This is a genomic window from Teichococcus rhizosphaerae (genome assembly GCF_002631185.1).
GTDB lineage: Bacteria > Pseudomonadota > Alphaproteobacteria > Acetobacterales > Acetobacteraceae > Pseudoroseomonas > Pseudoroseomonas rhizosphaerae.
Genome location: NZ_PDNU01000025.1, coordinates 1 through 107,163, shown reverse-complemented (window position 1 = coordinate 107,163; position 107,163 = coordinate 1). Strand labels below are relative to the sequence as shown.

Sequence of the window (107,163 nt, the reverse complement as noted above, 5' to 3'; positions counted from 1 at the left end):
TAAACTAGAGCTATCCCACCCAAGGTTGAGAGCATGAGTCTTGCTTATTTTGTTTTTGTCGGAGAATTGCAATTCTTCCCAAACATCTGTTCTAAGGTATATTACAGGATTTATATGCCCTCCCACCTTCTCACTGTCTCTCTTAATTTCTCTGGCTGCTATTATAAGACCTATGATCATTTTGTTCCTAGCAGCATCCAGAACTTGCATGCCTTGATCTAGTTCATCAAAATGTAAACTAAGCGGTTCAAGTTGACTTTCCTGAGATATTTCCATTACGGCGTCGATAATAGACGATGTTAGTGCATTAAGTTCAAGACCGAGCTTGTGGTCCTTTGGGCCTCTCTCAAGATCAATACCGCCTAATTGGTTTCCCATAATAGAAGGCTGAAGCGAAAATTTAGTTAAACGTAAAGAACTAGGCATCAATATTTCAGATATTTTAGGATGGGTCCCACCATAGTTATCCTTTAGAAAGTTCTCTAAAGCTGATTTATTTTTACTTTGAAGCGTTCTCTTATCAGCCATTACAAGTGTGGCCAATTCTACCGCGATCAAATATTTCCAAGAAGAAACGTAAGCTTCGATGTCAGAAGCACCATAATCTATACGGTTTGCATGTACCGACCAAGGGTATCCACGCAAATTCAAAGACTGAGATAGCACCCCAGAAGGCTGCTCTGAAAAATGGCGAACTATTGCCGTTTTTCCAGTTCCTTTTCTACCCAAAACAAGAAAAGCTTTGTTTGTTCTTATTTTTTCAACGGCATTAGTGGACAAAAAATACTCTAAAACTGCGTCATCTTCAGCTGCAACATCTCCAAAACTATCCAGCAAGAATAAGGAAAATGTCTGCTTCATTACCGCCCCCAGGAAATTTTCCCATTAAGATATAGTGTATCTACTAGCAAACGAGAAAGGCTGAATGCCATCTATCAGACCATCCCAAACATCCCGTGGAACCTTCCCAAAAAGCTCCGCAACCTCTCGCTCTCCGGGTTCCCGAACACCGCCTCCGGCGTCCCCGCCTGCGCCACCCGCCCCTGGTCCATGAACACCACGTGGTGCGAGACCTCCCGCACAAAGAGCATCTCGTGGCTCACCACCAGCATGGTCATGCCGCTCTCGGCCAAGCCCTGCATCACGCCGAGCACCTCGGAGACAAGCTCCGGGTCCAGCGCGCTCGTCACCTCGTCGAACAGCAGCAGGCGCGGCTCCATCGCCACGGCGCGGGCGATGGCCACGCGCTGCTGCTGCCCGCCCGAGAGCTGGTAGGGGTAGTGGCCGCGCCGCTCGGCCAGCCCCACCCGCCCCAGCCAGTGGGTGGCGATCTCCCGCGCCTCGGCCTTCGGCTTGTTCAGCACCTTGGTCAGGCCCAGCATCACGTTCTCCTCCGCCGTCAGGTGCGGAAAGAGGTTGAACTGCTGGAACACCATGCCGATCCGCGCCCGCTGGGCGGAGATGGCGGTCTCGCTCAGGCGCCGCCGGCGGCCGCCCTCCACGCGGTAGCCCACCGGGTCGCCGTCGAGCAGGATCTCGCCGCCGTCGTGCTCCTCCAGCAGGTTCACGCAGCGCAGGAAGGTGGTCTTGCCGGAGCCGGAGGCGCCGATCAGCGAGACCACCTGCCCCTGCCGCACCTCCAGGTCGATCCCCTTCAGCACCTCCACGGCGCCGAAGCTCTTTCGCACGCCCTGGGCGCGCAGCAGCACGTCATCGGCCATGCGGCCTCCTGGCTGGGTGTGTTGGGTCATCGCCGCCGGCATCCGCGCGCTAGTAGCGGAGATAGGAGAAGCGCCGCTCCAGCCGCGCGCCAAGGGCGGCGATGGAGGCGTTGATCATCAGGTAGAGCAGCCCGGCGAAGAGGTAGAAATCGACGATCAGGTAGTTGCGGGCGACGATCTGCTGGTTGGTCAGCAGCAGCTCCACCACACCGATGATGGACAGCAGCGTGGTGCCCTTCACCACCTCGAGCCCCGTGTTCACCCAAGGGGGCAGCATCCGCCGCAGCGCCTGCGGCAGGATCACGTAGCGCAGCCGCTGGAGGAAGCGCAGCCCGATGGCCTTGCCCGCCTCCATCTGCCCCATCGGCACGGATTCCACCGCGCCCCGCAGCGTTTCCCCGATATGCGCGGTGGCGAAGGCGGAGAGCGCGATGACACCCGCCCAGTAGGCCGGCACGTTGATGCCGAACAGCGCCAGCCCGTAATAGGTGAACAGGATCAGGACCAGCACGGGAATGCCGCGCATGAAGTCCACATAGAGCCGCGCCAGCAGCCGCAGCCACCACCAGCCATAGGCCAGCGCCGTGCCCACCGCCACGCCGAGGATCGTGGCGAAGAGGATGGTCAGCGCCGAGGCGCTCATCGTCACCCAGATGCCGCTCAGCAGCGAGAAGCGCGCCTGCCAGGCCTCGAACCAGAAGGTGCCGGGGACGAAGGAGAAGTCGAGCATCGCGGCGCCTCAGCGGATGGTGGCGTAGCGGCGCTCCACCTGCCGCAGCAGGGTGGCGAGCAGCCAGGCGGTGGCGAGGTAGAGGGCGCTCGCCGTCAGCCACACCTCCATCACGCGGAAGGTGTTGGCGTTGATCTGCCGCGCCACGAAGGTCAGCTCCGGGATGGCGATGGCCGCCGCCAGCGAGGTGTCCTTGAACAGCGAGATCAGGTTGTTGCCGATGGAGGGCAGGGTGATGCGGAACATCACCGGCAGCACCACCCAGCGCTGCCGCTGCCAGGGCCGCATGCCGATCGCCTTGGCCGCCTCCACATACTGCCGCGGGATGGAGGAGAGCCCCGCGCGGAACACCTCGCTCATATACGCCCCCGCATAGAGCGAGAGGGTGAGGACGAAGCTCTGCGTCTTGTCCATGAAGTAGATGCCGAACTCGGGCAGGCCGAAATAGATGAAGAAGATCAGCAGCAGCAGCGGCGTGCAGCGGATGACCTCCACATAGGCCCAGACCGGCCCCGACAGCCACTTGTTGCCCGACACCCGCGCATAGGCCGCCGCCAGCCCGATGACGCAGCCGATCAGCAGCGACACCACGGCGAGCCCCAGCCCCAGCGCCAGGGCCTCCAGGAACCTGTCCCAGTTGCGGGTGATGACGCTCCAGTCGAAGTTGTAGTCGATCATGCGGCGTCCTGACGGCGGGTGGCGGTTTCCCCGGGGGGATGCCGGAGCGGCGTGGCCGCCCCGGCGGGAGCGTCAGGGGGCGGCGCCCCCCTGCCCCGGCGTCAGGAGAACTCGGCCGGATAGCCGATCTTGGGCATCGGCAGCTCGATGCCGAACCACTTCTTGTAGGAGGCGGCGAAGTAGTCGAAGTCCACCCCCATCATCGCCTCCTTGTAGACGGTGTTGACCCAGTTCAGCCAGACCGGGTCGCCGGGCTTGACGGCGGAGGCGTAGGAGTTGGGCATCCAGCCATAGCCGGCATCGGCGAAGCGCCCCGGCGCCTGCTGCATCAGCCAGCGCGCCGCCGACTGGTCGGCCATGTAGGCGTCGATGCGGCGGGCGTTGAGCGCCTGCAGCGTGGCGTCCGGGCTCTCGAAGGCGTCCACCTTGGCCTGGGGCAGCGCCTTGCGCACCCATTCCTCCATGAACACGTTCTGCATGCCGCCCACGGTGACGGCGCTGCCGGCGGCCTTCATCGCCTCGTGGTTCTGGTACTTGGCGCCGCGCGCCAGCACCAGCAGCGTGACGCCCTCGCGGTAGTAGGGGATGGTGAACTCCACCTGCTGCGCGCGGCCCGGCGTCACCGTCATCCACTGCACCACGATGTCCACCTTGTCGGTGACCAGCGAGGGGATGCGGGCATCCGAGCCCTGGAGCACGAACTCCACCTTGTTCGGGTCGTCGAAGATCGACTTGGCGAGCAGCCGCGCCAGGTCGATATCCATGCCCTGCAGCTTGCCGTCCGCGCCCTCGAAGTGCCAGGGCGGGTTGGTGCTGCCGGTGCCGACGATGAGGCGACCGCGTTCCTTGATCAGTTGCAGCCTGCTCCTGCCCACGGCCTGGGCAGCGGCGCTGCGGGGCGCGAAAAGGGCGGCGCCGCCGCCCAGCATCGCGCCGAGGCCGAAAAGGCCGCGCCGCTCCAGGCTGGCCTTGTCTTTCCTGTGGTCCATGGTCGGTCCCCTGCTAGCTCCCTCGCACGCCTTGGCGGCGCGTCCGGAACGAAGCTGAGCAAGAAACGCGCCGCTTGTCACGCCACCGCGGCGAAACCGCCGCGGCGCCCGTCGATGATCTCGGCGATGCGGTGGCCCGAGCCCGCGCCCATGGTCCAGCCCGTATGGCCATGGCCGGTGTTGAGGTAGAGCCCGCCCAGCCGCGTCGGGCCGATGCGCGGCAGCCCGTCCGGCACCATCGGCCGCAGCCCGGCCCAGCACAGGGCGCCCGGCGCCGAATCGGCCTTCTCCAGCGCGGGAAAGAGCTGCGCCACGCCGCGCATCAGCGCGCCAATGCGGGCAGGCGCGGGCGTGGTGTCGAAATCCGCGATCTCGGCCGAGCCCACGATGCGGTAGCGCTCGCCGAGCGGGGTGAGGGCGAACTTCCGGCCGTCGTCGAGGATGGCGTTGCGCGGCCCTTCCGGCCAGACGGCGCGCGGCACGGTGACGGAAAGCCCCTTCACGGGATGGATCGGCACATGGATGCCGAGCGGCCGCAGCAGGGCGGCGGAATGCGGCCCGAGCGCCACCACCACCGCGTCGCACTCCATCTCGCCGGCCATCTCGCCCGCCGCCGTCGCCACCGCCGCCACGCGGCCGCCGCGCTGGATGAGGCCCGTCACCGTGGTGCCGTAGTGGAAGGCCACGCCCCGCGCCGCGCACCACGCCGCCAGGCCCTGGCTGAACCTGCTGCAATCCCCCACCTCGTCCTGCGGGAAGTGGAGGCCGCCCGCCACCTTCTCCGCCACGGGGGCGAGCGCCGGCTCGCGGGCGATGCAGGCCGCGCGGTCCAGCCGCTCCGTCACCAGCCCGTGCGGCGCCAGCGCCTCATGCGCGCGGGCGGCGGCCTCCCACTCGGCCGCGGTGCCGAAGGTCTTGAGCACGCAGCCGCCGGCATGGTCGTATTCCACCCCCGTCTCGGCGCGGATCCCGGCCATGCAGCGCGCCGAGTGCAGCGCCAGCTCCAGGTTGGCCAGCGCCCCCGCATTGTGCGCCGCCGCGCGCGAGGCGGCGAGGAAGCCCAGCCCCCAGCGCCACATGCGCGGCAGGGCGGAGGGGCGCAGCAGGAAGGGCGCGTCCTCCTGCCCCAGCCACTTCAGCACCTTGAGCGGCATGCCCGGCGCCGCCCAGGGCTGCACGGAGCTGACATGGATGATGGCGCCATTGCCCCAGCTCGTTTCCAGCCCCGCCGCCTCGCGCCGCTCCACCACGCTCACCTGGTGGCCGGCGCGCATCAGCCAGTAGGCGCTGCTGACGCCGATCACCCCGGCGCCCAGGACAATGATGCGCATATCCCTGCCTCACTCCTTCTCCGCCAGCGCAGCGTCACAGAGGCGGGCCACGGCGGCAAGGTCGTCCGGCGCCGGCACGGCGTGGATGCGCGCGGGCATCTCCTGATAGGCGCGGCCATCCTTGAAGCCGTGGCCGGTGATCAGGCACACCACCACCGCGCCCCGCGGCACCAGCCCCTCCGCCAGCAGCCGCGGCAGGGCGGCGATGGGGCTGGCGCCGGTGGGCTCCGCGTAAAGCCCCTCGCCGCGGGCCAGCAGGCGCATGGCGGCGCGCAGCGCGTCGTCGCTCACCGCCACCGCCGTGCCGCCGCTGCGGCGCACCAGCCGCAGCGTGCGGGTGCCGTCCCGCTCATAGCCGATCAGCGGGTCGCTGATGCCGGAGGCGATGGTGTCGGGCATCCCCCAGGCCGTGACCGCCTCGGCGCCCTCCTCGAAGGCCCGCACGATGGGCGCGCAGCCCTCCGCCTGCACGGCGACGAGGCGTGGCGGCCGCGCGGCGCCGGCGAAGCCGCGCGCCACCCCCTCCACCAGCGGGCCGCTGCCGGTGGGGATCAGCACCATGTCCGGCACCCGCCCGCCGAGCTGCGCCCGGATCTCGGGCCCCACCAGCTTCAGCCCGTCCACCGCCCAGGGGTTGATGAAGGTGGTGGTGAGGTTGGCGTAGCCATGCCGCTCCGCCAGCGCGGCGGCGAGGTCGTAGGAGCGGCTGTAGTGCCCCGGCACCTTCAGCAGCACCGCCCCGTGCGCCGCGATCTGTGTCACCTTGCCGTCCGGCGTATGGGCGGGCACGATAATGATCGCCCCCATCCCCGCCCGCGCCGCATAGGCCGCGACCGACGCCCCCGCATTGCCCGAGGAGGCGCAGACCACCCCCCGCGCGCCCAGCTCGATCGCCTTGCTGATGCCCGCGCTGATCGCCCGGTCCTTGAAGGAGCCGGACGGGTTGCGCGTCTCGTCCTTCAGCCAGATCTCGCCCTCGAAGTCCGGCAGCGCCCGCTCGATGCGCGGCGCGCGCAGCAGCGGCGTCTCCCCCTCGCCGAGCGAGACGATGGCGGCGGGGTCGGTCACGCCGAGGCGGGCGGCGTGGCGCCACATGCCGGCGGGCAGGCCGGGCGGGGGCTCCAGGCCGCTCTCGCCCACCACCTCCAGGATGCCGCCACAGGCGGCGCAGGCGTAGCGCAGGGTGGGAGGGAAGGTGTGGGCGCAGTCGAGGCAGCGGAGCTTCATGCAATTCTCCCGGAAGGCCGGGGGAATGGATTCCCCCGGGCCCCCTTCTTTTTTCTTCAGGTCAGGACAGCATGCGGGTGTCGCCGTCGACGCTGATGGCCTGGCCGGAGATGGTGCGGCCGCGCGGGCTGCACAGGAACAGGATCTGGTCGGCCAGCTGCCGCGCCGTGACGTAGTCCTTGATGGAGGTGAAGGAGAAGGCGAGGCGCTCCATCTCGGCGAAGGAGATGCCCTTCTGCTGCGCCTTGGCCTCCAGCACGCGCCGCTGCCGGTCCCCCGCCACCAGCCCGGGCAGGATGGCGTTCACCCGGATGCCGTCGTCGCCCAGCTCGATCGCCAGGGATTTCGTCAGCCCGATCACGCCCCACTTGGCCGCGGCATAGGGTGCCCGCAGCGCGAAGCCGTGCTTGCCCGCCGCCGAGGACAGGTTGACGATGCTGGCATTGGCCGACTTCCGCAGGTGCGGGATGGCCAGCCGGGCGCAGTTGAACTGGCTGGTCAGGCACACCTCCAGGCAGCGGTCCCAGTCCTCGGGGTTGATCTCGTCGAGCTTTCCCGTGGGGCCGGCGATGCCCGCATTGTTCACCAGCACGTCGAGCCCGCCAAGCTCCGCCAGCGCCGCCTCGAACAGCGCCGCCACCGCGCCACGGTCCGCCACATCGGCGCGGCGGCGGCCGATGCCCGCGGGCAGCGTCGCCAGCCCCGCCTCGTCCAGGTCGCAGGTAAAGACCCGCGCCCCCTCCTCTGCGAAGGCCTCGGCGATGGCGCGGCCAATGCCCGCCGCCCCCGCCGTCACCAGCACGCGCGCGCCCTGAAGTCCGAGATCCATCCTGTCTTCCCCCCTGTCCCGGGCGGCTCAGCCCTCGGGCAGCCCGCCCTTGTCGATGATGAAGTCCGCCGCCCGCGCGATGTCCTCGGCGATGGCCGCGCGCGCCGCTTCCGCGTCCTGCGCGCGGATGGCGCCAAGGGCCGCGGCATGGCAGCGCAGCGCGTGCCCCGCCGTCAGCCGGTCGCGCGAATGGCGCAGGTCGAGATTGATCACCGGCCCCGCCTTCAGCCACAGCCCGCCGATCACGTCGAGCAGCGTGGGCAGGCCGGCGGCCTCGTAGAGGGCGAAATGGAAGTCGCGGTTCAGTGCCACCGCGTCGCCGAGATCGGTGGTGCCGCTGTTCTCGCGCAGCGCCGCCTCGGCCTCCTCGATGGCGCGGAGCTGCGCCGGCGTGCGCCGCAGCGCCGCGCGGGCGGCGGCCAGGCCCTCCACGCCCGCGCGCGTCTCGGCCAGCTCGCGGAACTGGGCGCGCGTCATCACCGGCACGCGCACGGCGCGGTTGGGCGCCACCTCCAGCGCCCGGTCGGCGATCAGCCGGCTCACCGCCTCGCGCACGGGCATGACCGAGACGCCCAGCGCCTCCGACAGGTCGCGCAGCGAGAGCCGCTCCCCCGGCGCCACCCGCCCCGAGGCCAGCAGGTCGCGCAGATGCGCATAGGCCGCCTCAGACAGGGTGCGGCGCTCCAGCAGCGGCAGGCTGGCGATGGCGTGGTTCACGCATTCCCCTCTGGACAATCCGTTGCGGATGCGCAAGCCTTCCTGTGATCACAGATCACGACAAGGGATCGGATCGCGGCAGGGGCGAAACAACGCCCCGCCGGACAGGTTTGGAGAGGAACACGAGAATGACCGAGCTTCCCCGCGTCACGCGGCGGGGCGCGCTGCTGGGCGCCGCCACGCTGCTCGCCGCTCCCGCCATCTCCTACGCGCAATCGGACACCATCCGCATCGGCCACCTGACGCCGCGCACCGGCTTCCTCGGGCCGCTCGGCGAGTTCGCGGTGCAGGCGGGGCAGCTCGCCATGGACGAGATCAACGCCGCGGGCGGCATCCTCGGCCGCAAGCTGGAGATCACCTTCGAGGACAGCGTCAACCCGCAGACCGCCAGCGCCAAGGCGGAGCGCTACATCCAGCGCGACCGCGTCAGCTGCATCGTGGGCGAGATCAACTCCGCCTCGGCGCTGGCCATCGGCCAGGTGGTGCAGCGCGAGCGCGCCCTCTTCATCAACACCGGCGCCAACTCCGACGCGCTGCGCGGCAGCGACTGCCGCAAGTTCATGTTCCACATCGAGGGCCAGAACTCGATGTATGTGAAGGCGGTGGGCCGCGTGCTGGTGCAGCAGGGGCTGATCAGGGGCAAGAAGGCCTATGCGCTGACCGCCGACTACGCCTTCGGCCACGACCTGCTGCGCGTGGCCAAGCGCTTCCTCGGCGAGAATGGCGGCAGCTTCTCGAACGAGGACCTGATCCCGACCGACCTCACCGACTTCTCGCCCTTCCTGCTCAAGATCCGCCAGGCGCGGCCGGACGTCATCATCGCCAACCTCGCCGGCGCGCAGATCACCAACTTCCTCAAGCAGTACTCGGAGTTCGGCCTGCGCTTCCCCGTGGCGGGCTTCGGCTTCGACACGGCGCTGGCCTGGGGCGCGGCTCGGGCAACTTCCTCGGCACCTGGCCCACCATGTGGCACCACCGGCTGGACAACCCGGCGGCCAGGAAGTTCACCGCCGACTTCCGCGCCCGCTTCGGCCGCCCGCCCGAGAACCAGGCCTGGGGCGACTACAACGCGGTGAGGATCATCGCCCAGGCGATGGCCGAGACCAAGGGCACGGACGGCCCGCGCATCGTCGAGTACCTGGAGAGCGGCGCCAAGTTCGGCGTGCAGAAGGGCCGCGAAAGCTATTTCCGCGCCCGCGACCACCAGATCATGACCGAGATGTACGCCATCACCGCCCTGCCCGCCGCCGAGCAGAAGGACCGCTACGACATCTTCACCTCCTCCCCCGCCGTGCCGGGGCCGGAGGAGAGCCTGGAGGCCATCGCCGCCACGCCGGAAGAGAACAGCTGCACCTTCCCGTCCTGACGCGCGCCGCATGACGCAAGCCCGCGCCGCGCCGCACCCCGCGCGGCGCGGGCACCCTGTCGGCGCAGGAGCCTCCGGCCTTGGAAATCGTCTTCCTCATCGAGCAGATCCTCAACGGGCTGCTGATCGGCGCCTATTACCTGCTGATCGCGCTCGGCCTGTCGCTCATCTTCAGCCTGGGCGGCATCGTCAACCTGGCGCATGGCGCCTTCTACGCCATCGGCGCCTACCTCACCGTGGCGCTGGCCCCGCATATCGGCTTCGGCGGCGCCTTCGTGGCGGCGCCCGTGCTGGTGGCGCTGCTCGGGCTGGTGATCGAGCGCCTCCTGCTGCGCCGCTTCTACCGCGCCGACCCCATTCTCTCGCTGCTGCTCACCTTCGGCCTCGCCATGGTGGCGGAGCAGACCCTGCGCATGGTCTTCGGCGCGCCGCCCCTGCCCTTCTCCATCCCCGCCGCGCTGCGCGGGCAGGTGTTCATCGGCGAGTTCATCTATTCGCGCTACCGGCTGATGATCCTGGGCGTCGCGGCACTCTGCGTGCTCGGGCTGTGGCTCCTGCTGCAGCGCACCCATTTCGGCCGCGTGGTGCGCGCCGGCGTGCAGAACCCCGACATGGTGGGCGCGCTCGGCATCTCGCTCCGCCCCTACATGTCGGCGGTGGTGATGATCGCGGTGGGGCTCGCGGCGCTGGCCGGCGTCATGCTGGCGCCCGTCATCGGCGTGCACCCGGCCATGGGGGCCGAGATCCTCACCTTCGCCTTCGTGGTCGTCGTCATCGGCGGCCTGGGCTCCTTCTGGGGCGTGGTGGTGGCGGCGCTGATCGTGGGCGTGGTGCGCGGCATCGCGGCCTATGCCTACCCGCCGGCCACCGAGGCCTCCGTCTATCTCCTCATGCTGCTCGTCCTGCTGCTGCGCCCGCGCGGCCTGTTCGGCGAACGCATCGCGAAGTTCGAGTGAGCGCCACGCCATGATGACCCGCGAACTCCGCCCCCTGCTGATCGCGCTCGCCGCGCTGCTGCTGCTGCCGGTGCTGCTGCCGGCGCTGGGCCTCACCCTGAAGTCGGCCACCGACGTGGTGGTCTTCGCCATCGCCGTGATGGGGCTGAACATCCTGGTGGGCCATACCGGCCTCGTCTCCTTCGGCCACGGCGCCTGGTTCGGCATCGGCGCCTATGCCGCCGGCATCCTGCAGCGCCACCTCTTCCCCGGCGACATGCTGCTGCCCGTGCTGCTGGGCCTGGCGCTGGTGGCCACCATGGCCACGCTGGCGGGCCTGCTCATCCTGCGCCGCAGCGGCGTCTACTTCTCGCTGCTGACGCTGGCGCTGACGGCCATGCTGTTCACCATCGCCTTCCGCTGGACCGAGCTGACGGGCGGCGAGGACGGCTTCGGCGGCATCGCGCGCTACGCCTTCCTCGACGACCCGCTGGCCTATTACGCGGTGGTGGCCGCCATCGGCTTCCTGGTGGTGTTCGCGCTGTGGCGCTTCCACCACGCGCCCGTGGGCACGGTGCTCGTGGCCATCCGCGAGAACGAGCAGCGCGCCCGCTTCGTGGGCTACAGCACCTACCGCTACAAGGTGCTGGCCTTCGCGCTCTCGGCCAGCGTCACCGCCCTGGCGGGGATGCTCTCCGCCTACAACCACCGCTTCGCCTCGGCCGAGCCCATCGCCATCGCCTTCTCGGGCGAGCTGCTGGCCATGGTGGTGATCGGCGGCATGCGCTCCTTCCTGGGCCCCGCGCTCGGCGCGCTGTTCTACATCCTGTTCCGCGAGTTCCTCTCGATCTACACGGCCAACTGGCTGCTAGTGTTCGGCCTGCTCTTCGTGGGCTTCATCGTCTTCTCGCCGGACGGTCTGGTGGGGGTGGGCGGCCGGCTGCTGGCGCCGTTCCGCAAGCGGGTGGTGGAGGACGCGGCGATGTCCGCCCGCCGCACCGCGGCGCCGACGCCGGTGCCGGTGCGCTTCATCCGCCCCGGCACCGCGGCCGGCCCGGTGCTGGCGGCGGGCGGGCTGCGCAAGAGCTTCGGCCGCGTCCAGGCCGTGCGCGGCGTCTCCTTCGCGGTGCGGGACCGCACGCTGCACGCGCTGATCGGCCCCAACGGCGCCGGCAAGACCTCGGCCTTCAACCTCCTTTCCGGCATGTTCCCGCCCGATGCCGGCACCGTCACGCTGGACGGGCGGGACGCCACCGGCCTCAGCCCGCAGGCCATCACCCGCGCCGGCATCGGCCGCTCCTTCCAGATCACCAACCTCTTCCCCGGCCTGTCCATCGCCGAGAACCTGCGCCTCGCCATCCAGGCCCGCCACCCGGCCCGCTTCGGCCTGTGGCACGACGCGCGCTCCTATGACGACATGGCGGACGACACCGCCACGCTGCTGCACTGGATGGGGCTCGCCGGCATCGAGCGGGCCGAGGCCGGCGCCCTGTCCTATGGCGGGCAGCGGCTGGTGGACATGGCGGTGGCCGTCGCCACCCGCCCGCGCATCCTGCTGCTCGACGAGCCGCTGGCGGGGCTGGCCACCGCCGAGCGCGTCCGCGTCGGCGAGCTGATCAAGCGCGTCTCCGCCGACATCCCCGTGCTGCTGGTGGAGCACGACATCGACCGCGTCTTCGCCCTGGCCGACCATGTGACGGTGATGAACGACGGCGAGGTGCTGGTGGACGGCACGGTGGAGGATGCGCGCACCGACAGCCGCGTGCAGGCCGTCTATCTCGGCTCCGGCAGCAGCGCCATCGCGGCCAGGGAACGCGCCTCGGCGATGACCGGCGAGGTGCTGCTGAAGCTCGACGGCATCAACACCTTCTACGGCAAGAGCCACATCCTGCAGGGCGTCTCCTTCGAGGTGCGGCGGGGCGAGATCCTGGCGCTGCTCGGGCGCAACGGCGCGGGCAAGTCCACGCTGCTGAAATCCATCATGGGCATCGCCCGGCCGGCCTCGGGCAGCATGACGCTGGCGGGCGAGGAGATCGCCGGCCTGCCGTCGGACCGCATCGCCCGGCGCGGCGTGGGCTTCGTCCCCCAGGGGCGCGGGCTGTTCGCCGGCATGTCGGTGGCGGAGAACCTGGCGCTCGGCCGCCTCAAGCGCCTGACCGGCGCCGGCGGACACTGGGAGGAGGAGAAGGTGCTGGAGTTCTTCCCGCGCCTGAGGCAGCGCTGGCGCACCCCGGCCGACGCGCTCTCGGGCGGCGAGCAGCAGATGGTGGCGGTGGCCCGCGCGCTGTCGGGCGACACCCGCCTGCTGCTGCTGGACGAGCCCTTCGAGGGCCTCTCGCCGGCGGTGACGGAGGAGCTGTTCGAGGCCTTCGACAGGCTGCGCCGGGAGATCTCCATCATCATCGTGGACCACAACCTGGACCTGGCGCTGGCGCTGTCCGACGAGACGGTGGCGCTGGAGCGCGGCGCCGTCACCTGGACCGGCGCCTCGAAGCTGCTGCGCGATGACCTGGAGCTGCGGCGCAAGGTGCTGTGGCTGTGAGGCGGATGGAAGCTGGAGAGGGCGGCGTCCTTCCCGGCACGCACAACGGAAGGAAGCGATGAGCACGCACCACTCCAAGGTCGCCATTGTCGGCGCCGGCCTGATCGGCCGCGCCTGGGCGATGGTCTTCGCCCGCGCCGGATGGGCGGTGGCGCTGCACGACCCCGCCCCCCGTGTCGCGTCGGAGGCCGAGGGGCTGTGCGCCCGGGGCCTCGCCGACCTCGCCGAGCAGGGGCTGTGCGAGGATCCCGGCGGCGCCGCGCGGCGCATCCAGGCCGTGGGCAGCCTCGCCGAGGCGGTGTCGGACGCGGCCCTGGCGCAGGAGAACGGCCCGGAGCGGCTGGAGGTGAAGCGGGCGCTCTTCGCCGAGATGGACCGGCTGGCGCCGCGGGGATGCATCCTGGCCTCCTCCTCCTCCGCCATCCGCGCCTCGCTCTTCACCGAGGCGCTGCCGGGCCGCGCGCGCTGCCTGGTCGCGCATCCGGTGAACCCGCCGCACCTGATCCCGCTGGTGGAGCTGTCCGGCGCGCCCTGGACCGCGCCGGAGACGGTGGCGCGGGCGCGGGAGATCTACGCCGCCATCGGCCAGGTGCCGATCGCCGTGCTGAAGGAGGTGGAGGGCTTCGTCCTCAACCGCCTGCAGGGCGCGCTGCTGGCCGAGGCGTTCCGGCTGGTGTCGGAGGGCTACGTCACGCCGCAGGACCTCGACCACACGGTGAAGGACGGGCTCGGCCTGCGCTGGTCCTTCATGGGGCCGTTCGAGACCATCGAGCTGAACGCGCCGGGCGGCATCCCCGACTACTGCGCGCGCTACGCCGGCTTCTACAGGCGCCTCGCCGCGGAGGCGGCCGGGCCGGAGGTCTATGAGGCGCCGGTCATCGGGCGCATCCTGGAGGAATGGGGCGCGTCCGGCGACCTGCCGGAAAGGATGCGCTGGCGCGACCGCCGGCTCGCCGCGCTGCGCGCGCACAAGCTGACACAAGAGGAGGGCTGACATGGCCAAGCGGAAAGTCGTCATCACCTGCGCCGTCACGGGTGCGATCCACACGCCGAGCATGTCGCCCGCGCTGCCCGTCACCGCCCAGCAGATCGCCGATGCCGCGATCGGCGCGGCGGAGGCGGGCGCCGCCATCGTCCACCTGCACGCGCGCAACCCGGTGGATGGCCGCCCCGACCAGTCGCCCGAGGGCTTCGCCCCGTTCCTCCAGGTGATCAAGCAGCGCTGCGGCGCGGTGATCAACATCACCACCGGCGGCGCGCCCACCATGACCATCGAGGAGCGGGTGCGCCCGGCCGCCACCTACCGGCCGGAAGTGGCCAGCCTGAACATGGGCAGCATGAATTTCGGCCTGTTCGGCATGCTGAACCGGTTCAAGGAATTCAAGCACCCGTGGGAGAAGGACTACCTCTTCGACAAAAGCATCATCTTCCGCAACAGCTTCGCCGACATCGAGTACATCCTGACGACCTGCGCGGAGAACGGCACCCGCTTCGAGTTCGAGTGCTACGACACGGCGCACCTCTACAACCTGAAGTATTTCTTCGACCAGGGCATCGTGAAGGGCCCGCTCTTCATCCAGACGGTGTTCGGCCTGCAGGGCGGCATCGGCGCCCACCCGGAGGACGTGATGCACATGAAGCGCACGGCCGACCGGCTGTTCGGCGACAACTACCGCTGGTCCGTGCTCGGCGCCGGGCGCAACCAGCTCCCCATCGCGGCCATGGCGGCGGCCATGGGCGGCAATGTGCGCGTCGGGCTTGAGGACAGCCTGTGGGCAGGCCCCGGCCGCCTGGCCGAGAGCAACGCCGAGCAGGTGCGGCTGGCGCGGCAGATCATCGAGGGGCTGGGGCTGGAAGTGGCCTCGCCGGACGAGGCGCGCGAGATCCTGGCGCTGAAGGGCGGGGACAAGGTGGGCTTCTGAGGGAAGCGCGCGCTCTGCATCGGAACAGGGGCGCAGGAGAAGGGGCGCCGGAGAAAGGGCACCGGAACGGGTGCGCCGGAACAGGAAGGCCGGGGAGCGGTTCCCGGCCTTCCTCGGGGAGTTGTGGCCGGGCCTTGCTCAGCGCGCGGTCAGCGCGCCGCCGGCGGCGCCGATGCCGCCACCCACCAGGGCGCCGGTCCCGACATTGCCGCCGGTCAGGGCGCTGACGCCGGCACCGGCACCGGCGCCCAGCAGGCCGCCCGAGACGGCCCGCCCGCCCGGGCTGGAGCCGCAAGCGGCAAGGGAAAGACCGGCGAAAACCAGGGCCGCCAAGGTGGTGCGTGACATGTGATCCTCCTCTGACGCCAAGCGGCTTCCGGCTTGGCGGGAGGGAAAAACGCAAGGGGCGGCGCGGTTTTTGATGCGGCGACTCAATTTCACGCGGCTGTTTCACGGGCCGACCCAGGCCCGCCCCCGCCGCCGCTCACGCCACCCACAGGCCCCGCCGGCGGTGCCATTCCTCGATCGACTCCTCCGGATAGGCGTCGAAGCAGGCATCCCCCTGGCCGATCTGCGGCTCCACCCAGGGGGCCTTGTCCTTCAGCATCAGGTGGACGCGGCTGGGCGGCACCGGCAGCGGCGTGTCGATGGCCGAGGCGAAGGGGTGCACCAGCCCGGGCCAGGAAGGATCGGCCATCCAGAGGGCGCTGGCGCAGCGGGGGCAGAAGTGCCGCTCGCCGCTGCTGGTCTCGCAGCGCCCGTCATCGGCGCGGATCTCGGCGCGGTAGATGGCGGTGCGGCCCTGGCGCTTCAGCGTCTCCGCCACGCCCATGATGTTGATGGCATAGCCCCCGCCCCCCGCCGTCTTGCGGCAGATGCTGCAATAGCACCGCTGGTAGGGGTGCGGCGTGTGGCTGGCCACCGAGAAGCAGATGGTGCCGCAGCGGCAGGAGCCTTCCAGGGTGATCGGCATGGGCTGGTCCTCCTGCCGGGGGCAACGCCGCGGCGGCGGAGAGGTTCCCGCGCCATCCCCCGCCCCTTCCCGGCCGGCAGCCATCCCCAGCGGCGCCCCCCGGTGGCGGCGCCTTGGCCGCGTCGCCAAGCCTCTTGCCGATGCGCCGCGCGATCCGTATTGCTGCGCGTTCAGGCTGGCGCAGCAGAGGGAACCCCATGGCCGAGGTGAATCAAGAGATCGACTTCGTCGAGGTGAAGTCCGAGGACATCCTCGCCGAGCGCACCCATGGCTGGGACATGTTCACGAAGGCCACCAAGTGGAGCATTGGCGCCATCATCGTCCTGCTGCTCTTCATCTACGTCTTCTGGGGCTGAGTCTTCCGGGGCTGAGCCCCCGCGCCCGGGCTTCCGCCAGGGCGCGCCCGGTGGAAGCCGGGCATGGAAAAAGGCGGCCCGCCGGAGCGGACCGCCTTTTTTTGCTGCCGGCGTCCGGGCCGGCCGGAGGCGGGGGGCGGAAAACCCCCCGCGCCCCCTCAGCCGACGATCTCGGTGCCGGCGAAGAAGAAGGCGACCTCGCGGGCGGCGGCCTCGGGGCCGTCCGAGCCGTGCACGCTGTTCGCCTCGATGCTCTCGGCGAACTCCTTGCGGATGGTGCCCGGGGCGGCGTTGGCCGGGTTGGTGGCGCCCATGATCTCGCGGTTGGCGGCGATGGCGTTCTCGCCTTCCAGCACCTGCACCACGACGGGGCCCGAGGTCATGAAGGAGACCAGGTCGTTGTAGAAGGGGCGCGCCTTGTGCTCGGCGTAGAAGGCGCCGGCCTGCGCCTCGGAGAGCTGGATGCGCTTCTGCGCGACGATGCGCAGGCCCTTCTCCTCGAACTTGGCGTTGATCTTGCCGGTCAGGTTGCGGCGGGTCGCGTCCGGCTTGATGATGGAGAGGGTGCGCTCGGTGGCCATGGGAATGATCCTTACGGATTGGGGGCGGTTGCCGCCGCCGGATAGGCGGGCTGGCCGATCGGCGCAAGGGGGCCGTGCCCCGGCGGCGCGGCGCGGGCCCGGCCGCCCGCTTCCCGCAACCCCTGCCGCGCTCAGGCTTTAACCGCCCGGCTTCCCCGCCCGGGAAGCGCGCCGAGGAGCCCCGGAATGTCGCGCAGGACCGTCTCATTGCTCGTTCTGGGGGGCGCGCTGCTGCTGCTGCTCTGGATGTTGCCCGAGGTGCCGCTGCTGGTCTTCGCCGCGGCGCTGCTGGGGGTGTTCCTGCATGCCGGGGCGCGGCTGCTGCGCCGCGTGCTGCCGGTCTCGCACGGCGCGGGCGTGATGCTGTTCCTGCTGCTGCTGCTGCTCGTCACCGCCGGTCTCGGCCTGCTGGCCGCCCGCCCCATGGCCGAGCAGCTCAACGAGCTGTGGCGCCAGGTGCCGGCCGCCGCCCAGCGCGTCTCGGAAACCCTCTCGCGCTACGGCTGGGGGCAGGAGCTGCTGGAGCGGGTGAAGCCCGGCAACATGGAACTGCCCAGCGGCGGCGGCAGCACCGCCTTCTCGGCGCTGAACACCACCTTCGGCGCGCTGGCCAACGTGGTGCTGGTCTCCTTCCTCGGCCTCTACTTCGCGCTGGACCCGAAGCTCTACCGGCGCGGCATCGAGGCGCTGGTGGCGCCCTCTCTGCGCCCCCGCGCGCGGCTGATCTGCGAGGAGGCGGCCGTCACGCTGCGCAACTGGCTCGGCGCGCAGATGGTCTCCATGGCGGTGGTGGGGCTGCTCACCGGCACGGGGCTGTGGCTGATCGGCGTGCCCCTGGCGCCGGTGCTGGGCGTCATCGCCGCGCTGCTGGCCTTCATCCCGACGCTCGGCCCGGTGCTGGCGGCGGTGCCCGCGGTGCTGCTCGGCCTGGCCGACGGGCTGTCCGGCGCGATGTCCGTCATCGGCGTCTATCTCGTGGTGCAGTCGGTCGAGAGCTACCTGATCACCCCTTATGTGCAGAAGCGCGGCGTGGACCTGCCGGAGGCCGCGACCATCATCGCGCTGGTGGCCTTCGGGCTGATGTTCGGCTTCCTCGGCATGCTGCTGGCGACCCCCATGGCCGCGCTGACGCTGATGCTGGTGCGCCGCCTCTATGTGGAGGGCTACCTGGACCATGAGCCGGCGGAGGAGCAGCCGGTGGAGCGGCCGGTCATCCTGCGCGGCTGAGCCCGCCGCCGGGGCGGCGCGCGCTCAGCGGTAGATGATGCGGTAGTTCACCGTGAAGGCCAGGGTGGTGCTGTCCCCCTCCATGTCCGCCGTGAAGGCGGGGCCCACCTGGTCGCGGAACAGCGACAGCGCCGCCGCGTCCAGCCAGCGGGAGCCGGAGCGGCTGGTGATCTGCACCGCCTCGATGCGCCCGTCCCGCGCCACCGTCACGCGCAGCACCACGGGGCCGTCCTCGCCTGCGGCGGCGGCCTGCGGCGGGTAGAAGCCGCGCGACTGCACCCAGGCCTGGAAGGCCCGCCCCCAGCTCAGCCCCGGCTGCGCACCGCTGACATGCACCATCGAGTTGTTGCCGCGAAAGGCCGGCGGCTCCGGCGCCCGCGAGCGCTGCGGCACCGGCCCCACCGCCATGTCGAGCTGGCCGGGCCGGGCGGGCGCCGGGCGGGGCTGCGGCGCGGGCGCGATGGGCCGCGCCGCCATGGGGCCGAGGTTCAGCGTGCCGGCCAGCGGGTTGGGGCGGGGCGGCGCCTCCTCGGGGGGCCGGGGCGGCGGCGGCGGCGGGCGCGGCGGGTTCAGCCGCAGGGGGGTGGGCGGCGCCAGCGCGGCCGAAAGGTCGGGCAGCGGCGCGGGCGGCGGCGTGGGCAGCTCGCCTTCCGGCGCGGGCGGCGCCTCGGCCATCCGGGCGGGCGCGGGCGGCGCCACGGGTGCCTCGGAAGGAGCGGGCGGCGCTTCCGCCACGGGTGGGGCGGGTGGCGCGGGCGGGGCTTCCGCCAGGGAAGGCAGGGCGGGCGGCGGCGCGGGCGGCGGGTTCGCGGGCGGCGCCTGGGATGGGGCGGGCGGCGGCGCGGGCGCGGCCATGACCGGAGGAGGCTGAACAGGCGGCGACGGGACAGGCGGCGGCTGGACAGGAAGCGGCTGGACAGGAAGCGGCTGGACAGGAAGCGGCTGAACAGGGCTGGGCGGCGCCGAAATGTCGGGCGGCGCCAGGGGCGTCGGCACGCCGCCCGGCGTCTCGGGCGCGCCCACCGGCTCCTGCGGCTGCGGCAGGGCCGGCCCCGCCTCGCCCATGGCCGATTCGAACACCACCGGCACGCTTTCCGCCTCGGAGGGCTGCGGCAGCGGCTCCGGCTCGTGCGACCACAGCAGCCACAGCGCCAGCGCCGCGTGCACCAGCAGCGAGGCCGCCAGCCCCCGCCCCAGCGCCAGGCGCGGCGGCCCGGGCCGTCCGCCGGGGGGCGGGGCGGTCACGCCTGTCAGGCTCGTGCTCATGCGCGGAAGGGAAAGGGAAAAGGCAAGGGCAAAGGCGATCCTGTCTGCCGCGCCGGGCGGCGGCGCGGGGCCGCCCGAGCCTAGAGCAGATCGCGCCCGGCCGGAACGCCCGACGCCACGGGCCGCCCGGCAGCACCCCCCGGCCGCGCTCCCCGCCTCGCCCGCCCCTTCCCCCTTTCCCTTCCCCGCCGGAGCAGCCTGTGGCCAGCGCCGCCATTCGGCGCCTATGCTCGCCCCCGCAACCAGGGGCCGGCCGATGCAGCCGCCCCGCGCCTTGGGAGAAACCGAGAATGACGCGACGCCCCCTGCTGGCGGCGCTGCTGGGCCTCGCCGCCCTGGCCGCCCCGCTGCTGCCCCGGCCTGCCGCCGCCTACCCCGAAAGGCCGGTCACCCTCGTCACCGGCTACGCCCCCGGCGGCTCCACCGACATCGCCGCCCGCCTGCTGGCCGAGCGGCTCGGCCAGACCCTGGCCCCCGCCGGCGGCGAGATGGCGCGGGTGGTGGTGGAGAACCGGCCGGGCGCCGCGGGCATCGTCGCCAGCGAGTGGCTGCGCCGCCAGCCGGCGGATGGCTACGTCATCATGCTGGTGGAATCCGGCTCGCACGGCATTGCGCCCAATGCCCTGGTCGGCGGCACGCGCTACGACCCGGTGAAGGACTTCACCCACCTCGCCGTGCTGGGCACCGGGCCGCTGGTGGTCATCGCCAGCCCCGCCTTCCCGCCGCGTGACGCGAGGTCGCTGCTCGCCACCCTGCGCGAGGCGCCGCCCGAAAGCATCACCTACGCCTCCTCCGGCGTGGCCACGCCGAACCACCTGACCTCCGAGATGCTGGCGGTGGTGCTGGGCAACCGCTTCGTCCACGTGCCCTACCGCAGCGGCGGGCAGCAGGTGCAGGCCATCCACCAGAACCAGGGCCAGTGGGGCGTGGCGGTGCTCGCCTCGGCGGCGGGGCAGATCCGCGGCGGGCTGGTGCGGCCGCTGGCGCTGACCGGGCTGGAGCGCTTCCCCACCTTCCCCGACATCCCGACCCTGGCCGAGAGCGGCCTGCCGGGCTTCGACCTGCAGACCTGGAACGTCATCCTGGGCCCGCCCGACATGCCGCCCGCCGTGGTGGAGCGGCTGAACCGGGCGATCAACGCCGCCCTCGCCGAGGAGCCCTTCCGCAACCGGCTGATCGAGAGCGGCGTGGCGCCCTGGCGCCGCAGCAACACCCCCGCCGACGCCCGCGCCTTCATGGAGGCGGAGGTGGCCAAGTTCCAGGAGGTGGTGAAGCGCACGGGCGTGAAGCTGGAGCAGTAGCGGCGCCGGCCACAGGCCGCTTCCGCCGGGGGGGGCGGATGCTCTAAACCCCGGCCCATGACCGTCCTCGCCATCCGTGACCTGACCATCCGCATCGCCGGCCGCCCCCTGCTGGAGGGGGCGGAGCTGGCGGTGGACCCCGGCCGCAAGATCGGGCTGGTGGGGCGCAACGGCGCGGGCAAGTCCACCCTGCTGCGCGCCGTCACCGGGCAGCTCCAGCCGGATGGCGGCGAGATCCGCCTCGCCGCCCGCGCGCGCATGACGCATGTGGCGCAGGAGGCGCCGGGCGGCAGCCGGAACCTGCTGGACACGGTGCTGGCCGCCGACACCGAGCGCGCGGCACTCCTCGCCGCGCTGGACACCGAGGCGGACGGCGCGAGGCTCGCCGAGATCCATGAGCGGCTGATCGCCATCCGCGCCGACAGCGCGCCTTCCCGCGCCGCCATCGTGCTGGCGGGCCTGGGCTTCGACGCGCAGGCGCAGGCGCGCCCCGTGGGCGAGTTCTCGGGCGGCTGGCGGATGCGCGTGGCGCTGGCCCAGGCGCTGTTCCTGGAGCCCGACCTCCTGCTGCTCGACGAGCCCACCAACCACCTCGACCTGGAGGCGACGATCTGGCTGGAAGGCTGGCTGTCGCGCTTCTCGGGCGCCGCCATCGTGGTCAGCCACGACCGCGGGCTGTTGCAGCGCTGCGTCGACGCCATCGCCCATCTCGACCGGCAGAAGATCACCCTCTACCCCGGCGGCTTCGACAACTTCGTGCGCATCCGCACCGAGCGCGCGGCGCAGCTCGCGGCCCAGGCGGAGAAGGTGGCGGCGCAGCGCGCCCACATGCAGTCCTTCGTGGACCGCTTCCGCGCCAAGGCCACCAAGGCGCGGCAGGCGCAGAGCCGCCTCAAGGCGCTGGAGAAGCTGCCCGCGATCGAGACGGTGGTGGAGGACGCGCCCACCCGCTTCGCCTTTCCCGAGCCCTCCGAGCTGGCCCCGCCCATCCTCGGCCTCTCGCGCGTCGCCATCGGCTATGACGGGCGGCCGGTCCTGCGCGAGCTGAACCTGCGGCTGGACCAGGAGGACCGGGTGGCGCTGCTCGGCGCCAACGGCAACGGCAAGTCCACCCTGGCCAAGCTGCTGGCCGGGCGGCTCGCGCCGATCTCGGGCGAGGTGCAGCGCGACCGCCGCCTCAAGGTCGGCTACTTCGCGCAGCACCAGGCGGAGGAGCTGGACCTTTCCGGCACGCCGCTTTCCCACATGCAGGACGCCCTCGGCCCCAAGGCCACCGAGACGCAGTGCCGCGCCCAGCTCGCCCGCTTCGGCCTCGACGAGGAGCGCGCCACGACCCGGATCGGCGCCCTGTCGGGCGGCGAGAAGGCGCGGCTGCTGCTGGCGCTCTGCACCCGCGACGCGCCGCACCTGCTGATCCTCGACGAGCCCACCAACCACCTCGACATCGACGCGCGCGACGCGCTGGTGAAGGCGCTGGCCGGCTTCGGCGGCGCCGTGGTGCTGATCACCCACGACCCGGACATGGTGACGCTGGCCGCCGACCGGCTGTGGCTGGTGGCCGATGGCAGCGTGTCCCCCTTCGAGGGCGACCTCGACGACTACCGCGCGCACCTGGCCGAGCGGGCGCGCGCCGCCCGTGCCGGCGGCGCCCCTGCCGATGCCGGCGCCACCCGGCGCGACGAGCGGCGCGAGCGGGCCGAGAGCCGCCAGGCCCTGGCCCCGCTCCGCCAGCGCGTGGCCAAGGTGGAGGCGGAGATGGCGAAGCTCCAGAAGGAGGCCGCGCTCCTGGAGCGCAAGCTCGGCGACCCCGACACCTATGCCCGCTTCAAGGCCGAGGACATCGCCTGGGCCACCCAGCGCCAGGGCGCCATCGCCAAGCAGGTGGCGGCGCTGGAGGAGGAGTGGCTGGAATTGCAGGAGAAGCTGGAGGCGGCCTGAGGGGGCGGCCTGAGGGGGCGGCCTGAGGGAGCGGCCTGAAAGGGCGGCCCGAGCAGGGCGGGGAGGCGGCCTCCCCCTTGGCGGCGGCGCCCCGCCATGGGAAGCAGCGTGCAAGGACGGCCGCAGGGCCGGAGCCATGGAAAAGAGGGAAACGCCGCCATGCAACGCCGCACGCTGCTGCATTCGGGTCTCGCCGCCGCCAGCCTCGCCACCCTGGGCCTCGCCCGGCCTGGGCTGCTCCGCGCCCAGGCCTCGCAGGCGCCGCTGCGCATCATCGTGCCCGCCCCGCCCGGCGGCCCCACCGACATGCTCGCCCGCCTCCTGGCCGAGCGCGCCCAGCCCGCCCTCGGCCGCCCCGTGGTGGTGGACAACCGCGCCGGCGCGGGCGGCATCATCGGCACCGAGGCCGCGGCGCGCAGCGCGCCGGATGGCGACACGCTCGTGCTCGGCCACAACCAGACCCATGCCAGCAACCAGGCGATGATGGCGCGGCTGCCCTACCACGTCTCGGACAGCTTCGCCCCCGTGGCCAAGCTGGCCACCGTGCACCACGCGCTGGTGGTGCCCGCCGGCGCGCCCGACAGGACGCTGGCCGACCTCGTCGCGCGCGGCAAGCGGGGGCGGCTCACCTACGCCTCCTCGCAGGCCGGCTCGGCCAGCCACGTCATCGCCGAGACGCTGGTGCGGCGGGAAGGGCTGGACGCGACCCACGTCCCCTATCGCGGCGCCGCCCCGGCGGCGACCGACACGGTGGCGGGCGTCGTCGATTTCTACGTGGCGACCTTCCCCTCCGTCTCGGCGCTGGTGCGGGAAGGGCGGCTGCGCGCGCTGGAGATCGGCGCGCCGGCGCGGCTGGCGGACTTCCCGGATCTGCCCACGGCGGCGGAGGCCGGCGCGCCCTACCTGGCGGTGGATGCCTGGTTCGGCCTGTTCGCCCCCGCCGGCACGCCGCCCGAGGCGATCGGCCGCATCGCCCGCGCCATGCTGGACGCCCTGGCCGAGGGCGAGGTGGAGGCCCGCCTGAAGACCGCCGGCTTCACCGCCGACCCGCTGCCGCCCGGGCCCTTCGCCGCCTTCCAGCGCCAGGAGATCGCCCGCTGGGCGGAGATGGTGAAGCTGACCGGCGTCACCATGGAGGGCTGAAGCACCGAGGGAAGGCCGAGGCTAGGGGGAGGCGGCGCCCTCCCCCAGCCCCCCCCTGCCGTCATGCGCGCAATGCGGCCAAGGGCGGTGGCGATCCCGCTCCCCCCCTGCTATACCGCCGGCCGCAGACACCGCCGGCCCCCGCTTCGGCGGCGAGAGGGATTCCTGGATCATGGCGCGACGCCGGCAGCTCTATGAAGGCAAGGCGAAGGTCCTGTTCGAGGGGCCGGAGCCCGGCACCCTGGTGCAGTACTTCAAGGACGATGCCACCGCCGGCCACGGGACCAAGAAGGGCATCATCACCGGCAAGGGCGTGCTGAACAACCGCATCAGCGAATACCTGATGACGCGGCTCGGCGAGATCGGCGTGCCGACGCACTTCATCCGCCGCCTGAACATGCGCGAGCAGCTGATCCGCGAGGTCGAGATCATCCCGCTCGAGGTGGTGGTGCGCAACGTCGCGGCCGGCTCGCTGTCCCAGCGCCTCGGGCTGCAGGAAGGCACCCGCCTGCCGCGCTCCATCGTCGAGTACTATTACAAGAACGACGGCCTCCAGAACCCGATGGTCTCCGAGGAGCACATCACCTGCTTCGGCTGGGCCTCGACCCAGGACCTGGACGACATGGTCGCGCTGACGCTGCGCATCAACGACTTCCTGTGCGGCCTGTTCCTCGGCGTCGGCATCGTGCTGGTGGACTTCAAGATCGAGTTCGGCCGGCTCTACGAGAACGACGAGATGCGCATCGTCCTGGCCGACGAGATCAGCCCCGACAATTGCCGGCTGTGGGATTCCAACACCGGCGAGAAGATGGACAAGGACCGCTTCCGCCGCGACCTCGGCAAGGTCGAGGAAGGCTACCAGGAAGTGGCGCGCCGCCTCGGCATACTGCCCGAGGCCGGGCTGCGGGACATGAAGGGCCCGGAGCTGATGCAGTGAGCCGCCCCGCCCCCATCCCTGCCGTGGAGCAGACCATGAAGCTGATCGTCACCGTCATGCCCAAGAACGGCGTGCTCGACCCCCAGGGCAAGGCCATCGAGCACGCGCTCGGCACGCTGGGCTTCGAGGCCGTGGGCGAGGTCCGCACCGGCAAGGTGATCGAGCTGGAGCTGGCCGAGACCGACCCGGCCCGCGCCCGCGCCCAGGCCGAGGAGATGGCCCGCAAGCTGCTGGCCAACACCGTCATCGAGAGCTTCCGGGTGGAGCTGGCCTGAGGGCCCGCCCCGCCCCTCGCCGGAGTTCGCGCGGATGATCAAGGCCTCCCTCTTCATCATGGCCCTGCTCACCGTGCTGATCGGCATGGGGCTGCGCTGGCGGCAGGAACGGCTGGACCCGGTCGCCCGGGCCGAGGCCCGCGCGCGCGACCGCCGGCGCGGCCTGCTCGCCCGCGGCAAGGCCCGCATCGACCTCTGGATCACCGCCGCCGCCATCGCCTCCGCCGCCACCATCCTGCTGATGGGCGGCCTGCACTGGATCCGGGTGTGGCTGCAATGACCCGCCGCCCCTTCCCCCCCGCTCACCTCCTTCCGCGCGCCGAGGCCGTCACGCCATGAACGCCGTCATCCTCCTCTTCCCCGGCACCAACCGCGAACGCGACATGGCCATCGCCCTCCGGAAGGCGACGGGGCGCAAGCCCGCCATCCTGTTCCACCAGGAAACCAGCCTGCCCGCCGGCACCGACCTCGTGGTGCTGCCCGGCGGCTTCAGCCATGGCGACTACCTGCGCTGCGGCGCCATGGCCGCCCGCTCCCCCGTCATGGCGGCGGTGCGGGACTTCGCGGCACGCGGCGGCCATGTCCTCGGCGTCTGCAACGGCTTCCAGATCCTGACGGAGGCGGGGCTGCTGCCGGGCGCGCTGCTGCGCAACGCCTCGCTGCGCTTCCTCTCGATGGACTGCAACCTGCGCGTCGAGACCACGGACAGCCCCTTCACGGCGCGCTGGCGGAAGGGCGAGACCTTCCGCGCCCCCATGGCGCATGGCGACGGCAACTATTTCTGCGACGACGGGACCCTGGCCCGCCTCCAGGCGGAGGACCGCGTGGCCTTCCGCTACGCCGACGCGCAGGGCGAGGCCACGGCCGAGGCCAACCGCAACGGCGCGCGCGACAACATCGCCGGCATCCTCAGCGAGAACCGCCGCATCCTGGGCATGATGCCGCACCCCGAGGACCTGGTGGACCCGCTGATGGGCGGCACGGACGGGCTGCCGCTGTTCGAGAGCATCGCCGGCGCCCTCGCCACCGCCTGAGGAACGCGCCGGCACGGGCTGGAGCGCGGCGGCCGCCGGCCAGGGCCGCGCCCCGCCGCCCCGCCCGGCGCCTTCAGCCCGGGCCTTCCTCTCCCGGCGCTCCCGCCACCTCGAAGGCGGCCACCACATGCGCCAGGTTCACCGTGGCGCGGGGCCGCCCGGCGGGGGCCATCAGCACCGGGCCCGGCGCCACCACCCCTTCCGCCTCCAGCAGCATCTCCACATCCAGCAGCACCTGGCCGCCGGGCGCGAGATGCACCGCCTCGATGCGGCTGATCAGCATGGTCTGCCCGGTGGAGAGCAGCAGGCCGAACTTCCACTCATCCGCCAGCATGCGGCCGGCGAACCATGCCGGCATCACCTCGCCGAGGCGCAGGTCGTTCGGACCGTCAATGGTTGTCCAGCTCTCGTCCATGCACAACCTTAACTTGCGATTTATGGCGGAACAATGCCCTGATCTTGGGCATCTCAAGACATTTTCGCAGCTTCCTGCCCTGATCGGCGTTGTCCCCGCACCACCACCGACCGAGGACATGCCCGATGGGCCAGAAGACCCTGCACGACCTTTCCGAGCGGATGCGGCAGATCGACATCGCCATGCTCGCCACCCACACCGAGGGCGGCGCCATCGCCAGCCGGCCGATGAGCAACAATGGCGACGTCGAGTATGACGGCCGGTCCTACTACTTCTCCTATGGCGATGCCCGCACCGTCAGCGACATCGAGGCCGATCCGAAGGTCACCCTCTCCTTCCAGGGGCCGAAGCGCTTCGCCGTGGCCGTCGAGGGCATGGCCGAGCTGATCCGCGACAAGGGCGCCTTCCGGGAGCACTGGACGCCGGAGCTGGACAAGTGGTTCGACCAGGGCATCGACACGCCCGGCATCGTGCTGATCAAGGTCACCGCCGAGCGCATCCACTACTGGGACGGCACGGAGGAGGGCGAGCTGACCCCCTGAGCCCAGGCCGGCGCCCCGCCGCCCGGCGGGCGCCCCGCCCCACCCCGCCAGACCGGAGCCGCCCCATGACGCGCAACATCCCCGCTTCCCGCCGGGACCTCGTGCGTGGCCTCGCCGCCGGAGGCCTCGCCGCCGGCACCCTGGCCAGCGCCACTCCCGCCGCCGCCCAAACACCTCCCGCCCAAACACCTCCCGTCCAGGCGCCCCCCGCCGCCCAGCCCGCGGCCGCCGGCGCGCCCGTGCTGTCCAACCCGCGGGACCGCTTCCCCAAGCCGCCCTTCCCGGCGCAGTCCCAGCCCTGGCCCGCCCTGCAATCGCGGATGAACCCCGTCCCCGATTGCGGCGAGACCTCCTATCGCGGCTCCGGCCGCCTCGCCGGGCGGCGGGCGCTGATCACCGGCGGCGATTCCGGCATCGGCCGCGCCGCCGCCATCGCCTATGCGCGGGAAGGGGCGGATGTCGCGATCAACTACCTCCCCGCCGAGCAGCCGGACGCCGAGGACGTGGCGCGCCACATCCGCGAGGCCGGCCGCAAGGCGGTGCTGATCCCCGGCGACCTGCGCGACGAGGCGTTCTGCGCCCGGCTGGTGGAGGAGGCCCGCGCCCAGCTCGGCGGGCTCGACATCCTGGTGAGCAACGCCGCCTACCAGCACGCGCAGCAGAAGCTGGCCGACATCACCACCGAGCAGCTCGACCAGACCATGAAGACCAATGTCTACGCCATGTTCTGGCTGACCAGGGCGGCGCTGCCGCACCTGCCGCCGGGCGCGGCCATCATCGTCACCTCCTCGGTGAACGCGGACCGCCCCTCGCAGTTCATCCTCGACTATGCCTGCACCAAGGCGGCCAACGAGGCCTTCGTGAAGGGGCTGGCCAAGCAGGTGATCGAGCAGGGCATCCGGGTGAACGGCGTGGCCCCTGGCCCGTTCTGGACGCCCCTCCAGGTGGGCGGCGGGCAGACGGAGGACGGGCTCAGGAGCTTCGGCTCCACCACGCCGATGGGCCGCCCCGGCCAGCCGGCGGAGCTCGCCTCCACCTATGTCGAGCTGGCCGCCGCCAGCTCCAGCTACATCACCGGCCAGATCTACGGCCAGACGGGCGGCGTAGGCTGGCCCTGAGCCGCGCGGGGTGCGGGCGCCGCCCCGTGGCGGCGCCCCGGCCCCTCACTTCGCCAGGATCGCGGCGATCTCCTCGGCCGTGTGGTTGGTGAGGTCCTTCGCCAGCGTCCCGACCATCGCGGCCTCGACGGTCTTGTGCAGCAGCGGCCGCACCTGGCCCAGCGTTTGCGGGTCCGCCACCAGCACCAGCGCCTCATAGGCCTGGCGCTCCTTCATCTGGAACAGCGCCTGGGCGAGCTGCTTGCCGAAGGTGGCCTCGTCCGTCTGGCGCGGCGTCTGGTCCTCGGGGCGGGCGCCGGCGGGGCCGTCCTCGGCCAGGTTCTTCGGCGTCAGGCGCGACTCCTCGCGCAGCGCAATGGCGCTGCTGTCCTTCCCCGTGTTGCGCAGCAGGATGGCCTGGGCGCCATCGGCGACGACGACCAGCGCGTTGTGCGGAAGGTTGTGGGGCATGTGTGCGACCTTTTCCAAGGATTTGGCCGGGCGCAGTGGCCCGGCGATGGGGGTGCAACGCTGCGGACAGGAAGAAAGTTCGCGTCTCGGGAATCAGACCGAGTCGAGAGATATCTGTGATTTTATTATGGAAAGAGAGAATTTGTTGTCTGTTCCCTTCCGATTAAGCATTCTTACGGTTTGTATTGACTGCGCCAAATCTGCTGTAGGACCAATGACAACTTCGACCAAGGGCATTTTCGAGTAAGGCCTATTTTTATAGTTCAAGGGGCATATTTCAACGTATGGAATAACCCTCTTACCAGAGACACGGAAATCTAGACCGTTAATTTTCGTGAATTCGTTTTCTCGATAAATTACAGGCGGTGCAGATAATGCATAATATATAATCCGCCACTCTCTTTCCTCTGAAAAATATTTACTTTTAAAAGTTAATCCTAATTCCATAGAAAGTCCTGTCAGTATATGACCTAGCTCGAAGCTAAATTGTTCCATTCCAGGCTTGGCATTGTCATCCGATAGCGCCTACAAAAATTTATTTACCCATTCTATTTGATAGTCTTTATCATATATTATTTTTCTGAAAAAAATTTCTTTGGCGGCTTCATCATTTTTATCTATGGAATTTGCTTCGAAAAGATCGCTTTTCTTGAATCCCAAGGCATAACCTGCGCCTGATCCGGCATATGATCGCCACTGGGAAAGCAAATTCCCATCTTCACAAAAACACAAAACAAACACGCCATCTATATCTGAATTCTCAAGCCAGCTATTGTGATAATTAGAAATTTTTTCTAGTAATTTCTTTTTGGTATCATCTATTTCTTGAACTGATTCTTCAAATAAATCTCTTACATAAGAGAACTCTCTTCTGTCGTTTAAGAAATTAACATTTGTTGCCCAAAGTGATTCATTTTTCATTATGCCTATCAGGCCATTAGCGTCAGTGTAATGATACACATTTTTCCCAGAATTATTTTCTTTTTGTTTTGTATTGATGTTATCTTCCTTTGCATTTGTTTCATGCCAGGATACCCATTCTTTGAGTACCCCATAGAAACAAGGAAATTTGTCTTCGTTGGCATATGAGAACCACGGAGCCGCCTGCCGCCTTTTGTGCACATACATCTCCTGCGCATCCAGAGGTTTGAGCCAGATCTGCTTGGTAGTGGCCCACCAAGCAATGGTTTGGCGTGAGAGCAAAGTTTCTCAAGGTCTATGGGAAAATTTGCCTATTCCAAATTTTCCTGTTACGATCCGCGCATGCCCCACCCCGCCCCCACCCCCCGCCGCTCCCCTCCCCTCTTCGCCGGGATCAGCGACCAGGAGTGGCTGGCGCTGCTGCCCTATCTCCTGCACCGCTCCCCCCAGGGCCGCCCCCTGAAGGAACTGCGCAGCCGGATGGAGGGCATCTTCCACATCGCCGCCAGCCACGCCCCCTGGCGGGAACTCCCGGAGAGATTCGGCCATCCGGGTACCGTGGCGCGCCATTTCCGGCGGCTGACCCATGCGGGGCTGTGGCAGCGGCTGTTGGAGGCGCTGGCCGAGGCCGGCCCCCGCCATCCGCTCCAGGGGCTGCGCACCGTCATCTGCCGCGCCTGCCGCCGGGCGCTGCGCATCGCGGGGCCCTCGCTGATGCTGCTGGCGCGGCGGCTGGGCCTCCGCCAGGCCCTGCCCGGCCCGCCCTGGCTGCTGCCGGACCCGGATTTGTCCGAAACCTGCGCCCGGGCCTTCCGCCATCTCGCGCGCCCCGGCGCCCCGCCCGGTGCGCTCGCCGCATCCCTGCCCAGCCTGCGGCGACTGGCGAGAAACGCCGCCGGGCGGCGCCGCATCCCACGCTGCGTACGGCTGGGCTGGGCCTGATGGAACATCCTCTGGACAAGCGCCGCGCGGGTGACGACAAGGCCCCCATGTCCAGCCCCGCCGACCGCCCCACTGGCCGCCCCCTCCCCGAATTGCTGGCCCCCGAGCGCGCCAGCCAGCTCGCCGCCGAATTCGGCCTGAAGCCCGAGGAGCACGAGCGCGCGCTCGCCATCCTCGGCCGCCAGCCCTCCCTCACCGAGCTTGGCATCTTCTCGGTGATGTGGTCCGAGCACTGCTCCTACAAGTCCAGCCGCGTCTGGCTGCGGCAGCTCCCCACCAAGGCGCCCTGGGTCATCCACGGCCCGGGCGAGAATGCCGGCGTCATCGACATCGGCGAGGGGCTGGCCGCCATCTTCAAGATGGAGAGCCACAACCATCCGAGCTTCATCGAGCCCTACCAGGGCGCGGCCACGGGGGTGGGCGGCATCCTGCGGGACGTGTTCACCATGGGCGCGCGCCCCATCGCCAACCTCAACGCGCTGCGCTTCGGCGATCCCTCGCTCCCCAAGACCCGGCAGGTGCTGGACGGCGTGGTGCGCGGCATCGGCGGCTACGGCAACTGCGTGGGCGTGCCCACGGTGGGCGGCGAGGTGAACTTCCACCCCGCCTACAACGGCAACCCGCTGGTCAACGCCATGACGGTCGGCATCGCGCCGAGGGACCGCATCTTCCTCTCGGCGGCGGCCGGCATCGGCAACCCGGTGGTCTATGTCGGCTCCAAGACGGGGCGCGACGGCATCCACGGCGCCACCATGTCCTCGGCCGAGTTCTCGGCGGATTCGGAGGAGAAGCGCCCCACCGTCCAGGTCGGCGACCCCTATGCCGAGAAGCTGCTGATCGAGGCCTGCCTGGAGCTGATGGCGACCGACGTCATCGTGGCCATCCAGGACATGGGCGCGGCCGGCCTCACCTCCTCCTCGGTGGAGATGGCGGGCAAGGGCGGCGTCGGCATCGAGCTGGTGCTGGACGACGTTCCCCAGCGCGAGACCGGCATGTCCGCCTACGAGATGATGCTCTCCGAGTCCCAGGAGCGCATGCTGATGGTGCTCAAGCCGGGGCAGGAGCACGTGGCCGAGGCCATCTTCCGCAAGTGGGAGCTGGACTTCGCAGTGATCGGCCACCTGACCGACACGGGCCGCATCGTCATCCGCCACAAGGGCCGGCTCGAGGCCGACATCCCGCTGGCGCCGCTGGAGAGCGAGGCGCCGCTCTACCACCGCCCCACCGCCGAGACGCCGAGGCAGCCGGTGCTGGACGCGGCCACGGTCGCGGACCCGGCGGGCATCGCGCCCGCGCTGCTGACGCTGGTGGGCTCGCCCGACCTCTGCTCCCGCCGCTGGATCTGGGACCAGTATGACAGCACGGTGGGCGGCCAGACGGTGAAGCGCCCCGGTGCGGCGGACGCCGCCATCGTGCGGCTGGAGGACAGCGCCCGCGCGCTGGCCATGACCACCGACTGCACCCCGCGCTACTGCGCCGCCGACCCGGAGGAAGGCGGCCGCCAAGCGGTGGCCGAGGCGTGGCGCAACATCACCGCGACCGGCGCCCTGCCGCTCGCCATCACCGACAACATGAACTTCGGCAACCCCGAGAAGCCGGAGATCATGGGCCAGTTCGCGGCCGCCGTGCGCGGCATGGCGAGCGCCTGCACCGCGCTCGACTTCCCCGTGGTGAGCGGCAACGTCTCGCTCTACAACGAGACCGAGGGCCGCGGCATCCTGCCCACCCCCGCCATCGGCGCGGTGGGCGTCATCGAGGATGCGGGCAAGGCGGTGGGCTACGCGCTGCGCCCGGGCCAGGAGATCGTGCTGGTGGGCGAGACGCGCGGCTGGCTCGGCCAGTCGCTCTGGCTGCGCGAGATCGCCGGCCGCGAGGAAGGCGCGCCGCCGCCGGTGGACCTCGCCGCCGAGCGCCGCCATGGCGACTTCGTCCGCGCCCGGATTCTGGCGGGCAGCGTGGCCGCCTGCCACGACCTGGCCGATGGCGGGCTGCTGGTGGCGCTGGCCGAGATGGCCATGGAGGGCGGCACCGGCGCCACGCTGGAGGCCGCGCCGGAGGGCATCGCCCCGCACGCCTTCTGGTATGGCGAGGACCAGGGCCGCTACCTGCTCGCCACCACGGACGCCGCCGCGCTGCTGGAGGCCGCGAAGGCCGCCGGCGTGCCGGCCCGGCGCATCGGCCGCGCAGGCGGGGAGGACTTGGTTGTGCCGGGCGCCGACGCCATATCGGTGGCCAGCCTGCGGGCGGCGCATGAGCGCTTCCTGCCCGCCCTGATGGCCCGCTAACCTGTGGCCCGCTGACCTTGCGCAGCCCCGCAAACAAGGAGACCCCGCATGGCGATGCCGGCAGCCGAGATTGAAGCCCTGATCAAGGCGGCCCTGCCGGACGCGCAGGTGACGATCGAGGACCTGGCGGGGGATGGCGACCACTACGCCGCCACCGTGGTGTCCGAGGCGTTCCGCGGCCGCTCCCGCGTGCAGCAGCACCAGCTCGTCTACGCGGCGCTCCAGGGCCGCATGGGCGGCGCGCTGCACGCCCTCGCCCTGCAAACCTCCGCCCCCTGAGGAACACCCCGATGAGCAACCCGACCTTCGACCGCATCCAGGCCGAGATCACCGAGAACCCGGTGGTGCTCTACATGAAGGGCACGCCGGTCTTTCCGCAGTGCGGCTTCTCCGCCCGCGTGGTGCAGATCCTTTCCCATGCCGGCGTGCCCTTCAAGGGCGTGAACGTGCTGGAGGACGCCGAGCTGCGCGAGGGCATCAAGTCCTTCACCAACTGGCCGACCATCCCGCAGCTCTACGTCAAGGGCGAGTTCGTCGGCGGCTGCGACATCGTCATGGAGATGTTCCAGAACGGCGAGCTGACCGCCCTGCTCGACGAGAAGGGCATCCCGCACAGCGCCGCGGCCTGAGGCGGTGCGGCGGGGCCCCTTGCCGCCCCGGCCTGGATGCGAGGCGCCCGCCCCGGCGACGGGGCGGGCGTTCTCATGTCCGGAACCCGCCCTCACCAACCGGCCAACCCGCCGCCATCTCGGGCGTTGCCCCCCCGGACAAAACGCCCCAGGCAAGACGCCCCAGGCAAGACGCCCCAGGCAAGACGCCCGATTTAAGACGCAAGCCCCGGCCGCCCCGGCGCCCTGGGGCGCACACCGCACCGGAAGGCCCGCATGACCCGCGACGACACCCGCACCCTGCTGAACCTGGTGCTGCCCATCCTGCAGCCGCTGGCGGGCGCCATGGCGCCGGTCTTCGGCATCGGCCACACCATGGCCGAGATGTCGGCCCGCAGCCAGACGCCGGTGGTGCCGGCGGGCTATGCCTTCTCCATCTGGGGGGTCATCTTCGCGCTCGGCATCGCCTGGGGCATCTGGCAGCTCCTTCCCTCGGGCGGGCGGGACAGCCTGGCGGCGCGCCGGCTGGGCTGGCCGCTGGCCGCCGCCTTCGCCTGCGCCAACCTCTGGATGGTGGTGGCGGCACTCACCGAGAATGGCTGGCACCTGGTGCTGATCATCCTCGGCATGCTGGCCGCGAGCCTCACCGCCTTCTTTATCAACCGCCGCCTGCCGGCCAATGCCGGGGGCCCGGTCTGGCCGGAGCGCTGGATCATCCGCCCGCTGCTGGGGCTGATGGCGGGCTGGGTCTCGGTCGCCACCTTCGCCAACATCGCGGGCGCCGCGCGGATGAGCGGCGCCATCCAGCCGGACGGCGCGGCCGGCACCCTGGCGGCGGTGCTGATCCTGCTCGCCGTGGGCGGCCTCGTGCTGGCGGTGCTGTGGGCGGCCCATGGCTCGCCCTGGTACGCGGCGGCGGTGGCCTGGGCGCTGGTCGGCATCCTCTACGCCAACACGGCGGAGCGGGAGTTCAACGCCGCCGTGGCGGCGGTGGCGGCCGGGCTGCTGGCGGTGGTGCTGGCCATGGCCTGGCAGCGGGCGCGCTTCGCCCGCACGGGCCCGCTTCACACCCCCTGACCCCACCCTTGCGTGGCGCGCCCCCCCTCCCCGGCGCGGCCGCCTGACGCGGTTCCCTGGCGCGGACGGGGCGCACCCTTCCGGTGGGCGCGGTCCCGGCTCCCGGCCAGCGCCCCGCCGCGCGGTCGCGGGGGAGAGGATGCGGCCCCCCGCCTGGAGAGACGGATGATCGACCCCCTCACCCTCGACCAGCTTCGCGTCCTGGTGGCCGTGGCGGAGACGGGCAGCTTCTCGGCGGCGGCGCGGCGGCTGCGGCGGGTGCAGTCGGCCGTCAGCCAGTCGATCCAGGCGCTCGAGGGCACGCTGCGGCTTTCCCTGTTCGACCGCACCGGCCGCCGCCCCCTGCCCACCGAGGCGGGGCGTGTCATCATCGAGGATGCGCGGCTGATGCTGCGGCAGGCCGAGGTGCTGCGCGCCCGCGCCGACAGCATCGCCGGCGGGCTGGAGCCGGAGCTGACCATCGCCATCAACCCGCTAATGCCGCCCGCCCCCGCCATGGAGGCGCTGAAGGCGCTGCGCCAGGAATTCCCCAACCTGCCGGTGACGCTGCTGACCGAGGGGCTGGGTTCGCCCGAGCGGCATCTGCGCGAGGGCACGGTGCGGCTGGCCATCTACCCGGTGGAGGCGGTGGGGCCGCTGGAGCTGGCGGTGGAGTTCCTGATGAACGTGCCGATGGTTCCGGTGGTGGCCGCCGGCCATCCGCTGGCGCGGGCGGAGGGGCCGCTGGCGCGGGAGCAGCTGGCCCGCCATGTGCAGCTGGTGCTGACCGACGGTGCCCCCAAGAGCAACTGGTCGCGCGGCGTGATCAGCCCGCAGCACTGGCGCTTCGCCGACCTCAACACCCGGCTGGCCTTTCTGCGGGAGGGCTTCGGCTGGTGCTACATGCCGGAGCACATGGTGGCCGCCCTGATCGGCGAGGGATGCCTGAAGCGGCTGCATCTCCTGGAGGAGAGCGGCTTCAACATCCCGCTGCACGTGGTGCATGAGCGCAGCCGCCCGCCGGGCGTCGCGGGGCGGTGGCTGATCAACCGGATGCGGCAGGCCCTGGCGCCGCATGACGCCCCGCCTCCGGGCGCCGCCTGAGCGGCCCGCAAGCGGAAGGGGCACCCCGCCAGCCGGCAGAGCGCCCCTTCCCATCGGAACAGGCGGCGGGCCGGACCCCGGGGTCCGGCCAGGCTGTCAGCCCCGGCGGGGACCGGTGCCGAAGCCGCCGCGGGCGGAGGCGCTGTTGCCCACCAGGCCCGGCACGCCGCTCGAAGCATTGTGGCGCTCGGTGGTGCTCACCGACGTGGCGAGCGGGTTGCCATTGGCCGAGGCGCTCTGGCCGACATTCTCGGGCAGGCCCTGCGCGGCGGCCTGGGTCGTCGCCATGGGGTAGGCGAAGGGGCTGCCGGTGGCGGGCGTGTTGTTGACGCTGTTGTACAGGTCCGCGGCCATCGACAGGCCCGGCGCGGCCACGGTCAGGCCGGCGGCGAGGAACAGAGCGCGGAAGGCGGAAGTGCTACGCATGATCTTTGAACTTTCTTCTTCTTGAGGTTGACGGAACAGCTCGTCCCGCCGTTGAGGCAGGAGATAGGTGCCCCCAATCATCTCCGAAACCGCGGAAGAACTGATCGAACCCATCAGATTTGCCGATACAACGCAGGGCATGGCTGCGCCGTTCCGGCCTGTCGGCGCCATTTCTCCAGGCGCTGTCTCTCCGGGCGGCGCTTCCCCTCAGGCCGTGCCGCGCACCTGCCAGACGCCCCGCCGCACCGAGGCGGCGGTGACGGCGCCATAGGCGGTGATGCCGAGCGCCACGCCCAGGAAATGCCCCTCCATGCCAAGCCCGAGCGGCCCGGCCAGCAGCCAGCCGCCCCCCACCGCCACCGCGATGCGGGAGATCGCCGCCAGCACCGGTCCGGTCATCCGCCCCGCTCCCATGGAGGCGAAGTAGAGCGCCATGCCCAGCCCGAAGCCGCCAAAGGCCGGGCCCGTATAGGACAGGGCGGCGGCGGCCACCGCCACCACGGCCAGATCCCCCGTGAAGGCGCGGGCGAAGCCCTCGGGCCACAGCCCCACCGAAAGCCCCGCCGCGCCCGTCACCAGCAGCGCCATGGCCGCGCCCGCCCAGGCGGTGCGGCGGGCCAGCGCCCATTCGCCCGCGCCGGCGGCGCGCCCGACCAGCGCCGTCAGCGCCGAGCCGACGCCGAAGGCGAGCGGCACGGTCAGGAACTCCAGCCGGGCGGAGATGCCATAGGCGGCCACCGCCACGGGGCCATAGGCGGCGAGCTGCCCCGTCACCAGGATGGTGGTGGCGTTGGCGATGGTGGCCAGCGCGCAGGCCACCAGCCCCACCGACAGGATGCGGTGGAACAGGGTGGCCGAGGGCCGCAGCCGGAGCCGCGGCAGGAAGCCCGCGCCGCCGCGCGCCACCACCGCCGCCATGGCCAGCGCCGCCGCCCAGAACACCATGGCGAAGCCCGCGCCGAGGCCCGCCAGCCCCATGCCCAGTGGCTCGGCCAGCAGCCAGCCCAGCGGCGGATAGGCGCACCAGGCCAGGGCCAGCACCCGCGCCGCCAGCGCGTGCCGCCCGCCGCCGCGCAGCACGGAGGCCAGGGTGTTGGCCAGCCAGACCGGCACCGCCCCCGCGCCGAACAGCCAGGCCGCATAGGGCGCGGCCGCCGCCGCGGCATCGGGGCCGGCGATCGGGGCCAGCACCGCCTGGGGCGAGATGACCAGCAGCCCCGCGAAGAGCAGCCCGCCGCCCAGCGCGATCAGCACCGCGTGCAGCACCAGGTCCGCCGCCTCGGCCGGGCGGTTGCCGCCGAGCGCGCGGGCAATGGCGGACACCACCCCGCCTCCCATGGCGCCGGTGGACATCTGCTGCAGCAGCAGGGCGAAGGGCAGCACCACGGCCCAGCCGGCCAGCGCCGCCGTGCCCTGCCGCGCCGCCAGCCATGTCTCCAGGAGCTGCGCCACCGCCTGCAGCAGCGCGATCAGCGTCGTGGGTGCCGCCAGCGCGGCGATCCGCCGCAGCAATGTCCCCGTGCTCGGCTGCGTCGTCCCTGCGTCCACGGTCGGATTCTCCCTTGCGGCGGGAAGGATGCCGGGAAAAGCCGCGCGGATGAATTCCCCCTGCCGCTTTTTCGCCGCGCTCCCGCCGGGGCTTCAGCCCCAGAAGACGAGGATCAGGGGCGTCCCCACCGCGAGGCAGAGCAGCGCCAGCGGCGTGCCCAGGCGCGGATAGTCCTGGAAGCGGTAGCCGCCCGGCTCCATCACCAGCGTGTTGGACTGGTGGCCGATCGGGCTGAGGAAGGTGCAGGAGGTGCCGATGCACACCGCCATCAGCACCGCGTCCTGCGACAGGCCGGCGGCCTCGGCCAGGCCAAGCGCCAGGGGCGCCATCAGCAGCACGGTGGCGTTGTTCGCCATCACCTCGGAGAGCAGCATGCAGGCCAGCATGAGGCCACCCACCAGCGCCCAGCCCGGCAGGGCGCCCGCCGGCCCGGCCAGGCCCTCCACCAGCAGGGCGATGGTGCCGCTGCGCTCCATCGCCTCGCCCAGCGGGAACAGCGCGCCGAGCAGCATCACCACGGGCCAGTCCACCGCCGCATAGGCCTCGTCCGGCTTCATCACCCGCGCCACGATCATCGCCGCCACCACGCCGGTGAAGGCGATGTGGGCCGGCGCCAGCTCGAACAGCACGGCCAGGATGCCGGCCAGGAACAGCCCGCCCGCCAGCCAGGCATGCTGTGGCCGGCCCAGCGCCACGCTGCGCTCGGCCAGCGGCAGCAGGGAGAGCGCCTGGAAGGCCTCTGCCCGCTTCTCGCGCCGCGCCTGCAACAGCACCACGTCGCCGCTCCGCAGCACGATCTGGTTCATCCGGTCGGCCACGCGCCGCCCCTGGCGGGACACGGCCAGCAGGTTGATGCCGTACTGGCTGCGCAGCCGCAGCGCCGCGGGGGAGCGGCCGATCAGCGGCGAGCCGGGGCGCAGGATCGCCTCCACCGCCTCCAGCTCCTCCGCCACCAGCGCCGTCAGCCCGCCGCGCGCCTTCCCCTCCCCTCCCGCCTCGGTGAGCGAAAGGCCGGCGAGCTCCACAAGGTCGCGCAGCGCGTCGGCGCTGCCTTCCAGCAGCAGCACATCCCCCGCCCGCAGCCGCGCCTCGCCGGGCGGCGCCAGGGTGCGGTTGGGGCCGCGGAACAGCCCCACCACCGTCACATCCCCCTCCGCCATGCTTTCCAGCGCGCGCAGGGGAACGCCGATGGCGGGACTCTTCTCGCCCAGCCGCGCCTCGGCCACGTAGTCGCCCGCATCCACCTCCTGCCGGGCGCCCCGCTTGTCGCCGAGCAGCCGGCTGGCCAGCACCACATAGGCCACCCCCAGCACGGCGATGGGCAGGCCCACCCAGGCGAAGTCGAACAGCGCATAGGCGCCGAGCTCCGTCCGCTCCTGCCGGATGGCCGAGATGATGAGGTTGGGCGGCGTGCCGATCAGCGTCACCAGCCCGCCCAGCACCGAGCCGAAGGCCAGCGGCATCAGGGCGCGGGAAGGGGCGTAGCCCTCGCGGTAGGCGTTGCGCAGCGCCACCGGCATGAACAGCGCCAGAGCGCCCACATTGTTCATGAAGGCCGAGAGGCCGGCGCAAAGGCCGGTCTGCGCCGCCACCTGCAGGCGGGGCCGGCCGCGCATGCCGCCCAGGCGGCGCAGCAGCAGGTCCACCGTGCCCGCCAGCTGCAGGCCCCGGCTGATGGCCAGCACCGCGATCACCGTGGTCACCGCCGGCTCGGCGAAGCCGAGGAACGCCTCCTGCGGCCCCACCTGGCCGGTCAGCACCAGGGCCAGCAGCAGCAGCAGGGCCACCGCGTCGTAGCGCACGGGCTGCAGCACGAATCCCGCCAGCGCCAGCAGCGTCAGGGCGGAGACGATCATCTGGTCGGAGGTCATGCGCGGTTCCGGGCGGCGTGACGGGCATAACCGCACGGCGAGGCGCAAGGTTGCCTGCCCCCCCGCCGCGCGGGGCGGGACCCGCCCGCCCGGGCCGCCAGGCATGAAAAAGGCCGGGGGCGCGAGCGCCTCCGGCCGGAGCAGCCGGCGGGGACCCTGCGGCCCCCGCGGAAACGGATCAGCGCGAGTAGAACTCGATGACCAGGTTCGGCTCCATCTGCACCGGATAGGGCACGTCGGAGAGCTTGGGCGCGCGCAGGAAGCGGCCCTTCATCTGGCGGTGGTCGATCTCGAGGTACTCGGGCACCTCGCGCTCGCCGGACTGGGCGGCGTCGAGCACGGCAACGAGCTGCTTGGACTTCTCCTTGACCTCGATCACGTCATTGTCGCGCACGAGGTAGGAGGGGATGTTCACGCGCTTGCCATTGACCGTGATGTGGCCATGGTTGACGAACTGGCGGGCGGCGAAGGGGGTCACGGCCAGCTTCAGGCGGTAGACCACCGCGTCCAGGCGGCGCTCCAGCAGCTCGATCAGGTTCTCGGAGGTGTCGCCCTTGCGGCGCACGGCCTCCTGGTAATACTTGCGGAACTGCTTCTCGCCGATGTTGCCGTAGTAGCCCTTCAGCTTCTGCTTGGCCATCAGCTGCACGCCGAAGTCGGTCGGCTTCTGCTTGCGGCGCTGACCGTGCTGGCCGGGGCCATACTCGCGCTTGGCGACCGGGGACTTGGCGCGGCCCCACAGGTTGACGCCGAGGCGGCGATTGATCTTGTACTTGCTTTCCGCGCGCTTCGTCATGCGGCGGGCTCCTTGCGTGTTGTGCGTACCGTTCGGGTATCGCTGGTGTCCCGGTAGTCCCAGGGCGGGCATGCCAAGGGCGGGACGCAGGACGGGCCTGCATCCGCTTTCCCGGAAGGGAGCGCGCCTTTAGCCCCGCGCCAGGCGGCTTGTCAAACGCCGCGTGGTCCAGGGGCCGGCGCGGCGCCCGCCCGGGCGCGCATGCCGGAGACGGTTGCCAGGAGGGGGTGCCCCCGCCTACTCCGCATCCTCATGGTGACACGCGCGGAGATCCTGATCCTGGGGCTCAAGGCCGGGGTGACGGGCAGTCTGGTGGGCGGGCTGATGCTGGGCATCGGCCTCGGCCTTGTCGTCAACAACGCGCATGCGGGCTGGGTGCTGGTGCTGCCGGCGGCGCCGGCGGGGGGCCTGCTCGGCTACTGGCTGGCGAAGCGCCTCGCCCGGCAATTGCCGCCCTGACCCATGCCAGGCCGACCGGGCGCCGCGCCAGGCGGCGCCGGCCCGGCCAGCGGCCTGCCGAGCCGCGGCATCACCCGCGCCGCGTGCCGCAACCGGGCCTGGCACCCGCATCCGGCGAGGCGCCGATCCGGCCCTTCCACCACACACCTTTTGTTTGCCGAAGAAAAGAGCCCGAGCAGCCCAGGTCACGCCATATTGTTTCGACCTGACAATATAATCCACAAATCCTGCCTTCCTCCGGAGTCCTGTCCCGCATCGCGGATTCCGATCACAGGGGAGGTTTTTAAGATATGGCGAGAGAACAGTCCTCATCCGCCGCCGTGGCGGATGCCGGCGCCGCATCCCGGATGCGGTTCTTCGAAGATGGCATCACCCTCGACATCGATGCCGAGCTGCGAAAGAAGCACGCCTCCGACATCACCATCCCGGTGTTCCGGTTCGACGCGGACCCCGTCGAGGGCTTCAATGTCGACAAGGACAGCTACTATGTGAGCGGCACCAACAAGCAGGTGCTGGGCTTCTTCCGGGATCTGCTGTCCACCTCGCTGGGCTCGCAGAACGGCGGCGACGTCAGCGGCTTCGAGACCGGCCGCGCGCTGGGCACCAAGGAGATCATCGTCAGCATCGGCGACGACGTCTTCGTCTACGCGCCCGGCAATGCGCGCACCATCAATGTCAGCGCGCGCGACGATGTCTTCGTCTATGCGCCGGGCAACAAGGGCAACGTCATCGCGCGCGGCGACGACGTCTTCATCTTCGCACCCGACAATGACGGGGGGCTGAACGCCTTCGCGCGCTCCGTCGCCGATGCGGCGGCAAAGGCGAAGGGCTCGGCGCCGAACGCCAGCAACATCGTCGGGGCCGCCAAGGCGGAGGCGGAGGCGGACGCCTACACCTTCATCTACGCCAACAACAATGACGGCCGCATCCACGCCTCCGCCGATTCGGACGCATCGGCCAGGGCGGAAGCCGATGTGCTCGCGCAGCGCGGCGACGCCAAGGCGGTGGCCGTGGCGGTGGCGGATGCGGAGGCGAAGATCCTGGTCTACGCGCCAGGCAGCGGCACGGTGACCACCAGCAACGACGCCGATGCCACGGCCAACGCCTTCGCGGTGGCGGAAAGCCGCCAGGCCGACGCCACGGCCCTGACGGACTCGATGGCCATCGCCTCGGCCGAAACCAGCGTCATCCTGCAGGGCGGCGGCTACGACCACTTCTTCTTTGCCTGACCAGGAAGCGCGCCGCCGGACCGGGGCTCTGGCCCCGGCCCGGCGGGACGGTTCGGCAGGACGGCCGCGCGGCAAAGGCGCGCGGAAAGGTCAGCGGGACGGCAGGGTGAAGCGGGTCCAGCCGGGCAGGGTCGCCTCCATGTCGAACTCGCGCCATTTCGGGTGGCGCGGCGGGCGCCGCAGCGCATCGGCATTGGCCAGCAGGCTGCGGGTGAAGCGGGCCAGCCGCACATGCCGCTCGCTGCCCTGCGGCCAGGCATAGACCGCCAGCACCGCGCCGAGGGAGAGCGTCTCCACCGTCTCCACCGTCTCCCCCGCCTCGATCAGGCGCGGATAATCCTCCGGGGACAGGACGGCGCGCTGATAGGTGCTCAGCATCTCGGAGGTGGCGGGCAGCGGCAGGAAGCGCAGCCCCGAGCCCGCCTCGATGCCCGAGAACAGCCGCGCCGGCTTGCCGGCGACATAGATCATGGCCGCGATCTCGCCGCGCCGGAGCTGGTCCAGTGCCACGTCCTGCGGCGCGTGCGCCAGCTCGGCGCCGACATCGAGCATGCCCAGCAGCACCGAGGCCGTCATGGCCGTGCCGCTGCCGCGCACGTCGACATTGACGACCCGGCCGCGCAGCTGGTCGAGCCGGTCGATGCCGGGACCGGCGAGGAGATGGATCTCCTCGTCATACAGCTTGGCGATGTAGTGGATGCGCTGCGCGATGTTCGGGTGGAGGCGCTGGCGCAGGGCGAAGGCCAGCACGTCGGACTGCACGATCGCCATGTCCACGCCGCGCAGATACATCAGGTCGGAGATGTTCTGCAGCGAGCCCTTGCCCAGGATCGGCAGCACGCGGAGCCGGTCGCCATCGTCCAGTTCGGCGGCGAGGTCGGAGGCGACGCGGATATAGGTGCCATCGACGCCGCCGGCGATCAGGCCGAGCACGCCGTTATTGGCGAGATCGACCGGGCTGCGGCGCACCGTCTGGGTGATGGTGGCCCGGCCCGTGCCCTGCGTCCCGCTACCCTGGGCCTGCGCCCCGCGGGCCAGCAGGCCCGCGCCGGCGCAAAGGGCCGCCAGCGCGGCCAGGCCGCGCCGGCCGATCCCGCCAGCCATTCCGCTCACCGCGCGGCCGGTCCGGCGGCGCCGGGCGAGGCCGGCAGGGCGGCGTGATCGGCCTCCGGCGCGAATTGCCGCTGCTCCGCCGCGACGCATTCCGCGAACAGGGCGCGGATGGCGGAGGGGGTGCTGTCGCAGCCGGCGGGGTTGCCATTGGCGCGGCCGAGCACGGCCGAAGGGCGCGCGGGGGGCGGCGAGCGGTCGGCCTGGGCGGGGGTGGGCCGGGCTTCCGCCGGGCGGGTCTCCACCGCGACGGTGCGGAGCCGCGCGGCACGGCGCGGCATCTCCTCCGTCTGCTGCCGCGCCGCCGGCGCCGCGGCGGGGGCACCGCCGCATTCCGGATAGCTGGCGACGTTCAGCCCGGGCACCTCGCAGAAGGCGGGGCGGGGCGCCGCCAGGCTGGCGCCGCGGAAGCCGCCGGGCGCGGGATTGCCATTGACGGGGGGAGCGGGCTGGGCCGGCGGCACCGGCGGCAGCGCGTTGGGGGGCAGGCCGGCGCTGGGCGAGGGGATGAGCTGCGAGGCGGTGGCCGTTTCGGGATTGGAGCCGGGGGTCAGCGCGATGGGCACGCCGCCATCCCTGATGCAGGGGCGGCCGATGCGGGCGGCCGCGACGCGGAAGGATTCGACGCCGCACATGATCTCGCGCGCCAGCGCCTCGTCCTTCAGGGCGGAAACGGTGAGCGCCACGTTGTTGCGGATCTGGCATTCCTCGTCGATCGTGCTGAAGGCACCCGCGACGCCGAAGAGCGGCATGGTGGCGCCCACGGAGACGCCGGTGGCGCAGGGGTTCAGCCCGTAGATGCTGCCGAGGCCGATGGAAGGGGCCTGGTGGTGGTTGCGCGGCAGGCCATAGTTGTAGACGTCGTTGCGCTGGTAGAATTCCTGCCGCTGCACCTCCTGGGCCGCGGCGGGAAGGGAAGCGAGGGCGGCCATGGCCGCCCCCACCCCGAGGAAGACGCAGAAGCGCCGGATCATGCTGTTCATGGTCATGTCTCCTGCGTCCTCCAGGCTTGGATCAGCGGCCGCCCCAGCCGCCGTAGGAATTGGCCTTGGCGAACCCGCCACCATTGGTGGTGGAGCCGATGAAGCCGTTGGAGGTCTTGCCGATCGCGCCGCTCGCCGTGGTGGTCGAGGTGCCGGCGCCGCCACGGCCCGCGAAGGAGCCGGTGCTGGTGAAGGCGCCGGTGGCGCCGGCCGCGAAGCCGAACTTGTTGCTTTCGATGGTGGAGGTGGAGGAGCCGCCCGAGCTGGCCACGGCAGAGCTGCCCGAGGGGCCCCTCGCCAGAACCGGGCTCGAGAGAGCGACCGCCGCAATGGTAGCCAGGAGGATCTTACGCATGTTATGTTTCCTCTGTCCTAGTTCGCGCTTCGCTTGAGCGAAGCTGGGATGGGGCTTTCGCCCCGGCGTAGGCGGCTGGCCGTCAATCGTGACAGCGCCTGGTGGCCAGCCGCCAACCTCTTGCCGCGCCCTGGCCCTGGGCCTGGCGCGGAAGACCGGTATGGAGCCGAGGGCGCGGGCGGGCCGCGCATCGCTCACTCCCTTATGTGCCGGAGATCGTCGTCGCGAAGGCGCTCAGCCCGGCCGCGCTTCCAGCGCCGGGCGCGGCGCTCGCCGCACCGCGCAGCACCAGCACGCTCCAGCCGCCGCCGCCAAGGGCCATCGCGCTTGCCTGGGCGGTGGCGCTCGCCACCCCTTGCCCGGCGCAGGATGACGCAGTGGCGGCGCCGCTGCTGGCCGTGACATCACGACTCCTCATCGCTTCCCTCCTTCGCCCTCCATTCTGGAGGACCGTCCCTTCCGCTCGTGGCGTGCCGCCCTTTCGCTTCGGGGCATTTATATTTTTATACTGAAACGGTATTTCGAGGCGGGTTGGTTGGGAAGTCCAGATTTCCTTTCCGGGATCACAAGAAAGGGATCGTCTTCCGTTCAAAGGAACCCGAGATCCAGCCCCGGCAGGTGCCAGCCAAAGCCCGGCTCCTCCTCCAGCGGCGGCGTGTAGCCGGGGACGTCCGGCGGCATCCCCTCCCCGGCGCCGCCAGCGGAAGCCTCCGCCTCGGCATGCTGGTAGAAGTCACCCCTGTCCGACCCGCCCTCGATCGAAACCGTGGCGGAGGAAAAGGCGAAGCTGCCGCCATCCCCGCTCGCCGAGGCGCTCGCCTCGACGCTGGCCGACTGGTCGGCCGCCCCGCTCGCGTTCCCTTCCGCGAAACTGGCGAGGCTGTGACTGGTCATCCTGACCTCCTCGGGTGTTTCATTTTCATATCGTATCTATATCAGCGGGCCGTCCCTTCCAAATGACATTTTCTTACCTTTTGCCCGCTGCATGGCACAGCCGCGTGATGCGGCGAAGGAGCCCCGCCCATGCCACGAATCGCCGCGACGATCGCCACGCTGGCCCTGCTGCTCGGGAGCCTTGCCGGGGCCGCCCCCGCGGCGGGGGATGAGGAGTGGCAGCTCTGCCAGGCCGGCGGCATGGCGCGTTCGAGCTGCAGCGTCAGCTGCAACGGCGAGAGCCGGCGCCAGAGCTGTGGCAATGGGGAGATCTGCGAGTGCCGCTGCGCGCCGCGGCCGCAATGCCGCTGCCGGGCGATGGACGGGCAGGCCACGGAGGAACACACCGATGGCGGGAAGGCCGTCCGGCCCGGGGTGCCGGCGGGCCTCGCGGCCGGCGGGCACCGGACGGGCCGGCAGGGCTGAGGGTGGAAGGCAGGGCTGAGGGTGGAAGGCGGGGCTGAGGGTGGAAGGTGGGGCTGAGGGAGAAAGGTGGGGCCGCCCCCTTGGCGGGGGCGGCGCTCAGGCGGCGACCTGCAGGGCCTCGGACTGGCGGCGCACCATCTCCTGGTAGGGGCCGGGGCGGCGCATCAGCAGGTCGGGCGCGCCATCCTGCACCACCTGGCCGTTCTCCATGACGATGATGCGGTCGAAGTTCGTCAGCGTGGCCAGGCGGTGCGCCACCGCGATCACGGTCCGGCCCTGCATCAGCCCGTCCAGCGCCACCTGCACCTCGGCCTCCGACTCGGAGTCGAGGGCGGAGGTCGCCTCGTCCAGCAGCAGGATCGGCGCGTCCTTCAGCAGGGCGCGGGCGATGGCGAGGCGCTGGCGCTGGCCGCCCGAGAGCTTGGCGCCGCGGTCGCCCACGACCGTGTTGAAGCCCTCCGGCAGCGCCTCGATGAAGTCGCGGCAGCGGGCGGCCTCGGCGGCGCGCAGCACCTCCTCGTCGGTCGCGTCGGGGCGGGCGTAGCGGATGTTCTCCAGCACCGTGCGGTGGAACAGCGAGACGTCCTGCGGCACCACCGCGATCATGTCCGCCAGGCTCTCGCGCGTCGCGCCCGCGATGTCCTGGCCGTCGATCAGCACGGCGCCGGCCTGCGGCGCGGCGTGGCGCTGCAGCAGGGTGAGCAGGGTGGACTTGCCGGCGCCCGAGCGGCCGACCACGCCCACCTTCTGGCCCGGCTGGATCGCCAGCTCCAGCCCGCGCAGCACCGGCGCGCTGCCCTCGGGGGCGGAGGGGTAGCTGAAGGTGACGTTCCGGAACACCACCTCGCCGCCGCGCGCGGCCAGGCCATGGGCGTTCTCGGCGTCCGGCATGTCGTGCGGCACCAGCAGGGCGGCCAGCGCCTCGCGCATGCGGGCCACATACTGGGTGAGGTCGACCAGCGCCATGGCGAGGTCGCGGCTGGCGTGCAGGATGGTGAAGCCGAGCGTGCAGACCAGCACGATGTCGCCCGTGGTGGCGCGGCCCTGCTGCCACAGATGCACCACCCAGCCGAGCAGCAGGGCGGTCAGCAGGGCGGTCGCGGCGCCGTGCACCAGGCGCAGCTTCTCCAGGTAGCGCAGGCTGGCGCGGCGCGCCGCGCTTTCCTCGGCCAGCGCCGTGTCGAGGCGGGTCGATTCGCGGCCGAAGGCGCCGAAGGCCCGGACCAGCGAGAAGTTCTGCACCACGTCCACGAGCTGGCCATCCACCATGGCGGCGCGGCCGGCGAAGCGGTCGTGCAGCGCCTCGCCGCGGCGGCCGAGCCAGGCGACGCCGATGGCCAGCGCCGCCGCCACCACCACGAGGCAGCCCGCCATGAGCGGGTCGACGCTGGCGAGGAAGCCGATGGACAGGGTGACGGCCACCGCCGGCGGCACGGTGTGCCAGGTGAAGTTCTGCAGCACGGTGAAGGCCGCCGTGCCGGTGGCGCTGATGCGCGCCGCCAGCGTGCCGGCCGAGCGGTTGGCGAAGTAGCCCGGCGAATGGCCGGCCAGGTGGCGGAACAGCTCGGCCCGCATCGAGGCGGTGGCGCGCGGGAAGCGGTCCGCCGCGATCCAGCCGCCGACGCGCCAGAGCATGTTGTCGGCCGTGATGATGCCGGCGAGGATGGCGAAGGCCATCCACACCGCCGCGGCCGAGGCCTGGGAGGGACCGCCCGAGAGCGTGTCGATCAGGTTCTTGACCGCGTAGTTCGCCCCCACCGAGCAGCCGACCGCGCCCAGCACCGCCACCAGGACGGCCGCGTGGCTGCCGGCCTGCGGCCGCAGGTGGCGCAGCAGGAACCCGACGGGGCGCCGGGCGAGGCGCAACAGGTCGCTGTCGTCGGCACGGGTCATGGGCGGTGGCCTCTCACTTCCGGAGCACATGACCGTGAGGACACGGCGCATCTGCGTTCATGCGGAGGGAACGCCAGCAACAAGACGAAATCGTGGCGAAGGTTGCCGAATCTAGACCGCATTCGGGTGCCAGAAGAGGCTCAGAGACAACGGAGATCGGAACCCAATGCGTATCGCGCAGATCGCTCCCCTGACGGAGGCCGTTCCGCCGAAGCTGTATGGCGGCACCGAGCGCATCGTGTCCTACCTGACCGAGGAGCTGGTCGAGATGGGCCATGAGGTGACCCTGTTCGCCAGCGGCGACTCGGTCACCAAGGCCAGGCTGGCGCCGGGCTGCCGCAAGGCGCTGCGCCTCGACCCCTCGGTGCGCGACCCCAACGCGCCGCTGACGCTGATGCTGGAGCAGGTCTACCGCCGCCGGCACGAGTTCGACCTGCTGCACTTCCACCTGGACTACCTGCCCTTTCCGCTGTTCTCGCGGCAGAGCGTGCCCTTCGTGACCACGCTGCATGGCCGGCTGGACCTGCCGGAGCTGCAGCCGGTGTTCGACACCTTCAACGAGGTGCCGGTGGTCTCCATCTCAGACAACCAGCGCCTGCCGCTGCCGCAGGCGAACTTCGCCCGCACCATCTATCACGGCCTGCCCGAGCGGCTGCTGGCGCCGCGCCCCGGCGTCGCGCCCTCCTACCTCGCCTTCCTTGGCCGCATCGCGCCCGAGAAGCGCTGCGACCGCGCCATCGAGATCGCCATCGCCACCAACACGCCGCTGAAGATCGCGGCCAAGGTGGACCGGGTGGACGTCGACTACTTCGAAACCAAGATCAAGCCGATGCTGGCGCACCCGCTGATCGAGTTCATCGGCGAGATCGACGAGACGCAGAAGCCCGACTTCCTGTCGGGCGCCATCGGGCTGCTGACGCCGATCGACTGGCCCGAGCCCTTCGGCCTGGTGATGATCGAGGCGATGGCCTGCGGCACGCCGGTGATCGCCTTCCGCCACGGCTCGGTGCCGGAGGTGATCGACGAGGGCGTGACCGGCTTCGCGGTGGACAGCATGGCCGAGGCGATCGCCGCCGTGGGCCGGCTGAAGACCCTGCCCCGCGCCGCGGTGCGCGCCCGGTTCGAGCAGCGCTACACCGCCCGCCGCATGGCGCAGGACTATGTGGCGCTCTACGAGGAGCTGGCCCGCCGCGGCACCTCCAGCCTGCTCGCCGCCGCCGAGTAGGGCCGGCAGGCCGCAGGCGGGGGGAGCCCGCTCCCCCCCTCCGGCGCCCGTCCCTCCCCGCCTCCTTCCGCGCCGCCGGCCCCCGTGGCAGGCGGCGCGGAGCGCGTCGGCGGCCCCCGCGGCGCCCGCCGGGCCGCGCGGCTCCTGGCGGCGGAACGCCCAGCGGATGCCCCTGCCGCTTTGATTCCGGCGCCGCTTGCCCTATTGGCAGGGGCCGAACCACGGCGGGTAACCCTCCGCCCCGATCGCCGCCGGAAGCCCATGACCAACACCCCCCTGTCGCGCATCCGCAACTTCTCGATCATCGCCCATATCGACCACGGGAAATCCACCCTGGCCGACCGGCTGATCCAGGCCACCGGCGCCATCTCCCAGCGGGAGATGAAGGAGCAGATGCTCGACAGCATGGAGCTGGAGCAGGAGCGCGGCATCACCATCAAGGCCGCCTCCGTCCGGCTCGACTACAAGGCCAAGGACGGCAACGACTACGTCCTGAACCTGATGGACACGCCGGGCCATGTGGACTTCGCCTATGAGGTGAGCCGCAGCCTGGCCGCCTGCGAGGGCTCGCTGCTGGTGGTCGACGCCTCGCAGGGCGTCGAGGCGCAGACGCTCGCCAATGTGTACCAGGCGATCGACGCCAACCACGAGATCGTCCCCGTCCTCAACAAGATCGACCTCCCCGCCGCCGAGCCGGAGCGGGTGAAGCAGCAGATCGAGGACGTGATCGGCCTCGACGCCTCGGACGCGGTGGAGATCTCGGCCAAGTCCGGGCTGAACATCGAGGGCGTTCTGGAGGCCATCGTGCACCGCCTGCCGGCGCCGGAGGGCGACCCGGACGCGCCGCTGAAGGCGCTGCTGGTGGACAGCTGGTACGACCCTTATCTCGGCGTCATCATCCTGATCCGGGTCAAGGACGGCACCATCCGCCGCGGCCAGAAGATCCGCTTCATGGCGGAGGGCACCACCCAGACGGTGGACAGCGTCGGCGTGTTCCGCCCCAAGATGACGCCGGTGGACTTCCTCGGCCCGGGCGAGATGGGCTACCTCAACGCCGCCATCAAGACGGTGGCCGAGACCAATGTCGGCGACACCATCACCGACGACCGCAACCCCGCGGCCGAGCCGCTGGCCGGCTTCAAGCCCTCCATCCCTGTGGTCTGGTGCGGCCTCTACCCGGTGGACGCGGACGATTTCGAGAAGCTGCGCGATTCGCTCGGCAAGCTGCGGCTGAACGACGCCTCCTTCCATTTCGAGGCGGAAAGCTCGGCGGCGCTGGGCTTCGGCTTCCGCTGCGGCTTCCTCGGGCTGCTGCACCTGGAGATCATCCAGGAGCGCCTGTCGCGCGAGTTCGACCTCGACCTGATCGCGACCGCCCCCTCGGTGGTCTACAAGCTCACCACCAACAAGGGCGAGCAGATCGACCTGCACAACCCGGCCGACATGCCGGACCCGACGCTGATCGACAAGATCGAGGAGCCCTGGATCAAGGCCACCATCATGGTGCCGGACGAGCATCTGGGCGCCATCCTGACGCTCTGCTCGGAGCGGCGCGGCCAGCAGGTGGAGCTGACCTATGTCGGCAACCGCGCCATGGCGGTCTATCGCCTGCCGCTGAACGAGGTGGTGTTCGACTTCTACGACCGGCTGAAGTCGGTCTCCCGCGGCTATGCCTCCTTCGACTACGTGATGGACGGCTATGACGAGGGCGACCTGGTGAAGATCTCCATCCTGGTGAACAACGAGCCGGTGGACGCGCTCTCCTTCATGGCGCACCGCACCCAGGCCGAGCGGCGCGGCCGCTCCATCTGCGAGAAGCTGAAGGAGCTGATCCCCCGCCAGCTCTTCAAGATCCCGATCCAGGCGGCGATCGGCGGCCGCGTCATCGCCCGCGAGACGATCTCGGCCATGTCCAAGGACGTCACCGCCAAGTGCTATGGCGGCGACATCACCCGCAAGCGCAAGCTCCTCGAGAAGCAGAAGGAGGGCAAGAAGCGCATGCGTCAGTTCGGCAAGGTGGAGATCCCGCAATCGGCCTTCATCGCCGCGCTCAAGATGGACAGCTGAGGGCCGGCCAAGCCGCTGTTTTTTGGCTGACCTTACAGAAGGGAAACGCTAATCGGGGTGGATCGGCGCGCCGGGCCGGTGACGGGCGGGGGCCGATTCGCCCCGCCTTCGCTTCCGGCGCGGCCCAGACGGGAGAGAATATCCACATGATCCGCCGCCATCTGCTGGCCGCGCTGCCGGCCCTCGCCGCCGGCCTCGGCACATTCGGCGCCGCCCTGCTCGGCGCCGCCCCCGCCGCGCAGGCCCAGGCGAGCTATCCGAGCCGCACCATCAGCATCGTCGTGCCCTTCGCCGCCGGCGGGCCGACCGACACCGTCACCCGCCTGGTGGCGGAGGTGATGGCGCGCGACCTCGGGCAGTCCGTGGTGGTCGAGAATGTCGGCGGCGCGGGTGGCACGCTGGGCGCCGCCCGCGTCGCCCAGGCGCGGCCCGATGGCTACACGCTGCTGCTGCACCACATCGGCATGGGCACCACCCCCACCCTCTACCGCCGCCTGCCCTACGATCCGGTGGGCGGCTTCGAGCCGATCGGCCTCGTCACCGAGGTGCCGATGACGGTGATCGCCCGCAAGGACCTGCCCGCCGCCAACCTGGCCGAGCTGGTGGCGCTGGTGCGCAAGGAGAAGACCGGGATCAACTACGCCAATGCCGGCATCGGCGCCGCCAGCCACCTGTGTGGCCTGCTGCTGCAGAAGGCGATCGACGCGCCGATGACCACCGTGCCCTATCGCGGCACGGGCCCGGCCATGACCGACCTGATCGCCGGCACGGTGGACGTGATGTGCGACCAGACCACCAACACCACCAGCCACATCCGCGCCGGGGCGGTGAAGGCCTATGCCGTCACCACCGAGCAGCGCCTCGCCTCCCTGCCCGAGGTGCCGACCAGCGCCGAGGCCGGGCTGCGCGGCCTGGAGGTGACCATCTGGCACGGCCTCTACGCGCCCAAGGGCACGCCCGCCGAGATCCAGGCCCGGCTGTCCAAGGCGCTGCAGGCGGCGCTGCGCGACGAGCGGCTGGTCCAGCGCTTCGCCGACCTCGGCACCGAGCCGGTGTCGCAGGACCGCGCGACACCCGCCGCGCACAAGGCGTTCTGGGAAGCCGACATCGCCAAGTGGCGCCCGGTGATCCAGGCCGCCGGCCAGTATGCCGACTGAGCGGCCCCCCGGCTGACCGGTGCGCCGAATGACCGCGCGGTCCCGCTGACCACGCAGCCGGTCCAGGCGGGGCGGGCCCAGGCGGGGCAGGTCCAGGTGGGCCAGGTCCAGGTGGGCCAGGTCCAGGTGGGCCAGGTCCAGGCGGGGCGGACCCGCCTGGGCGGCCCTTGTGCGCCGGCGGTGCCCGGCGCATGAAACCTTACCATGACCCGATCCCGGCCACCGCGAGGAGCAGCATGACCGGACCGGTTCCGGACCGGAACCCCACGGTTCGCCTGCACCTGCTGCTGATCGCCCTCGCCGCGCTGCTGCCGGTCTGGGGCCTGGCTGGCCATGTCGCGGGGCGGATGGCGGATGCGGAGCGCACGCGCATCATCACCGCCGCCCAGAGCGCCAGCCGCGATCTCGCCTTCATGCTGGAGCGCGACCTGCTCACCCTGCAGGCGAAGCTGTCCGCGCTCGGCGCCACGCCGGGCCTGCAGGAAGGCGACCTCGCCGCCTTCCATGCGCATGCCTTCGTCCTGCCGCTGCGGCGCAAGGCCCGGCTGCGGCTGGCCGACGCGGGCGGCCTCGTGCTGGCCGACACCGCCTTTCCGCCCGGCGCCCCCGGCATGCCCCCGGCCCTGCCCGCGCCGCCCCGGCGCGGCATCTCCAGCCTGCAGCCGCCCGACGGGCCGGGCGCGCCGCAGCGCATCGACATCACCCAGCCGGTTCCGCAGGGCGGTGGCGGGTCGCCCGAATACTTCCTGGTGGCCAGCATCGACCCGGCCGAGATGTGGGCCGGGGAGATGGAATGGTCGCGGCTGCCGCAGCACTGGTCCGGCATGGTGGCCGACATCGGCGGCAACGTGGTCGCCCGCACGCCGAGCCAGCCGGAAACCGCCGGCATCGTGCTGCCGGAGCCCGAGGCGGCGCGCCGCGCGCTGCTGGAAGGGGAGCCGCTCGGCTGGACGCGCGACCGCGCCCCCGATGGCCGCGCGTTCTACGTCGCCTGGCACCGCGTGGATGGCGCGCCATGGATGGTGCTGGTGGGCCTGCCCGGCCAGCTCGTCGATGGCGCGCTGCTGCGGCTGCTCTCGCCCGTGCTGCTGGTGGGCGGCGGGATGCTGCTGCTGTTCACCGGCGCCCTGGCCTTCTGGGTGGACCGCCGCATGGCGATCCCGCTGGAGCGGCTGGGGCGCATGGCGGTCGCCTTCGGGCGCGGGGCCGCGCTGCCGGGCTTTCCGGCCACCGGCCTGCGGGAGATCGACAGCGCCGCCGCAGCACTGGCCGGCGCCGCCGCCGAGCGGGACGCGCTGGAGGCGGAGCGCGCCGCCCTCACCACCCGGCTGCAGACCGTGCTGGAAAGCACGCATGACAGCGTGCTGGTGCTCGACCGCGACGGGACGGTCCTCTACATGAACGGCCGCGCGCGGGCGCAGCTCGGGCCGGGCGGGCCGAGCACCGGCCGGCCGCTGCGGGAAAGCTTCCCCGGCTGGGAAAGCGGCCCCTTCGGCGCCGCCTGCCAGCGCGCCACGGCGGAAGGCACGCCGCAAAGCGCCACGGCCTTCCACCCCGCGCTCGGCCGCTGGATCGCGGCCGACATCTATCCCTCCGCCGAGGGGCTCTCCCTGTTCTTCCGCGACGTCAGCGACGAGCGCGCCGCTCAGGTGGCGCTGCGCGAGAGCGAGGCGCGGCTGAAGGCGGTGCTGGAGAACGTCTCGGTGGGCATGCTGCTGGCGGAGGCGCCCGGCGGGCGCATCCTGCTCGGCAACCGCCGCATGGAGGAGATCCTGCGGCGGCCCATCCCGCTCTCCGCCGGCGTCGAGAGCTACCGCGAGGACTGGGAGTGCTACCACCCGGACGGGCGGCGGCTGGACGGCATGGAGTTCCCGCTCGGCCGGGCGCTGCTGACCGGGCTGCCGGCCAATGGCGAGTTCCAGATCCGTCGCGGCGATGGCAGCATGGTCTGGCTGCGCGCCGCCGCCGCCCCGGTGCGCGACGCGCGAGGCCGCGTCACCGGCGCCGTGGTGGCGCTGTCCGACATCGATGCGGAGCGCCGCGCGGCCGAGGCGCTGCGCGAGAGCGAGCTGCGCTTCCGGACGCTCGCCGAGGCGATCCCGCAGATCGTCTGGTCCACCCTGCCGGATGGCCGGATCGACTACGTCAATCCCCGCCTGCAGGACTTCACCGGGCTGCCGCCGGGCATCGCCATGGAATCGCTCGCCCGCATCGTCCATCCGCGCGACCAGGGGCGGGCCGAGCGCGCCTGGCAGCGCGCGCTGCGCCGGGGGGAGGCCTTCTCGGCCGAGCTGCGGCTGCTGCGCGCCGAGGGCGGCTGGCGCTGGTGCGTGGCGCGCGCCCTGCCCGTGCGCGCCAGCGACGGCACCATCCTGCGCTGGATCGGCGCGGTGACGGATGTCTCGGAACTGGCCGAGGCGCGCGAGGAGCTGGCCCGCCAGGTGGCGGCGCAGACCGCCTCGCGCGAGGCGGCGGTGCGCTCCGCCGCGGCGCTCGCCGCCTCCGAGAGCCGCTTCCGCCGCTTCGCCGAGGCCAGCCCGGACGTGATGTGGATGACCAATGCCGAGGGCACGCAGGTGGAGTTCATCAGCCCCGCCTTCGAGCAGATCTGGGGCATCCCGCAGGAGCGGCTGCTGGCGGACCACGACGTCTGGATCGAATCGATCCACGAGGCCGACCGCCCGCGGGTGCGGGAGGAGCGGAACGCCGCCGCCCTGACCGGCCGGATCGATTCCGAATACCGCATCCTGCGCCCCGATGGCGGCATGCGCTGGATCCGCGACATCGGCTTCCCCATCCTGGACGCGCGCGGGGTGATGACGCGGCGCGGCGGGCTGGCGCGCGACGTGACGGCGGGCAAGGCCGCCGAGGCGCGGCAGATCCTGCTGCTCGGCGAGCTGAACCACCGGGTGAAGAACACCCTGGCCACGGTGCACTCCCTGGCGCTGCAGACCGCGCGCACCGCCGGCGACAGCCCGGACGCCATGCCCCGCTTCCTGAAGGACTTCCAGGCGCGGCTGCTGACCCTCTCGCGCGGGCACGACCTGCTGACCGCCCGCACCTGGCGCGGCGCCACGCTGGAGGACACGGCGCGCGCCGCCCTCGCCCCGTGGCAGGCGGCGGCCGAGAGCGGCGAGGAGCGGCTCACCGTCAGGGGCCCGGCCGTGTGGCTGGCGCCGCGGCAAACCCTGGGCCTGGCCCTGGCCTTGCACGAACTCGCCACCAATGCGACCAAGCACGGTGCCCTGACCCGTGCCGAAGGCCGCGTGCTGGTGTTATGGCAGGGGCTGCCGGATGGCATGGTGCAGCTGCGCTGGCAGGAGCGGAACGGCCCGCCGGCCCGCTCCCCCACCCGCCGCGGCTTCGGCAGCCGCCTGCTGGAGAGGGGCCTGCCGGCCGAGCTGGGCCCCGGCTCCTCGGTGACGATGACTTACGCGGAGACAGGATTTGAGGCCGTGATTCGCTTCCGCCCCGTGAACGGGCCCCAGGTTGAGGAGGAGACCGCATGAGCGGACTGAACGGCCGCCGGATCCTCGTGGTCGAGGACGAGGCCCTGATCGCGATGCTGGTCGAGGACGCGCTGCTCGAGGCCGGCGCCCTCGTGCTCGGCCCGGCCGCGACGGTGGAGGAGGCGATGGCGCTGTTCGACTCGGAGCAGCCCGAGGCCGCCGTGCTCGACATCAACCTCGCCGGCCAGGCCTCGATCCCGGTGGCGGACCGGCTGGTGGCGCATGCCATCCCCTTCGTCGTCGCCACCGGCTATGGCGCGGCGGGGCTGCCGGAGCGGCACCGCAGCGTGCCGGTGCTGGCCAAGCCCTATGACCCGCGCGACCTCATCGCCGCGCTGGAACAGGTCTGCTGCTGACGGGAAGAGCCGGGAGAGCCACCCCTCCCGGCTTCCGGCGCGGCCGGGGAAGGCGCTGGCCTCAGCCGCGCAGCACGCGGCCGGCCACCGCGTCCAGCCTCGCCATCAGCGACGGGTCGCGCTTCTCGGGCGGGGTGACGATGGCGTATTCCAGCGCCCGGTCGCAGCCCGCCGGGCAGGCGCCGCGGGGCTTGCCCAGCATCGGCACCACGGCCTTCACCAGCGCCTTGGCGCGGCCGGCGTTCTCGTACATCACCTTCACCACGGCCTCGACCGAGACATGCTCATGGTCCGGGTGCCAGCAGTCGAAGTCGGTGACCATGGCGATGGTGGCGTAGCAGAGCTCCGCCTCGCGGGCGAGCTTGGCCTCCGGCATGTTGGTCATGCCGATCACGTCGCAGCCCCAGGCGCGGTACAGCTCGCTTTCCGCCTTGGTGGAGAACTGGGGGCCTTCCATCACCAGGTAGGTGCCACCGCGCTTGTGCTTCACCCCGATCCGGCGCGCCGCCTCCTCCGCCGCGTCGCCGAGGCGCGGGCAGACGGGGTGCGCCACCGAGACATGCGCCACGCAGCCCGTCTCGAAGAAGCTCTTGGCGCGCGCGAAGGTGCGGTCGATGAACTGGTCGACGATGACGAAGGTGCCGGGGGGCAGGTCGCCGTTCAGCGAGCCCACGGCGGACAGGGACAGGATCTCGGTCACGCCCGCGCGCTTCAGCACGTCGATGTTGGCGCGGTAGTTCAGCGCCGAGGGCGGCACGCGGTGGCCGCGCCCGTGGCGGGGCAGGAAGACGCAGCGCACGCCCTCCAGCCGGCCGAACAGCAGCTCGTCCGAGGGCTCGCCCCAGGGGCTCTCGACGCGGCGCCATTCGCGCTCCTCCAGCCCGTCGATGTCGTAAAGGCCGGAGCCGCCGATCAGGCCGATGACGGGTTCGATGGTCTCGCTCATGCGATGCATTTCCCTGAATGGAAAAAGGGCCGCCTGGCGGGCGGCCCTCGGGAAGGTCCGGCAGGCGGCGGGGCCGCGCTGGCCTAGTGGACGTCGGCCCAGATCTTCCGCTTCACGGCATAGGTCAGGCCGCCCAGGATGATCAGGAACAGGATGATCCGCACGCCCATGGCGCGGCGGGTTTCCAGCTCCGGCTCGGCCGCCCAGGTCAGGAAGGCGGAAACGTCGCGGCTCATCTGGTCCACCGTGGCGCGCGTGCCGTCGGCGTACTGGACCTGGCCGTCGCTGTTGATCGGCGGCGCCATGGCGATCTGATGGCCGGGGAAGTACTTGTTGTAGTGCATCCCCTCCATCACGGTGACGCCGGCCGGCGGCGGGTCCTCGTAGCCCACCAGCAGCGCGTGGATGTAGTCCGCGCCGCCGACGCGGGCCTTGGTGATCACCGACAGGTCGGGCGGCAGCGCGCCGTTGTTGGCCGCGCGGGCCGCCGCGTCATTGGCGAAGGGACGGCGGAAGCGGTCCGAGGCGCGGCCGGGGCGCTCGAACATCTCGCCATCGTCGTTCGGCCCGTCCTGGATCTGGTAGCCGGCCGCGACCGCCGCCACCTGATCCTCGGACAGCCCGATGTCGCGCAGGTTGCGGTAGGAGAGCAGGCGCATGCCGTGGCAGGCGGCGCAGACCTCCTTGTAGACCTGGAAGCCGCGCTGCAGCTCGGCGCGGTCGAAGGTGCCGAACAGCCCGTCGAAGGCGAAGCGGGTGTCGGGGATCTCGATGTGCCCTTCCGCCGCCTGGGCGCCCGGCGCCGCCATCAGCCCGAGGGACAGGGCGGCAGCCAGGGCTGCCGCTTTCAGGGTACGCACCGGCATCACGCCTTCTCCATGGGCTTGGCCACGGCGGCGCCGGGCAGGGGTCCGCCGCCGCGCAGCACGGCCTTGGCGATGCTTTCCGGCAGCGGCAGCGGCCGCTCGATCTTCGCCAGCAGGGGCAGGATCACCAGGAAGTAGCCGAAGTAGTAGGCCGTGGAGAGGCGGCTGATGGTGACATAGGGCTCCTCGGCCGGCATGCCGCCGCAGTACATCAGCACGAAGAAGTTCACCGTCCAGAGCAGGAACAGCCACCTGGCGATCGGGCGGAAGCGCATGGAGCGCACCGGCGAGCGGTCCAGCCAGGGCAGCACGAACAGGATGGCGATCGAGCCGAACATCATCAGCACGCCGCCGAGCTTGTTCGGCACCGCGCGGAGGATGGCGTAGAAGGGCAGGAAGTACCACTCGGGCACAATGTGCGCCGGCGTCACCAGCGGGTTGGCCGGGATGTAGTTGTCCGGGTGGCCCAGGTAGTTCGGGCTGAAGAACACCAGGAAGGCGAAGACGATGAAGTAGACGATGATCCCGACGCTGTCCTTGACGGTGTAGTAGGGGTGGAAGGGCAGCGTGTCCTGCGGGCCCTTGGGCTCGATGCCCAGCGGGTTGTTGGAGCCCGTGATGTGCAGCGCGGCGACATGGAGGAACACCACGCCGGCGATCACGAAGGGCAGCAGGTAGTGGAGCGAGAAGAAGCGGTTCAGCGTCGGGTTGTCGACCGAGAAGCCGCCCCACAGCAGGGTCACGATGCTGTCGCCCACCAGCGGGATGGCGGAGAACAGGTTGGTGATGACCGTGGCGCCCCAGAAGGACATCTGGCCCCAGGGCAGCACGTAGCCCATGAAGGCGGTGGCCATCATCAGCAGGAAGATGACGACGCCCAGCATCCAGAGCAGCTCGCGCGGCGCCTTGTAGGAGCCGTAATACATGCCGCGCCAGACGTGGACGAGGACCACGATGAAGAACATCGAGGCGCCGTTCATGTGAACGTAGCGGATCAGCCAGCCATAGTTCACGTCGCGCATGATGCGCTCGACGCTGTCGAAGGCCAGGCTGGTATGCGCCGTGTAGTTCATCGCCAGGAAGATGCCGGTGGCGATCATGACCATCAGGTTGATCATCGCCAGCGCGCCGAAATTCCAGAAGTAGTTGAAATTCCGGGGAGTCGGGAAGGTCCCGTACTCCTTTTGCATCATGGTGAACACCGGCATGCGCTGGTCGATCCAGCGCACCACCGGGTTGCTAAAGCTGCTGTCGTGCAGGCCGGATGCCATGGGGTGCGGTCCTCAGCCGATGCGGATCTGGGTATCGGAGGTGAAGCTGTATTCCGGAACCGCAAGGTTCGTCGGCGCCGGGCCGCGGCGAATTCGGCCGGACGTGTCGTAGTGGCTGCCGTGGCAGGGGCAGAACCAGCCGCCGAAATCGCCCCGCGCATCGGTCGGGCGCTGGCCCAGCGGCACGCAGCCGAGATGGGTGCAGACGCCCAGCACCACCAGCCAGGGCTTGCGCTCCACGCGGTCGCTGTCCGCCTGCGGGTCGCGCAGCTCGCCCAGCGGCACCGCCTCGGCCTCCTGGACCTCCTGCGCCGTGCGGTGGCGCACGAAGACCGGCTTGCCGCGCCACATCACGGTGACGGCCTGCCCCTCGGCGATGGGGGCGAGGTTCACATCGGTGCTGGCGAGCGCCAGCACGTCCTTGGCGGGGTTCATCGAGTGGATGAACGGCCAGACAATGGCGCCCACGCCGATCGCCGCGAAGGAGCCCGCCGCCAGTTTAAGGAAGTCCCGTTTGGTGCCCTGTTCGGGGCCATGGGCACCAGCCCCATGGGCGCCACCCATACCGGGGGAGCTGCTGCTCGGCGCAAGCGTATCGGCCATGCCTCATCGTCCCTTTTGGCGGCCGCCCCGATATCCTGGCAGGCGGGCCGACCGCTAATCCCTGTCCGCAGAACTGCGGCAGCGACGGCCACGCGCGAAGCCGCGCTGCAACACCGTGCGCCGGCGCCATATAAAGGCAGGCATAGCAGGGTGGCAATTGCCGCAGGCGCCGCCGCGCGACATGCGGCGCCCTTCCCGCCCTCCCGCCGCCCCGGTTGCGGCGGCCGGGCCGCCGCGCTAGCCCCATCGCGGCCGGCGCCCACGCCGCCCGCCGGCCCGCCCACCCGCCGCCCGCCGCGCCCCGCGCGGGCCGCCGCAGGAGCCTCCTTCCCGCCATGCCCGACACGCCGCCCTCCCCCTCCCCCGACGCCCATCCCCTGGCCGCTCCGGCCCGCGCCTGGTTCGAGTCGCTGCGCGACCGGCTCTGCGCCAGCTTCGAGGCGATCGAGGACGCGCTGGCGGAAGGGCCGCACGCCGCCCTGCCCGCCGGGCGCTTCCAGCGCAGCGCCTGGGAGCGCCCCAACGGGAACGCGCCCGGCGGCGGCGGCGTGATGTCCGTCATGCGGGGGCGGGTGTTCGAGAAGGTGGGGGTGAACGTCTCCACCGTCTGGGGCGAGTTCAGCCCGGAGTTCCGCCGGCAGATCCCCGGCGCGGAGGAGGATCCGCGCTTCCTGGCCACCGGCGTCTCGCTGGTGGCGCATATGCGCTCCCCCCGCGTGCCGGCGGCGCACATGAACACGCGCTTCATCGCCACAAGCCGCGCCTGGTTCGGCGGCGGGGGGGACCTGACGCCGATGAACATGACGGCGCCCGAGTCGCTGGAGGACGGCGCCAGCTTCCACGCCGCCTTCCAGGCCGCCTGCGACCGGCACGACGCGGCCTACTACCCGCGCTTCAAGGCCTGGTGCGACGAGTACTTCTTCCTCCCCCACCGCAACGAGCCGCGCGGCCTGGGCGGCATCTTCTACGACTGGCTGGGGCGGGACGAGCCGGAGGGGGAGAAGCTGGGAGATCACTTCGCCTTCACCCGCGACGTGGGCGAGGCCTTCCTGGCCGCCTACCCCGCCATCGTCCGCCGCCGCATGCACGAGCCCTGGACGGAGGCGGAGCGCGAGCACCAGCTCGTCCGCCGCGGCCGCTACGTGGAGTTCAACCTGCTGCACGACCGCGGCACGCTGTTCGGGCTGCGCACGGGCGGCAACACCGAGGCGATCCTGATGTCCATGCCGCCCGAGGTGCGCTGGCCCTGAGCGGCGCCGCCCCCTCCCGAAAGGGGGGGGACTGGCGCGGCCGCGCCGCTTTCCGGCATCCTCCGGCCCAGGAACACCGACACCGGAGGATTCGCCCCATGACCACCCGCCGCGCCCTGCTGGGCGCCGCCCTGGCGTCGCCCGCCCTCGCCGCCCCCTTCCTCGCGACCCCGGCCCGCGCGCAGGGAAGCGCGGCCTCGGGCACCGGCGCCTGGCCGGACCGCCCGATCCGCATGATCGTCCCCTACCCGCCCGCCGGCTCCACCGACCTGCTGACCCGCCTGCTCTGCGAGCGGCTGTCGCAGAAGCTGGGGCAGAACTTCGTGGTGGAGAACCGGCCCGGCGCCGGCGGCAACATCGGCATGGACGCCGTGGCCAAGGCCGCGCCCGACGGCTACACCTTCGGCGCCTCCACGATCGGGCATTTCTCGATCAACCAGTACCTCTACAGCAAGATGCCCTGGGACATCGACCGGGACTTCATCCCCGTCGCGCTCACCTGGGAGTTCCCGAACGTGGTGGTGGTCTCCAGCCAGCACGTCCCGGCCACCACGCTGCAGGATTTCATCGCCTGGGTGCGCAAGCAGCCCAACGGCGTCTCCTTCGGCTCGCCGGGCGTCGGCACCACGCCGCATCTTTCGGGCGAGATCTTCCGCAACCGGCTGAAGCTCGACGCCACCCACGTGCCCTTCCGCGGCGCGGCGCAGACCATCCCGGCCATGCTCTCGGGCGACGTCACCTTCGCCATCGACAACCTCGCCTCCTATGTGCCGGTGATCCAGGAGGGCCGGATGCGGGCGCTGGCCGTGACCGGCGCGCGGCGCTGGCCCACGCTGCCCGACGTGCCGACCATGGCCGAGGCGGGGATGGAGGACTTCGTCATCACCTCCTGGGGCGCCTTCGTGGCGCCGGCCGCCACGCCGCGCCCGATCATCGACCGGATGAACGCCGCGCTGCGCGAGATCTCGGCCGATGAGGGGCTGAAGCAGCGCTTCCTGCAGGCGGGCGGCACGCCGCTCTGGTCCACGCCGGAGGAGGCCATCGCGCGCGGCAAGGCGGAGCGGCCGCTGTGGGAGGCGGCGGTGAAGTCCTCCGGCGCCCGGGCGGACTGAGCGGGGGCGGACTGAGCGGGGACGGACTGAGCGGGCCGGGCCGAGCGGGGCCGATTGGGCGGGGCGGGCTGAGCGGGGGGGCCGCGCTCCGCCATGCGCCGGGGGCGGGGCTGGAACATCCGGCCTTGGCGCGGGGCGGGCGCGGCGCCATACCCCGCAGCATGGCGCAGGACCTCACCACCCCCGCCGGGCGGCGCGCCGCCTGGTTCAACAGCCTCCTTGTCGACCACGCCGTGCTGCGCCTGGCCTGGCGCAACTGGGGCGTGGTGGCGCCCGGCCGCCTTTACCGCTCCAACCACCCCTCCCCCTTCCAGATGCGGCTGGCGGTGAAGGGGGCGGGCATCCGCAGCATCGTCAACCTGCGCGGCCACCGCGAAAGCTGCGGCTCCGACGCGCTGGGCCGCGCCATGGCGGCTGAGTTGGGGCTGGAGCATGTGGACGCGCCGCTGGAATCGCGCGGCGCCCCGCACAAGGACCGCATGCTGCGCCTGGCGGAGATCTTCGCCCGCCTGCCGGAGCCGGTCCTGATCCACTGCAAGTCCGGCGCCGACCGCACCGGCCTCGCCGCCGGGCTGTGGCTGCTGCTGCAGGGCGAGCCGGTGGAGGCGGCGATGCGCCAGCTTTCCTGGCGGCACGGCCATGTCTCGGCCAGCAAGACCGGCATCCTGGACGCGTTCTTCAGGGAATATGCCCGCTTCCTGCGCGCGCATGGGCCGAAGCCCTTCCTGGACTGGGTGCGCGAGGACTATGACGAGGACGCGCTGCGCGCCGCCTTCCGCAGCCGCGCCTGGGCGGACCGGCTGGTGGACGGCATCCTGCGGCGGGAATAGCCGCGCGGCTCACGCCGCCGCGAAGGCCTGGGTGCGCACCATGCGGGCATAGAGCCCGTCCCGCGCCACCAGCTCGGCATGGCGCCCCTGCTCGACGGCGCGCCCGTCCCGCATCACCACGATGCGGTCCGCCTGCTGCACGGTGGCCAGGCGGTGCGCCACCACCAGCGTGGTGCGCCCCTTCCGCAGCCCTTCCAGCGCGCGGCCGATGGCGGCCTCGTTCTCGGCGTCCAGCGCGGAGGTCGCCTCGTCCAGCAGCAGCACGCGCGGGTTGCGCAGCAGGGCGCGGGCGAGCGCGATGCGCTGCCGCTGCCCGCCCGAAAGGCGCGAGCCGCCCGGTCCCAGCACCGTGTCGTAGCCGCGCGGCAGGGCGGTGATGAAGTCGTGCGCGGCGGCGGCGCGGGCGGCCTGCTCCACCTCGGCGCGGCTGGCGCCGGCGCGGCCATAGGCGATGTTGGCCAGCGCCGTGTCGTCGAAGATCACCGCGTCCTGCCCGACATAGGCGATGGCGGCGCGCAGCGAGGCCAGGGTGACGTCGCGGATGTCGGCGCCGTCGAACAGGATGCGCCCTTCCGTCGCGTCGTAGAGGCGCGGCAGCAGGGTGAGGGCGGTGGACTTGCCGGCGCCGGAAGGGCCCACCAGCGCCACGGTCTGCCCCGGCTCGGCGGCGAAGCTGAGGCCGGACAGCGCCGGCTGCCCCCGCCCCTCCCCGTCATAGTGGAAGCCCACATCCTCGAAGGCCAGCCGCCCCGCCCCCTCGGGCAGCGGCGCGGCGCCGGGGCGCTCGGTGATGCGCGGGGCGCGGTCCATCACGGCGAAGACGCGGATCAGCCCGCCGAAGCCCTCCTGCAGCGCCGCGTTCAGCGAGCCGAGCGCGCGCATCGGCCGGGTGGCCAGCAGCAGGGCGGTGATGAAGCCGGTGAACTCGCCCACCGTGCCGCGGCCGGTGCTGACCTTCCAGCCGACATAGGCCAGCACGCCCGCCACGGCGATGCCGCCCAGCGCCTCCAGGATCGGGTCCAGCTTGGCGCGGGTGCGGGCGATGGTGAGCAGCGCCTGCCGCAGCTCGGCGAAGGCGCGGGCGGCGCGCGCCTCCTCCTGCGGCTCCAGCCCGTAGCTCCGCACCACCCGGGCGGCGGCGAAGCTCTCGGTGAGGATGGCCGCCGTCTCGCCCACCCGCTCCTGCATGCCGCCCGAGGCGCGGCGGATGCGCTTGCCGAGCCGCAGCACCGGCACCACCGCCACCGGGTAGAGCAGGGCCAGGATCAGGCTCATCTGCCAGTCGAGCCAGATCATCGAGGCGGCGAGGCCCACCACCGTCAGCCCGTCCGCCAGGCCGTTGATCGCCTTGGTCAGCGCCTCGCGGATGGCCTGGGCGTCGGCGGTGAAGCGGGCGGCGTAGCGGGCGGGCGCGTCCTGCGCCACCAGCGCCAGGTCGGTGCGGGTGAGGGAGCGGAACAGGTCGTTCTGCAGCGCCTCGATGACCCGCAGCACCACCGCCTGCACCGAGACCGCCTGCCCGTACTGCGCCAGCGACTTCAGCGCCGTGATGACGATGATGACCGGCGGCACCAGCCAGACGATCCGCGCGTCGCCTTCCGTGAACAGGTCGAAGGCCTGCTGGATGACCACCGGGTAGAGCGCGGTGAAGCCCGCCAGCGCCACCGTGCAGAGCACCGCCAGCAGGATGCCGCCCCGGTGGTGCCGCACATAGTGGCGCCACAGGCGGGCGAGCAGGGCTTTGCTGGTCTCGGGAGGGGGCAGGGCTTTGGCCATGCGGGGCGCTTAAAGCGGATCGGCGCCGGGTGGAAGCGCCGGCGGCGCTGCCCGGCGCTGGCGCGCGGAAGGATGGCGGGGCCGGCCCGCGCGGCGCCTGTTCTTGCAAATGATTATCATGTCGAAGTCATTGACAATCAATCGCAGTATTACTCGCGAAATCTCTACCAGCGTTACTGGAACGATTCATGCCGCCATGCACTATCCTGCGGATCCCTTCCCTGGTCGAGGAAACCAAGACATGTCCTTCGCCGATGCCACCCATGCCGCCTGCACCCGCTGCAAGTTCTTCGACAACCACGCCGCCATGGCCACGGCCGAGGAAGGGCTGTGCCGCTACAACCCGCCGGTGAACCAGCCGAGCCCGGAAGCGCATGGCCTGTGGCCGGTGGTGTCGTCGCGGGACTGGTGCGGCCATTTCAGCCAGGACGCGATGAGCGGCGGCGTGGCCGACTGAGCGCCGCCTCCCCTTCCGCGCGGAAAGGGCGCCATCCCGGCCGGGGTGGCGCCCTTTCTCCGTTTCCCCGCCCGCCCGTCGCGCGGCTCAGCGGGCGTGGCCGCCGGCCGGCGCGGGTTCTGGCGCCAGGCTTCGCGGGGCGCGACCGTTCGCCACCAGCGTCGCGATGCCCACCAGCGCCACGGCGGCGACATAGTGGGCGGGGCCCAGCCGGTCGAGCGCCAGCAGCAGGGTCAGCAGCGGCGGCGTGATGCCGGCGCAGATGGCATAGGCCATGTTGTAGGCGAAGGAGACGCCGGTGAAGCGGATGGCCGGCGGAAAGGCGTGGATCATCACATAGGGCACCACGGCGATGACACCGATGGTGGCCCCCGCCAGGGCGTAGAGCGGCACCAGCAGGTCCGGCCGGAGGCCCGCCCCGATATAGAGCGCATAGGTCGCGCCCATCATCGCCAGCGCGCCGGCGACGCCCACCCTGAGGCTGCCGAAGCGGTCCAGCAGCCAGCCGCAGAGCATGGCGGAGACGGTGAGGCAGAAGGTGGCGGCCAGGTTGCCGCGCAGCGTTTCCGCCGGGCTCAGCCCGTGCAGCCTTTGCAGATGGGTGGGCGCCAGCAGGATGACCACGACGATGCCCGCCGTCAGCATCCAGGTGGCGAACATGGAAACGGCGACGCCCCGGCGGTGCCCGGCCAGCACCTGCCGCAGCGGCAGGCCGCGCGCCAGCCCGGCGCGGCGGCGCATCTCCTCGAAGACCGGCGTCTCGTGCAGGAAGCGGCGCAGATACATGGCCAGGAAGCCGAACACGCCGCCCACCAGGAAGGCGATGCGCCAGCCCCAGGCGGCGACCTCGGCCGGGGCGAGCGCGGTGTTGATGGCGGTGGCCATCAGCGAGCCCAGCATGATGCCGCCCGTCAGCCCGCCCGTCAGCATGCCGACGGCGAGGCCCACGCGGCCCGGCGGCACATGCTCGGACACGAACACCCAGGCGCCCGGCCCCTCGCCGCCGATGGCCGCGCCCTGCATCATGCGGAACACCAGCAGCAGCACCGGCGCGGCGTAGCCCAGCGTCGCGTAGGTGGGCGTCAGGCCGATCAGCAGCGTCGGCACCGCCATCAGGAAGATGGAGAAGGTGAACATGCGCTTGCGGCCGAGCTTGTCGCCGAAATGCGCCATGACCAGCCCGCCCAACGGGCGCGCCAGATAGCCGGCGGCGAAGATGCCGAAGGTCTGCAGGTCGCCCAGCCAGTCCGGCGTGCCGGGCGGGAAGAAGAGGTGGCTGATGGTGGCTGCGAAGAAGACGAAGATGATGAAGTCGTAGAATTCCAGCGCGCCGCCCAGCGAGGCGAGGACCAGGGTGCGCACGTCCCGCCGGCTCAGGGATTTCGGGGAGGCGGGAACGCGGTGCTCGGTCATCACTCTCTGCCTGCGGCCCTGCCGCGGCAGTTCGTTGCGCGGCTTCACGGTGCCACGCAATTTTGGATCTTACGGCCGCATTGTCGCGGCGAGATTGCTGGATGCTGCATTGCAGCAGCGGCGGAGCTCCGAAGCGCGGGAAAGACGATCCGGCGGGAGGGCGCGCCTCAGACGCCGGCCCGCTCCGCCGCCCCGCGCAGGAAGCCGCCCAGCGCCGCATGGAACTCGGGCTCGTCCAGCAGGAAGGCGTCGTGCCCCTTGTCGGACTTGATCTCGACAAAGGAGACATTGGCGGCCGCGGCGTTCAGCGCCCGCACCAGGGCGCGGCTCTCGCTGGTGGGGAACAGCCAGTCCGAGCTGAAGCTGGCCACGAAGAAGCGCGTGGCGGTGCCCCGGAAGGCCGCCGCCAGCTCGCCCCCGTGCTCCGCCGCCAGGTCGAAATAGTCCATGGCGCGGGTGATGGTGAGGTAGGAATTGGCGTCGAAGCGGTGGACGAAGGTGCTGCCCTGGTGGCGGAGGTAGCTCTCCACTTCGAAGGTGTCCTCCAGGAAGGTGAGCGCCGAGGCGCCGCGCAGCCGGCGGCCGAACTTGCGCGCCAGCGCCTCCTCCGAGAGGTAGGTGATGTGCGCCACCATGCGCGCCACCGACAGCCCCTTGGCCGGGATCAGCCCCGGCTCCGCCCAGTAGCGCCCGCCCCGCCAGTCCGGGTCGGAATGGATGGCGGCGCGGCCCACCTCGTGGAAGGCGATGTTCTGGGCGCTGTGGTGCGTGGCCGTGGCGATGGGCGCGCAGGCATGCACCATGCGGGGAAAGGTGGCGGCCCATTCCAGCGCCTGCATCCCCCCCATCGAGCCGCCGACCACGGCCAGCAGGCGCTCGATGCCGAGGTGGCGCACCAGCTTCTCCTGCGCCCGCACCATGTCGCGGATGGTGATGTTGGGGAAGTCGGTGCCCCAGGGGCGGGTGTTGCCCTCGCTGTCGGTCATCGGCTCGCGCGGGCCGGTGCTGCCCATGCAGCCGCCCAGCACGTTGGCGCAGATGACGAAGAAGCGGCTGGTGTCGATCGGCTTGCCGGGGCCGACAATGGCCTCCCACCAGCCGGGGCGGCCGGTGACGGGGTGGCGCTCGGCCAGGTACTGGTCGCCGGTGAGGGCGTGGCAGACCAGCACGGCGTTGCTGCGCGCCGCGTTCAGCGTGCCATAGGTGCGGTAGGCGACGTCGAGCGGCGCCACCCAGGCGCCGCAATCCAGCGCCATCCCCTCGGGGAAGCGCGCCCGCTGGTGCTCCACCGGCGCGGCGTCGGCGGCGCTGGCGCCAGGCGGGGCACCAGGCGGGACGGCGGGGCGGGCGGGGGAGAAGGACGGCTCGGTCATCTCTGTTCCTGCGGGGCGCCCGCAGGAATAAGGGCGCCGCCGCCGCAGGTCCACCGCCGGCTTGGAATGGCGCCCATCCCTTGCCGCCGCCCGGGGAAGGGGCGCCGCCGCCGCCCGGTTGTGCCTTGGCGGAAGCGCGGGCGCGCTCTATTGCTGGGGCGCCGCCATGCCCGACCTCGCCCCCCCCGACCTGGCCTCCCTGCGCACCGAGATCGACCGGATCGACGACGCGCTGCACGACCTGCTGATGCGCCGGGCGGACCTCGTCGCCCACATGGCCGCCAGCCGCGTGAAGCAGGGCGCCCCCACCTTCCGCCCCGGGCGCGAGGCGGTGATCCTGCGCCGCCTGCTCGGCCGCAACCGCGGCGCCCTGGCGCGCCCGGCGGTGCTGCGCTTCTGGCGGGAGATCATCGCCTCCTCGCTGGCGCAGCAAGGCAACTTCACCGTGGCGGCCCTGGGGGCGGCCCCGCAGGCAACCCTGGGAGCAACCCTGGGGGCCGCGCCGGGAACTCCGCAGGGCAACGGGGCGGGAAACATGCCGGCGGACGGTCCGGCGGAGCTCGGGCCGCCCATGGCACGGCTGGCACGCGCCCATTTCGGCCTGCTGACGCCGCTGCGCCTGCACCCCACCCCCAGCCGCGTGCTGGCCAGCGTGGCCGGCGGCGAGGCCGCCGTGGCCGTGCTGCCCGCGCCCGGGGAGGATGAGCGCCCGGAGGCCGCCTGGTGGGCGCAGATGGAATCGCCCAGGCTGCACGTCGTGGCCGCCCTGCCCTTCCTTGCCCCCCGCCATGGCGGGCAGGAGGCGCCGCCCCAGGCCCTCGTCGTCTCCCCCCTGGCGCCCGACGCCACGGGGCGGGACCGCAGCCTGCTGCGCTTCGAGCCGGCGCCCGGCCAGTCCCGCGCCCGCATCCGGTCCATCCTGGACGGCGCCGGGCTGGCGCCGCGCTGGCTGCTGTGCCGCGACACGCCGGCGCCGTTGGCGCTGGCCGAGATCGAGGGCTTCCTGGCCGAGGGCGACCCGCGGCTCGGCGCCCTGCCCTTCCCCCGCCTGCAGATCCTCGGCGCCTATGCCGAGCCCGAGCCGGAAGAGTGACCCCGATGACCGTGCAGCCCCGCCCCGCCATCCTGTCGATCGATCCCTATGTCGGGGGCGAATCGAAGATCCCGGGCGTGAACCGGATCATCAAGCTGTCCTCCAACGAGGGCGCCTTCGGCCCGCCCCCCGCCGCCATCGAGGCCATCACCCGGGCCGCGCGCGAGGCGCACCGCTACCCCGACGGCAACGCCCGCGCGCTCCGCGAGGCGATCGGCGCCCGCTTCGGCCTCGACCCCGCGCGCATCATCTGCGGCAACGGCTCGGACGAGCTGATCACCCTGCTCTGCACGGCCTATGCCGGCGAGGGCACGGAGGTCATCATGTCCGCCTATGGCTTCATGATGTACGACATCTCCGGCCGCGCCTCGGGCGCCCAGGTGCTGAAGGTGCCCGAGGTGCCGGCCGAGGGCGGCGGCATGAAGGCCGACATCGACGGCATCCTGGCCACGGCGGGGGCGCGCACCCGCATCGTCTTCCTCACCAACCCCAACAACCCGACCGGCACGCTGCTGCCCAGTTCCGAGGTGGCGCGGCTGCGGGCCGGGCTGCGCGACGACATCCTGCTGGTGCTGGACAGCGCCTACGCCGAATACGTCACCGCCCCCGGCTACGACCCGGGCGAGGCGCTGGTGGACGCGGCGGGCAACACCATCATGCTGCGCACCTTCAGCAAGATCTTCGGCCTGGGCGGCATGCGCGTGGGCTGGGGCTACGCCACGCCCGCCATCATCGACGCGCTGAACCGCGTGCGGGGCCCGTTCAACGTGGCCAGCGCCTCGCAGGCCGCCGCCGTGGCGGCGCTGGCCGAGCCGGGCTGGGTGGAGACCTGCGTGGCGCACAACACCGCATGGCGCGGCAGGGTGGCGGCCGCCCTCGCCGCGGCCGGCCACGCGGTGTGGCCGAGCGAGACCAACTTCCTGCTGGTGGATTTCGGCTCGCCAGAGGGCGCCGGACAGGCCGATGCGCGGCTGAAGTCGCGTGGGCTGATCGTGCGCGGCATGGCGGGCTACGGCCTGCCGGGATGCCTGCGCATCACCATCGGCACCGCCGAGGAATGCCAGATGGTGATCGACGCCATTGGCGCGGCCTCTCCCGCGCATGGCTGAGCCGCCGGTCTTCCGCCGGCTCTGCATCATCGGGCTCGGGCTGATCGGCTCCTCCATCGCGCGCCTCGCGCGCGAGCGCGGGGACATCGCGGAAACCCTGGTGGCCTGCGACAGCGGCCCGGGCGTGGCGGAGCGGGTGAGCGAGCTGGGCCTGGCCGATGTGGTGGAGACCGATGCCGGCCGCGCCGTGCGCGACTGCGACGGGGTGATCCTCTGCACCCCCGTCGGCACCTTCGCCGGGCTGATGGCGGCCATCGCCCCCCACCTCGCCCCCGGCGCGGTGCTGACCGACACGGGCTCCACCAAGGGCTCGGTGCTGCGCGACCTGCTGCCGCTGCTGCCCCCCGGCGTGCATCTGGTGCCCGGCCACCCGATGGCGGGCACCGAGCATTCCGGCCCCGATGCCGGCTTCGCCACCCTGTTCCAGGGCCGCTACGTCATCCTGACGCCGCTGGAGGGCACGGAGCCGGCGGCGCGGGCGAAGGTGGAGGCGCTGTGGCGGCGCGCCGGCGCCATGATCGAGACGATGGACCCCGCCACCCACGACAAGGTGGTGGCGATCGTGTCCCACCTGCCGCACCTGATCGCCTTCACCATCTGCTCCACCGCCGACGACCTGGCGCAGGAGACGCGCGAGCAGGTGCTGAAATTCGCCGCCTCCGGCTTCCGCGACTTCACCCGCATCGCCTCCAGCGACGTGGACATGTGGCGCGACGTGTTCCTCAACAACCGCGAGGCGCTGCTGGAGATGCTGGCGCGCTTCTCGGAGGACGCCCATGCCCTGGGGCGCGCCGTGCGCTGGGGGGAGGCGGGGTTCATCGAGGACCGCATCCGGCGCGGGCGCAAGATCCGGCGGACGCTGATCGAGCTGAAGCAGGCCTGAGGAGGAAGGCGGCGGCGGGGAGGCCCCGGCGCCGCCCGCTCCGCCTCAGCGCCCCTCGAAGACGGGGCTGCGCTTCTCCATGAAGGCGCGGACGGCGTTCTGGAAGTCCCGCGTCTCGGCATAGCGGCCGGCGGCCTCGATCTCCTCGGGCGGGACCGGCATCGGGCCGCGCAGGCTGCGCAGCGCGCGCTTGTGGAAGCGGTTGGACAGCGGCGCGCCCTCGGCGATGCGCCGCGCCAGCGCCGTGGCCTCCTCGAACACCGCCCCGTCCGGCACGCAGCGCGTCAGCAGCCCGCGCGAGAGCGCCTCGGCGCCGTCCAGCGTCCGCCCCTCGATCAGCAGCTCGCAGGCCACCGCGTAGCCCACCACCGCCTGCAGCGCCTCCAGCGCCACATAGGGGTACCAGATGCCGAGCTTGCGGGCGGGAATGCCGAAGCGCATCCCCTCGCCCCCCACGCGGAAGTCGCACACCGTGGCCAGCCCGGCGCCGCCGCCCATGCACCAGCCGGAGATGGCCGCCACCACCGGGTGCGCGCAGTCGCGGATGTTGACCAGCGCCCCATCCAGCCCGGCGGCGTAGCGCCGGTCCTTGTCCCGGCCGCCATAATCCTCGCCGAAGCCGCCGATGTCGGCGCCGGCGCAGAAGGCGGCGTCTCCCGCGCCGCGCAGGATCACGCAGCGCAGGCTCTCATCGGCCGACAGGGCGGCGAAGGTGGTGCCCATCGCCTCCCACATCGGCAGGTCCATGGCGTTGCGCTTCTCGGGGCGGTCGATCAGCACGGTGGCGATGTTTCCATCGCGGCTGACGCGGAGCTTGGGGTGCATCATGGTGCCGGAACGGTGCGGGCATGGCGCGCCCCTGTCAACGCCATGGAAGGCGCCCGATGAAGCCGCCCCATGGAAGCTGCCCCATGGAAGCTGCCCCATGGAAGCCGCCCCATGGAAGCCGCCCCATGGAAGCCGCCCTGAGCCTCCACCGGGCAACCCTCCCTCCCGGCCGGGGTTGAAGCCGGAGAATCACGACCGGAGGACGCCCCATGCAGACGGACCGCGACGAGGTCGGGATGCGCGCCAAGGTGCGCGACATGATCGGCGACATCGGCACCGCCATCTTCACCACCATCGACCAGCAGGGCCGCCTGCGCGGCCGCCCCATGCGCACCCAGAAGCCCGACCCGGACGGCCGCACCCTGTGGTTCTTCACCCGCGCCGACAGCCCCAAGATCGCCGAGCTGGAAAAAGATTCGCGCGTGCTGCTGGGCTATGCCGACACGCGCAACCAGGACTACGTCTCCCTTTTCGGCCGCGGCCGGGTGGTGCGGGACGCGGCGAAGAAGCGCGCCCTCTGGACCGAGGGCCTGCGGAGCTGGCTGCCCGAGGGGCCGGACAGCGACGAGGTGGCGCTGATCGGCGTCGAGATCGAGGGCGCGGAATACTGGGACGGCATCTCCTCCAGCCTGCGATTCGCCTTCGGCTACGCCCAGGCCATGATCAGCGGCAAGCCGGACAGCAGCGGCGAGAACGCCAAGGTCAGCTTTTCCGGCTGACCGCCCTGTCCGGGCAGGCAAACCGGAGAGGAACAAACCAAAAGGTTGAAAATCTTCTCCTCTCCGGGAAAGATGCCTCCGCCGCCAGCGCGCGGCTTTGGAGAGGCAGCGATGACGGCATGGCTTCCCCGGCTCCTGCGCCAGACCGGCCGGGAGCGGGACGAAACCCCTCCCGCCCCTTCCGCCGGCTTCGCCGAGGCGCCGGTGCGGATGGAGGAGGCGGGGCTTGGCGACCTGGGCAGCGCGCTGGAGCCGCGTGACCTCGGCTATGCGCTGCGCCCGCCCCGCCCCGAGGCCCTCCGCCCCGAGGCCCTGGCCCGCCCCGGCGCCCCGCCCCGTCCTGACGCCCCGCCCCGCCCTGATGCCCCGCCCTTGCCCGACGGTTCCGCCCCTCCCGCCACGCCCTTCCAGGGCACCGGCCCGCAGGGCCATCGCGGCCGGATGCGCGACAAGCTGCTGGAGCGCGGCCCGGACGCGCTGGCCGACTACGAGCTGCTGGAGATGCTGCTCTTCTTCGCCTTCAAGCAGGGCGACACCAAGCCGCTGGCCAAGGCGCTGATCAACCAGTTCGGCAGCTTCGCGGCGGTGCTGGCGGCGCCGCAGAAGGTGCTGATGGAGACGCGCGGCCTCGGGCCGCACAGCGTGGCGGCGCTCAAGCTGGTGCAGGCGGCGGCGCTGCGGCTGGCCAAGGCGGAGGTGATGGAAACCCCCGTCCTGAACAACTGGGACCGGCTGATCACCTATCTCAACGCCGCCATCAGCCGCGAGAAGGTCGAGCAGTTCCGCATCCTGTTCCTGGACAGCAAGAACCGCCTGATCGCCGACGAGCCGCAGGCCAGGGGCACGGTGAACCACACCCCCGTCTATCCGCGCGAGGTGATGAAGCGCGCCCTGGAGCTGCACGCCACGGCGCTGATCCTGGTCCACAACCACCCGAGCGGCGACCCGACGCCGAGCCGCGCCGACATCGAGATGACGGCCGAGATCAAGCAGGCGGGGCAGTTCTTCGCCGTGGTGGTGCATGACCACCTGATCGTCGGCAATGGCCGCTATCTGAGCTTCCGGCGGGAAGGGCTGCTGTAGGGGCGGCGCCCCGAGCGAAGGGCTCCTGGAGCAGGTCCCGATCAGATACAGGCATCCGATCGGGTGAGGATGCTCGCAAAAACAGAAGGCTGGAGCAGTGGACGTGAGCCAAGGCGAACGGAAACGGCTCTAGCGTCCCAGCGCCAGGGCGCGCGCGGCGCGGATCTCCATGTCGGAGCGCTCGTCGGTGAGCGGCCCGTGGCCGGCGGCGAGGCGGGCGCCATCCTCCAGCGTGGGGGCGAGCCGCCGCGCGGCGGAGCGGGCGCCCTCCGGCGCGGCGCGCAGCCGGGCCTCGGCGGCGGCCACGTCCATGGGCTCGTTCCAGGCCAGCAGCAGGGTGTTGCCGCTGGCCGAGCGCGCCGCCAGCACGGCGGGAAAGGCCTCGCGCAGGCTGGCCGCCAGGGGGCCGGCGATGCTGTCCGGGTCGCCCGCGCCGAACACGTTCATCGCCACCACCCCGCCCGGCGCCAGCCGCGAGGCCAGGGCGCGGAAGAACTCCACCGTGGCCACATGCGCCGGTATCTGCCCGGTGGCGTAGAGGTCCACCACGATCACGGCGTGCCGGCCGCCATCCTTCGCCACGAAGCGCCGCGCGTCGTCATGCGCCACGGGGATGTCGAGGGCGAAATGCGCACGGGCCAGCGCCGTCACGCCCGGGTCGATCTCGACGCCGAAGGGGCGCAGGGCGGGCCAGGCCCTCTGCGTGGCGGTGATGGCCGCGCCGCCCGCCACGCCCAGGAACAGCGCGCTGCCGCCCTCCACAAGCCCGGGGCGGGCCAGCGCCGGCACCGCCGCCAGCAGCTCCCAGTAGGAGCCGGTCTCCCCCCCGTCATGCCGCAGCACGGATTGCGCCACGCGGGTGGTGTTCAGCATCAGCATGGTGGCGTGGCGGTCCCGCCAGACCATCACCGTGTTGTAGGGCGTCTCCACATAGGCGGCGAAGGGGCGCATGCGCTCCCGCTCGGCCCACGCCCCCGGCAGCAGCGGGGCCAGCGCCAGCAGGGCGTGCAGCGGGCGCAGCCCGGTGGCCAGCGCCGCGGCGGCGGCCACCAGCGCGGCCAGCGCGTAGCCGCCGGTCAGGCCCAGATAGGGGATGGCGACAAAGGCCGCGAAGAAGGTGCCGCCGATGCTGCCCGCCGCCTGGCAGGCCGAGACCAACCCCGAGGCGCGGCTGGCCCCCGAGAGCGGCGCCAGCCGCGCCACGCAGAGCGGCGAGGCGGCGGCGAGCAGGAAGGCGGGTGGCCCGATCAGCAGCATGGAGGCGCCGACCGCCCCGGCCAGCGGCCCCAGCGCGGCCTCGGCCGTGGTGGCGATGGCGCGCCCGATCCAGGGGGTGAGGGATGCGAGGAGGGCGGCCGCGCCCAGCAGCAGCGGCAGCGCCCGCGCGCCGCCGGGCCGCGCGCCGAGCCGGCCGCCCAGCGCGTAGCCCGCGGCCATGAAGGTCAGGGCGGTGCCGATGATGGCGCCCCACTGGTGGATGGTCTGGCCGAAGGCCGGCGCCATCAGCCGGCCGTCGAGCATCTCCAGCGCCATCACGCTCCAGCCCGCGGCGAAGGCCGCGAAGCCGGTGGCGAGCCGCTCCCGCCGCGCGCCAGGGGCTGGCGCGGCGGCGGCGCTCACCGCGTGGGCTTCGGCGGGGTCTGGCTGTAGTCGTAGAAGCCGCGGCCCGACTTGCGGCCGAGCCAGCCGGCCTCGACATACTTCACCAGCAGCGGCGAGGGCCGGTACTTGCCGTCGCCCATGCCCTCATGCAGCACGCGCATGATGGCGAGGCAGGTGTCGAGCCCGATGAAGTCGGCCAGCTCCAGCGGGCCCATCGGGTGGTTGGCGCCGAGCTTCATCGCCGCGTCGATGGAGCGGACATCGCCCACCCCCTCATGCAGGGCGGTGGCCGCCTCGTTCAGCATCGGCACCAGGATGCGGTTGACCAGGAAGCCGGGGAAGTCCTCCGACACCGCCGTGGTCTTGCCGAGCCTGCCCGCCAGCGCCGAGACCGCCTCGAAGGTCTCGTCGGAGGTGGCGAAGCCGCGGATCACCTCCACCAGCTTCATCACCGGCACCGGGTTGAAGAAGTGCATGCCGATGAAGCGCTCCGGCCGGTCGGTCGCCGCCGCCAGCCGGGTGATGGGGATGGAGGAGGTGTTGGAGGCGAGGATCGCCCCCGGCCTCAGCAGCGGGCAGACGGCGCGGAAGATGGAGAGCTTCACCTCCTCCCGCTCCGTCGCCGCCTCGATCACGATGTCGCTTTCGCCGAGCAGCGCCATCTCGGTGCCGGTGGACACGCGCGCCAGGGCGGCGTCGCGCTCCCCGGCGGAGAGCGCGCCCTTCTGGACCTGCCGGTCCATGTTTTTGCGGATCGTGGCCAGGGCCTTGTCCAGCGCCTCGGCCTTCACGTCCACCAGCGCGACGGAGAGCCCCGCCAGCGCCGCCACATGGGCGATGCCATTGCCCATCTGCCCGGCGCCGATGACGCCGACCGAGCGGATCTCCGTCGCGGCCATGGAGTCAGCCCAGCTCCTGCTCGAGCTCGGGCAGCAGCTTGAACAGGTCGCCCACCAGGCCATAGTCGGCCACCTGGAAGATCGGCGCCTCCTCGTCCTTGTTGATGGCGACGATGACCTTGCTGTCCTTCATGCCGGCCAGGTGCTGGATGGCGCCCGAGATGCCCACCGCGATGTACAGCTCCGGCGCGACGATCTTGCCGGTCTGGCCCACCTGGTAGTCGTTCGGCGCGTAGCCGGCATCGACCGCGGCGCGGGAAGCGCCGATGGCGGCGCCCAGTTTGTCGGCGATGCCTTCCAGCAGGTGGAAGTTCTCGGCCGAGCCCATGGCGCGGCCGCCGGAGATGACGACGCGGGCCGCGGTCAGCTCCGGCCGCTCGCTCTGCGCGATCTCGGCGCCGACAAAGGAGGAGACGCCCGGGTCCTCGGCGGCGGGAGCGGCCTCGACGGCGGCGGCGCCGCCCTCGGCCGGCGCCGGGTCGAAGGAGGCGGCGCGGACGGTCAGCACCTTCTTCGCATCGGCCGTCTTCACCGTGGCCAGCGCGTTGCCGGCATAGATGAAGCGGCGGAAGGTGTCCGGCCCCTCCACGGCGGCGATGTCGGTGATGATCTGCACATCGAGCAGCGCGGCGACGCGCGGCATGATGTTCTTGCCCATGGCGCTGCCGGGGGCCAGCAGGTGGCTGTAGCCCGGGGCGAGCGCCACCAGCAGGGCGGCGGCGGGCTCGGCCAGGCCGTGCTCATAGGCCGGGCCGTCGGCCTGGATCACCTTGGTGACGCCGGCCAGCCTGGCCGCGGCCTGCGCCGCCTCCGAGCCGCCGAGGACGAGCACATGCACGTCGGCGTCGATCCGGGCGGCGGCGGCCACGGCGCTGCGGGTGGGCTGGCTGACGGTCGTGCCGCTGCGGTCGGCGAGAACGAGGACGGCCATGATCAGATCACCTTCGCTTCGGTCTTCAGCTTGGACACCAGTTCGGCCACGGAGGCCACCTTGACGCCGGCCTGGCGCTTCGGCGGCTCCTCCACCTTCACCACCGTCAGGCGCGGGGTCAGGTCGACGCCGAGATCGGCGGGCTTCACCGTCTCGAGCGGCTTCTTGCGGGCCTTCATGATGTTGGGGAGGCTGGCATAGCGCGGCTCGTTCAGCCGCAGGTCGGTGGTGACGATGGCGGGCAGCTTCAGCTGCACCGTCTCCAGCCCGCCATCGACCTCGCGCGTCACCTTGGCGCCCTCGGCCGACAGCTCGACCTTGCTGGCATAGGTGCCCTGGCTCCAGCCGAGCAGCGCCGCCAGCATCTGGCCGGTGGCGTTCATGTCGTCGTCGATGGCCTGCTTGCCGAGGATGACGAGCTGCGGCTGCTCGCGCTCCACCAGCGCCTTCAGCACCTTGGCGACGCCCAGCGGCTCGGCGCCGTCGGCCTCGACCAGGATGGCGCGGTCGGCGCCCATGGCCAGCGCCGTGCGGAGCTGCTCCTGCGCCTGGGCCGGGCCGATGGTGACGGCGACGATCTCGGTGACGGTCCCCTTCTCCTTCAGCCGCACCGCCTCCTCGACGGCGATCTCGTCGAAGGGGTTCATCGACATCTTCACGTTCGCGGTCTCGACGCCCGTGCCGTCCGCCTTCACGCGGACCTTCACGTTGTAATCGACCACCCGCTTGACGGGGACGAGGAGCTTCATCGCCGGGCCGTGTCCTGCTTTCTGGGTTTCAACCTGAGTGCCGGGTGGCGCCACGCCACCCGCCCCCCTTCCGGGAGGCATTGTGCAGTTGCGGCAGGAACCCTAGGCGCCAGCGCCGGCCGAGGCAAGGTGACCCCTCCCCTCTCCGGCCCTCTCCGGCGCCCCAAAGGCCGGGCTCCGCTTGCGGGTGCCGCCGCCCGCTCAGCCGCGCATCACGAGCATCAGCGCCACGAACAGCGCCAGCGAGACGCCCTGGAGGATGACCCGCCAGCGCATCAACCGGTTGGAGCGGGCGCCGTTCCCGTCGCCCCGGGCGAGGCCGAACATGCCGGCGAACATCACCCCCAGCGTGGCGAGCATGGCGAGGCCGAGCAGGATGGAAAAGACGGTTTGCATGCCCGGCACATAGCGCCGTTCCGGAAGCGTGCAAGCCGGCGCCCGCCAGAACTCCGCCCGCCATGGCTCCGGCGGGCGGCGGGAAGCGGCGCGCGCCTCAGCGCCCGCCGCGCACCCACAGCGCGCCGGCGAGCGAGCAGGCGGCGCAAAGCAGGAAGCCGCCCAGATAGGAGCCCGTGCCCGCCACCAGCCCGGTGAAGGCCACCGGCATCACCACCTGCACCAGCCCGAACACCACCCCGAGCGCCGCGGTGGCGCCGCCCACCCGGCCGGCGGGGGCGATTCGCGCCACCTCGCCCAGCAGCACGCCGTTCCAGCCGATGCCGGTGGCGCCCAGCACCATGCCCGCCAGCGTCACCGCCACCCCCGGCCATTCGGGGCCGGCCAGGGCCAGCGCCACGCAGCCCAGCACCGCGCCGGCACCGATCATCACCAGAACCGGCACGGGCCCGATGCGGTCGGCCAGCAGGCCCCAGAAGACGCGCCCCGCCACCCCGGCGCCCTGCGCCAGCGCCATGCGCAGCCCCGCCTCGGTGAGCGGGGTGCCCAGCGCCTCCACCTGCCAGGCGACGAAGAAGGCGGCGAAGCAGAACTGCGAGACGCCGAAGCCGGCGGCGGCGCAGGTGAGCGCGCGCAGCCGCCGGTCCTGCCGCAGCAGGCCGAGGCTGCCCACGGCGTCGCGCCAGGCGGCGCGGGGCCCGCCGGCGGCGGCGGGGTCGCGGTCGGCGTCGAGCGCGGCGCGGAGCGGCTGCAGCGCCAGCGCGGCCAGCAGCGCCAGCGCCGCCATGGTCAGCGCGCCGGCCCGCCAGCCGAACGCCACCCCCACCGCCGGCGCCAGCGCCGCCGTCAGCATGGAGCCCGCCGGCACGCCGCACTGCTTGAGGCTGAAGATGAGGCTGCGCTGCCGCGCCGGCGCCCGCCCGGCCAGCAGGTGGCTGCCCGAGGGGGTGACCGGCCCGTGCCCCAGCCCCGCCAGCAGCGCCGAGGCGGCCAGCGCCAGCGGATGGCCCAGCGCCGCCAGCGCGATGCCGCAGCCGATCAGCACCAGCGCCCCCTGGCAGACCCGCACCCCGCCATGCCGGCGCAGCAGCAGCCCGGTGAAGGGGCCGGACACCAGCGCGCCCGCATAGACCAGCCCCGTGTGCAGCCCGACCAGGCTCGGCGGCAGCGCCAGCTCCCGCGCGATCAGCGGCGCCAGCACGGGCAGGGTGAGGAAGGCGCCCATGCCGGCGAGATGCACGCCGATCAGGGCGACCATGACGGTCCAGACGGTGGGAGCGGCAAACATTCGGCCGTCATCCTGGACCGCGCGGCGGGCGGCGTCCATGGGGTGGCGAAAAGCCAAAGCAAGGCTTGACCGGCGGCGGAGCTTCGGCTTCGGGTGGGCGCCATGCGCTCCCTGCACGTCCTGCTGCTGTTGCTGTGCGCCTGGGCCATGCCCGCCCTGGCGCAGAATGCCGCTCCCTCCCCAGCCCCCGCCCCCGCCCCCGCACCGGCCGCCGCCATGCCGGCGGGCGAGGCGGCGCGCCTGCTGAACCTGCTGCGCGACGAGGCGCGGCGGGCCGAGCTGCTGCGCACGCTGGAGGCGCTGGCCGCCGCCGAGCGGCAGGCGGCGGCGGGCCGGGCACAGCCCGCCCCCGCCCCCGCCCCCGCCTCCGCACAGCCGCAGGCCCAGGCCCAGGCACCGGCACTGGCACCGGCACCGGCACAGCCCGCCCCGGCGGTGCCGGCGCAGCCGCAGGACCCGGGCCAGGGGGTGGAGCAGCTCCTCGCCCCCAACACGCTGGGCGGGCAGCTGCTGATCGGCGCCTCGCAGCGGCTGGAATGGCTGTCCAGCCAGATCGTCAGCACGGCGGAGGCGGTCACCGACCTGCCGGGGCTGCTCGGCTGGTTCTCCTCCCTGGCGCGCGACCCGGTGACCCAGGCGCGGGTGGCGGACGCCTCCTGGAAGCTGCTGCTGCTGCTCGGCCTCGGCATCCTGGCGGAATGGCTGGCGCATCGCGGCCTGCACCGCCCGCGCGAGCGGCTGGACGCCATGGCGCCGGAGGCCGGCAGCGCCTGGACCTGGCTGCGCCGGGTGCCGCTGGTGCTGGCCCGGCTGGTGCTGGACCTGCTGCCGATCGCGGCCTTCGCGGTGGTGTCCTACGGGCTGATCGGCGCGGTGCAGCCGCTGCCCACCACCCAGCTCGTGCTGCTCACCGCCAACAACGCCTACATCGTCGCGCGCCTGATCATGGCGCTCAGCCGGATGCTGTTCTCGCCCGCCTCATCCCATCTGCGGCTGCTGCCCTGCTCGGACCTGACGGCCGCCTATGTGACGGTGTGGCTGCGGCGCATCGTGGTGGTGATGATCACCGGCGGCGCCATCGCCGAGGCGGGGCTGCTGTTCGGCCTGCCCTGGGGCGCCTATGACGCCATCCTGCGGCTGGTGCTGCTGATCGCCTCGGTCTTCCTCGGCATCGTCGTGCTGCAGAACCGGGTGGCGGTGGCGCAGGTGCTGCGCGCGCCCGCGCTGAAGCCGGGCGACGTGCCGAACCGCTCCCGCGCCGCGCTGCGCCGCTTCCGCAACTGGCTGGCCGAGGTGTGGCACGTGCTCGCCATCCTCTACCTGCTGGCGCTGTGGGGCGTCTGGGCGCTGGAGATCCGCGACGGCTTCACCCGCCTGCTGCGCGCCAGCCTGCTCACCCTGCTGGTGCTGGCGCTGGCCAAGGGGCTCGACATGCTGCTGCGCCGGGCGCTGGCCGGCAGCTTCCGCATCGCCCCCGACCTCGCCGGCCGCTACCCGGCGCTGGAGATGCGCGCCAACCGCTATGTGCCGCTGCTGAAGGGGGGCATCTCGGGCTTCCTGACGGTGCTGACGCTGCTCACCCTGCTGGAGGTGTGGGGCATCGACTCCTTCGCCTGGTTCGCCCCCGGCGAGCTGGGCAGCCGGGTGGTGCGCTCCGCCCTCTCGGTCGGCTTCACCGCGGTGGTGGCGGTGGTGGTGTGGGAGGCGGTGAACGCCGCCATCCAGCGCCACCTCGACCGCCTCTCGCGCGATGCCGAGGCCGCCCGCAGCGCCCGCGTCCGCACCCTGGTGCCGATGCTGCGCACCACCCTGTTCGTGGTCATCCTGCTGTTCGTGGCCTTCAACCTGCTCACCGAGCTGGGCGTGAACGTGGCGCCGCTGCTGGCCGGCGCCGGCGTCATCGGCCTGGCGCTGGGCTTCGGCTCGCAGAAGCTGGTGCAGGACGTGATCACCGGCATCTTCCTCTTGTTCGAGGACGCCATGGCGGTGGGGGACGTGGTGAACCTCGGCGGCAAGGGCGGCGTGGTGGAGAAGCTCTCCATCCGCTCCATCACGCTGCGCGACCTCGACGGCAGCGTCCACATCATCCCGTTCAGCACCGTCACGGCCGTGACCAACATGACGCGGGACTTCTCCTTCGCCCTGCTCGACGTGCAGGTGGCCTACCGCGAGAACACCGACCGGGTGGTGGAGCTGCTCCAGGCGCTCTGCCAGGAGATGCGTGGCGAGGCGAAGTGGGGCCTCGTCATCCGCGACGAGATGGAGGTGCTGGGCGTGGACCGCCTGTCGCCCGACGGCCCCGTGATCCGGGTGCGGATCAAGACCGAGCCGATCCAGCGCTGGAACGTGATGCGCGAGATGAACCGGCGCATCAAGCAGCGCTTCGAGGAGCTGGGCATCGAGATCCCGGCGCACCGGCAGAAGCTGACCTTCGAGGGGGCGCCGCCGCCGCCCGGCTTCCCGCCCGCGGCAGTGCCGCAGCCCTGAGGGAAGCGGCGTCGCGGAGCGAACGGGCTTGCCTCGCGGAGCGAACGGGCTTGCCTCGCGGCGCGGGGCGGGCCTATCCTGCGGCCATGCGCCGTATCCGGAACATCGGGATCGTCATTAGCGGCCCGGCCGCCTGAGCGCCCTGCGGGGGGCAGCGGCCGGGATCACCCCGCGCGACCATCCCCACCGAATGTTCCGGAAGCCGTCCCGATGTCCGACCTCCCCTGCGCCCTTACGGCCGCCCGCTTCACCGTCCTCTCCGAGGCCTATCCCGGCCTCCTGTCCCGCGTGCTGGAGCCCTTCGCCAAGCGCGACCTGACGCCCGACCGCGTCCGCTCGCAGCGCGAGGGCCAGCTGCTGCGGACCGAGGTGGCGCTCGACGCCATGCCGGTGGAGATGCTGCACCTGGTGGCCGGCAATCTCGGCCAGATCATCGGCGTGCTGCGGGTGGAGGCCATGGAAGGCCGCCACATCCGCCTGGTCGCCTGAAGGCAGGCCCAACTGAGGCGGGCCATCTGGGGCGGGCAGGGAAACGCCGGCGGGCGCTCCCCCCTCCCCACCCCGGGCACGCCCCCCTCAGGCGGTGGCGAAGAGCTGGGCCGGCATGGGCTGGGTGTTGTCCACCACCCCCTTCACGCCGGGCACCTGGGCGGCCAGCACCTTGAGCCCGCGCAGCACGGCGGGGCTGCTACTGAAGCCGTGCAGCTCCACCATCCCGTCCTTCACGTCCACCAGGGTGAAGAAGGTGTCCGCCCAGGGCTCGCGCCGCATCGCGGCCAGCACGGCGCGGCGCAGCCGGTCGTCCGAATACTCGCCCGTCTCCGCCACCGGCTCGACCAGGGCGCGCAGCAGGTCGGCGCGGCTGACGATGCCGAGCAGGCGCTTCTCCCGCGTCACCAGCACCCGGCGGATGTTCCTCTCCTCCATCAGTGCCGCGATCTCCGGCACCGGCCGGTCCGGGGAGACGGTGATGACGTCGCGCGTCATCACGTCGGCCGCGGTGGCGCCGTGGCTGGCGGCGTAGCGGTCGGCCAGCCGGTCCATGTCGGTGAAGAACTGGCGAAGCAGCCCCATCGGCCTGCCCTCGCCCCCCGTCAGGCGGCGGATCAGGTCGGCCTCGGTGACGATGCCCTGCAGCATGCCATCGGCGCCCAGCACCGGAACGGCGGAGATGCCGCGCTCGGCCAGCAGGCGGGCCATGGCCGGCACCGGCGTCTCCGGCGGCACCGTCACCACGTTCTCGGTCATCAGCTCCCTGGCGGTCAGCACAGTCATGGCGGCGGCTCCTTTCCGATGCCGCCACCCTGCGCCCTCCGCCCCGCCCCCGCCTTGATGCGCATCAAGCGCGCGGCCCGGATGGCGCTTCCAACGCGGCGCGCGCGCGGGATAGGGTGCGGGAACAAAATAAAATCCAGGGAGGATTCCGATGCACAGCCTCGCACGCCGCAGCATCCTGGCAGGGCTTGCCGTCTCGGGCGGCCTCGCCGCCCTTGGCGCCCGGGCACAGGGCAGCCAGCAGCTTTCCATCGCCACCGGCACCACGGGCGGCGTGTACTACCCGCTGGGCGGCGGGCTGGCCAACCTGCTCTCGCGCAGCATCCCGGGCCTTTCCGCCACGGTGGAGGTCACCGGCGGCTCGGTGGCCAACCTCCAGCTCCTGGGCGCCGGCCGCGCCGACCTCGTCTTCAGCCAGGTCGACGCAGCGGTGGACGCGGTGCGCGGCAATGACCGCTTCAAGGGCCGCCCCGTGCCGGCCCGCGCCATCGCCGTGCTCTACACCAACCGCATGCAGGTGGTGACCACGGCGGCCAGCGGCATCACCAGCCTGGAAGGGATGAAGGGCAAGCGCATCTCCACCGGCGCCCCCGGCTCCGCCACCGAGGTGATGGCCTTCCGCCTCCTGGAAGCCGCCGGGCTGGACCGCGACAAGGACTTCCGCGCCCGCGAGCGCCTTTCCCCGGCCGAAAGCACCAACGCGGTGAAGGACGGCAAGCTCGACGCCTATTTCTTCGTCTCGGGCGTGCCGACCAGCGCCATCACCGATCTCGGCGCCTCGCCCGGCGTGCAGCTGGTGATGGTGGACCATGACCAGTACGTGCCGAAGATCGTCGAGAAGCACGGCCCGGTCTATTTCCCGGAGGTGATCCCGGCCGGCACCTATCCGGGGCAGCAGACGGACAACCGGCAGATGTCGGTGGCCAACATCCTGGCGGTGCGCGAGGACATGCCGGAGGCGCAGGTGGCGGCGCTGCTCAAGGCCGCCTGGGAAGGGCGGGAGGAGCTGGGCCGGGTGCATGCCGAGGGCCGCAACTTCGGCCTGGCCGCCCAGAAGAGCGCCGCCGCCGGCATTCCCTGGCACAAGGCGGCGGAAGCCTTCTGGACGGCGCAGGGCGCGAAGCTGGCATGAGGCGGCGCAACCGCGGCCCGCGCGGCGGGGGCGGCTGAATGAACGCCCCCCACCACCTGCCCCCCGAGATCGACCCGGCCGCGCTCGACTCCGCCGCCTTCGACCGCGGCACCGCCGCCCGGGTGGAGCGGCTGATCGAGGAGGAGGAGGGCGTGCAGAACCGCTTCGGCGGGCTGCTCGGCCATGCCGCCACGGCCCTCGCGGTGGCGATGAGCCTGTTCCACCTCTGGGCCGCCTGGGACATCGTGCCCACCACCACGCTGCGCTTCGTGCATGTGGGCTTCGCGCTGGCCATCGGCTTCTTCCTGTTCCCCGCCTCCCGCCGCTTCCGCGACCGGCTGATGCCGTGGGACCTGGCGCTGATCGGCGCCGGGATGTTCTGCACCTGGTACCTGATCGCGGGCGGCGACGACCTGCTGGACCGCTACGTCTTCCCCGAGGCCCTGGACCTGGTGGTGGGCTGGCTGCTGGTGGCGCTGGTGCTGGAGGCCACGCGCCGCACCACGGGCTGGATCATGCCGGCCGTGGCCATCGCCTTCATGCTCTACGCCTTCTGGGGCAACCACCTGCCGGCGCCCTGGACGCACCGGGGCTACGACAGCATCCGCCTCATCCCGCACCTGACCATCACGCTGGACGGCATCTTCGGCACGGCGGTGGATGTCTCGGCCACGCTGATCATCCTGTTCACCATCTACGGCGCCATCCTGCAGGGCACGGGGGCGGGCAAGTTCTTCGTCGATTTCAGCTTCGCGCTCACCGGCGGCAAGCCGACCAGCGCGGGGCGCACCGTGGTGCTCTCCTCCTTCCTGCTGGGCGGCCCCTCGGGCTCGGGCGTCGCCACCACCGTCACGCTGGGCACCGTGGCCTGGCCGATGATGAAGCGGGTGGGCTACCGCCCGGACGACGCGGGCGGGCTGCTGGCGGCGGGCGGGCTCGGCGCCATCATCTCGCCCCCCGTGCTGGGGGCCGCGGCCTTCCTGATCGCCGAGTACCTGAAGCTCGGCTATCTCGACGTGCTGCGCATGGCCGCGATCCCGACCGTGCTCTACTACGCCTCCCTGCTGTTCATGGTGGAGCTGGACCAGCGCCGCCTCGGCGCCATCCCGCCGATGGAGGCCATGGCGGTGACGCCGGCCGGGGCGCTCGCGCGGCGCTACGGCTTCCACTTCTCCTCGCTCGTCGCCATCGTGGTGTTCATGGCGCTGGGCTACAGCGCGACCATGGCGGTGCTCTACGCGATGGGCGTGGCGGTGCTGCTCTCCTTCCTGCGGGCGGAAACGGCGATGACGCCGCGCCGGCTGGTCGCGGCGCTGGCCTCGGGCGCCATCCAGGCGGTGGGCATCGCCGCCACCTGCGCCTGCGCCGGCATCATCGTCGGCTGCATCACGCTGACCGGGCTCGGGCTGAAATTCTCCGAGATTGCCATCCAGGCGGCGGGCGGCAGCCTGGTGGTGACGGCGCTCTACACGGCGCTGATCGTCTGGATCGTCGGCCTCGCCGTGCCGGTGACGGCCAGCTACATCATCTCGGCCGTGGTGGCGGCGCCGGCGCTGATGAAGCTCGGCGTGCCGGACTATGCGGCGCACATGTTCGTCTTCTACTACGCCGTGCTGTCCGAGGTCTCGCCGCCCACCGCGCTCTCGCCCTTCGCCGCCGCCGCCATCACCGGCGCGGGGCCCTACCGCACCACGCTGCAGGCCTGGAAATACACGCTGCCGGCCTTCGTGCTGCCCTTCGTCTTTGTCACCGACCCGGAAGGGGTGGGGCTGCTGCTGTCCCTCACGCCGGGGATGACCTGGCTGGACGTGGCATGGCAGGTGCTGCTGGCCGCGCTCGGCCTCGCCGCCCTGGCCGCCGGCTGCCAGGGGCAGGCACGCCGCGCGCTGGCCCTGCCCGAGCGGCTGGGCTTCGTGGCCGCCGGGCTGCTGCTGGTGTTCCCGGCGCTGCTGGAGGGGCTGCTGCCGGCGCCGCACTGGATCGGGCTCGGCCTGGGCGTGGCGCTGCTGCTGCCGCAGCTCCGCGCTCCGCCAGCGGCGGCGCATTGAGGCATCCGGGGGAGGCGCTGCGCTTCCCCTGGAACCTCCTCCGGCTCCTTGCCCGCGCTTTTTCCGCGAACCTTTTCTCCGTGGGCCCTTTCTCCGTCGGCCGTTTCTCTGGCGCCGGGCGGCAGGGGAATCTAGGATCATCACATTATTGTGAGATCAAGGCTTCCCATGCGCCCCCTGCTCCTCCTGCTCCTGGCCCTTCCCGGCTGCGCCATGCCCGGCTTCATGGGCAAGGCGCTGGGGCTCGGCGGCGAATCCCTCCCCCTGGCCGAGCCCGACACGTCCCTGCCGGCGCCGGATGACGGCACGCCCGCGCTGCGCCTGCGCTGGGCCAAGGGCCAGGCGGTGGCGCTGCTGATCGAGCAGCATGGCGAGACGCGGATGTGGCGCAGCGCGGGCGGGCTGGTGGTGGCCACCGATGGCGCGCGCGTCACCGCCACCGCCGGCCTCCGGGAATGGGTCGCCGGCAGCCGGATCGACGGGCCGGACCCGCTGGACGAGCCGCGCAGCCTGCTCGGCCGCACCGCCACGCTGCGCCGGCAGATGGACCTGATGCGGGCGGACCGCGCGCCGCAGGGGATGCGCTTCGGCCTTTTCCTCACCTGCCGCGTCAGCGCCGCGCCACAGGGCCAGGCGCTGCTGGTGAGCGAGCAATGCCGCGGCGGCGGCACCGCCTTCACCAACCGCTACTGGGCGGACCCGGCAACAGGCGGCATCTGGCGCTCCGAGCAATGGGTGGGGGAAGCGGGGCTGCTGCGGCTGGAGGTGGTCACGCCGCCTTCCAGCTGAGGCCGGCGCGGCGCACCCGGGCCGCCACATAGGCCAGCCAGGCGAGCTGCACGGCCAGCGGCGGCAGGATGACCAGCGGCTTCAGGTCCGGCGTCAGCCGCAGGAAGAGCAGCGCCAGCGCACCGTGAAAGGCCGCGAAGCCCCAGTGCAGCGCGGCCACCGCGCGTACGGAAAGGCCGCTGCGCTGCGCCATCTGGTAGAGATGGGTGCGGTGCGGGGCGGAGACGCGCTCGCCCATCCAGGCCCGGCGCAGCAGGGTGAAGCCCGTGTCGAACAGCAGCGCGAAGAGCAGCAGCGGCACCAGCAGGAACGAGACCTGCGCCGCGTCGAGCCCCGCCGCCGCGACACCCAGCACCGCCAGCACGAAGCCCAGGAACTGGCTGCCCACATCGCCCATGAAGATGCGCGCCGGGTGCAGGTTGAAGGGCAGGAAGCCCAGCACCCCGGCGCCCAGGATCAGGCAGGCGGCGTAGATGAACCAGGCGCCCTGCCACACCGCCACCAGCCCGAGCCCCAGGCACACCACCAGCACCGTGCCACCCACCAGCCCGTCCAGCCCGTCCATGAAGTTGACGGCGTTGGTGCAGGCGACGATCCAGAACAGCGTGGCCAGGGTGCCGAGCGGGCCCAGCTCCACCACCCCCAGCCAGGGAATGGCCAGCCGGTCCACCACCAGCCCGGAGGCCACCGCCACCAGCGCCGCCAGCCCCTGCGCCGCCAGCTTCACGATGAAGCGGAAGTCCCGCATGTCGTCGAGCAGCGCCACCACGCCGATCGCCACCGCCGCCAGGATGACGCCGATGAAGCGGTCATCCGCCATGCGGGCGAAGCCGGCCACCCGGTAGAGCACCAGCATCCCCAGCACGAAGGCGCAGACGATGCCGACGCCGCCGCCCTTGGGCGTGGGGCGGCTATGCGCCTTGCGGTGATCCGGGTGGTCCAGGATCGGGCACGCGATCATCAGCCGCACCAGCAGCGCCGAGATTACGGCGAGGCCGGCGCCGAAGGCCAGGTGTTGCAGAAAAGCGTGGAGGGTCATTCAACAGGGTGCCTGGATGGTCGCCGGGGCCTCGTGAAGCTGGCGGAAGGCCGGGTCAAGGTCGGGGGAAGGAATTCCCCCGAACCCCCATCTTCTTTCTGTCAATTCTCAGGAGCGGAGGCGGCCGGGTTCCAGCGTGGCATAGACGTCGCCGGAATTGGCCGCATCGGGCAGCGCCTCCAGCCAGCGCGCCAGCGTGCCGGCATGCACCGGGCCGGGCAGCGCGAAGCGCGCCTCCTCGCCCAGGCAGGCGTTGAAATGGTAGCCGCCCAGCGCCTCCACCATCGCCAGCGCCTCCAGCGCCACGCGCCGCTGATGGGTGGTGAACTCGAAGGACAGGCCGCGCACCGGGGTGGAAAGCCCGGCCAGGGCGCTGGCCTCGAAGCCCTCCACGTCGATCTTGACGAAGTGCGGCACGCCATGGGCGCCGATCAGCGCGTCCAGCGTGGTGACGGGCAGGCTGATGGCGCCGTCCCAGACTTGGCCGCGCCAGGTCTCGGCCCCCGCCGCCGCGGCGATGAACGCCTCCGACGCGCTGGCCACGGTGGGGTTGGCGCTGTTCAGGCGCAGCCGCCCTGTGCCCGGCTGGCTGCCGACCAGGACCTCCTCCACCGCCACCCCCCGGTCCCGGCCGAACAGGCGGCGCAGCAGCCGGGCGAGCGCCGGCTGCGGCTCCACCGCCACGGCGCGGGCGCCGAGCCGGCGGAAGCTCGCCGTGCGGTCCCCCACATGGGCGCCGATGTCGAAGCCCAGCTCCCCGCGGCCCAGGAAGCGGCCGAGAAAGCCGTCCAGCACCGCCGCCCGGCCGGGAGCGTAATAGGTGCGCAGCGAGCGGCCGATGGCCTTCGCGCCCGGCGCCAGGGTGGGCCCGAGGCTCATCCGGCGAAGACCAGGGCGGTGCCGCCGGCAAGCTCGGGGGGCACCATCAGCCCGCCCGGAACGGGGCGCAGCGCGTCGCCCGCGATGCGGCGGATGGCGGCGTTGCCGTCGTCCGCGCGCAGCACGCAACCGGCCAGGAAAGGCAGCGCCGGCGCCTCCACCCCCGGCAGCACCCGCCCCAGCGCCCCGGGCGGCAGGATGCGCAGCCGGCCCTGCGGCAGGGGCAGGGCGTAGCCGCCGGCCGGGTCCGGCTCCAGCGCGTGGCCCGTCAGGCGCGACAGGGCGGCGGCGCTGTCCGCGGGCTCCGGCGCCACCAGGATGGCGGCCTCCAGCGCCACGGCGCGGTTGGGGTGCTCCAGCCAGCGCTCCTGCCAGAGCAGCTCCGGCGTCAGGTGCTGGATGAGCTGGAGCCGCCCTTCCGGCGCGTCCGGCAGCGGCAGGCGGGAGAAGCGGGCGCGCGGCCCGTCGGGGTCGTCCACCGGGCGCTCCAGATGCGACACGCCGGGGATGTCGAGGCCGGCCTGGCGCAGGCGCCGCAGCTCCGCCTCGGCATCCTCGATGCCGAAGGCGACGATGTGCATCCCCGCGTAGCGGGCGAGGAACGCGCCGATGCGGTTGTCGAAGCGCTCCGGCTCCAGGATTGCCAGCAGCTCCAGATAGCCCTGGCGCAGCATGGCGCAGCGGTTGCCCGTGGCCAGCGGCTCGACCGGCGCATCGGGGCGGCGGCGGCCGGATTGCCGTGCGAGGGGGGTGAGGTGGAAGCCCAGCGCCTCATAGGCGGCCCAGAGCCCCGGCCCGTCGCGCGTGCAGACGCCGATATGGTCGAGCGTCCTGGCGCCGGTGGCGCCGCCCGATGACCCGCCGCTCATGCGGAAGGGGCCTGCTCGTACTTGTCGAGCCGCCAGGCGGCGGGCTCGGCGGCGGCCTCGTCATACCAGCGGCGCATCAGCGGATGCGCGCGCACGGCCTGGACATAGGCGCGGCTGACCTCCGCCAGCGCCGGCTCCCAGGTCAGGAAGCGGCAGGCCACGGGGGCGAACATGGCGTCCGCCGCGCCGAACGCCTCGCCGAACAGGAAGGGGCCGCCGGATTTCTCCAGCGCCTCGCGCCAGATCGCCTCGATGCGGGCGATGTCGGCCAGCGCCTCGGGCGTGCGGCCCTGGCCGGGGAAGCGGTTGAGGATGCTCATCGGCATGGCCATGCGCAGTCCGCGGAAGCCGGCATGCATCTCGGCGGCGATGCTGCGGGCATGGGCGCGCGCCGCGCGGTCCGCCGGCCACAGGCCGGGCGCCAGCTCGGCGCAGTATTCGGCGATGGCGAGGCTTTCCCAGATGCGCGCCCCGCCATGCTCCAGATACGGCACCAGCCCGGCGGGGGTGGCCTGCTTCACCGCCTCGGTGGCGCCGCCGGCCAGCGGGATCACCACCTCCTCCACCGCCAGCCCGGCCAGCCGCACGGCCAGCCAGCCGCGCAGCGACCAGGAGGAATACATCTTGGTGCCGATGACGAGACGGCCTTCCGCCATGCGCTGCGCCCCTTGCTCGCGAGGAATGGGCGCGCAGCCTAGGCCGGGCGGCGGGCGAGGTGAAGCGGCCCCCCCGCCCCGCCGCCGCCCGCGCGGGATCACTCGGCCGGGACGCCCTTGGAGGTGCTGTACTCGAAATGCAGCGCCTCGCCGGGGAAGATGCGCGGATGGATGGCGTGCGCCGCCATCGCCGCCTCCGAGAAGCCCTGCAGGATCAGCTTCAGCTTGCCCGGATAGGTCGCGATGTCGCCGATGGCGTGGATGCCGGGGATGTTGGTCTCCAGCGTCGCCGGATTGACGGTGACGTGGCTGCGCTCCAGCCCCAGCCCCCACTGGGCGATCGGGCCGAGCTCCATGGACAGGCCGAAGAAGGCGAGCAGGTGGTCCGCCGCCACCGCGCGCTCCTCGCCCTTCAGCGTGGCCAGCACCACCTCGGACAGCGCGCCCCCCGCGCCGCGCAGGCCATGCAGCTGGTAGGGGATGGCCAGGTCGATCTCGCCGCGCGCGGCGGCCGCCTCCATCTGCGCCACGCTCTCGGGTGCCGCGCGGAACTTCGGGCGGCGGTGCACCACCGTCACGCGCTTGGCGATGCCCTTGAGGCTCAGCGCCCAGTCCACCGCCGAGTCGCCGCCGCCGGCGATCACCACGCGCTTGCCGCGCAGCTCCTCGCGCCGCGCCACCATGTAGCGCACGGCGCCGGTGGCCTCGTAGCTGTGCAGGTCGTTCAGCGGCGGGCGGTTGGGGCCGAAGGCGCCGGCGCCGGCGGCGATGATCACGGCCCGCGCCCGCACCGCCTCGCCCTTGCTGGTGCGCAGCTCGAAGCCGCCCTCATGCGGGGCGAGCGCCTCCACCCGGCGGCCGAGCAGGTAGATGGGCGCGAAGGGCGCCGCCTGCTCCTGCAGCTGCTCGATCAGCGCGCCGCCCGAGATGGCCGGGTGGGCGGGGATGTCGTAGATCGGCTTCTCGGGATAGAGCGCGGCGCACTGGCCGCCGATCGCCTCCAGCGTGTCGATCACCACGCATTTCATCCGCAGCATGCCGCATTCGAACACCGCGAACAGCCCGGTCGGGCCGGCGCCGATGATGGCGACATCGGTCTCCACCGCGACATGGGGGGCGGCATCCTGGTGCGTGGCGTCGGCCATGGGCGTGATCTCCGCAAACGGGGCGCGCAGGCATAGAGGCTTTGCGGCGCGCCGGCAAAGAGGGCGGCGGAATTTCCCCAGGGGCCCCGGCGCCGCCCGGCCGCGCGCGCCCACGGCCCCGGCCTTGTGCCGACCCCCGGGGGGATGGATATTCGCCGCCCATGCCGCCCGAGACCCTGACCCTCCGCCTGCCCGACCTCGCCGCCACCGAGGCGCTGGCCGCCCGCGCCGCCGCCCTGGCCCGGCCGGGCGACGCGCTGCTGCTGGAAGGCCCGCTCGGCGCCGGCAAGTCCGCCTTCTGCCGCGCCTTCCTGCGCGCCGCGGCGGCCGACCCGGCGCTGGAGGTGCCCTCCCCCTCCTTCACCCTGGTGCAGGGCTACGAGCTGCCCCAGGGGCCCGCGCACCACTACGACCTCTACCGCCTGTCCGGCCCCGAGGAGCTGGAGGAGCTGGGCTGGGAGGAGGCGCGCGAGGGCATCGTGCTGGTGGAATGGCCCGACCGGCTCGGCTGGCTGATGCCGGAGGCGGCGCTGCGCATCGTCCTCGCCCCGCTCGCCGGGGGCGAGGCGCGGGAAGCGCGGCTCAGCGGCTGGGGCGGGCGGCTCGCCGCGCTCGCCGCGCCTGCCGCGGACCTGTGAGCCCAGCCCGCCGCCGCGTTCCGCAACCGCGCCCGAACCGCCCCCTTGGCGCAATCGGCGCTTGGCAAGCGGCGCCGGCTGCGTCACCACCTGCCCGCAGCATGACCGCCCCCGCCCCGCCCTCCCCGATGGATTCCTTTCTCGCCGCCCAGGGCTACGGACGGGCCGAGCGCCTGCCGCTGCCGCAGGATGCCGGCCACCGCCGCTACACCCGCCTGCGCGGCGGGCCGCGCCCCGCCCTGCTGATGGACTGCGCCGAGGCGCCGCGCGTCGGCCTGACGCCGGAGGAGGACCTGCTGCCCTTCCTGCGGCTGGCGCGGCACATCCGGGGCATCGGCCTTTCCGCCCCCGCCATCCTGGCGGAGGACGCGGCGCAGGGCCTGCTGCTGGTCGAGGATCTCGGCGAGGACACCCATGCCGCGCTGCTCGACCGCGGCGCCGACCCCCAGGCGCTCTACGCCGAGGCGGCCGAGGCGCTGGCCGCGCTGCACGCCGCGCCCCCGCCGGCAGGCCTGCCGCTGTGGGAGGCGGAGCGCATGGCCGCCACCGCCGCCGCCACCTTCCTCGACTGGTGGTGGCCCGCCAGCTTCGGCGCGCCCCCGGGCGAGGCGGTGCGCGCCGGGTTCGCCGACGCGATGCGCGAGATGCTCGCCCCCTTCGCCGGCGCCGGCTGCCTGGTGCACCGCGACTACTTCCCCGCCAACCTGATGCGCCTGGAAGGCCGCGACGGGCCGCGCCGCACCGGCATCCTGGACTTCCAGGACGCGGCGCTCGGCCACCCGGCCTACGATCTCGTCAGCCTCGTCGAGGACGCCCGGCGCGACGTGGCGCCCGAGGTGCGGGAGGCGGCGCTGGCGCGCTACCTGGCGCTGCGCCCGGAGTTGGAGGCGGTGCGGTTCCACGCCGCGCTGGCCGCCATGGCGGCGCAGCGCCACCTGCGCGTCGCGGCGCTCTGGGTGCGGCTGGACCGGCGGGACGGCAAGCCGCGCTACCTGGCGCATGGCCCGCGCTGCTGGGCGCTGCTGGAGCGCGCCCTGCGCCACCCCGCCACCGCCCCCCTCGCCCATTTCCTCGACCGGCATGTGCCGCCGCCCCTGCGGCGCAACCCGGACGCCGCTCCTTCCGCCGCTCCCTTTGCCAGCCCCACCAAGGACCCCGCCGCGTGATCACCCTGAACTCCGCCATGGTGCTGGCGGCCGGCCTCGGCACCCGCATGCGGCCGCTCACCGAGGCGACGCCGAAGCCGCTGCTGAAGCTGTCGGGCCGCAGCCTGCTCGACCACGCGCTGGACCGCATCGACGCCGCCGGCATCGGCAAGGTGGTGGTCAACGCCCACTGGTTCCCCGGCCAGGTGGAGGCGGTCTGCGCCGCGCGGCCGCACCCGCCCCGCGTGCTGCGCGAGGAGCCGATCCAGGAAACCGGCGGCGGCATGCGCGACGCGCTGCCGCATCTGGGCGCCGACCCCTTCCTGGCGGTGAATGGCGACGCCTACTGGCTGGACGGCCCGACGCCCACCATCGAGCGCCTCGCCGCCACCTTCCGCCCCGACGAGATGGACGCGCTGCTGCTGATGGTGCGCGCCGCCACGGTGGAGGGCGAGGTGGGGCGCGGCGACTTCCTGCTCGACCCGCTCGGCCGCGTGCGGCTGCCCAAGGAGCGCGAGATCTCGCCCTATGTCTATGCCGGGCTGCAGATCGTCCATCCGCGGCTGCTGGAGGGCGCGCCGGAAGGGCCGTTCGGCACCATGCTGCTGTGGAAGCGCGCCATCGAATCGGGGCGGCTGTTCGGGCTGGTGCATGACGGGGCGTGGTTCCACCTGTCCCGCCCCGTCGACCTGCGCCGGGCGGAGAGCGCGCTGGCCACGGGGCTGGTGCGGGCGCTGTTCTGAGGGCACGCCTTGGAGGGCGCGGCTACTCCGCGCAGGCCAGCAGCGGTCCGAGCTGGCCCACCCGCCGCCGCACCGTCGCGGCGCGCTCGCGCAGATAGGAGGTGGGCGCGGCGGCGGACCATTGCAGCGGCGCCGGCAGCACCACGGCGAGCTGCGCCGCCTGCTGCGCCGTCAGCGCGGCGGCGGAGCGGTTGAAGTGGGCCCGCGCGGCGGCCTCGGCGCCATACACGCCGGGGCCGAACTCGACGATGTTGAGATACACCTCCAGCACCCGCCGCTTCGGCCAGAGCAGCGCGATCTGCGGCGTCAGCCACACCTCCAGCGCCTTGCGCAGCGGGTCCCGCCCCGGCCAGAGGAACAGGTTCTTCGCCACCTGCATGGTGATGGTGCTGGCCCCGCGCGGCCGGTCCCCCTCCAGCGCCGCCTCCACCTGTCCGCGCAGCGCCCGGAAGTCGAAGCCGAGCGCCTGCTCGCAGAACAGGTTGTCCTCGGCGGCGATGACCGCGCGCGGCAGGGCGCGGTCGATGCGGTCATAGGCCACCCAGTCCTTGGAGAGGCCATGGCCCTGCACGGCGCGGATCAGCATCAGCGGCGTGGCCGGCGGCGGCACGAAGCGGAACAGCAGGATCAGCGCCGGCGGCGCCAGCAGCAGCGCCAGCGCCGCGCGGCGCAGCCAGCGGCCCCACCCCTTCCGCATGCCGCTCAGCGCCCGCAGGCGCCGGCGCGGTCGCGGTGCGACCACGGATAGGTGAAGCGCCCCGCCCAGGCACCGGCCTTCTCGGCCTTGGCCTCCGCCTCCAGCGCGGCGTAGCGCCCCTTGGAATAGCGCGGGCAGTCGAAGGCCAGGCCCGAGCGCACCATGGCGGCGTTCAGGTCGATCTCCCGCCCGCCCTGCCGCACCGAGCAGACGGCCACGCTGCGGCCATGCGTTTCCGTGCCGTCCGGCACGCAGGTGACGGCCTGGCCGCCGATCAGCTCCACCAGCCGCTCGCGCGCCTCGCGCCCGCAGGCATAGCGCCCGCCGGGGCGGTTGCACTGCTGGTCGCCCTCCAGCGCATCGATCCCCTGCATGCGCACGCGGATGCCCTCCACATCCAGCGTGTCGCCGTCGATGACCCGCGGCTGGCCGGAGAAGGCCTCGCCGGCGGGGGCCTGCCGGCGGCGCGGCGCCTCGTCCTCTTGCAGGGTGGCGACGACGCGCCACACGGCGCGGCCGAGGCGCATCCAGTCCGCCTCGGAGATCTGCGTGGCGCCGAGCAGGCCGGCGATGGCGGCGGCAAGCGCCACCCAGGGCGTGGAGGAACGGCGGCGGCTCATCGGCCGGCATCCGGCGGAAGCGTGGTCATGGCGCATGCCCTATCGGGCCGGCCGCCGGATGAAAAGAGATTCATGCGGCCCCGGCTCGAGGAGCGGGGGCCTCATGCGGGCGGGGCATCGCGCGGCGGGGGCAGGCCGATGAGCGGGCGCTCCGGGATGTCCGCGGCGGCCGCCGCCTCTTCCGGCGCGGCGGCCGCGCGGCCGCGCGCGTGCCAGGCCTCGGCGTCGCGGCAGATGGCGTAGGCCTTGGTGAACTCCGCGCCCAGCAGGAAGATCTGCGCCGAATAGTAGATCCACAGCAGCACGATCACCGCCGAGCCGGCGGCGCCATAGGTGGAGCCGATGGCGCTGCTGCCGAGATAGAGCCCGATCAGCGTCTTGCCCACGTTGAACAGCAGGGTGGTGACCACGGCGCCCACCAGCACGTCGCGCCATTCCAGGCGGCGGTCGGGCAGGAACTTGTAGATGGCGGCGAACAGCGCGCAGATCAGCGCGAAGGAGATGACGGTGTTGGCCAGCCGCACCAGCAGCGCCACCGCCGGCAGGTGCTGGTCCAGCAGGTCGCCCAGCGCCGCCAGCGCCGCGCTCACCACCAGCGAGACCAGCAGCAGGAAGCCCAGCGTCGCCACCAGCCCGAGGCTCGCCGCCCGCGCGCGCAGCAGGCGGGAAACGGTGTCGCCCTTCAGCTCGGCGCGCCAGATCATGTTGAGGCTGGCCTGGATCTCGCCGAACACGCCGCTGGCGGTGATCAGCAGGGTCAGCACGCCGAACACGCTGGCCAGCATCCCCGAGGTGGGATTGGAGGCGCTGAGGATGATGCTCTGCACCATCTCCGCCCCCGCCGGGCCCATCAGCCCGCGCAGCTGGCCGACGATGGCGCCGCGCGCCGCCTCCTCGCCGAAGGCGAGGCCGGCGATGGCGATGGCGATCAGCAGCACCGGCGCCAGAGAGGTGACGGTGTAGAAGGAGATGGCCGCGCCGCGGCTCAGCGCCTCATCCTCGATGAAGTCCAGCACGCTCTGCCGCACCAGCCACCAGGCCTTGCGCATGCTTCCTCCTCCGCCGCCCTCCTTGCCGGCGCGGCCGGAGAACAGAACGGCCCGCGCCGAGGACCGGTTGCCTCGCGCCACCGCCCCTCCCCGGCGGGGGAGGGCGAGGCTGGGGGCGGCTAGGCGGCGCGCGCCTCCTGCCCCAGCAGGCAGAACATCAGCTCGTGCTTGTTGTGCGCGCCATGGAACAGCAGCGCGCCGGGGATGGCGGCGAAGGCGGCCGCCGTGTCGTGGTCCGTCCCGCCCTGGAACTTGAGGGTGCAGACGAAGTTCCGCGCCGCGCCCGCCGCCATCCAGCGCCGCACCAGCACCAGCAGGCGGGAGGGGTAGCAGATGATGTCGCTGAACAGCCAGTCCACCGGCGGCAGCTTCTCCGGCTCCAGCCCGAAGGCGCTCTCGGTGCGGATGGCGACATTGGGCAGGGCCGCCACGGCCGGGTCCATCGCCGCCTTGTCCACCGCCGTCACCTGGCCGCCGAGCCGCGCCAGCGCCCAGGTCCAGCCGCCCGGCGCGGCGCCGAGGTCGAGGCTGGTCTCGCCCGGGTCCGGCCAGCGGCCGATGCGGGTCAGCGCCTCCCACAGCTTGAGGTAGGCGCGCGAGGGCGGCCCCTCGCGGTCCTCCTCGAAGCGCACGGCGCCGCCGACGAAGGGGCTGGTCTTGGTGGGGCTGACCAGCATCAGCTCGGGCGAGAGCAGCGTCCAGCCGCCGAGATGGCCGGTGGGCGCGGGTTCGGGGAAGCGCAGCGCGCGCGCCTTCACCGGCGGCAGCGCCGCCTCGATCAGCGCCGCGCGGCGGTGGTGCAGCACCGGCACCTGCGACCAGTTGCGCTGGATGGCGCGCAGCGCCGAGGCGCCGGCCTTGATCGAGGGTACCGCGACCTCGCGCGGGTCGGTCCAGACGTCGAGCGCCCAGGCGGCGGGCACGGGCGGGGCGGCGCAGAGCGCCAGCGGCCCGTGCCAGCGGCCGATGGAGACGCCGGCGCGCCGCAGCTCCTCCTCCAGCTCCGGCTCGAAGCCCGGGGCGGCGAGATAGGCGCTGGCCACGCGCATCCCCCCGCTCATGGCACGGGCTTCCGCAGGGCGGCGGCCGCCAGCAGCAGCCAGCCCAGCATCAGCAGCGTGCCGCCCTGCGGCGCGATGCCGAGCGACCAGCCGCGCAGCACCAGCCACCACACGGCGCCGCAGAAGCCGAGGCTGCCCAGCACGAAGCAGCCGCCGGCCAGGTGCGGCAGGCGGGCGCCGGGGCGGCGCTCGGCCAGCAGGCCCACGGCCAGCAGCGCCAGGGCGTGCCAGCCCTGCATGGTGAGCGCGCTCTGCACGCGGCGGTGATCCGCCTCGTCCAGCACCAGGCCATGCGCGGCCCAGGCGGACAGGGCCACGGCCACGAGGCCGGACAGGGCGCCAAGGACAAGCCAGAGGCGTGGCATGGGCAACAATCCTTCGGGAAGGCCGGCGGACGAAGCTCCGCGGGCGCCTTCTTCATCGCTGTCGGTTCAGGGGGCGGTATAGGCAGCGGCGGCAGGCAGGGCCAGACCGCGCGGCGCGATGCGCCGGCACGGCGCCCTCACGCATGCTGTGGATGGCGCCGCCCCCCTCCGCCGCGCTAGAAGGCGCGCATCGCAGGAGGTTTCCACCATGCTGTCCCGCCGTTCCTTGCTGCTCGCCTCCGGCGCCGCCGCCATGGCGCCCGCCGGTGCGCATCTCGCCATCTCCCCGGCCGCCGCGCAGACGCCGCCGGGCGTGCTCGTCTTTGCCAAGCAGATCGACGACATCATCTCGCTCGATCCGCACGAGGCCTTCGAATACACCGCCTCCGAGCTGGCCGGGAACGTCTACCAGAAGCTGGTGACGACGCCGAACAGCAACCCCGCCAGCATCCAGGGCGAGCTGGCCGAGAAGTGGGACGTCTCGCCGGACAACCGGACCTTCACCTTCACCCTGAAGGACGGCCCGAAATTCGCCTCCGGCAAGCCGGTGACGGCGGAGGACGTGGCCTTCTCGCTGACCCGCGCGGTGGCGATGAACAAGGCGCCCGCCTTCATCATCAACCAGTTCGGCTTCAACAAGGACAACGTCGCCCAGCGCATCCGCGCCACCGGCCCGCGCACCGTGGTGCTGGAAACGGCCGAGCCGACGGCGCCCTCCTTCCTGCTCTACTGCCTCTCGGCCGCGGTCGGCTCGGTGGTGGAGAAGGCCGCCGTCATGGCGCGCGCGCAGAACGACGACTGGGGCAATGGCTGGCTGAAGCAGAACAGCGCCGGCTCCGGCAGCTACGCCGTGCGCCAGTGGCGCGCCAGCGAGAGCGTGGTGCTGGAGGCCAACCCGCACAGCAACGCGGCGCCGCAGGTCAAGCGCATCATCATGCGCCACGTGTCCGACCCCTCCGCCCAGCTCCTCGGCCTGACCAAGGGCGACTACGACATCGCCCGCAACCTCGGCGCCGACCAGATCAGGCAGCTTGAGGGCGATGCGCGCTTCACCGTGCAGTCCGCCCGCAAGGCGAGCCTGATGTATCTCAGCCTGAACCAGAAGAACCCGCATTTGGCCAAGCCCGAGGTGCGGCAGGCCATCAAGCTGGCGCTGGACTACGAGGGCATCCAGAAGGCCATCGTGCCCACCACCTTCGCGGTGCACCAGGCCTTCCTGCCCGCCGGCCTGCCCGGCGCGCTGACCGAGCAGCCCTTCAAGCGCAACATCGCCGAGGCCAAGGCGCTGCTGGCCAGGGCCGGGCTCGCGGAAGGCTTCGAGCTGGGCTTCGACTATTCCTCCCCCGCCCCCTTCTCCGACATCGCGCAGGCGATCCAGGCGAACCTCGCCGAGATCGGCATCCGGCTGCGCATGCTGCCGGGCGAGCAGCGCGCCGTCATCACCAAGACCCGCGCCCGCGCGCACGACATCGCCATGGTCCGCTGGGGCTCGGACTACTTCGACCCGCACAGCAACGCCGAGGCCTTCAGCATCAACACCGACAATGGCGACGACGCGCGCAACCGGACGCTTGCCTGGCGCGCGAGCTGGCTGATCCCCGAGCTGTCCGCCCGCACGGTGGCGGCGCTGAAGGAGCAGGATTCCGAGAAGCGCACCGCGCTCTACGAGGCGCTGCAGCGCGACCACCAGCAGCAGTCGCCCTTCGTCGTCATGCTGCAGGAGATCGAGATCGCCGTCTCCCGCGCCGGCGTGAAGGGCTTCGACATGGGCCCGATGAACGACCGGCACTCCTACACCAACATCACCAAGGCATGACGGAACACGACACTTCCCGGGCGGCGTCCGCGCCGCCCGGCGCATCGCCCGTGGTGCCTTCCGGCGCCACGGCAACCACGCTCCCCCCCGCGCGCCCTCCGGCCCGGGCCCGCGCTTCCGCCGCGCGGCTCCGCCTGCGGGCCCTGGCATCCACCGCGGCCAGCGTGCCCATCACCCTGTTCGGCCTCGCGCTCGTCACCTTCCTGATCGGCCGCGTCGTGCCGATCGACCCGGTGCTCGCCATCGTGGGCGACCGCGCGCCGCAGGACGTGGTGGAACAGACCCGGCTGGAGCTGGGGCTGGACCAGCCGCTCCACATCCAGTTCTGGAAGTATCTCGGGCAGATCGCCAGCGGCGACCTCGGCCGCTCGGTGATGACCTCCAACCCGGTCACCCAGGACATCGCCCGCTTCTTTCCCGCCACGCTGGAGTTGGCCACGGTGGCCATCATCGTCGCCGTGCTGGTCGGCGTGCCGCTCGGCGTCTGGGCCGCGACGCGGCAGGGGACGTGGATCGACCAGGGCGTGCGGCTGTTCTGCCTCGCGGGCCATTCGCTCCCCGTGTTCGTGCTGGGGCTGATCTCGCTGCTGCTGTTCTACGCCACGCTGGAGATCGCGCCCGGCCCGGGCCGCCAGGGCATCTACTTCGAGGGCATGATCGACGAGCGCACCGGCATCCTGACGCTCGACACCCTGCTCGCCGGCGACATCCCCGCCTTCCGCGACGCGCTGTGGCACCTGGCGCAGCCGGCCGGGGTGCTGGCCTTCTTCTCGCTCGCCTACATCGCGCGCATGACGCGCGCCTTCATGCTGGCCGAGCTGAAGAGCGAATACGTCACCACCGCGCGCGCCAAGGGCCTGTCCCGCGCGCGCATCGTCTGGGGCCATGCCTTCCGCAACATCGCCGTGCCGCTCGTCACCGTGCTGGCCATGACCTATGCCGGGCTGCTGGAGGGCGCGGTGCTGACCGAGACCATCTTCGCCTGGCCCGGCCTCGGGCAATACCTCACCGTGTCGCTGCTGAACGCCGATATGAACGCGGTGCTGGGCGCCACGCTGGTGGTGGGGCTGGTCTATGTCGCGCTGAACCTGCTGGCCGACCTGCTCTACCGCCTGCTCGACCCGAGGGTGCGCTGATGAGCGGCACGACGACACGCGACTGGCTGCTCTCCGACACCCCCTACTCCCGCGCCCAGGCGCGCTGGGGCCGGCGCTACCAGCTCTGGCTCGCCTTCCGCCGCAACGGGCTGGCCGTCGCCGGCCTCGCCGTGGTGCTGGCCATGCTGGCACTGGCACTGGCCGCGCCGCTGCTGGCCACCCACGACCCCGGCGCGCAGAGCCTGGCAAACCGCCTGGCACCGCCTTCCGCCGAGCACTGGCTCGGCACGGACGAGCTGGGGCGCGACACCTTCTCCCGCCTCCTTTATGGCGGGCGCGTCACGCTGGGCATGGTGGTGGCCGTCGTCATCCTGGTGGCGCCGCTCGGCCTCGTCGTCGGCTGCGTCGCGGGCTACGCGGGCGGGCTGCTCGACAAGGTGCTGATGCGGGTGACGGACGTGTTCCTGGCCTTCCCGCGGCTGATCCTGGCGCTCGCCTTCGTCGCCGCCATGCGGCCCGGGGTGGAGAGCGCCGTGATCGCCATCGCGCTCACCGCCTGGCCGCCCTATGCGCGGCTGGCGCGGGCCGAGACGCTCACCATCCGCAACACCGACTACATCGCCGCCGTGCGCATGACCGGCGCCTCGCCCTGGCGCGTCATCTGGAAGCACGTGGCGCCGATGTGCCTGCCTTCGCTCACGGTGCGCGTCACGCTCGACATGTCCTCGATCATCCTCACCGCGGCGGGCCTCGGCTTCCTCGGCCTCGGCGCGCAGCCGCCGATCCCGGAATGGGGCACGATGATCGCCACCGCCCGGCGCTTCATCCTGGAGCAGTGGTGGGTGCCGGTGATCCCGGGGCTGGCCATCTTCACCGCCTCCCTCGCCTTCAACCTGCTGGGCGACGGGCTGCGGGACGTGCTGGACCCGAAGCAGCGGTGAGCGGCATGAGCAACGGCAACCTCGTCGAGATCCGCGACCTGCGCGTGGATTTCCCCAACCCCTCGGGCTTCACGCCCGCGGTGCGCGGCGTGTCCTTCAGCCTCGGGCGCGAGAAGCTCGGCATCGTGGGCGAGAGCGGCTCGGGCAAGTCGGTCACGGGACGGGCGCTGATGCGGCTGCTGCCGGAGGCCGCGCGCGTCCGGGCCGGCGCGCTGCGCTTCGACGGCATCGACATCCAGGCCGCCAGCGAGCGGCAGATGCGCTCCCTGCGCGGCGGCCGCATCGGGCTGATCATGCAGGACCCGAAATATTCCCTCAATCCGGTGATGACGGTCGGCGCGCAGATCGCCGAGGCCTGGCGCGCCCACAACAAGGGTGGAAAACGGGAAGCCCGCGATGCGGCGCTGGCGCTGCTGGAACAGGTCAGGATCCGCGATCCGGCCCGCGTGCTGGACAGCTACCCGCACGAGGTCTCGGGCGGCATGGGCCAGCGCGTCATGATCGCCATGATGCTGGCGCCCAACCCGGACCTGCTGATCGCCGACGAGCCGACCAGCGCGCTCGACGCCTCCGTGCAGGCCGAGATCCTGAAGCTGATCGAGGACCTCGTCTCGGCGCGCGGCATGGGTCTGATGCTGATCAGCCACGACCTGCCGCTGGTCGGCCGCTTCTGCGACCGGGTGGTGGTGATGTATGCCGGCCAGGTGATGGAGGAGCTGCCGGCGCGCGACCTGCACCGCGCGCAGCACGCCTACACGCGTGGCCTGCTGGACTGCATGCCGAGCCTCGGCCAGAAGCGCGCGCGCCTGCCCACGCTGAGCCGCGACCCCGCCTGGCTGGAGCCCCGCGCATGAGCGCCGCCTTTCCGGCCGGGAACCCGATGATCGAGGCCGCCCACCTCAACGTGCATTTCGGCAGCAACCACGTGGTGCGCGACATCGCCTTCCGCGTGGCGGCGGGCGAGACCTACGGGCTGGTGGGCGAGAGCGGCTCCGGCAAGTCCACCGTGCTGCGCACCATCGCCGGGCTGATCCCGGGCTGGGACGGCACGCTGCGCGTGGCCGGCGAGCAGCTCGGCCACCGGCGGGACCGCGCCTTCTTCCGCCGCGTGCAGATGGTGTTCCAGGACCCCTATGGCTCGCTGCACCCGCGCCAGACGGTGGACCGCATCCTGGCCGAGCCGCTGGAGGTGCATGGCATCCCTGAAGCCGAGGCGCGCATCGCCCGCGCGCTGGAGGAGGTGGCGCTGCCCCGCGCGGCGCGCTTCCGCTACCCGCACCAGCTTTCGGGCGGGCAGCGCCAGCGCGTCGCCATCGCCCGCGCGCTGATCGCCGATCCGTCCGTGCTGCTGCTGGACGAGCCCACCAGCGCGCTCGACGTCTCGGTGCAGGCGGAGGTGCTGAACCTGCTGGCCGAGCTGCGGCAGGCGCGGCAGCTCACCTGCATCCTCGTCTCGCACAACCTCGCCGTCATCGGCCATCTCTGCGGGCGGCTCGCCGTGATGCAGGGCGGGCGCATCGTCGAGGAGCTGACGGAGGCGCAGCTCCGGGCAGGCCAGGCCAGCCACCCGCACACGCGCGACCTCATCGCGCTGTCGCACGCGCTGGAAGGCTGAGCCGCCGGGAGGGGCGCCACCCCTCCCGCGACCCCTTCCGCCCAAAAGCACGAATGGCTTCCCACCCCCAGATTCGGGGTAGCGGCTCCTCCCTTCCGCCGCCAGACTGCGAACTGTCGACGATTTGGCACAAAAGAAGCCGGACTGGGGAAACGATCCATGACGCTGCACCGCCGCGCCCTGCTGGGCGCCGCCACCGCCCTCGCCCCCTCTGCCCTGATCAGGGCCGCCCGCGCCCAGGACAGCTATCCGAGCCGCGCCATGACCATGCTGGTGGGCTTCGCGCCCGGCGGTGGCACGGACATCATCGCGCGCCTGCTCGCGCCCTCCCTGCACGCGGAGCTGGGCCAGCCCGTCACCATCGAGAACCGCCCCGGCGCCAGCGGCACCGTGGCCGCCGCCGCCACCGCCCGCGCCCGTCCCGATGGCTACACGCTGCTGATGGGCACCGTCTCCACCCAGTCCGTCGTCGGGCCGCTCATGCGCACGCCGCCCTATGACCAGGACAAGGACTTCACCCCCATCACCCTGGCGGGCACCGTGCCGCTGGTGGTGGTCGTGCCGGCCAACGCCCCCTACAAGGACATCGAGGGGCTGATCGCCTTCGCCCGCGCCAATCCGGGCAGGCTGAACTACGCCTCCTCCGGTGTCGCCACCCAGCAGCACCTGGCGGCCGAGATGCTGTGCCAGGCCGCCGGCATCCAGATGACGCATGTGCCCTACCGCGGCACCGGGCAGGTGGTGAACGACCTCATCGCCGGCACGCTCGACCTCGCCATCGACACCATGCCGACCCACCTGCCGCACATCCGCAGCGGCACGACCCGGGCGCTGGCCACCACCCTGCCGCAGCGCGTGGCGGCGCTGCCGGAGGTGCCCACCGTGGCCGAGAGCGGCTTCCCCGGCTACGAGATCAATGTCTGGTACATGCTGCTGGGCCCGGCGGGGCTGCCCGAGCCGGTGGTGCGGCGCTGGTCGGCGGCGATGAACAAGGCGCTTTCCGACCCCGAGATCCGCCGCAAGCTGGAGGAGGCGGGCTTCATCCCCGGCGGCGGCTCGGCCGAGGACGCGGCCCGGCTCGTGCGGCGCGAGGCGGAGCGCTACGGGGCGCTGGTGCGCCAGGCCAATATCCGCATCGAGTGAGGGAGGGGGAGAAGCCCTGGCGGCGCTTCCCGCACCTGCCGGCCACCGCCGCCCGTGGCGGCGGATGGCCTGGCCAGGAGGCGGCCGCGGGTTGAATTCAGCGTGAAAGCGACCGCCCCCTGGGGTGACGTGGGCGACTGGAAGCTTCCTGGCGAACGCGCCGCGGCCGCCTGCCTTCGGCCAAGCAACTGTTTTCCGCAGCCTGACCCCATGGTGCCAGCCATGGCGAAGGCTTCTGCCGCCAGGTTGACGTCTCATTAATAATCATGAGGATCGCTTCCTAAGCCGCCTCGCACTTCCTCATCCTCCGCAGCGTCGGCTCCAGGGAAGGCTGGACAATGCAGGCTACCTCTTCGCGCGGCACCTATGTCTTCGCCGCCACCGATGGCGGGAACGGCAACGAGCTGTGGATCGCCGGGGCGGGGCTGAGCGCTCCCCGTCTCCTGAAGGACATCAGGCCCGGTTTGGACGGCGCCGCCCCCGGCGATTTCACGCCGCTCGCTGATGGCCGCCTGCTCTTCGCGGCGGATGACGGCCTCCATGGCCGGGAGCTCTGGGTGACGGACGGCACGGAGGCGGGGACGCGCCTGTTCCGCGACGTCATGCCCGGAGCGGCGGGCTCCGCGCTGGACATCGTGGGCGCGGCCGGCAGCGGGACGCTCCTCGCGGTGGATGCCGCCGGCGGCGGCCGTGAGCTCTGGATCACCGACGGAACGCCGGAAGGCACCAGGATGCTGGCGGGCCCCGCCTTCGGGGCGGCCGGCACCACGCTGCTGGACTTCAACAGGATGGCCGACGGGCAGTGGCTGTTCGTCGCGAAGGAACCGGACAACAGCCAGGATGTCTGGGTGACGGACGGCACGGCCGGGGGAACCCGCATCCTCGCCGACAGCCCGGTCAGGAACGGCACGCCCAAGCGGGACATCATGCTCTCGCCGGATGGGCAGGACGCCTACATCACCGATGGCTCCCTGATCTGGCGGACGGACGGCACGGCTGAGGGGACCACCTATCTCGGCGGCGGCGAGGCCCCGCTGAACGGCGGGAAATGGTTGGACACGGACTGGTTCGAGGGCTCCAAATACGTCAACTTCATCCTCCGCGACGGCACGCCGGAGGGGGACACGCGGCTCTTCAAGCCGTTCGGGAATTGGAGCGTCACATCCTTCGGGGATGAGCGGTCCCTCATCTACTCCGCGGGAGGCCTGACGGTCACGGACAGCACCGCCGAGGGAACCCGGCACTACTTCGGGGGCGTCAGCTACTATCCCTCCCTGCAGCTCACCGACTTCATGTCGCTGGGCGACGGCCGCATCCTCTTCACCGAGATGCTGGGCGGCCTCGGCAGCTGGGATTCCGCCGAGGTGTGGGTCACGGACGGCACGGCCGGTGGCACCTACCAGATCGGGGCACGGTCGGCCGACCTGCCGAAAAGCCTGCCCGACAGCTCCGGAACAAAGTGGCCAGCCACGGCCAGGGCGCTGAGGTAGTCACGGTAAGCCCGGAGTATGCCCTCCTGGCCGTCCAATTGGCGGCTGCCTTGAATGCATTTCTGGTCGCGAAGCATGCCAAGAAGGTCGACAAACCGGTCCAGGATGAGGAAGACCTTGATATTCCGTTCTGAAGGATTGGTGGGAACCGGATGTACCACATCACCTCGAACAACATCCGCCTAAGCCTCTGGCTTCCCATCTCGCCGAGAGCCATCTGCGAGCGTATCGGGAACGTCAACGGTCGCCGAGTAACCTTTGCCGAGATTTTTAACCTGCGCCGCAACGGTAAGGCTTCTGGCGTCCAGGTTCGCTGACTTGGCAAGGTCGGCGGACCTACAAATATAGGATGCCCATGAGGACCTATGTTCCCGTGCGCTTCAGGTGAGGAAGGCGTCCGGTAAGCCATGGAAATTGAGAAGCCTTCAAGGCAGCGACCGACAGGCTACAATGTCTACGTCGTAGATGGCCTCCAGCCAGTTCAACACTTGGTTCGCAGATGATGAGCTAGGGCTGCGATAGCTCTCAATGGAAGCCCGCTGAAAGGCCTCGGTGGACATCATGTTCAAGCACTTGTTCATGAACCGGTCCTGGTGACCATTCCAGGCGTAGACAAATAGGAAGGCCACACCGAGCAGCGTGACTAGGAGCTTCCAAGACATGGAGGCCTCGCGATTACGAACTAATACTACAGTTGCTTTTTCTTGTATGATTTGAGATGAGCAGCACGTGCGGCGGCCTGATGCCGTCGTCGCCAGAGGGACCACTCCAGCAGCAGTTCGCGCACAGGGGCGACGGCGAGCACGAGGCGGGCAAGCAGGTGCCTGATCTCCGGAGCGGAGAGCGGCGGCAGGTGTTCCGGCGGTCTACGCCCTGGTCCTGGCTTCATGCGGCCACGGCCACGGCGCCTGGACTCGTTTCGTTCGGTTTGCCGGCCGCGCCGCGGACCAGTTCAGCCCGGAGCCGCGCGAGGAAGGCCAGCGCTGCCATGCACAGCGTCATGTGGCGGTGCCAGCCATCCCAGGAGCGTGCCTCACAGTGGTCGAGACCGAGTTCCTCCTTGGCGGTGCCGAAGCAGGTCTCGATGGTCCAGCGCAGCCCGGCCACGCCGGCCAGTTCGGCGAGCGTGGTCTCCATCGGTGCG

Annotated in this window: 106 protein-coding genes and 1 pseudogene; 55 read left to right on the top strand and 52 right to left on the bottom strand. The window is 71.8% G+C overall.

All coding sequences use genetic code 11. The annotated features are described in order from the left end of the window. The 9 genes from CR162_RS22065 to CR162_RS13480 all read right to left on the bottom strand — a co-directional run. On the bottom strand, nt 1-861 hold an 861-nt coding region (locus CR162_RS22065; protein WP_141563156.1), incomplete at its 3' end, for a P-loop ATPase, Sll1717 family. Between the two features lie 74 nt (nt 862-935). Next, nucleotides 936-1,721, bottom strand: a complete 786-nt coding sequence (locus CR162_RS13515; RefSeq protein WP_099096050.1) for an amino acid ABC transporter ATP-binding protein — start codon at nt 1,719-1,721, stop codon at nt 936-938. A gap of 49 nt (nt 1,722-1,770) precedes the next feature. After that, nucleotides 1,771-2,451, bottom strand: a complete 681-nt coding sequence (locus CR162_RS13510; RefSeq protein ID WP_099096049.1) for an amino acid ABC transporter permease — start codon at nt 2,449-2,451, stop codon at nt 1,771-1,773. Nucleotides 2,452-2,460: 9 nt separating this feature from the next. Further along, complete coding sequence (locus CR162_RS13505; RefSeq protein WP_099096048.1) at nt 2,461-3,129, bottom strand: amino acid ABC transporter permease; 669 nt, start codon at nt 3,127-3,129, stop codon at nt 2,461-2,463. A gap of 101 nt (nt 3,130-3,230) precedes the next feature. Then, nucleotides 3,231-4,118: a transporter substrate-binding domain-containing protein gene (locus CR162_RS13500; RefSeq protein ID WP_099096047.1), complete on the bottom strand. Its 888-nt coding sequence runs from the start codon at nt 4,116-4,118 to the stop codon at nt 3,231-3,233. A 77-nt stretch (nt 4,119-4,195) separates the two neighbouring features. Next, nucleotides 4,196-5,449: a D-amino acid dehydrogenase gene (locus CR162_RS13495; RefSeq protein WP_099096046.1), complete on the bottom strand. Its 1,254-nt coding sequence runs from the start codon at nt 5,447-5,449 to the stop codon at nt 4,196-4,198. 9 nt (nt 5,450-5,458) lie between these two features. Beyond that, nucleotides 5,459-6,676 carry a threonine synthase gene (gene thrC / locus CR162_RS13490; protein WP_099096045.1) on the bottom strand — a complete coding sequence of 406 codons (1,218 nt, stop codon included), beginning with the start codon at nt 6,674-6,676 and terminating at the stop codon, nt 5,459-5,461. A 61-nt stretch (nt 6,677-6,737) separates the two neighbouring features. Then, nucleotides 6,738-7,505, bottom strand: coding sequence for an SDR family oxidoreductase (locus tag CR162_RS13485; protein ID WP_099096044.1), 768 nt, complete (start codon nt 7,503-7,505; stop codon nt 6,738-6,740). Between the two features lie 27 nt (nt 7,506-7,532). Beyond that, the gene (locus tag CR162_RS13480; RefSeq protein ID WP_099096043.1) at nt 7,533-8,222 is read right to left on the bottom strand and encodes a GntR family transcriptional regulator; all 690 of its coding nucleotides are present in this window, start codon (nt 8,220-8,222) and stop codon (nt 7,533-7,535) included. Nucleotides 8,223-8,350: 128 nt separating this feature from the next. On the opposite strand from CR162_RS13480, the pseudogene CR162_RS13475 reads away from it, so the two are divergent. The 5 genes and pseudogenes from CR162_RS13475 to CR162_RS13455 all read left to right on the top strand — a co-directional run bounded on the left by CR162_RS13475 (nt 8,351) and on the right by CR162_RS13455 (nt 14,987). Beyond that, a pseudogene (locus CR162_RS13475) lies at nt 8,351-9,588 on the top strand (ABC transporter substrate-binding protein). 80 nt (nt 9,589-9,668) lie between these two features. After that, a complete protein-coding gene (locus CR162_RS13470; protein ID WP_099096042.1) occupies nt 9,669-10,544 on the top strand; it encodes a branched-chain amino acid ABC transporter permease in 876 nt (291 codons plus the stop codon). 10 nt (nt 10,545-10,554) lie between these two features. Further along, nucleotides 10,555-13,065, top strand: a complete 2,511-nt coding sequence (locus CR162_RS13465) for a branched-chain amino acid ABC transporter ATP-binding protein/permease (protein ID WP_245870347.1) — start codon at nt 10,555-10,557, stop codon at nt 13,063-13,065. Nucleotides 13,066-13,123: 58 nt separating this feature from the next. Then, nucleotides 13,124-14,059 carry a 3-hydroxyacyl-CoA dehydrogenase gene (locus CR162_RS13460; protein ID WP_099096041.1) on the top strand — a complete coding sequence of 312 codons (936 nt, stop codon included), beginning with the start codon at nt 13,124-13,126 and terminating at the stop codon, nt 14,057-14,059. A gap of 1 nt (nt 14,060) precedes the next feature. Further along, entirely contained in the window at nt 14,061-14,987 is a 927-nt protein-coding gene (locus tag CR162_RS13455) for a BKACE family enzyme (RefSeq protein ID WP_099096040.1), read from the top strand. 138 nt (nt 14,988-15,125) lie between these two features. Here CR162_RS13455 and CR162_RS13450 read toward each other — a convergent pair whose 3' ends face one another. Together CR162_RS13450 and CR162_RS13445 are read right to left on the bottom strand one after the other, a co-directional pair. Further along, a complete protein-coding gene (locus CR162_RS13450) occupies nt 15,126-15,335 on the bottom strand; it encodes a hypothetical protein (protein WP_099096039.1) in 210 nt (69 codons plus the stop codon). Between the two features lie 136 nt (nt 15,336-15,471). After that, nucleotides 15,472-15,960: a GFA family protein gene (locus CR162_RS13445; protein ID WP_099096038.1), complete on the bottom strand. Its 489-nt coding sequence runs from the start codon at nt 15,958-15,960 to the stop codon at nt 15,472-15,474. Between the two features lie 197 nt (nt 15,961-16,157). Here CR162_RS13445 and CR162_RS13440 point away from each other — a divergent pair, with 197 nt between their 5' ends. Next, entirely contained in the window at nt 16,158-16,316 is a 159-nt protein-coding gene (locus tag CR162_RS13440) for a preprotein translocase subunit SecE (RefSeq protein WP_099096037.1), read from the top strand. A gap of 158 nt (nt 16,317-16,474) precedes the next feature. On the opposite strand, the gene ndk is transcribed toward CR162_RS13440, so the two are convergent. Next, nucleotides 16,475-16,897: a nucleoside-diphosphate kinase gene (gene ndk / locus CR162_RS13435; protein ID WP_099096036.1), complete on the bottom strand. Its 423-nt coding sequence runs from the start codon at nt 16,895-16,897 to the stop codon at nt 16,475-16,477. 186 nt (nt 16,898-17,083) lie between these two features. Here ndk and CR162_RS13430 point away from each other — a divergent pair, with 186 nt between their 5' ends. Beyond that, nucleotides 17,084-18,124, top strand: a complete 1,041-nt coding sequence (locus tag CR162_RS13430) for an AI-2E family transporter (protein ID WP_099096035.1) — start codon at nt 17,084-17,086, stop codon at nt 18,122-18,124. 24 nt (nt 18,125-18,148) lie between these two features. Here CR162_RS13430 and CR162_RS23120 read toward each other — a convergent pair whose 3' ends face one another. Then, nucleotides 18,149-19,369, bottom strand: a complete 1,221-nt coding sequence (locus CR162_RS23120; protein WP_099096034.1) for an energy transducer TonB — start codon at nt 19,367-19,369, stop codon at nt 18,149-18,151. A 311-nt stretch (nt 19,370-19,680) separates the two neighbouring features. On the opposite strand from CR162_RS23120, the gene CR162_RS13420 reads away from it, so the two are divergent. From CR162_RS13420 to purQ, 7 genes are all read left to right on the top strand, one after another. After that, nucleotides 19,681-20,691, top strand: a complete 1,011-nt coding sequence (locus CR162_RS13420) for a Bug family tripartite tricarboxylate transporter substrate binding protein (protein WP_099096033.1) — start codon at nt 19,681-19,683, stop codon at nt 20,689-20,691. A 57-nt stretch (nt 20,692-20,748) separates the two neighbouring features. After that, on the top strand, nt 20,749-22,629 hold the full coding sequence (locus CR162_RS13415; RefSeq protein WP_099096032.1) for an ABC-F family ATP-binding cassette domain-containing protein: 1,881 nt from the start codon (nt 20,749-20,751) through the stop codon (nt 22,627-22,629). 159 nt (nt 22,630-22,788) lie between these two features. Next, a complete protein-coding gene (locus CR162_RS13410) occupies nt 22,789-23,772 on the top strand; it encodes a Bug family tripartite tricarboxylate transporter substrate binding protein (RefSeq protein ID WP_099096031.1) in 984 nt (327 codons plus the stop codon). Between the two features lie 172 nt (nt 23,773-23,944). Next, nucleotides 23,945-24,709 (top strand): phosphoribosylaminoimidazolesuccinocarboxamide synthase, encoded by a 765-nt coding sequence (gene purC / locus CR162_RS13405; protein ID WP_099096030.1) that lies wholly within the window; start codon nt 23,945-23,947, stop codon nt 24,707-24,709. Nucleotides 24,710-24,744: 35 nt separating this feature from the next. Beyond that, nucleotides 24,745-24,984: a phosphoribosylformylglycinamidine synthase subunit PurS gene (gene purS, locus CR162_RS13400; RefSeq protein ID WP_099096063.1), complete on the top strand. Its 240-nt coding sequence runs from the start codon at nt 24,745-24,747 to the stop codon at nt 24,982-24,984. A 34-nt stretch (nt 24,985-25,018) separates the two neighbouring features. Beyond that, nucleotides 25,019-25,264 (top strand): hypothetical protein, encoded by a 246-nt coding sequence (locus CR162_RS13395; RefSeq protein ID WP_099096029.1) that lies wholly within the window; start codon nt 25,019-25,021, stop codon nt 25,262-25,264. Nucleotides 25,265-25,319: 55 nt separating this feature from the next. Then, on the top strand, nt 25,320-26,018 hold the full coding sequence (gene purQ, locus CR162_RS13390) for a phosphoribosylformylglycinamidine synthase subunit PurQ (RefSeq protein ID WP_099096028.1): 699 nt from the start codon (nt 25,320-25,322) through the stop codon (nt 26,016-26,018). A 73-nt stretch (nt 26,019-26,091) separates the two neighbouring features. Here purQ and CR162_RS13385 read toward each other — a convergent pair whose 3' ends face one another. Next, nucleotides 26,092-26,433, bottom strand: coding sequence for a hypothetical protein (locus CR162_RS13385; RefSeq protein ID WP_099096027.1), 342 nt, complete (start codon nt 26,431-26,433; stop codon nt 26,092-26,094). Between the two features lie 125 nt (nt 26,434-26,558). Between CR162_RS13385 and CR162_RS13380 the strand changes: the two genes are divergently transcribed. Continuing rightward, nucleotides 26,559-26,975, top strand: a complete 417-nt coding sequence (locus CR162_RS13380; protein WP_099096026.1) for a pyridoxamine 5'-phosphate oxidase family protein — start codon at nt 26,559-26,561, stop codon at nt 26,973-26,975. Nucleotides 26,976-27,040: 65 nt separating this feature from the next. Further along, complete coding sequence (locus tag CR162_RS13375; protein ID WP_099096025.1) at nt 27,041-28,093, top strand: SDR family oxidoreductase; 1,053 nt, start codon at nt 27,041-27,043, stop codon at nt 28,091-28,093. A gap of 45 nt (nt 28,094-28,138) precedes the next feature. On the opposite strand, the gene CR162_RS13370 is transcribed toward CR162_RS13375, so the two are convergent. Then, nucleotides 28,139-28,543, bottom strand: a complete 405-nt coding sequence (locus CR162_RS13370) for a host attachment family protein (protein ID WP_099096024.1) — start codon at nt 28,541-28,543, stop codon at nt 28,139-28,141. Between the two features lie 525 nt (nt 28,544-29,068). Beyond that, on the bottom strand, nt 29,069-29,746 hold the full coding sequence (locus tag CR162_RS22060) for a DUF2971 domain-containing protein (RefSeq protein ID WP_141563155.1): 678 nt from the start codon (nt 29,744-29,746) through the stop codon (nt 29,069-29,071). A gap of 60 nt (nt 29,747-29,806) precedes the next feature. Here CR162_RS22060 and CR162_RS13365 point away from each other — a divergent pair, with 60 nt between their 5' ends. From CR162_RS13365 to CR162_RS13340, 6 genes are all read left to right on the top strand, one after another. Then, nucleotides 29,807-30,406: a transposase gene (locus CR162_RS13365; RefSeq protein WP_099096023.1), complete on the top strand. Its 600-nt coding sequence runs from the start codon at nt 29,807-29,809 to the stop codon at nt 30,404-30,406. After that, a complete protein-coding gene (gene purL / locus CR162_RS13360; RefSeq protein WP_456316216.1) occupies nt 30,406-32,691 on the top strand; it encodes a phosphoribosylformylglycinamidine synthase subunit PurL in 2,286 nt (761 codons plus the stop codon). Before CR162_RS13365 ends, purL begins: the two co-directional genes overlap by 1 nt. A gap of 48 nt (nt 32,692-32,739) precedes the next feature. Further along, entirely contained in the window at nt 32,740-32,970 is a 231-nt protein-coding gene (locus tag CR162_RS13355; RefSeq protein ID WP_099096022.1) for a BolA family protein, read from the top strand. Between the two features lie 11 nt (nt 32,971-32,981). Then, a complete protein-coding gene (grxD, locus tag CR162_RS13350) occupies nt 32,982-33,320 on the top strand; it encodes a Grx4 family monothiol glutaredoxin (protein WP_099096021.1) in 339 nt (112 codons plus the stop codon). Between the two features lie 255 nt (nt 33,321-33,575). Further along, nucleotides 33,576-34,376 carry a hypothetical protein gene (locus tag CR162_RS13345; protein ID WP_099096020.1) on the top strand — a complete coding sequence of 267 codons (801 nt, stop codon included), beginning with the start codon at nt 33,576-33,578 and terminating at the stop codon, nt 34,374-34,376. Nucleotides 34,377-34,541: 165 nt separating this feature from the next. Continuing rightward, nucleotides 34,542-35,459 (top strand): LysR family transcriptional regulator, encoded by a 918-nt coding sequence (locus tag CR162_RS13340; protein WP_099096019.1) that lies wholly within the window; start codon nt 34,542-34,544, stop codon nt 35,457-35,459. Nucleotides 35,460-35,555: 96 nt separating this feature from the next. On the opposite strand, the gene CR162_RS13335 is transcribed toward CR162_RS13340, so the two are convergent. The 4 genes from CR162_RS13335 to rpsD all read right to left on the bottom strand — a co-directional run bounded on the left by CR162_RS13335 (nt 35,556) and on the right by rpsD (nt 40,101). Continuing rightward, nucleotides 35,556-35,885 carry a glycosyl transferase family 39 gene (locus tag CR162_RS13335; protein ID WP_099096018.1) on the bottom strand — a complete coding sequence of 110 codons (330 nt, stop codon included), beginning with the start codon at nt 35,883-35,885 and terminating at the stop codon, nt 35,556-35,558. Nucleotides 35,886-36,092: 207 nt separating this feature from the next. Continuing rightward, nucleotides 36,093-37,433, bottom strand: coding sequence for an MATE family efflux transporter (locus tag CR162_RS13330; RefSeq protein ID WP_099096017.1), 1,341 nt, complete (start codon nt 37,431-37,433; stop codon nt 36,093-36,095). 93 nt (nt 37,434-37,526) lie between these two features. Further along, nucleotides 37,527-39,305 (bottom strand): SLC13 family permease, encoded by a 1,779-nt coding sequence (locus CR162_RS13325; protein WP_176559841.1) that lies wholly within the window; start codon nt 39,303-39,305, stop codon nt 37,527-37,529. 178 nt (nt 39,306-39,483) lie between these two features. Then, a complete protein-coding gene (rpsD, locus tag CR162_RS13320) occupies nt 39,484-40,101 on the bottom strand; it encodes a 30S ribosomal protein S4 (protein ID WP_099096015.1) in 618 nt (205 codons plus the stop codon). Between the two features lie 252 nt (nt 40,102-40,353). Between rpsD and CR162_RS13315 the strand changes: the two genes are divergently transcribed. Both CR162_RS13315 and CR162_RS13310 read left to right on the top strand, forming a co-directional pair. Beyond that, the gene (locus tag CR162_RS13315) at nt 40,354-40,560 is read left to right on the top strand and encodes a hypothetical protein (protein ID WP_099096014.1); all 207 of its coding nucleotides are present in this window, start codon (nt 40,354-40,356) and stop codon (nt 40,558-40,560) included. A gap of 347 nt (nt 40,561-40,907) precedes the next feature. Next, nucleotides 40,908-41,789, top strand: coding sequence for a hypothetical protein (locus CR162_RS13310; RefSeq protein ID WP_099096013.1), 882 nt, complete (start codon nt 40,908-40,910; stop codon nt 41,787-41,789). 90 nt (nt 41,790-41,879) lie between these two features. On the opposite strand, the gene CR162_RS22415 is transcribed toward CR162_RS13310, so the two are convergent. The 5 genes from CR162_RS22415 to CR162_RS13295 form a co-directional block, all read right to left on the bottom strand. After that, on the bottom strand, nt 41,880-42,893 hold the full coding sequence (locus CR162_RS22415; protein ID WP_176559840.1) for a TAXI family TRAP transporter solute-binding subunit: 1,014 nt from the start codon (nt 42,891-42,893) through the stop codon (nt 41,880-41,882). A 5-nt stretch (nt 42,894-42,898) separates the two neighbouring features. Next, nucleotides 42,899-43,882, bottom strand: a complete 984-nt coding sequence (locus CR162_RS22410; protein WP_176559839.1) for a hypothetical protein — start codon at nt 43,880-43,882, stop codon at nt 42,899-42,901. A 31-nt stretch (nt 43,883-43,913) separates the two neighbouring features. After that, nucleotides 43,914-44,237, bottom strand: a complete 324-nt coding sequence (locus CR162_RS13300) for a hypothetical protein (protein ID WP_141563154.1) — start codon at nt 44,235-44,237, stop codon at nt 43,914-43,916. A 202-nt stretch (nt 44,238-44,439) separates the two neighbouring features. Next, nucleotides 44,440-44,655: a hypothetical protein gene (locus tag CR162_RS22055; protein WP_141563153.1), complete on the bottom strand. Its 216-nt coding sequence runs from the start codon at nt 44,653-44,655 to the stop codon at nt 44,440-44,442. A 170-nt stretch (nt 44,656-44,825) separates the two neighbouring features. Beyond that, nucleotides 44,826-45,131 (bottom strand): hypothetical protein, encoded by a 306-nt coding sequence (locus CR162_RS13295; RefSeq protein WP_099096011.1) that lies wholly within the window; start codon nt 45,129-45,131, stop codon nt 44,826-44,828. Nucleotides 45,132-45,260: 129 nt separating this feature from the next. On the opposite strand from CR162_RS13295, the gene CR162_RS13290 reads away from it, so the two are divergent. Then, nucleotides 45,261-45,596 carry a hypothetical protein gene (locus CR162_RS13290; RefSeq protein ID WP_099096010.1) on the top strand — a complete coding sequence of 112 codons (336 nt, stop codon included), beginning with the start codon at nt 45,261-45,263 and terminating at the stop codon, nt 45,594-45,596. A 96-nt stretch (nt 45,597-45,692) separates the two neighbouring features. Here the strand turns inward: CR162_RS13290 and CR162_RS13285 are convergent, their stop codons facing one another. After that, nucleotides 45,693-47,489: an ABC transporter ATP-binding protein gene (locus tag CR162_RS13285; RefSeq protein WP_099096009.1), complete on the bottom strand. Its 1,797-nt coding sequence runs from the start codon at nt 47,487-47,489 to the stop codon at nt 45,693-45,695. 166 nt (nt 47,490-47,655) lie between these two features. Between CR162_RS13285 and CR162_RS13280 the strand changes: the two genes are divergently transcribed. The 5 genes from CR162_RS13280 (at nt 47,656) to CR162_RS13260 (ending at nt 55,803) form a co-directional block, all read left to right on the top strand. Then, nucleotides 47,656-48,714, top strand: a complete 1,059-nt coding sequence (locus CR162_RS13280; RefSeq protein ID WP_099096008.1) for a glycosyltransferase family 4 protein — start codon at nt 47,656-47,658, stop codon at nt 48,712-48,714. Between the two features lie 261 nt (nt 48,715-48,975). Continuing rightward, on the top strand, nt 48,976-50,781 hold the full coding sequence (gene lepA, locus CR162_RS13275; protein ID WP_099096007.1) for a translation elongation factor 4: 1,806 nt from the start codon (nt 48,976-48,978) through the stop codon (nt 50,779-50,781). A 146-nt stretch (nt 50,782-50,927) separates the two neighbouring features. After that, nucleotides 50,928-51,938, top strand: coding sequence for a tripartite tricarboxylate transporter substrate-binding protein (locus CR162_RS13270; protein WP_099096006.1), 1,011 nt, complete (start codon nt 50,928-50,930; stop codon nt 51,936-51,938). 236 nt (nt 51,939-52,174) lie between these two features. Continuing rightward, nucleotides 52,175-55,447, top strand: a complete 3,273-nt coding sequence (locus tag CR162_RS13265) for a PAS domain S-box protein (RefSeq protein ID WP_141563152.1) — start codon at nt 52,175-52,177, stop codon at nt 55,445-55,447. Continuing rightward, nucleotides 55,444-55,803, top strand: coding sequence for a response regulator (locus tag CR162_RS13260; RefSeq protein WP_099096004.1), 360 nt, complete (start codon nt 55,444-55,446; stop codon nt 55,801-55,803). The genes CR162_RS13265 and CR162_RS13260 overlap by 4 nt, the downstream gene beginning before the upstream one ends. A gap of 61 nt (nt 55,804-55,864) precedes the next feature. Here CR162_RS13260 and CR162_RS13255 read toward each other — a convergent pair whose 3' ends face one another. From CR162_RS13255 to petA, 4 genes are all read right to left on the bottom strand, one after another. Then, nucleotides 55,865-56,749 carry an S-methyl-5'-thioadenosine phosphorylase gene (locus CR162_RS13255; protein WP_099096003.1) on the bottom strand — a complete coding sequence of 295 codons (885 nt, stop codon included), beginning with the start codon at nt 56,747-56,749 and terminating at the stop codon, nt 55,865-55,867. Nucleotides 56,750-56,832: 83 nt separating this feature from the next. Further along, on the bottom strand, nt 56,833-57,615 hold the full coding sequence (locus tag CR162_RS13250) for a cytochrome c1 (RefSeq protein WP_099096002.1): 783 nt from the start codon (nt 57,613-57,615) through the stop codon (nt 56,833-56,835). Further along, complete coding sequence (locus CR162_RS13245) at nt 57,615-58,886, bottom strand: cytochrome b (protein ID WP_099096001.1); 1,272 nt, start codon at nt 58,884-58,886, stop codon at nt 57,615-57,617. Before CR162_RS13245 ends, CR162_RS13250 begins: the two co-directional genes overlap by 1 nt. A 12-nt stretch (nt 58,887-58,898) precedes the next feature. Further along, a complete protein-coding gene (gene petA / locus CR162_RS13240) occupies nt 58,899-59,489 on the bottom strand; it encodes a ubiquinol-cytochrome c reductase iron-sulfur subunit (RefSeq protein ID WP_099096000.1) in 591 nt (196 codons plus the stop codon). A gap of 335 nt (nt 59,490-59,824) precedes the next feature. On the opposite strand from petA, the gene hemF reads away from it, so the two are divergent. The 3 genes from hemF to CR162_RS13225 all read left to right on the top strand — a co-directional run bounded on the left by hemF (nt 59,825) and on the right by CR162_RS13225 (nt 62,681). Further along, nucleotides 59,825-60,739 carry an oxygen-dependent coproporphyrinogen oxidase gene (hemF, locus tag CR162_RS13235; RefSeq protein ID WP_099095999.1) on the top strand — a complete coding sequence of 305 codons (915 nt, stop codon included), beginning with the start codon at nt 59,825-59,827 and terminating at the stop codon, nt 60,737-60,739. A gap of 98 nt (nt 60,740-60,837) precedes the next feature. Beyond that, a complete protein-coding gene (locus tag CR162_RS13230) occupies nt 60,838-61,851 on the top strand; it encodes a Bug family tripartite tricarboxylate transporter substrate binding protein (RefSeq protein ID WP_099095998.1) in 1,014 nt (337 codons plus the stop codon). Between the two features lie 161 nt (nt 61,852-62,012). Further along, nucleotides 62,013-62,681 carry a tyrosine-protein phosphatase gene (locus CR162_RS13225; RefSeq protein ID WP_099096060.1) on the top strand — a complete coding sequence of 223 codons (669 nt, stop codon included), beginning with the start codon at nt 62,013-62,015 and terminating at the stop codon, nt 62,679-62,681. Between the two features lie 9 nt (nt 62,682-62,690). Here CR162_RS13225 and CR162_RS13220 read toward each other — a convergent pair whose 3' ends face one another. Beyond that, complete coding sequence (locus CR162_RS13220; RefSeq protein WP_099095997.1) at nt 62,691-64,457, bottom strand: ABC transporter ATP-binding protein; 1,767 nt, start codon at nt 64,455-64,457, stop codon at nt 62,691-62,693. A gap of 241 nt (nt 64,458-64,698) precedes the next feature. Between CR162_RS13220 and CR162_RS13215 the strand changes: the two genes are divergently transcribed. After that, nucleotides 64,699-64,914: a hypothetical protein gene (locus tag CR162_RS13215; RefSeq protein WP_099095996.1), complete on the top strand. Its 216-nt coding sequence runs from the start codon at nt 64,699-64,701 to the stop codon at nt 64,912-64,914. 87 nt (nt 64,915-65,001) lie between these two features. Here the strand turns inward: CR162_RS13215 and CR162_RS13210 are convergent, their stop codons facing one another. Together CR162_RS13210 and metX are read right to left on the bottom strand one after the other, a co-directional pair. Further along, entirely contained in the window at nt 65,002-66,327 is a 1,326-nt protein-coding gene (locus CR162_RS13210) for an MFS transporter (protein ID WP_099095995.1), read from the bottom strand. 167 nt (nt 66,328-66,494) lie between these two features. Continuing rightward, nucleotides 66,495-67,700, bottom strand: coding sequence for a homoserine O-acetyltransferase MetX (gene metX / locus CR162_RS13205; RefSeq protein ID WP_099095994.1), 1,206 nt, complete (start codon nt 67,698-67,700; stop codon nt 66,495-66,497). Between the two features lie 166 nt (nt 67,701-67,866). On the opposite strand from metX, the gene CR162_RS13200 reads away from it, so the two are divergent. From CR162_RS13200 to CR162_RS13190, 3 genes are read left to right on the top strand one after another with little or no spacing between them, the layout of a single operon-like run. Further along, entirely contained in the window at nt 67,867-68,793 is a 927-nt protein-coding gene (locus tag CR162_RS13200; protein ID WP_099095993.1) for a chorismate mutase, read from the top strand. Nucleotides 68,794-68,798: 5 nt separating this feature from the next. Beyond that, nucleotides 68,799-69,902 (top strand): histidinol-phosphate transaminase, encoded by a 1,104-nt coding sequence (gene hisC, locus CR162_RS13195; protein ID WP_099095992.1) that lies wholly within the window; start codon nt 68,799-68,801, stop codon nt 69,900-69,902. Then, entirely contained in the window at nt 69,895-70,785 is an 891-nt protein-coding gene (locus CR162_RS13190) for a prephenate dehydrogenase/arogenate dehydrogenase family protein (RefSeq protein WP_099096059.1), read from the top strand. The genes hisC and CR162_RS13190 overlap by 8 nt, the downstream gene beginning before the upstream one ends. Before the next feature lie 45 nt (nt 70,786-70,830). Here the strand turns inward: CR162_RS13190 and CR162_RS13185 are convergent, their stop codons facing one another. Further along, the gene (locus CR162_RS13185) at nt 70,831-71,610 is read right to left on the bottom strand and encodes an enoyl-CoA hydratase/isomerase family protein (RefSeq protein ID WP_245870345.1); all 780 of its coding nucleotides are present in this window, start codon (nt 71,608-71,610) and stop codon (nt 70,831-70,833) included. A 212-nt stretch (nt 71,611-71,822) separates the two neighbouring features. On the opposite strand from CR162_RS13185, the gene CR162_RS13180 reads away from it, so the two are divergent. After that, nucleotides 71,823-72,332 (top strand): pyridoxamine 5'-phosphate oxidase family protein, encoded by a 510-nt coding sequence (locus CR162_RS13180; RefSeq protein WP_099095990.1) that lies wholly within the window; start codon nt 71,823-71,825, stop codon nt 72,330-72,332. A 372-nt stretch (nt 72,333-72,704) separates the two neighbouring features. Beyond that, nucleotides 72,705-73,415: a RadC family protein gene (gene radC, locus CR162_RS13175; RefSeq protein WP_245870349.1), complete on the top strand. Its 711-nt coding sequence runs from the start codon at nt 72,705-72,707 to the stop codon at nt 73,413-73,415. Nucleotides 73,416-73,544: 129 nt separating this feature from the next. Here radC and CR162_RS13170 read toward each other — a convergent pair whose 3' ends face one another. From CR162_RS13170 to CR162_RS13145, 6 genes are all read right to left on the bottom strand, one after another. Further along, nucleotides 73,545-75,035 carry a fused MFS/spermidine synthase gene (locus tag CR162_RS13170; protein WP_099095989.1) on the bottom strand — a complete coding sequence of 497 codons (1,491 nt, stop codon included), beginning with the start codon at nt 75,033-75,035 and terminating at the stop codon, nt 73,545-73,547. After that, a complete protein-coding gene (locus CR162_RS13165; protein ID WP_099095988.1) occupies nt 75,032-75,916 on the bottom strand; it encodes a 3-hydroxybutyryl-CoA dehydrogenase in 885 nt (294 codons plus the stop codon). Before CR162_RS13165 ends, CR162_RS13170 begins: the two co-directional genes overlap by 4 nt. Before the next feature lie 4 nt (nt 75,917-75,920). Continuing rightward, a complete protein-coding gene (locus tag CR162_RS13160; protein ID WP_176559838.1) occupies nt 75,921-76,847 on the bottom strand; it encodes an electron transfer flavoprotein subunit alpha/FixB family protein in 927 nt (308 codons plus the stop codon). 2 nt (nt 76,848-76,849) lie between these two features. Beyond that, nucleotides 76,850-77,596, bottom strand: coding sequence for an electron transfer flavoprotein subunit beta/FixA family protein (locus CR162_RS13155; protein WP_099095986.1), 747 nt, complete (start codon nt 77,594-77,596; stop codon nt 76,850-76,852). Between the two features lie 201 nt (nt 77,597-77,797). Beyond that, entirely contained in the window at nt 77,798-77,992 is a 195-nt protein-coding gene (locus CR162_RS13150) for a twin transmembrane helix small protein (protein ID WP_099095985.1), read from the bottom strand. A gap of 97 nt (nt 77,993-78,089) precedes the next feature. Further along, nucleotides 78,090-79,280 (bottom strand): MFS transporter, encoded by a 1,191-nt coding sequence (locus tag CR162_RS13145; protein WP_176559837.1) that lies wholly within the window; start codon nt 79,278-79,280, stop codon nt 78,090-78,092. Nucleotides 79,281-79,382: 102 nt separating this feature from the next. Between CR162_RS13145 and CR162_RS13140 the strand changes: the two genes are divergently transcribed. Continuing rightward, complete coding sequence (locus CR162_RS13140; protein ID WP_099096057.1) at nt 79,383-81,767, top strand: mechanosensitive ion channel domain-containing protein; 2,385 nt, start codon at nt 79,383-79,385, stop codon at nt 81,765-81,767. 210 nt (nt 81,768-81,977) lie between these two features. Next, nucleotides 81,978-82,256 (top strand): hypothetical protein, encoded by a 279-nt coding sequence (locus CR162_RS13135; protein WP_099095983.1) that lies wholly within the window; start codon nt 81,978-81,980, stop codon nt 82,254-82,256. Between the two features lie 87 nt (nt 82,257-82,343). On the opposite strand, the gene CR162_RS13130 is transcribed toward CR162_RS13135, so the two are convergent. Beyond that, complete coding sequence (locus CR162_RS13130) at nt 82,344-83,042, bottom strand: CBS domain-containing protein (protein ID WP_245870343.1); 699 nt, start codon at nt 83,040-83,042, stop codon at nt 82,344-82,346. 151 nt (nt 83,043-83,193) lie between these two features. Between CR162_RS13130 and CR162_RS13125 the strand changes: the two genes are divergently transcribed. The 3 genes from CR162_RS13125 to CR162_RS13115 all read left to right on the top strand — a co-directional run bounded on the left by CR162_RS13125 (nt 83,194) and on the right by CR162_RS13115 (nt 87,011). Then, nucleotides 83,194-84,174, top strand: coding sequence for a TAXI family TRAP transporter solute-binding subunit (locus tag CR162_RS13125; protein ID WP_099095982.1), 981 nt, complete (start codon nt 83,194-83,196; stop codon nt 84,172-84,174). 38 nt (nt 84,175-84,212) lie between these two features. Further along, a complete protein-coding gene (locus CR162_RS13120) occupies nt 84,213-86,222 on the top strand; it encodes a TRAP transporter permease (protein WP_099095981.1) in 2,010 nt (669 codons plus the stop codon). Nucleotides 86,223-86,390: 168 nt separating this feature from the next. Then, entirely contained in the window at nt 86,391-87,011 is a 621-nt protein-coding gene (locus CR162_RS13115) for a YjbF family lipoprotein (RefSeq protein ID WP_099095980.1), read from the top strand. Here CR162_RS13115 and CR162_RS13110 read toward each other — a convergent pair. The 5 genes from CR162_RS13110 to CR162_RS13090 form a co-directional block, all read right to left on the bottom strand. After that, nucleotides 86,992-88,050 (bottom strand): glycosyltransferase family 4 protein, encoded by a 1,059-nt coding sequence (locus CR162_RS13110; protein ID WP_099095979.1) that lies wholly within the window; start codon nt 88,048-88,050, stop codon nt 86,992-86,994. The two genes, CR162_RS13115 and CR162_RS13110, sit on opposite strands and share 20 nt — an antisense overlap. A gap of 108 nt (nt 88,051-88,158) precedes the next feature. Next, nucleotides 88,159-88,929, bottom strand: a complete 771-nt coding sequence (locus tag CR162_RS13105) for an FkbM family methyltransferase (protein ID WP_099095978.1) — start codon at nt 88,927-88,929, stop codon at nt 88,159-88,161. Then, nucleotides 88,926-89,798, bottom strand: a complete 873-nt coding sequence (locus CR162_RS13100) for a VOC family protein (RefSeq protein ID WP_099095977.1) — start codon at nt 89,796-89,798, stop codon at nt 88,926-88,928. Before CR162_RS13100 ends, CR162_RS13105 begins: the two co-directional genes overlap by 4 nt. Further along, nucleotides 89,795-90,454, bottom strand: a complete 660-nt coding sequence (locus CR162_RS13095) for a glutathione S-transferase family protein (RefSeq protein ID WP_099095976.1) — start codon at nt 90,452-90,454, stop codon at nt 89,795-89,797. The genes CR162_RS13100 and CR162_RS13095 overlap by 4 nt, the downstream gene beginning before the upstream one ends. A 98-nt stretch (nt 90,455-90,552) precedes the next feature. Beyond that, complete coding sequence (locus CR162_RS13090) at nt 90,553-91,599, bottom strand: NAD(P)/FAD-dependent oxidoreductase (protein WP_099095975.1); 1,047 nt, start codon at nt 91,597-91,599, stop codon at nt 90,553-90,555. A 161-nt stretch (nt 91,600-91,760) separates the two neighbouring features. Between CR162_RS13090 and tsaE the strand changes: the two genes are divergently transcribed. From tsaE to CR162_RS13075, 3 genes are all read left to right on the top strand, one after another. Then, the gene (tsaE, locus tag CR162_RS13085; RefSeq protein ID WP_099095974.1) at nt 91,761-92,237 is read left to right on the top strand and encodes a tRNA (adenosine(37)-N6)-threonylcarbamoyltransferase complex ATPase subunit type 1 TsaE; all 477 of its coding nucleotides are present in this window, start codon (nt 91,761-91,763) and stop codon (nt 92,235-92,237) included. Between the two features lie 101 nt (nt 92,238-92,338). Further along, the gene (locus CR162_RS13080; protein ID WP_099095973.1) at nt 92,339-93,403 is read left to right on the top strand and encodes an aminoglycoside phosphotransferase family protein; all 1,065 of its coding nucleotides are present in this window, start codon (nt 92,339-92,341) and stop codon (nt 93,401-93,403) included. Then, complete coding sequence (locus CR162_RS13075; protein ID WP_245870342.1) at nt 93,400-94,125, top strand: nucleotidyltransferase family protein; 726 nt, start codon at nt 93,400-93,402, stop codon at nt 94,123-94,125. Before CR162_RS13080 ends, CR162_RS13075 begins: the two co-directional genes overlap by 4 nt. Before the next feature lie 22 nt (nt 94,126-94,147). Here the strand turns inward: CR162_RS13075 and mtgA are convergent, their stop codons facing one another. The 5 genes from mtgA to CR162_RS13050 all read right to left on the bottom strand — a co-directional run bounded on the left by mtgA (nt 94,148) and on the right by CR162_RS13050 (nt 97,917). Then, nucleotides 94,148-94,822 (bottom strand): monofunctional biosynthetic peptidoglycan transglycosylase, encoded by a 675-nt coding sequence (mtgA, locus tag CR162_RS13070; protein WP_099096054.1) that lies wholly within the window; start codon nt 94,820-94,822, stop codon nt 94,148-94,150. Nucleotides 94,823-94,827: 5 nt separating this feature from the next. Beyond that, nucleotides 94,828-95,442 (bottom strand): thermonuclease family protein, encoded by a 615-nt coding sequence (locus CR162_RS13065; RefSeq protein WP_176559836.1) that lies wholly within the window; start codon nt 95,440-95,442, stop codon nt 94,828-94,830. A gap of 101 nt (nt 95,443-95,543) precedes the next feature. Further along, nucleotides 95,544-96,491, bottom strand: a complete 948-nt coding sequence (locus CR162_RS13060; protein ID WP_099095971.1) for a YihY/virulence factor BrkB family protein — start codon at nt 96,489-96,491, stop codon at nt 95,544-95,546. 119 nt (nt 96,492-96,610) lie between these two features. Next, nucleotides 96,611-97,552 carry an SAM-dependent methyltransferase gene (locus CR162_RS13055; protein WP_099095970.1) on the bottom strand — a complete coding sequence of 314 codons (942 nt, stop codon included), beginning with the start codon at nt 97,550-97,552 and terminating at the stop codon, nt 96,611-96,613. Continuing rightward, a complete protein-coding gene (locus CR162_RS13050; RefSeq protein ID WP_099095969.1) occupies nt 97,549-97,917 on the bottom strand; it encodes a DUF423 domain-containing protein in 369 nt (122 codons plus the stop codon). Before CR162_RS13050 ends, CR162_RS13055 begins: the two co-directional genes overlap by 4 nt. 208 nt (nt 97,918-98,125) lie before the next feature. On the opposite strand from CR162_RS13050, the gene CR162_RS13045 reads away from it, so the two are divergent. From CR162_RS13045 to CR162_RS22405, 8 genes are all read left to right on the top strand, one after another. Further along, complete coding sequence (locus CR162_RS13045) at nt 98,126-99,733, top strand: ABC transporter substrate-binding protein (protein WP_099095968.1); 1,608 nt, start codon at nt 98,126-98,128, stop codon at nt 99,731-99,733. Nucleotides 99,734-99,897: 164 nt separating this feature from the next. Then, entirely contained in the window at nt 99,898-100,869 is a 972-nt protein-coding gene (locus CR162_RS13040; protein ID WP_245870340.1) for an ABC transporter permease, read from the top strand. Then, nucleotides 100,869-101,771, top strand: coding sequence for a nickel transporter permease (nikC, locus tag CR162_RS13035; RefSeq protein WP_099095967.1), 903 nt, complete (start codon nt 100,869-100,871; stop codon nt 101,769-101,771). The genes CR162_RS13040 and nikC overlap by 1 nt, the downstream gene beginning before the upstream one ends. 5 nt (nt 101,772-101,776) lie before the next feature. Then, entirely contained in the window at nt 101,777-102,625 is an 849-nt protein-coding gene (locus CR162_RS13030; RefSeq protein ID WP_099096052.1) for an ABC transporter ATP-binding protein, read from the top strand. Next, on the top strand, nt 102,622-103,386 hold the full coding sequence (locus tag CR162_RS13025; protein WP_456316215.1) for an ABC transporter ATP-binding protein: 765 nt from the start codon (nt 102,622-102,624) through the stop codon (nt 103,384-103,386). Before CR162_RS13030 ends, CR162_RS13025 begins: the two co-directional genes overlap by 4 nt. 159 nt (nt 103,387-103,545) lie before the next feature. Continuing rightward, on the top strand, nt 103,546-104,529 hold the full coding sequence (locus tag CR162_RS13020; RefSeq protein ID WP_099095966.1) for a Bug family tripartite tricarboxylate transporter substrate binding protein: 984 nt from the start codon (nt 103,546-103,548) through the stop codon (nt 104,527-104,529). A 338-nt stretch (nt 104,530-104,867) separates the two neighbouring features. Beyond that, entirely contained in the window at nt 104,868-106,019 is a 1,152-nt protein-coding gene (locus tag CR162_RS13015) for an ELWxxDGT repeat protein (protein ID WP_099095965.1), read from the top strand. Between the two features lie 152 nt (nt 106,020-106,171). Continuing rightward, a complete protein-coding gene (locus CR162_RS22405; RefSeq protein WP_176559835.1) occupies nt 106,172-106,336 on the top strand; it encodes a hypothetical protein in 165 nt (54 codons plus the stop codon). A 568-nt stretch (nt 106,337-106,904) separates the two neighbouring features. On the opposite strand, the gene CR162_RS13005 is transcribed toward CR162_RS22405, so the two are convergent. After that, nucleotides 106,905-107,163: transposase (locus CR162_RS13005; protein WP_141563151.1), on the bottom strand; the 259-nt coding region annotated here is incomplete at its 5' end.

Excerpts from the sequence above, each read along its gene's own strand:
- CR162_RS13515 (WP_099096050.1), bottom strand. The coding sequence starts at position 1,721 with ATGGCCGATGACGTGCTGCTGCGCGCCCAGGGCGTGCGAAAGAGCTTC.
- CR162_RS13510 (WP_099096049.1), bottom strand. The coding sequence starts at position 2,451 with ATGCTCGACTTCTCCTTCGTCCCCGGCACCTTCTGGTTCGAGGCCTGG.
- CR162_RS13505 (WP_099096048.1), bottom strand. The coding sequence starts at position 3,129 with ATGATCGACTACAACTTCGACTGGAGCGTCATCACCCGCAACTGGGAC.
- CR162_RS13500 (WP_099096047.1), bottom strand. The coding sequence starts at position 4,118 with ATGGACCACAGGAAAGACAAGGCCAGCCTGGAGCGGCGCGGCCTTTTC.
- CR162_RS13495 (WP_099096046.1), bottom strand. The coding sequence starts at position 5,449 with ATGCGCATCATTGTCCTGGGCGCCGGGGTGATCGGCGTCAGCAGCGCC.
- thrC (WP_099096045.1), bottom strand. The coding sequence starts at position 6,676 with ATGAAGCTCCGCTGCCTCGACTGCGCCCACACCTTCCCTCCCACCCTG.
- CR162_RS13485 (WP_099096044.1), bottom strand. The coding sequence starts at position 7,505 with ATGGATCTCGGACTTCAGGGCGCGCGCGTGCTGGTGACGGCGGGGGCG.
- CR162_RS13465 (WP_245870347.1), top strand. The coding sequence starts at position 10,555 with ATGATGACCCGCGAACTCCGCCCCCTGCTGATCGCGCTCGCCGCGCTG.
- CR162_RS13460 (WP_099096041.1), top strand. The coding sequence starts at position 13,124 with ATGAGCACGCACCACTCCAAGGTCGCCATTGTCGGCGCCGGCCTGATC.
- CR162_RS13455 (WP_099096040.1), top strand. The coding sequence starts at position 14,061 with ATGGCCAAGCGGAAAGTCGTCATCACCTGCGCCGTCACGGGTGCGATC.
- CR162_RS13450 (WP_099096039.1), bottom strand. The coding sequence starts at position 15,335 with ATGTCACGCACCACCTTGGCGGCCCTGGTTTTCGCCGGTCTTTCCCTT.
- CR162_RS13445 (WP_099096038.1), bottom strand. The coding sequence starts at position 15,960 with ATGCCGATCACCCTGGAAGGCTCCTGCCGCTGCGGCACCATCTGCTTC.
- CR162_RS13440 (WP_099096037.1), top strand. The coding sequence starts at position 16,158 with ATGGCCGAGGTGAATCAAGAGATCGACTTCGTCGAGGTGAAGTCCGAG.
- ndk (WP_099096036.1), bottom strand. The coding sequence starts at position 16,897 with ATGGCCACCGAGCGCACCCTCTCCATCATCAAGCCGGACGCGACCCGC.
- CR162_RS13430 (WP_099096035.1), top strand. The coding sequence starts at position 17,084 with ATGTCGCGCAGGACCGTCTCATTGCTCGTTCTGGGGGGCGCGCTGCTG.
- CR162_RS13420 (WP_099096033.1), top strand. The coding sequence starts at position 19,681 with ATGACGCGACGCCCCCTGCTGGCGGCGCTGCTGGGCCTCGCCGCCCTG.
- CR162_RS13415 (WP_099096032.1), top strand. The coding sequence starts at position 20,749 with ATGACCGTCCTCGCCATCCGTGACCTGACCATCCGCATCGCCGGCCGC.
- CR162_RS13410 (WP_099096031.1), top strand. The coding sequence starts at position 22,789 with ATGCAACGCCGCACGCTGCTGCATTCGGGTCTCGCCGCCGCCAGCCTC.
- purC (WP_099096030.1), top strand. The coding sequence starts at position 23,945 with ATGGCGCGACGCCGGCAGCTCTATGAAGGCAAGGCGAAGGTCCTGTTC.
- purS (WP_099096063.1), top strand. The coding sequence starts at position 24,745 with ATGAAGCTGATCGTCACCGTCATGCCCAAGAACGGCGTGCTCGACCCC.
- CR162_RS13395 (WP_099096029.1), top strand. The coding sequence starts at position 25,019 with ATGATCAAGGCCTCCCTCTTCATCATGGCCCTGCTCACCGTGCTGATC.
- purQ (WP_099096028.1), top strand. The coding sequence starts at position 25,320 with ATGAACGCCGTCATCCTCCTCTTCCCCGGCACCAACCGCGAACGCGAC.
- CR162_RS13385 (WP_099096027.1), bottom strand. The coding sequence starts at position 26,433 with ATGGACGAGAGCTGGACAACCATTGACGGTCCGAACGACCTGCGCCTC.
- CR162_RS13380 (WP_099096026.1), top strand. The coding sequence starts at position 26,559 with ATGGGCCAGAAGACCCTGCACGACCTTTCCGAGCGGATGCGGCAGATC.
- CR162_RS13375 (WP_099096025.1), top strand. The coding sequence starts at position 27,041 with ATGACGCGCAACATCCCCGCTTCCCGCCGGGACCTCGTGCGTGGCCTC.
- CR162_RS13370 (WP_099096024.1), bottom strand. The coding sequence starts at position 28,543 with ATGCCCCACAACCTTCCGCACAACGCGCTGGTCGTCGTCGCCGATGGC.
- CR162_RS13365 (WP_099096023.1), top strand. The coding sequence starts at position 29,807 with ATGCCCCACCCCGCCCCCACCCCCCGCCGCTCCCCTCCCCTCTTCGCC.
- purL (WP_456316216.1), top strand. The coding sequence starts at position 30,406 with ATGGAACATCCTCTGGACAAGCGCCGCGCGGGTGACGACAAGGCCCCC.
- CR162_RS13355 (WP_099096022.1), top strand. The coding sequence starts at position 32,740 with ATGGCGATGCCGGCAGCCGAGATTGAAGCCCTGATCAAGGCGGCCCTG.
- grxD (WP_099096021.1), top strand. The coding sequence starts at position 32,982 with ATGAGCAACCCGACCTTCGACCGCATCCAGGCCGAGATCACCGAGAAC.
- CR162_RS13345 (WP_099096020.1), top strand. The coding sequence starts at position 33,576 with ATGACCCGCGACGACACCCGCACCCTGCTGAACCTGGTGCTGCCCATC.
- CR162_RS13340 (WP_099096019.1), top strand. The coding sequence starts at position 34,542 with ATGATCGACCCCCTCACCCTCGACCAGCTTCGCGTCCTGGTGGCCGTG.
- CR162_RS13335 (WP_099096018.1), bottom strand. The coding sequence starts at position 35,885 with ATGCGTAGCACTTCCGCCTTCCGCGCTCTGTTCCTCGCCGCCGGCCTG.
- CR162_RS13325 (WP_176559841.1), bottom strand. The coding sequence starts at position 39,305 with ATGACCTCCGACCAGATGATCGTCTCCGCCCTGACGCTGCTGGCGCTG.
- rpsD (WP_099096015.1), bottom strand. The coding sequence starts at position 40,101 with ATGACGAAGCGCGCGGAAAGCAAGTACAAGATCAATCGCCGCCTCGGC.
- CR162_RS13315 (WP_099096014.1), top strand. The coding sequence starts at position 40,354 with ATGGTGACACGCGCGGAGATCCTGATCCTGGGGCTCAAGGCCGGGGTG.
- CR162_RS13310 (WP_099096013.1), top strand. The coding sequence starts at position 40,908 with ATGCGGTTCTTCGAAGATGGCATCACCCTCGACATCGATGCCGAGCTG.
- CR162_RS22415 (WP_176559840.1), bottom strand. The coding sequence starts at position 42,893 with ATGGCTGGCGGGATCGGCCGGCGCGGCCTGGCCGCGCTGGCGGCCCTT.
- CR162_RS22410 (WP_176559839.1), bottom strand. The coding sequence starts at position 43,882 with ATGAACAGCATGATCCGGCGCTTCTGCGTCTTCCTCGGGGTGGGGGCG.
- CR162_RS13300 (WP_141563154.1), bottom strand. The coding sequence starts at position 44,237 with ATGCGTAAGATCCTCCTGGCTACCATTGCGGCGGTCGCTCTCTCGAGC.
- CR162_RS22055 (WP_141563153.1), bottom strand. The coding sequence starts at position 44,655 with ATGAGGAGTCGTGATGTCACGGCCAGCAGCGGCGCCGCCACTGCGTCA.
- CR162_RS13295 (WP_099096011.1), bottom strand. The coding sequence starts at position 45,131 with ATGACCAGTCACAGCCTCGCCAGTTTCGCGGAAGGGAACGCGAGCGGG.
- CR162_RS13290 (WP_099096010.1), top strand. The coding sequence starts at position 45,261 with ATGCCACGAATCGCCGCGACGATCGCCACGCTGGCCCTGCTGCTCGGG.
- CR162_RS13285 (WP_099096009.1), bottom strand. The coding sequence starts at position 47,489 with ATGACCCGTGCCGACGACAGCGACCTGTTGCGCCTCGCCCGGCGCCCC.
- CR162_RS13280 (WP_099096008.1), top strand. The coding sequence starts at position 47,656 with ATGCGTATCGCGCAGATCGCTCCCCTGACGGAGGCCGTTCCGCCGAAG.
- lepA (WP_099096007.1), top strand. The coding sequence starts at position 48,976 with ATGACCAACACCCCCCTGTCGCGCATCCGCAACTTCTCGATCATCGCC.
- CR162_RS13270 (WP_099096006.1), top strand. The coding sequence starts at position 50,928 with ATGATCCGCCGCCATCTGCTGGCCGCGCTGCCGGCCCTCGCCGCCGGC.
- CR162_RS13265 (WP_141563152.1), top strand. The coding sequence starts at position 52,175 with ATGACCGGACCGGTTCCGGACCGGAACCCCACGGTTCGCCTGCACCTG.
- CR162_RS13260 (WP_099096004.1), top strand. The coding sequence starts at position 55,444 with ATGAGCGGACTGAACGGCCGCCGGATCCTCGTGGTCGAGGACGAGGCC.
- CR162_RS13255 (WP_099096003.1), bottom strand. The coding sequence starts at position 56,749 with ATGAGCGAGACCATCGAACCCGTCATCGGCCTGATCGGCGGCTCCGGC.
- CR162_RS13250 (WP_099096002.1), bottom strand. The coding sequence starts at position 57,615 with ATGCCGGTGCGTACCCTGAAAGCGGCAGCCCTGGCTGCCGCCCTGTCC.
- CR162_RS13245 (WP_099096001.1), bottom strand. The coding sequence starts at position 58,886 with ATGGCATCCGGCCTGCACGACAGCAGCTTTAGCAACCCGGTGGTGCGC.
- petA (WP_099096000.1), bottom strand. The coding sequence starts at position 59,489 with ATGGCCGATACGCTTGCGCCGAGCAGCAGCTCCCCCGGTATGGGTGGC.
- hemF (WP_099095999.1), top strand. The coding sequence starts at position 59,825 with ATGCCCGACACGCCGCCCTCCCCCTCCCCCGACGCCCATCCCCTGGCC.
- CR162_RS13230 (WP_099095998.1), top strand. The coding sequence starts at position 60,838 with ATGACCACCCGCCGCGCCCTGCTGGGCGCCGCCCTGGCGTCGCCCGCC.
- CR162_RS13225 (WP_099096060.1), top strand. The coding sequence starts at position 62,013 with ATGGCGCAGGACCTCACCACCCCCGCCGGGCGGCGCGCCGCCTGGTTC.
- CR162_RS13220 (WP_099095997.1), bottom strand. The coding sequence starts at position 64,457 with ATGGCCAAAGCCCTGCCCCCTCCCGAGACCAGCAAAGCCCTGCTCGCC.
- CR162_RS13215 (WP_099095996.1), top strand. The coding sequence starts at position 64,699 with ATGTCCTTCGCCGATGCCACCCATGCCGCCTGCACCCGCTGCAAGTTC.
- CR162_RS13210 (WP_099095995.1), bottom strand. The coding sequence starts at position 66,327 with ATGACCGAGCACCGCGTTCCCGCCTCCCCGAAATCCCTGAGCCGGCGG.
- metX (WP_099095994.1), bottom strand. The coding sequence starts at position 67,700 with ATGACCGAGCCGTCCTTCTCCCCCGCCCGCCCCGCCGTCCCGCCTGGT.
- CR162_RS13200 (WP_099095993.1), top strand. The coding sequence starts at position 67,867 with ATGCCCGACCTCGCCCCCCCCGACCTGGCCTCCCTGCGCACCGAGATC.
- hisC (WP_099095992.1), top strand. The coding sequence starts at position 68,799 with ATGACCGTGCAGCCCCGCCCCGCCATCCTGTCGATCGATCCCTATGTC.
- CR162_RS13190 (WP_099096059.1), top strand. The coding sequence starts at position 69,895 with ATGGCTGAGCCGCCGGTCTTCCGCCGGCTCTGCATCATCGGGCTCGGG.
- CR162_RS13185 (WP_245870345.1), bottom strand. The coding sequence starts at position 71,610 with ATGCACCCCAAGCTCCGCGTCAGCCGCGATGGAAACATCGCCACCGTG.
- CR162_RS13180 (WP_099095990.1), top strand. The coding sequence starts at position 71,823 with ATGCAGACGGACCGCGACGAGGTCGGGATGCGCGCCAAGGTGCGCGAC.
- CR162_RS13165 (WP_099095988.1), bottom strand. The coding sequence starts at position 75,916 with ATGGCCGCGACGGAGATCCGCTCGGTCGGCGTCATCGGCGCCGGGCAG.
- CR162_RS13160 (WP_176559838.1), bottom strand. The coding sequence starts at position 76,847 with ATGGCCGTCCTCGTTCTCGCCGACCGCAGCGGCACGACCGTCAGCCAG.
- CR162_RS13155 (WP_099095986.1), bottom strand. The coding sequence starts at position 77,596 with ATGAAGCTCCTCGTCCCCGTCAAGCGGGTGGTCGATTACAACGTGAAG.
- CR162_RS13150 (WP_099095985.1), bottom strand. The coding sequence starts at position 77,992 with ATGCAAACCGTCTTTTCCATCCTGCTCGGCCTCGCCATGCTCGCCACG.
- CR162_RS13145 (WP_176559837.1), bottom strand. The coding sequence starts at position 79,280 with ATGTTTGCCGCTCCCACCGTCTGGACCGTCATGGTCGCCCTGATCGGC.
- CR162_RS13140 (WP_099096057.1), top strand. The coding sequence starts at position 79,383 with ATGCGCTCCCTGCACGTCCTGCTGCTGTTGCTGTGCGCCTGGGCCATG.
- CR162_RS13135 (WP_099095983.1), top strand. The coding sequence starts at position 81,978 with ATGTCCGACCTCCCCTGCGCCCTTACGGCCGCCCGCTTCACCGTCCTC.
- CR162_RS13130 (WP_245870343.1), bottom strand. The coding sequence starts at position 83,042 with ATGACTGTGCTGACCGCCAGGGAGCTGATGACCGAGAACGTGGTGACG.
- CR162_RS13125 (WP_099095982.1), top strand. The coding sequence starts at position 83,194 with ATGCACAGCCTCGCACGCCGCAGCATCCTGGCAGGGCTTGCCGTCTCG.
- CR162_RS13120 (WP_099095981.1), top strand. The coding sequence starts at position 84,213 with ATGAACGCCCCCCACCACCTGCCCCCCGAGATCGACCCGGCCGCGCTC.
- CR162_RS13115 (WP_099095980.1), top strand. The coding sequence starts at position 86,391 with ATGCGCCCCCTGCTCCTCCTGCTCCTGGCCCTTCCCGGCTGCGCCATG.
- CR162_RS13110 (WP_099095979.1), bottom strand. The coding sequence starts at position 88,050 with ATGACCCTCCACGCTTTTCTGCAACACCTGGCCTTCGGCGCCGGCCTC.
- CR162_RS13105 (WP_099095978.1), bottom strand. The coding sequence starts at position 88,929 with ATGAGCCTCGGGCCCACCCTGGCGCCGGGCGCGAAGGCCATCGGCCGC.
- CR162_RS13100 (WP_099095977.1), bottom strand. The coding sequence starts at position 89,798 with ATGAGCGGCGGGTCATCGGGCGGCGCCACCGGCGCCAGGACGCTCGAC.
- CR162_RS13095 (WP_099095976.1), bottom strand. The coding sequence starts at position 90,454 with ATGGCGGAAGGCCGTCTCGTCATCGGCACCAAGATGTATTCCTCCTGG.
- CR162_RS13090 (WP_099095975.1), bottom strand. The coding sequence starts at position 91,599 with ATGGCCGACGCCACGCACCAGGATGCCGCCCCCCATGTCGCGGTGGAG.
- tsaE (WP_099095974.1), top strand. The coding sequence starts at position 91,761 with ATGCCGCCCGAGACCCTGACCCTCCGCCTGCCCGACCTCGCCGCCACC.
- CR162_RS13080 (WP_099095973.1), top strand. The coding sequence starts at position 92,339 with ATGACCGCCCCCGCCCCGCCCTCCCCGATGGATTCCTTTCTCGCCGCC.
- mtgA (WP_099096054.1), bottom strand. The coding sequence starts at position 94,822 with ATGCGGAAGGGGTGGGGCCGCTGGCTGCGCCGCGCGGCGCTGGCGCTG.
- CR162_RS13065 (WP_176559836.1), bottom strand. The coding sequence starts at position 95,442 with ATGAGCCGCCGCCGTTCCTCCACGCCCTGGGTGGCGCTTGCCGCCGCC.
- CR162_RS13060 (WP_099095971.1), bottom strand. The coding sequence starts at position 96,491 with ATGCGCAAGGCCTGGTGGCTGGTGCGGCAGAGCGTGCTGGACTTCATC.
- CR162_RS13055 (WP_099095970.1), bottom strand. The coding sequence starts at position 97,552 with ATGAGCGGGGGGATGCGCGTGGCCAGCGCCTATCTCGCCGCCCCGGGC.
- CR162_RS13050 (WP_099095969.1), bottom strand. The coding sequence starts at position 97,917 with ATGCCACGCCTCTGGCTTGTCCTTGGCGCCCTGTCCGGCCTCGTGGCC.
- CR162_RS13045 (WP_099095968.1), top strand. The coding sequence starts at position 98,126 with ATGCTGTCCCGCCGTTCCTTGCTGCTCGCCTCCGGCGCCGCCGCCATG.
- nikC (WP_099095967.1), top strand. The coding sequence starts at position 100,869 with ATGAGCGGCACGACGACACGCGACTGGCTGCTCTCCGACACCCCCTAC.
- CR162_RS13030 (WP_099096052.1), top strand. The coding sequence starts at position 101,777 with ATGAGCAACGGCAACCTCGTCGAGATCCGCGACCTGCGCGTGGATTTC.
- CR162_RS13025 (WP_456316215.1), top strand. The coding sequence starts at position 102,622 with ATGAGCGCCGCCTTTCCGGCCGGGAACCCGATGATCGAGGCCGCCCAC.
- CR162_RS13020 (WP_099095966.1), top strand. The coding sequence starts at position 103,546 with ATGACGCTGCACCGCCGCGCCCTGCTGGGCGCCGCCACCGCCCTCGCC.
- CR162_RS13015 (WP_099095965.1), top strand. The coding sequence starts at position 104,868 with ATGCAGGCTACCTCTTCGCGCGGCACCTATGTCTTCGCCGCCACCGAT.
- CR162_RS22405 (WP_176559835.1), top strand. The coding sequence starts at position 106,172 with ATGTACCACATCACCTCGAACAACATCCGCCTAAGCCTCTGGCTTCCC.